Raw genomic sequence first — 115,343 nt, 5'->3', positions numbered from 1 at the left:
TGAGCTATGTGTACGACAGCGCCGGTTATGTGAGCGGCATCACCGTAAACCCGGTGAACGCGAACGGCGTGGGAGCGAGCGGCACGGCACAGACGCTGCTGAGCAGTGTGACGTACAACGTGGACCGTGCTCCCAATGGCTGGCTGTGGTCAGACGGCAAGGCACGGACCATTGGATACGACAGCAACGGCTTGATCTCCAGCTACACGCTCGGCGATCCCAACGGGACCGGCGCCGCTGCGGGCGTGCTTCGCAGCCTCACCCGGGATGCCGGCGGACGGATCACCGGCTACACGCACACCAACAGCGGCGGCGCTCAGTCTGGCCTGGACCAAGGCTTCGCCTACGACAACCTCGATCGGCTGGTCTCGGCAACCATCGGCGGTTCGACCACCGCGTACACCTACGACGAGAACGGTAACCGCACGTCCAAGACGGTGGGCAGCACCACTTACAGCAATGCGATCGCGGCCACCAGCAACCGCATGACGCAGGCACAGGATGCCTCCGGGACGGCTGCGCTCACGTACGACGCTGCGGGCCACATGACTGCGGATGGAACGAACACGTTCACCTACAACGACCGCGGGCGCATGACGAGTGTGACGACACCCGGCGGCACCGTGAGCTACGTCTACAACGGGCTGAATCAGAGAGCCGGAAAGAGTGGTCCCAGCAGCCTGGTTTCGAGTGGAGCGAGCTACTTCGTCTATGACGAGGCTGGGCAGCTGCTGGGCGAGTACGACGCGAGTGGCAGTCCGGTGTATGAGCCCATCTATCTGGGCTCCAGCCTGGTCGGGGTTCTGAAGCAGACTGGCAGCGCGGCCACCAACGACCTCGCTATTGCGATCCACAATGTGTACGCTGATCAGATCGACACACCGCGGATGATCACACGCCAGGACCATGCCATTGTGTGGCGCTGGGACACGGCGGAAGCGTTCGGCGCGACAGCTCCGAACCAAGACCCCAGTTCACTGGGAACGTTCACGTTCAACCAGCGCTTTCCCGGGCAGGTATTTGATAGGGAGACCGGGCTCCTCCAGAACTGGAATCGGGAATACAACGCTCGGTTTGGACGCTATGCGCAGAGTGATCCGATCGGGCTCGAAGGCGGCATTAACACGTACGCGTACGTCGTCAACGGACCGTTGACGAGCACTGATCCGAGTGGCTTGGCCACAAAGGATCCAAGCAAGGGCTCGGGTCCATACCATCCGCCTGAAGGTACATCGGTGGGATGCACGAACGCTGATGATTGCCCTGAGATCAAGCGGAAGATGAACCTGCTTCAGAAGATGATTACCTCTCACGAGAGGTGGGACCGTGTGAATCCGAGGCCGAGGGGCGGCAACAGGCACGCTGAAGAAATTGCTGATCTATGGCGCGCCTGGGGCAAGTGCCAGGCGCTGTGGCAAAAGAAAGACTGCGACAACTGTCCACCACCGCCGAGTTTCCTTGATTGGGTGAAGAACAAGCTGACTCCGCAACAGAATCAGTCCTACGATCCAAAGACCGAGCGGTGGATACCCGACCAGTCAGGCGCAAGCCCTGGGGGCCCGATGCCAGGTCTTGGGCCGCGGTTTTTACCGATTCCATAGGAGTCTCTATGGCTAATTTGCCAGACGTAGTTAGGGTGCTTGAGGGAGTGGAGCCGATCGCGAAGGATCAGGCGCTTGCTTGGCTCGCTGATTCCGACGTGGAGATTGCAGGTGCTGCCCATGCCTACCTTGAGAAGGCGCGGCATTCGGCGCGCGTGACACCGCCTCTGAGCGAAGACGAGTTCGCTCAGCTGAGCGTCGAGTATCTCAAGCGATGCTTGCTGGGCACGCAAGAGGGTGAATGGGTGCAGTCGCGATTCGAGGCTGCATGGGCGCTGGTGTCGTGGCTTGCTCGACAAGCGAAACAGCCGAGCGTCAATGCGGTCGGCTTCGTTCGGTGGCTTGGTGATTCATACAAGGCGAACCTAGAACTTCGGAACGTCGTCATCACCGGATTGCTGGAACACGTTCTTGGGTCGAAAGACGTTGATCGTCTTTTCATCTCATGGGAGTGTGATCCGGAGCTTGCACAAGCGCTTAGCAGCGCTCGCGAATGGAAAAAACGCGGAGGGAGATCGCCGATCGATCTCAAATAGTTCCGGAACTGGAACTGCGAGTACAGCGCCAAGAGTGGCCGATACATTCAGGTCGATCCGACTGGCGAGCTTCAACTGCCCAGCAATCCTAGTGGCTTGCCTTCAGATTGGCAGCGAGATTTATCCCACCGAGACTCCAACTGTGAACGGTGGAGGTCCCCCAGCGGCGTTATTTCGTCTATGACGAGGCTGGGCGGCAGCTGCTGGGTGAGTACGACGCGAATGGCATCCTGGTGTACGAGACCATCTACCTGGGTTCCCCACGTTGGAGTCGGACGTTGCGGCTGCATGGTTAAGGGGTAAGCTAGTGGAGCCAATTTGGTGCGGCCTTGCAAAGAGTCGTTTACTCGTTGGTACTTAGGCGCCCAATACTGCTATCTCCTGCTCCGCCAAGACCGAAAGGCCGCACCAGCGGGCTTTTCTTTTTTGTGCGAGCAGCCAGGGATGAGTACTCGATGCGGAGGGTTTGCTCGGCGAGAGATCAAGGCCTTTGCTTTCGCCGGGCGCAATGTCGGGCGCTGCTAAGCTCGCCGGTTCCGCTCCCGAACGATCCAGCATAAACGACACCGTGCCTCAAGGCGAGGTTGCGGCTGACTGCCGATGCCTACGCGCTGGGCGCGCTGCTTGCTCTGACCTGTTTCACGGCGGGCATGTGGCGCGAGTTCGAACTGGATGACGCGGCGGAAGAACTCGGTTCAGGCGAGGTCGTGAATGTGCTTCGACGCATGACGCGGAAGCCCGTCTCTTGCCGGCCGCGTACCGGGCCCGCACTTCGGGCCCTCACCACTGAGCAGGCCGCCAGTCGGCGATAATCGCAAACGATTCGACGCTTCCAACGGCTTGGCGTTCGCGGCCGAGCCACGTGAAGCGGCCTGACTGCCGGTCTCCGGCAGCACCACCCGCAACCCGATCTGCTGCGCAAGCTCCGCGAACGGCCCCTGGAACGGAACGTCCGTGAACAGCGCCGTTACCTGCGACAGGTGCCCACGCGGGCCACGGCGGCCAGGCCGAACTTGGTGTTGTCGGCCACGACGAACACCTGGAGCGCGCAGCCGATGATCGCTTGGGTGACCCGCTTCTCGTCCAGGATGAAGTCCAGCAAACTGCCGTCTTCCGCGATCGCGGTGACGCCGAGGATGCTGTAGTCGAGCTTGAACTGCTCGATGAACTGCGCCGACGCTTCGCCCGTGACGGCCGGGTCGCGCGGCCGCACGGTGCCGCCCACGACGACGGTGTCGAAGTCTTCCTTGCCCGCCAGCGCGCGCACGACATTGAGGTTGTTGGTCACCGCGCGCGGCGGCGAGACCGAATGCGTCGCGGGACTGGAGCTGGGCGCCGACGATTGCATCCGCAAGCCTTGCTCGTCGCGCGAAGTCGTCGCCCGCGTGAAGACGGTGCTGTGGCGGCGCGGGCCCGGCGCGGCGCCGGCGCACGGACTGGTTTTCGACCGGACGCGGTGGCGTGCTTCCCTCGGAGGCGTGCCCCTGAGGCTGACGCGCAGGGAATTCGAACTGCTGCGGTGCTGGCCGAGCCACCGCAGCGGATTTTCAGCCGCGCCCACCTACTCGAGGCCATCGAACCGGACGGCCCGCGGATCAGCGAACGCGAACCTCAGGCGCAAGTTCGCCGCCGCCGAAGGCGACGCGAGTGGATCCGTTGCGTCTATGGCGCGGGGTTCTGTTTCGATCCGGAGTGAGCCGCGGCGGACGGCGGGGCTAATTCCCAGCTAAGACGATCCTCACAGCCAGCCAAGAGTCGGCTCCTACAGTGCTTCTCACGGACGGCGCAGCGAGCAGACAGACATCCCGCTCGCGACGTCCGCAACGAAGACCCACCGACTGACTGAAAGGAATCATCATGAACGCCAAGACCCTCATCGCCATCGCTTCCGTCGCCGCCGCCTTCTCGGGCTTCGCCCGCGCCGGCGAGGCCAGCGACATGATCGTTACCCCCGACCAGCTGCATGGCACCCGCACCCGCGCCGAAGTGCAGGCGGAAGCCGTGCAGGCCGCGAAGTCCCCGAGCCTGGGCGAAGCCAGCACCACGGCCACCGGCGCGTCGGCGGGCATCCGCGATGCGCAAGCGGTGAAGGCTGAAGCCGTGCAAGCCTCGCGCTTCATCCGCGTGGGCGAAGCCAGCTGATCGCGGCAACCTCCGGAAGGAAAACGGCGCCCAGGGCGCCGTTTTTCATGGGCCGATGGCCGATCAGGTCCGCGCGGCCTTCAGCACGTCCGCGATGAGGAACGCCAGTTCCAGGCTTTGCGATCCGTTCAGCCGCGGATCGCACGCGGTGCGGTAGCGCATCGCGAGGCTTTCGTCCGTCACGGCCTGGGCGCCGCCGCGGCATTCGGTCACGTCTTGGCCAGTCATCTCGAAGTGCAGGCCGCCGGGCCAAGTTCCTTCCTGCGCGTGCGCGGCGAAGAAGCCGCGCACTTCCTGCAGGATGCGGTCGAAGTCGCGCGTCTTGTACCCGCTGGCCGAAGTGACCGTGTTTCCGTGCATGGGGTCGCAGCACCACACGGGGTTGCGGCCGGCTTGCCGCACGGCGCGCAGCAGCGGCGGCAGCCGCTCGGCCACCTGGCCGCTGCCCATGCGGCTGATCAGCACGATGCGCCCCGGCTCCTGTGAAGGGTCGAGCGCGTCCAGCAGGCGCAGCACGTCGTCGGGGTTCGCGGACGGCCCCAGTTTCACGCCGATGACGTTGCGCACCCCGCGCAGGAATTCCACGTGCGCGCCATCGAGCTGGCGCGTCCGCTCGCCCAGCCACAGCATGTGGGCGGAACCGCCATACCAGTCGCCCTGCTGCTCGCCCTGGCGGGTGAGCGCTTCCTCGTAGTGCAGGTGCAGCGCCTCGTGGGACGTGTAGAACTCCACCGCGTGCAATTGCGGGGCGCGCACCGCGTCGAAGCCGCAAGCCTGCATGAAAGCCAGCGACTGGGTGATGCGGTCGGCCAGCTCCTCGAAGCGCTCGCCCTGCGGGCTGGACCGCACGAAGTCGGCGGTCCAGCGGTGCACCTGGTGCAGGTCCGCGAAGCCGCCCTGCGCCAGCGCGCGCAGCAGGTTCAGCGTGGCCGCCGACTGTGAATAGGCCGACAGCAGCCGCGACGCATCGGGCTGGCGCGCCTGCGCCGTGAAGTCGCTGCCGTTGATGATGTCGCCCCGGTAGGAAGGCAGCGTGACGCCGTCCGCCGTTTCGTGGTCGGAAGACCTTGGCTTCGCGAACTGGCCCGCGATGCGGCCCACCTTCACCACCGGGCAGGCCGCCGCGTACGTGAGCACCACGGCCATCTGCAGGATGACGCGGAAGGTGGCTTCCACCGGTGCCTGGCCGATCTCGTCGAAGCTCTCGGCGCAATCGCCGCCCTGCAGAAGGAACGCCTCGCCCCGCGAAACGGTGGCGAGGCGCTCGCGAAGCTGCGAGATCTCGCCGGGAAAGATCAGTGGCGGCAACGCGCCCAGCCGTGCCTCGACGTTCCGCAGGGCCTGCGGCTCGGCGTAGGCCGGCATCTGGCGCGCCGGCCGGTCGCGCCAGGAAGAAGGGGTCCAGTTGTGCATGCGGGGATGTTAGACGGCCAACTGAAAGGCCTGTCCACGCAGCGCGTGCATCGCTCGCTGGTCCCTGCTTGTGATGTATCGACGCTGGTTTGTTGTTCGGCTCTCATCCCGATGCAGTAGGCGAACGTTTATCCATGGTTTCCCCTAAACCCCGCAAAAATGGGAGAGCGATACGCTTGGGGTCAAGTAAGAAAAACCAACAAGTTGATGCGAGCTGTCACCGCAAGTGGCCGAGCAGGAAGGAGCGGGCATGAAGCACATGCACATTGGCGATGCAGGCCCGATAGCGGACGGCATTCGCGGAGCACGTCGTTCAAGTGAAAGCCACTGTTGTGGCTCACAGCCGGCTGGCACCGCTGCTGGCTGACTGACATCCCTGGTTGACGAACACGGGCGCCGTCAAGGCGCCTGGTCGTCACGTCTGGGGTTTCCCTTTCAACGATTTCCCGGCACACCGTCGGGTGTGTTGTGCCGCGCGTTCGCGCCGCGGCTTGCCGAGGATTTATGCACAGCGATCTTGCCTTGAAGATGACAGCGGACTTGTTCTGGACGGGGTTCCTCATCTGCCTGCCCGTATTGGGCTTGACCATGCTGGTCGGGCTGGTGGTCAGCGTCCTGCAAGTGGTCACGCAGGTGCAGGAGATGTCGCTCACGTTCGTGCCCAAGCTGCTCACCGCCGGGATCGCGGTGGTGATGTTCGGTCCATGGATGCTGCGCATGCTGTGCCAGTTCGCTGCGCAGCTGTGGACGAACATCCCGGCGATGTTCCCGTAGGCGGCTCGGTGAACGATTTCGTCCTGGCGCCCGGAGCGCCCTGGGTGGCCACGGTGCTGCTGCTGTCGGCGCGGCTCGCAGCGTTGTTCCTGATGACGCCGCTGCTCTACGCCGTGCCGGTCCCGGGCACCGTGCGGGCGCTGTTTGTCGTTGGTCTGGCCGCGGCCATCTCCCTCCCATTTGCAGCGGCTCCGGTCTCGCTGCCCCATTCGCTGGGCGACCTGCTGGCTGGTTTCCTGAGCGAACTGGCACTGGGTGCCACCATGGGGCTGGGCATCCTCATGGCTTTCGCCGGCTTCGACTTCGCCGGCCGCCTGCTGGACGTGCAGGTCGGCTTCGGCATCGCGCAGGTGTTCGATCCGGTCACGCGCCGCCAGGTCCCGGTCATCAGCTCGGTGTTCTCTTCCCTCGCCCTGCTGGTCTTCTTCCTGGTCGACGGTCATCACGCGCTGCTGCGCGGCGTTGCGCTGAGCCTGGATCGCTTCCCGGTGGGGCAGCCGTGGTCCGTGGCAGGCAGCGCGGAGCCGATCGTGCGTCAGGCCGCGGGCCTGTTCACGCTGGGCTTCGCCCTCGCCGCACCGGTGGTGTTGAGCCTGCTGCTGCTGGAGTTCGCGTTGGGCGTGGTCTCGCGGAATCTGCCCCAGGTCAATATGCTGGCACTGGGCATCCCGGTGAAGATCGTCGCCGGGCTGTTGGCGTTGTCCGTTTGGGCGGGCGGCATGGGCGGCGTCATGCTGCGCGTGTACGCCGACATCTATCGCACCTGGGCCGGCCTTTTCGAAGCGGCGCCGGCAAGAGGGCCCAGGTGATGGCGGACCAGGATCTCGACCGCAACGAAGCCGCCACGCCGTTCAAGCTGGAAAAGGCCCGGGAGCAAGGGCAGACGGCACGCAGCACCGACGTGGTGAGCGCCACGGTCTTTCTGGTGGCCATGGGTTTCGCGACGTGGCAGGGGCTGGAACTGGTCACCGCCGTTTTCCGCCTGGCGCGCGTGGCGCTGGTGCATGCCGGTTCCGGCGTGCCGACCGCGGCTTCCGCGTGGCCCCTGGCGACGCACATGCTGCGCGAGGCGGCGATGCTGGTGCTGCCGTTCCTGGGCGCGCTGATGCTGGCGGCGGTGGTGGGCACCGTGGCGCAGACCGGCATCGTGCTGTCCATCGATCCATTGAAGATGGACTTTGGCCGTCTCGACCCGGTCGCCGGGCTCAAGCGCGTGCTGTCGCTGCGCACCCTTTTCGACGGGGCGCGGGCGCTGGTGAAGCTGGCCATCCTGCTGCTGGCCGCCTGGTATGCCTTGGCCAGCTTGCTGCCCGGGTTCTACGCGGTCGCGGCGCTGCCGCCGGCAGGCTTCCTGCGCACGCTGGTGGCGGATGCCACCGGATTGGGCATGAAGATGGCCCTGATCCTTGCCGCCATCGCCTTCGCCGACCTGCTGTACACCCGGCGCGAGTTCAGCAACAAGATGCGGATGAGCCGCCGCGAACTGAAGGACGAAGTCAAGAACCGCGAAGGCGACCCGCGCATCCGCCAGCGGCTGCGCGAACTGCGCCGCGAAGCGCTGCAGCGCAGCCGGGCGCTGCGCAACACGCGGGACGCCGACGTGGTGCTCACCAATCCCACGCACTACGCCGTCGCGCTGCGGTACGTGCACGGTCAGATGGAAGCGCCGCTCGTGATCGCAAAGGGAGCCGGCCAACTGGCCGCTCGAATGCGCGACATCGCGTACCGCCATCGCGTGGCCATCGTGCGCAGTCCCTCGCTGGCGCGCAGGATGTTCCGCGAGGTCGGCATCGACCAGGCGGTCCCGCCTTCGTTCCATGCGGACGTGGCGCGCATCATCGTCTGGGTGTTCGCCATGCGGGAGCAGCGGCAGAAGGCCCAGGAGGCCGCGGCATGAACGCGCTGCAGCGGTTCCTCGGCCGCCATTCCGACATCGCCATGGTGCTGGCCGTGCTGGGCGTGCTGATGGTGCTGTTCGTGCCCATCCCGAAGGCACTGCTGGACTTCCTAATCCTGGCCAACTTCAGCTTCGCCTTCCTGGTGCTGCTGCTCACGTTCTACATGGCGCGGCCGGTGGAGTTCTCCACCTTTCCCTCGCTGCTGCTCGTGGCCACGCTGTTCCGCCTGTCGCTCAACGTCGCGGCCACGCGGCTGATCCTGGCGCAGGGCGACGCCGGCCGCGTCATCGCCGCCATCGGCGAATACGTGGTCGGCGGCAACTACGTGGTCGGCTTGATCGTCTTCCTCATCCTGATCGTCGTGCAGTACGTCGTGGTGACCAACGGCGCCCAGCGCGTGTCCGAGGTGGCGGCGCGCTTCGCGCTGGACAGCATGCCGGGCCAGCAGATGAGCATCGACGCCGACCTGAACATGGGGTTCATCGACCAGGCCGAGGCGCAGCGCCGGCGCAAGAACCTGGAGAAGGAAGCCGGCTTCTACGGCGCGATGGACGGCGCCAGCAAGTTCGTCAAGGGCGACGCCATCGCCGGCATCGTCATCCTGCTGATCAACATCGTCGGCGGATTGGTCATCGGCGTGCTGCAGCACCACCTGCCCTGGGGCGAGGCGCTGCGCACCTACACGCTGCTGACCATCGGCGACGGCATCGTCACGCAGGTGCCGGCGCTGGTGATCTCGGTGGGCACCGGCATCATCGTCACCCGCTCGGCTTCGGACGGCAACCTGAGCCGGGAAGTGCTGCGCCAGGTCACGTCTTTTCCGAAGACGCTGGTGCTGGTCGCCGGTGCGCTGCTGGCATTGGTGCTGCTGCCGGGCATTCCCGCGATACCCGCGCTTGCCTTGTTGCTCGTCGCGGCGCTCGCCGCCTGGCTGGCGTACCGCGCGCGTGCGGACGACGCGGAGTCGCCGGAAAACAAGGAAGCCCAGGCCGCCACCGAAGCAGGCGGCGAGCCGCTCGAGCAACTGCTCGTGGTCGAGCCGGTCGAGGTGATGGTCGGCAGCGGCTGGGCGCCCCAGGTCAGCGACGCCAGCGGTCTCTTCATGGAGCGCATCGCCGCTTTCCGAAAGCAGCACGCGCAGGACTACGGCATGGTGCTTCCGCGCGTCCGTTTCCGTTCAGGCGCGCGGTTGGCGGCGTACGGCTACGAGATCCATGTCGACGGCGCGGTGGCTGCGCGCGGTGAAGCGCGCGAGGACCGGCTGCTCGCCATCCACGCGGCCGGCGACCAACGCTCGGTCCCCGGCGAGCCGACGCGCGACCCCACCTACGGCTTGCCCGCGCTGTGGATCGAACTGGGGCAGCGCGAAGCTGCCGCCGCGGCGCGCTACACGCTCGTCGACGCCCCCACGGTCTTCATGACGCACCTGACCGAGGTTTTGCGGCGCGAGTCGGCGACGCTGCTCACGCGCAGCGAGACCGACAAGCTGCTCAATCGCGTGCGTCAGTCACATCCGCCCCTGGTCGAGGAGCTGGTTCCGTCCGTGCTGTCGGTCGGCGACGTGCAGAAGGTGCTGCAGAACCTGCTGCGCGAGAAGGTGTCCATCCGCCACCTCGAAGCCATCCTGGAAACCCTGGCCGACGCCGGCCGCACCACCAAGGATGCCGCACAGCTGACCGAGGCGGTGCGCCAGCGCCTGGGCCACGTCATCTGCCGCGGCCTCGCAGGTGATGCCAGCGCGCTGCACGTCTTGACCCTCGATCCTGCGATGGAGAGCCGCTTCCTCCAGAGCCTGCGCGGTGCCCAGGCCGAAGGCGTGCCTGCGGGTTCGTTCGTGCTCGAGCCCAAGCTGGTGGAGAAATTCCTGGTCCACCTGATGCAGCAGGCGGAAAAGATGATGAAGAGCAACCTGCTGCCGGTGCTGCTTTGCGCGCCGGAGCTTCGCCGCCATGTGCGCTCGCTGTCCGAGAGGGGCCTGCCGCACCTGCGCGTCCTGTCCATGGCCGAGATTCCGCAGGCCATCGAACTCAAGTCCTTCGGCACCGTCGCCGCCTGATCCATGAACGAAATCCTCGCCGTCACCCTCCGCAGCATGCAGCTCGACATGGCCAAGGTCGACCGCGTCGGCCTCAACCTGGCGAACGCGCAGACCACCGGCTACAAGCGCGAGGTCGTCGTCGGCGAGACGTTCGGCAGCCGCGTGGCCGCGGCGCGCCACAGCGCGGCCGCTTCTGCACCGGAGCACACCACGCAGGTGGACCAGCGCCCGGGCACGCTGCGTTCCACCGGCCAGAGCCTGGACGTGGCGCTCACCGGTCCCGGCTGGTTCGAGGTGCAGACCGAGCGCGGTCTCGCCTACACGCGGCAAGGCGATTTCCGGCTCGACGCGCAGGGCCGCATCGTCACGCAGCAGGGGCAGCCGGTGATGGGCCTGGCCGGAGAGATCCAGCTGCCGCACGGCTTCCCGGTGATCGATCCGCAAGGACGGGTGTTCGAGGGAACTGCCCCCGGTGGCGCGCCGCCCGCGGCGGACGCGCCACCGGTCTCGCAACTCAAGGTCGTGCAGTTCGAGGCAGGCGCGGCGGTGGAGCACCTTGGCCAGGGCCTCGTTGCCGTGCGTGGCGAAGTGGCCGCGGCGGCGGACGGCCGCACCGAAGTGCGCCAGGGCTACCTGGAGAACTCCAACGTGAGTTCCATGCAGGAGATGGTGCAGCTGATCCAGACCCTGCGCCATTTCGAATCGATGCAGAAGGCGGCCACCGGCTACGACGAGATGCTGGGCACCGCCATCCGCAAGCTGGGCGACGCCGCCTGAGCAACCACCCATTCCCGAGGAGTCCCGTTCCATGTTCGACGCTCTCTACATCGGCGCCACCGGCATGCAGGCGCAGCAGGCCCAGGTCGACGCCATCGCCAACAACCTGACCAACGCGAACACGCCCGCGTACAAGAAGACGCGCGTGAGCTTCACCGACCTGGTGTTGCGCGCGGCGCAACCGGCGGGCGCGAACGCTCCGCTTGCCGCGGTGCAGGGGCGCGGCGCCGGCGTGGCGCTGGCGAGCACGGTGAAGCTGTTCGAGCCGGGCGAGTTGAAGAAGACCGAATCGCCGATGGACGTCGCCGTGCAGGGCGATGGCTTCCTCGAGATCACCATGCCCGATGGCACGCGCGCGTACTCGCGGGGTGGCACGCTCAAGGTGAATCCGGACGGGCAGCTCGCCACGCTGGCCGGCGTGCCGCTCAAGCCCGGCATCGCCATCCCGGAAGGCGCCAGTGCCATCGTGATCTCTCCGAACGGCCGGGTGCAGGCGCAGCTCAAGGGCCAGAGCGCGCCGGTCGATGCGGGCCAGCTGGAGATGGTGCGCTTCGCCAATCCGCAGGGCCTGCTGGCGCAGGGTGGCAACGTCTACCGCGCGACGGAAGCGTCGGGCGAACCCATCGGCGGCAAGCCCGGCGAGGATGGGATGGGCACGCTGGCGCAGGGTTTCCTCGAGAGCTCCAACGTGAAGATGGTCGAGGAGATGGTCAACCTCATGGTGGCGCAGCGCGCCTACGAGGCCAGCGTCAAGGTGGTGCAGGCGTCCGACGACATGCTGGGCATGATCAACGGGCTGCGGCGATGAAGGCGATCGCCGCACTCTCGGCGGGCCTGGCCTGCGCCGGCACCGCTCTGGCCGCCCAGGCGTCGGTCGAGTTGCTGCCGCAATCGCGTGTCGCTTCGGGATCCGTCACGCTGGGCCAGGTCGCCCGCGTGCGGGGCGACGACCTCTCGCAGGTGCGTGCGCTGGTGAAGCTGCCCATAGGGCATGCGCCTGCGGCCGGGCAGGGCATGACGCTGGAACGCGAGGCGCTGGCGGCGTGGGCCGGCCAGCGCCTGCACGATCGCGGGACCGTCACCTGGGAAGGACCGGCGCAAGGGCTGGTGCTGGCCGACAGCCGCACCGTCGAGGGAGAGGCCATCGCAGGGGCGGCTTCGCAGGCATTGCGCGAATGGCTCTCCGCGCGCAGCGAACGCAGCGAAGTCCAGCTCGCGTGGCCGCCGCAGGACGTGCAGGTGCCGGAAGGCGCGCCGCGGCTGCAGGCGCGTTCGCTGGCCCGGTCGCCGCTGCGCAGCCGGATGGTCGTGTGGGTCGACGTGTGGTCCGGCAACCGGTTCGTGCGCACCGTACCCGTCTCCTTCGCGGTTCAGGCGTGGCGCGAAATTCCTGTCGCGGCGCGGCCGGTCGAGGCGGGTGCGCCGCTGGATGCCGCCAATGTCGAGAAACGCGGGATCGACATCGCGGCCCTCGATGGCGCACCGCTCGCCAGGCAAGCAGGCGATCCGGTGCGTGCCACCCACGCGCTGCATGCCGGTGAGCCTCTGAGGGCCCGAGATGCGGCTCCGGTCCCGCTGGTGCAGCGCGGTCAGTGGGCATCCCTGCGTTCCGGAACCGGCGCGGTGATGACCGAGGCGCGCGTGGAGGTGCTGCAGGACGGGCGCGCCGGCGAGAACGTTCGCGTACGCCAGCCGGGCGCCATGGCCCAGGTCACGGCACGGGTCGTCGGCCCGGGACAACTGGAGATCGCCCGATGAATCCCTCTCGAAGGACCCTGGCTGCTGCGCTGTTGGCGGCGGCTGCCTTTCCGGCCGTGCGGGCGCAGAGCCTGTTCCGCGAAGACACCTGGCGGCCGCTCACGGGCGACAACAAGGCGTACCGCCCGGGTGACGTGCTCACCGTGCAGGTGTACGAGAACTCCAGTGCGGTGAGCAGCGCGGACACCGGAACGCGGCGCAACAACAACCTGAACGCCGAGCTCACCCATGGCGCGCGCGTGGTCGGCGAAAGCTCCGCCCGTTTGGGCGGCGACTTCGACGGCGGCGGCCGGACCCAGCGCACCAGCCGCCTGCTCACCACCCTGACCGTCACGGTGCAGGAAGTGCTGCCCGGCGGGCAGTTGCGCGTCGCCGGCACGCAGGCGGTCACGGTGAACAACGAGCTGCAGCGCGTCACGCTGGAAGGCCTGGTGCGTCCGGCCGACATCAGCGACGGCAACGTGGTGCAGTCCACCCGTATCGCCGATGCGCGCATCACGTACCTCGGCGAAGGCGACATCAGCGAGCGCCAGCAGCGCGCGTGGTGGCGGCAGCTCGCCGACTTCCTGGGGCTTTGAAGATGCGCAAGCTTTCCCTCAGGAAACAAGCCGCCTTCCTCGCGCTGGTGCTGGCCGCCGCGGCTGCCTTGGCCACCCCGCTGCGCGTGAAGGACCTGGGCAAGGTCCAGGGCTGGCGGGACAACGTGCTGGTGGGGACGGGCATCGTCACCGGCCTGGCGGGCACGGGTGACTCCTCGGCCAACCGCGCGACCCGGCAGGCGCTGTCGAACGTGCTGTCGCAGTTCAACCTGAGCGTTCCGCCCGAGCAGGTGAACAGCCGCAACGTGGCCGTGGTGATGGTGAGCGCTTCGCTGCCGGCCTTCGCCCGCGAAGGGGACACGCTGGACGTGCAGGTCGCCTCCAGCGGCGATGCGCGCAGCCTGGTGGGCGGCAGCCTGCTGCTCACCGCGCTGCGTGCGCCCAACGGCCGCGTGTACGCGCTGGCGCAGGGCCCTGTTTCCGTCGGCGGCCACCGCTACGACGCGAACGGCAACGTGGTCCAGAAAAACCACCCGACCGCCGGCGCCATCCCTTCCGGTGCGACGGTGGAAGTCGGCATGGAGAACACGCAGCCGGCACGCAGCCAGGTGACCTTCGTGCTGGCCGAGCCGGACTACACCACCGCCAGCCGCATCGCCACGGCCATCAACGAGCAGCTGGGTCCGGGTCTCGCGCGGGCACGCGACGCATCGGGCATCGAGGTGCAGGTCCCCGCCGCGCTGCGCGACGAGCCGGTCGGCTTCCTCGCCCGGCTGGAGAACGTGACGGTCGAGCCCGACCGCCGCGCGCGCGTGGTGATCAACGAGCGCACCGGCACGGTCGTTTCCGGCGGCGACGTGCACATCTCGCCGGTGGCGATCTCGCATGGCGACCTGAAGGTGACCATCACCAGCCAGAACAGCGTGTCGCAGCCTTCCTTCCTCGACCGTGCCGGACCCGGCGTGGTCACGGCGGTGGTGACGAACACGCAGATGGATGTGGAGGAGGCCGGCGGCACCGGCTTCCTGGCGGGCGCGGGCACGGTCTCCGACCTGGTGCAGTCGCTCGCGCGGATGAAGACGAGCACGCGGGACATCATTTCGATCCTGCGTGCGGTGAAGGCCGCCGGCGCGCTGCACGGCGACCTCGTGATCCAGTAACCGGAAAAGGAGGAATGCAGTGACCCAGCAACTGGAGGCGATCACGACAGCGGCGCTGTCGCTTGGCCTGGAGGCAGCCAGCCGCCGGCACGAGACCATCGCCGCGAACATCGCGAATGCGGCCACCGAAGGCTACGTGCCGGTGCGCCTGTCGTTCGAGGACCGGCTGGCCGAGGCCCGCCAGACGCTGCGCGACAAGGGCTCGGTCGACGCCTTCGCGCTCGCGGGCGTGCGCATGCAGGTGGAACCGGCGACGGACGCGCAAGGCCGGCCGGTCAAGGTGCAGGTCGACCAGGAAATGGCCGAGATGGCCCGCAACGCCGTGCAGTACCAGGCCCTCACGCAAGGCCTGTCGCGGCACCTCTCCATCCTCGCCGCGGCGGCGGCTGACGGGAAGAAATAAGCCATGGATTACCTACGGTCCTTCGCGGTCAGCGCCGCCGGCATGGCGCTGGAGCGCACGCGAGTCGAAGTCGCGGCCATGAACCTGGCCCACGCCAACGTGGTGCAGGACCCTGCCGCGCCGGCCTACCAGCCGCTGCACGTGGTCGCGCGCGCGGCGCAACCGGGGGCCTTCGGCAGCCTGGTGGAAAGCGGCCTCGAGGCGGCGTCGCTGCCTGCCGCGGAAGTGGAGCCCGCGGCCATCGCGCCGCGGCTGGTGCAGGAACCGGGACATCCGCTCGCCAACGAACAGGGCCTGGTCGCCTATCCCGCCGTCGATGCGGCGACGGAGATGGTCAGCATGATGAGCGCCACCCGGGCCTATGAGGCCAACGTGGCCGCCCTGAACACCGCGCGCACCCTCGCGCTGAAAACCCTGGAGATCGGGCGCGGCACATGAACATCGAATCCATCCAGGGCCTGGGCCAGCACGACGAAGTGGCGCCGCTGCCGTCGCTGCCTTCCGCCGGGGCTGCGCAAGGCGTGCAGGCGCCTTTCGGCAATCTCGTCACCGAGGGCCTGCAGCAGCTCAACGAGCAGCTCAAGACGAGCCAGACCGACCTGCAGCAACTGGCGCTGGGCGAAACGCAGAACCTGCACCAGGTGATGGTTCGCCTCGAAGAAAGCCGCATCGCCTTCCAGGTGATGCTGCAGGCGCGCAACCGCGTGCTCGAGGCGTACCAGGAAGTCATGCGGATGCAGGTGTAGGGAGCGGAACATGAAAGCCTGGTGGGAAGCGCTGGACACGCGCGCGAAGGTGGGCCTGGCGGCGGGCGTGGCGGTCATCGCCGCGGCGACGCTGGCCGGCGGCTGGTGGCTGCTGCGCACGGAGCAGGCGGTGCTGTTCTCCGACCTGAAGCCGGAAGATGCCGCCGTCATGGCGCAGGAGCTGGAAAAGCAGAAAGTGCCTTACACGGTGGCGGACGGCGGCACCACGTTGCTGGTGGACAAGCCGCAGGTGCACGCCACACGCCTCAAGCTGATGGGCAAGGACCTGCCGCTCCGCGGGGCGGTGGGACTGGAGCTGTTCAACAATGCCGAATTCGGCATGACCGAGTTCGCGCAGAAGATCAACTACCAGCGCGCGCTGCAGGGCGAGCTCACCCGCACCATCCTGTCGTTCCCGGAAGTGCGCGACGTGCGCGTGCACCTGGCGCTTCCAGAGCAGGGCCTGTTCCGGCAGGCGTCCTCCAAACCGAAGGCGGCCATCACGCTGACCATGCGGACGGGCCAGGCGCTGCGGCCGGACCAGGTCAATGGCATCCAGCGGCTGGTGGCGGCCTCCGTGCCCGGGCTCGCGGCGCAGGAGGTCACGGTGGTCGACCACCAGGGCGTGGCGCTCAGCCGCGCTTCCGACGATGGCGAGCAGGCCGGCGCCGGCGGGCGGCTGGACCTCAAGCGCGAGACCGAGAACTACCTGTCGCGCAAGGCGGCGCTGGTGCTGGAACGCGCGTTCGGCGCCGGGCAGGCGCTGGCCAGCGTGGACGTCACGCTGAACATGGACCAGGTGCGCGTCACCACCGAAGACGTGATCGGCGGCCCCGACGGCCGCGGCGGCGCAACCGCAGGCGTGATGGTGCGCGAGCGCGAGTCCAGCCGCGACAACGGCGCGCCGGATGCGCGCGGCGGCGATGCACAGGGCGCACGCGGCAGCAGCATGCAGCGCGAAGTGGAATACCAGGCCGGCCGGCGCGTGGAGCAGGTGGTGAGCCAGCCCGGCTCCATCCGCCGCATCCAGGTGGTGGCCGTCGTTCGGCAGCCGCTGGACGAGCAGCAGCAGGAACAGGCGCGCAAGCTGGTTGCGGTCGCCGTGGGCGCCTCACCCGAGCGGGGCGATGCTGTCGTCGTGCAGTCCATGCACGCGGCACAGGCGGCCGCTGCTCCGCCGGTGGCCGGTGCCGAGCCCGCTGCGCCGAAGGCGCCTGCGGGGCCGGGGCAGGACAGCTCTGCGCCATGGGCCATCGCGGTGCTGGCGCTGTTCATCCTGACAGCAGCGGCTTCGCTGCTGCTGTGGGCCCGCCGCCGCGCCGCCGCGCCCGGTGCACCGCTCTCGCAGGAGCAGCGGCAGGTTGCGCTGCGCCGTGTCGAAGCGTGGCTGCGCGAGGGCGACGGCGCCCGGCCGGCGGAAGCCGCGCTGATCGCACCTGTCGGGGATGCGCGATGACGTTGGCCTTGCCTGCCGCTTCGCATCGCCGGGCCGCGCTGTTGGTGCATGCGTTGCCGAAGCCCGATCGCGAATGGTTGCTGGACTCGCTCGCACCGCGCGATCGCGTGGAAATGGAAGGGCTGCTCGACGAATTGCGCGAGCTGGACATCCCGCCCGACCATGCCTTGCTGAAGGACGTCGTCGAAGCGGCGCCGCAGCCGGCGGCGATGGGCGCGGCCGATCGACTGGAGCGTCTGTCGCCTTCCCAGGTGCGGCTGCTGGTGGAGGTGCTGCGGCCGGAGCCGGCACGGCTCGTCTCCACGCTGCTCGGCCTGCGCGCATGGCCCTGGAGGAACGAGGTGGCCCTGGCACTTGGCGGCGTCGAGGCATCGGCTTCCACGCAGGCGCCGGCCTTGCAGCAGGCGTTGTGTGAAGTGCTTTGGCGGCGCCTGCAAACGGGTGGCGAGGTCAAGCCGGCCGGCGGGCGCGGATGGGGACCGTTGTCGCGCCTGCTTTGGAAAGGGATGCGGCGGTGAGCGGGACGGGAATCGAAGCCGGCCTCGTGCTGCGCGACGCATCGCTGCAGCCGGAAAGCGTGCGCATCGGCCGCCGCGCGGTGTTTCCCGCGGCGCCCACCGCCGGTGCCGCGCCGGCCGTGCACGCGATCGATCCCGAAAAGCTGCACGAGGCTGTGCTGGCCCGTGCGCGCGAGGAGGCCGTGCGTCTCGGCCGCGAAGAGGGCCTGAGGGCCGGCCGGGAGGAAGGCCTGCGCGCGGGCTACGACGAAGGCCTGAAGAAAGGCCAGGCCGACGCGCAGGCCGCCGCGGCCGCCGCGCTGGACAAGGCTGTCGCCGAAGCCATGGAACCGCTGCGCGAGCGCGAGAGCCGGCTGCAGGCCCTGGCCGCTGCCGTCGACCAGCAGCAGGCGGCGTGGCGCGAACTGGCCGAGGACGAGGCGGTGGCGCTCGCCTACGAACTGGCGTGCCGCGTGCTGGGCAGCGCCCTGGTCACGCCGGAAGGCATCCGGGCGCAGGTGCGGCAGTTGCGCGATCAGGCCCGTGCCGGCGCGGCTTTCCACGTGCACCCGGACGACCTGCCGTTGCTTCGGTCGGAACCAGGCGCGCAAGAGGCGACGCGGTGGGTGGCCGATGTTTCCGTTGCCACCGGCGGCTGCATCGCGCGCAGCGCGTCCGCGGCGCTCGACGCGCGGCTGGAAACGCTGCTCGAGGAATGCCTCCAGGGGCTTCTGGAAGTCCGTGCGCGGCGCGCGCAGGGAGGCGGCGAGTGACGGCACTGCGCGCCTATCGCGAGCATCTGCGCGCCGTGCCGCTTCACCGGCGCCTGGGGCAGGTGCGCCGCTTGCAGGGGCTGGCGATCGACGCCGAAGGCCCGCAGGCCACCATCGGCGAGCTTTGCCGCATCCGCGCGGCCGGGCAGGGCGGCGATGGCGTGCTGGCGGAAGTGGTGGGCTTGCGCGGCGGTGAAGTCACGCTCATGGCTTATGGAAGCACCCAAGGCATCGGTGCCGGCGACGAGGTGGTCGCGCTGGGCCACCACTCCGACGTGCCGGTGGGATCGCAATTGCTGGGCCGCGTCATCGACGGCTTCGGCCAGCCGCTGGATGGGCGTCCCGCGCCAGCCACTCGTGCGCGGCGCCCGCTGCACGCACCGGCACCCAATCCGCTGCAGCGGCCGCGCATCGAGCGCGTGCTGGAAACCGGCGTGCGCTGCATCGACGGCCTGCTGACCATCGGGCGCGGCCAGCGGGTGGGCATCTTCGCCGGCAGCGGCGTCGGCAAGAGCACCTTGCTGGGCATGGTCGCGCGCCACGTGAAGGCCCAGGTCAACGTCATCGCGCTGGTGGGCGAGCGCGGGCGCGAGGTGCGTGAATTCATCGAGAAGCAGCTCGGACCCGAAGGGCTCGCGCGCTCCGTCGTCGTGGTGGCCACGTCCGACCAGCCGGCGCTGGCCCGGCTTCGCGCGGCGCATGCCGCGGTGGCCATCGCCGGCCATTTCGCGGAAAGCGGCGGCGACGTGGTGCTGACCATGGACTCGGTCACGCGGCTGGCGATGGCGCGGCGCGAGGTCGGGCTGGCCGCGGGCGAGCCGGCCACGGCGCGCGGCTACACGCCTTCCGTGTTCGCGGAACTGCCGCAGATCTGCGAACGCTGCGGCACCACGCCGTCGGGCGGCTCCGTCACGGCGCTGCTCACGGTGCTGGTGGAAGGCGACGATTTCAACGAGCCGGTGGCCGACAGCCTGCGCGCCATCCTCGACGGCCACGTGGTGCTCTCTCGCGCGCTGGCGCAGCAGGGCCACTATCCCGCCATCGACGTGCTGCAAAGCGCCAGCCGCCTGTTGCCGGACCTGGCCACCAGTGACGAGCGCGCGCTGGTGGTCCGCACCGTGCAGCAGCTGGCGGTGCTCGAACGCAACCGGCAGATGGTGGACCTGGGCGCGTACCAGCACGGCACCAATGCGGCGCTGGATGAGGCGTTGGCCCTGGAGCCATCCCTGCAGGGATGGCTGCGGCAGGACGGCGGCGGAATCCCACGCGCTGAAAGCCTGCGCGCGCTGGCCGGCATCCTGGGCAAGGGGAAGGCGGCATGACGGTGCGGCCACCCTTGCGCCCGGTCCGCGGCTTCGACTGGCGGCTTGCGCCTTTGCAGCGCAAGCTCGAATGGGAGGCCGACGAAGCGCAAGCGGCCGTCGCTCGCGAACTCGCGCGGCGGGAAAGCGCCGCCTCCGCCACGCGCGAGGCGGAATCGCTGCTGGTGCAGGCTTCGCAGGACGCGCGGCAGGCTCTCGAAGCGCACGCCGACCCGCGCGCGCACCGTCACCAGCTGGCCTACCTGACGTTCCTGAATGACCGCGTTGCCGGCGTGCGGGCGGACGAACAGCGGGTCGCCGGCGATCTCTCGGCCGCACGGCAGGAGCTGCTGCGGCGCCAGCGCCGGCTGGACGTGGTCTTGCGGGCGCGGGCCAATGCGCTCGAGCTCCATCTGCGGGAGGCCGCGCGCCGTGCCCAGGTTCAGGTCGATGCGGACTGGCTCGCATTGCGCGAGCTGCGTGGCGGGAAAGATGCGGAGGGCTGCGCATGACGCTCATTCCCCGCCAGCTTCCGATGGACGCGGCCGCGGCGCCTGCCGCACCCGGCACGCCGTCCGGCGTCGACAAGGCCTGGCAGCTCGCCATGGAGAAGGCGCAGACGCGGCAATGGTTCCACGGTGCGGTGGGGCACGGACACGCCGCCATCGCAGGCGGTCCATCCGCGCCGCAAGCCAACCGCGACGTGGCGATGCCTCGCGGCGGGCAAGTGATGGCTAACGGTGATATGCCGGTTCCCGGCCCGGCGACTTCGAGGGCGGACGGCAGAGTCGCGGCGGCCGTGCGCACCACGCCTGCCACGGCATTGGCCTTGGCGAAAACATCGTCGGTGCATCGGGCCCTGGTCCTCTCGGCAGCCACCCAACCGGCCGGCTCGCCGCAACCCGTGAAGCAACGCGCCGTGGCCGTCGACGGCGCGCCGGCTTCCGATACCGCCTCGCCGTCTGCCCAGCCCGCACCCGCCCCCTCACCGGACATGCGTGTGCATGTCGAAGAGTCGGCCGGCGGCTTGCGCGTCTGGGTCGGCATCGCCGGCGACGCCGCCGCGGTGGCGGCTCGCGCGCAGGTGCTGCTGGCGGACTTGCGCCGGCAGTGCGCCGAGACGGGGCACCGGCTGCAGAAGGTCGTGTGCAACGGCGAAGTTTTCTTTGAAGCACCGGTTGGCGGCTCGCCGGCGGCGCTTTCCTCTTTCCACTCACCCCAGGAGCCATGATGGCCATCGGATCCGTCAGCGCAGCACCCGCTGCCACCGCCACCCCGGCCTCGAACCTCGGCCTGCAGGACTTCCTGAAGATCCTGCTCACGCAGCTGAGCTACCAGGACCCGCTCAAGCCCATGGACAACCAGGAGTTCATGGCCCAGATCGCGCAGTTCACGTCGCTGGAGCAGACCCAGCAGCTGAACGACAAGCTGGACCAGCTGATCACCAACCAGGCCGCGCTGCAGTCGGTGGGCCTGATCGGCCGCACGGTGGACGTGACCACCAGCACCGGCCAGGTGACGGGCACCGTGTCGTCGCTGTCGCTGAGCGGCGATTCGCCTTCGATCAGCGTGACGGTTTCGGGCGGCACCGTCGTGCCCGGCATCAGCCTGAGCCAGATCCTCGCCGTGCGCTGAAGGAGGAAACGATGCTCGATTCCATCAACGTGGGCATGTCGGGGCTGCTTGGTTTTTCCAGGGGCTTGCGCGTCATCGGCAACAACACGGCCAACATGAACACGCCGGGCTACAAGTCCGCCACCCTGCAGTTCACCGACCTGTTCTACGCCAACCAGGCGAACGGCACCGAGGGCCGCACGCAGCTGGGCCAGGGCCTGGGCACCGCGGGCACGACGCTGGACTTCCGCGCCGCCGACCTGCGCCAGAGCGGCAACGAGTTCGACCTGGGCATCGACGGCGGCGGCTTCTTCGTGCTGCGCGACGAGCAGGGCCGCACGCGCTACACCCGCGCGGGCCAGTTCGATTTCGACCAGGAAGGCCGCTTCATCAACCGCATCGACGGCAGCCAGGTCATGGGCCTGGACGCGGGCGGCAACCTCGTGGCCATCAGCATCGCGGGCATGCGCGCCATCGGCGGCCAGGCCACGCGCAACGTGCGTTTCACCGGCAACCTGTCGGCCACCACGCCGGAACAGACGGTCGGCTCGGTGAAGGTGTACGACGCGATGGGCGGCGAGCACACGCTGTCGGTCAAGTTCACCAACACCGGCACCACCACGCCCGGCAGCTGGAAAGTGCAGCTGCTCGACGGCTCGTCCGTGGTCGGCACGACGCAGATGGTGTTCGTCGACGGGCGGCCGACGGCGGCCACGTCCAAGTTCGCATTCACCTACACGCCGGCGGGGCGCGAGTCGCAGGAACTGACGCTGGACTTCAGCAGCGACGTCACATCGTTCGCCTCGGGAAGCCTGTCGACGCTCGCGATGACGTCGCAGGACGGCAGCCCGCCCGGCCAGCTCACCAAGGTCACTTTCGACAGCCAGGGCACGCTGGTGGCGACGTACAGCAACAACCGCACGGCCCGGGGCGCGCGCCTGGCGCTGGCGAGGTTCGACACCACGGATGCCGTGGAGGATCTCGGCAGCAACCAGTTCGGCGAGGCGAACGGCATCGCCTGGAAGCTGGGCTATGCGGGCGACGGTGTCTTCGGCAGCGTGAAGGCGGGCGTGCTGGAAGTCTCCAACGTGGACCTCTCGCGCGAGTTCAGCGAACTGGTCGTCATGCAGCGGGGTTACCAGGCTTCTTCCCAGGTCGTCTCCACGGCCAACGAGATGCTGCAGGAGCTGTTCCAGATGAAGGGCGGCAAGTGATGCAGGCCGCGCCCGGACAAGAAGCCTCGCCTTGGCGCTCTCGCGAAGCGGGCTGGGAACTGGTGGCCTGGACGACCCGGCAGACCGACGCACTGGCGGATGCCATCGGACGCGCCCTTGCCGAATGGCGGCAGGCTTGGGGGCTGGAGCGCGAGGCACTGGGCGTGCGGTTGGAGCCGGCGTCCTCCGAAGCCGTGCTGCGCCCGGGCTGGAAGGCGCTCGGCCCTGGCGAGGGCTGGTTGCTGGCGCCGGGCGGCGCCGCCTCGGGTCTGGCCACGATGCTGTTTGGCAAGAGGGGCGCGCTGGCCGGCGAGGTGGCGGATGCTTGCGCGGGGGATGTCACCCGGCGTCTGGCTGCCATCCTGATGCTTGGCACCGGCGGCGTTTCCCAGTCGCCGATGCCGGGCCTGGGCCAACCCTGGTCCGGCGCGCTGTATGCCGAGTTGCCGGGAACGCCCGGTTGGCGCCTGCTGATCGGGCCCGGCGCCGTGAGTGCCTGGTGCCGGCAGGCGGGGCTGCTGGTTGACACATCGCCCGCGGCTGCTCCGCGCGATGCGCTTTGCAGCACCGCCGACGCATTGGCCGCCCGAAAGCTTGCACTGGACGTGCGGCTGTCCGGCTGCGAGCTGGACCTTGGTGCCCTCCAGGGGTTGCGGGTGGGCGACGTCGTCCGGCTGGGACACGGGCTCCAGGAACCCGTTCGCCTGGTCGATGCCGAAGGCTGCAGCGTCTTTGGAGGCTACCTGGTCGCGCGGCAGGGACGCATGGCCGTCGAACTGGCCCGCCCAATCGCGCACTGATCCCCAAGTTTTTTGAAGAGGTAATGGCATGAGCCAGATGATCGAATCGTTCATGAATGGGGCCGCCGAACAGGCGCCTCGCCTGCAGCCCATCGTGCTGGACGAGGCGCCGCAGGACGGCCAGCCCGGCGCGGCGGTGCAGCCGGCCGCCAATCCACTCCACGCGGTGAAAGTGCAGCTGCAGGTCTGTGTCGGCCGCGCGCAGATGTCGGTGGGCCAATTGCTGGGGGCCCGTGAGCATGAAGTGCTGGTGCTGGACCGCGAAGTGGAACAGCCCGTGGACCTGCTGCTCGAAGGGCGCGTGGTCGCACGCGGGCAGCTGGTGGCCGTCGACGGCCGCTTCGGCGTGCGCGTGACGGAGCTGCCCCTGCCGCTGAAGTTCTGAGATGGGCGCCGTGCTTCGCTCCACGGTGTTGGCGGTGGCGTGCGCCGGCCTGCTGCTCGCCTGGCCGCTCGCTTCGCTGTCCCAGCCGGCGGCAAGCCCGGTGGGCGCCGCTTCCGCCGAGGCGCCTGGCCCGCTGCCCAAGGACCTGCCGCTCCGGCGCGATGCCGGCGGGCCGGCGGACAACCCGCCCTGGCTCGCGTTGTTCGTGCTGGCGGGGTTGGCCATCGGCGCTGCCGTGTTCGTGGTGCGCCGTCGCGGCGCGCGCGGGCTGCTGCAGGCCTGGGCCGCCCCGCGATCCGGCGTTGCCGTCGAGCGAGTGGCCAGCCAGCCCCTGACACCGCAGGCCAGCGTGCACGTGGTGCGATGGCGGGGAGAGGAACTGCTGCTCGGCTGCACAGGGAGCCAGGTCACGCTGCTCGCACGCCATCCCGCGGAGAGCGGGGAAGGCCAGTCATCGTGATCTCCTGGATGCAACCGGCGGCGCGCCTGGGCCGCATCGGGCTCCTCGCTGTGCTGCTCTTGATGGCCGGCCTGCAGGCCAGCGCACAGGAAGCCGGCGAAGAAGTTGCCGCATCACCCGCGGCCGTCGCCAGCGCGCCCGCGGCGGTCGAGGCCCCGCGCGCCGCGCGTCCGGCGGCACGGGACAGCGTGCGCCGGCCGGCGGTGGCACCGGCGGGTGCGCCAGCCCGCATCGCTTCGACGGACACGGCGCAGGCCTTGCGCATCGTGCTGGGCCTGACGGTGCTGGCGGTGCTGCCCGCTCTGCTGATGTGCGTGACGTCGTTCCTGCGCACCATCATCGTCCTGTCGATGCTGCGCCATGCCATCGGCATGCCGGAGACGCCGCCCAACCCGGTGCTCATCGGGCTGGCGCTGTTCCTCACGCTGTTCACCATGGCGCCGGCGCTCACCCAGGTGAGCGAGAAGGCATTCCAGCCGTTCATGAACGGCACGATCGGCATGGAAGCCGCCTACCAGCGCGGCGCCGAGCCGCTGCGCGAGTTCATGGTCAGGCAGACGCGCGAGCAGGACCTCGCGCTGATGATCGAGCTGTCGAAGGCGAAGCCGCCGCGGTCCATGGACGACGTCAGCAACGTCCAGCTGATCCCGGCGTTCATGCTGTCGGAGCTGCGTGCCGCGTTCCAGATCGGGTTCGTGATCTTCCTGCCCTTCCTGCTGATCGACCTGATCGTCTCCAGCGTGCTGATGGCGCTGGGCATGATGATGATGCCGCCGACCACCGTGGCGCTGCCGCTGAAGATCCTGATGTTCATCCTGGTGGACGGCTGGACCCTGGTGCTCAGGGCGCTGGTGGGTTCCTTTCATTGATCGCAGTGGAAAGCAACCCCGAACACCTTTCCGCGGCGGCCGAAGAAGAGGCTGCGCTGTGGCGCCGGCTGCGCGACCAGGGCGACGCAGGCGCGCGCGAACGGCTGCTGGAAATGCACATGCCGTACGCGCGCGTGGTGGCCGGCAGCTACTACGCCCGGCGCTACCACGACGAGATCGAATTCGGCGACTATCTGCAGTACGCGTCGGTCGGCTTGCTGGAAGCGATGGAGCGCTACGAGCCGGGCCGCGGCGCGCAGTTCCGCACGTTCGCTGCGCGCCGCATGCACGGTGCCATCCTCAACGGCCTGGAGCGGCTGACCGAGAAGCAGCAGCAGATCTCGGCGCGCCAGCGCGTCCGCGCCGAGCGCATGCAGGCGATGAAGGACCTCGCGCGGGAGCAAGCCGGCCTCAAGCCGGGCGCGGCGCCCAGGACCACGGAACAGCTGTTCGACTTCATCGCCGAAGTGGGGCTGGGCCTGGCGCTGGCCTGGGTGCTGGAAGGCACCTCGATGGTCGAGGACCCGGACGGGGCCGAATCGGTGCCGTTCTACCGGGAGGTCGAGGTGCGGCAGCTGCGCGAGCGGCTGCTCCGGGCCATCGAGGAGCTGCCGCCTCAGGAGCGCACGGTGATCCGGTCCCACTACATCCAGGAAGTGCCGTTCGAGCAAGTCGCGTCCACCATGGGCGTGACGCGCGGGCGCATCTCGCAGGTCCACAAGCAGGCGCTGCTGCGCTTGCGCTCGGCGCTGGGCGGCGATGCCGGCATCGATGTATCGTTTTGAGCGGAGCCTTTCCAATGAATCCCAATCCCTCTTCGGCTGCCGCGACCCGGCTGCAGCGCCTGGCGGCGTACCTGAAGGAAGACCCCGCCAATCCCGCGCTGCTGGCCGACGCGTGCGAGGCGGCCATTGCCTGCGGCGAGCACCAGCGCGCGCGGGAATACATCCAGTCCGCGGAACGGCTGTCGCTGGACCCCGCCGAATGGACATTCCGCCGCGCCCGCCTGGCGATCGCGCAGCGGGAGTTGCCCGAGGCCGCGCGACTGCTCGAGCAGCTGGCCACGGAAAGCGGGCCGCACCCGGTGCTGGCGCACGACCTGGCGTACGTCCGCTTCCTGCAAGGCGATGCCGAGGCATGCCATGCCGTCCTGCAGCCGTGGCTGGAGCAGGCCGCGAAGCTGCCGGATCCGCAGCGCCGCGCGTTGCAAGTGCTGTGGCTGCGAGCCGAGCACCGGCTGCAGCATCTGGAAGAGGCGCTGGAGTGGGCGCGACGTCAGGACGGCGCCGGCACGCTGGATCCTGTCGCGCGGGGGGTGGCGAGCCTCATTGCCCTGGACGAGAACGAGCTGGACCTGGCCCGGCGCTGGGCCGAGGCGGCGTTGCTGGCCGATCCGACGCAGCACGAGACACTGGTCGCGCGGGGTTCGGTGGCACTGGCGGACGGCGACCTGCCCGGCGCGGCACGATGGCTGCAACAGGCGTTGCAAGGCCATCCGGACGATGGGCGCACCTGGTCCGCGCTGGGCTTCGCCAGCTTGCAGGCAATGAAGCTGCCGGATGCGCAGGCGCAGCTGGAACGCGCTGTCACCGCCATGCCGGAACACATCGACAGCTGGCACGCGCTCGCGTGGGCGCGGCTGCTGCAGGGTGACCGCGGTGCGGCGCTTGCCGCGCTGCGCGAAGCGTTGAAGCTGGATGCGTCACACGCCGGGACGCACGCGGCGTTGGCGCTGGTGCTGGCGTTGGGGGGCGAGCGAGAGGAGGCCGAGCGGCACCTGTCGGAAGCCGAGCGCCTGGATCCGGGCCATGCGACGTCGGCTTACGCGCGCGCGGTGCTGTCGGGACAGGCAGGTGACGCCCGTTCCTTGCAACAGCTGCTGCTGCAGGCGCGAAAGCCGCGCTGATGCGCGCTACGGGCGGGCGCCGCCGCGCACCAGCAGGTCGCTGAGCGCTTCGGCTGCCGAGGCCGTCTCAGGGTCGGCCTGGATCTGGCCTTGCACCGCATCCACCATTGAGCTGAACGACGAGTCGTGCAGCAGCTGCGGCCCCAACTGCTGCAGCAGCAGCGATTCGAGGAAGATGCGCAGGGCCTTGCGCTTGCGGTCGGGATCGTTGGCAGCAAGCGCCTGGATGCGCTGTGCGACGACGCCGGCCAGGTCCGACGGTTGATCCGCGGACGGCTCGGCGGCTTGGGCCTTGCCCCGCATGCGGCCCTGCTGGGCGCGAAATGCAGGAACCTGCGTACGCAGCAACAGCGCCAGGCGCTGGCTGGCGTCGATGAAAGTCATCGCGTACGCCTCAATGCAGCCCCTTGCCGTAGCCCGTCAGCAAAAAATGGCCGGCCGCGCCGTCAGCCGCGGGTACCGCAGTGCCGGCTTGCAAGCGTTCCACTTCATTGACCAGCTTGCGGATGTCCTCGCACACGGCGGGATTGGCGCCGGCGCACTGCAGCCCCGCGCGGTAGTGGTCCAGCGCTTCTCCGAAGCGGTCTTGCGCCAGTTCGGCGAAGCCGCGCACGAAATGCGGCAGCGCGTCCGTTTCGGGCAGTTGCGACAAGGGCTGCCAGGTGATGAGGGCGACCGCCGCGCGGCCTGAGCTGAACTGCAGCAAACCCAGCTGGTAGCGGGCCAGCGCGAAGGCGGGCGCCAGCAGCACGGCGTTGGCGAAAGCGGCTTCGGCCGCTTCGAGGTTGCCTGCGGCGGCATGCTCCGAGCCGATGAGGAAATGCGGGATGCCCGACACGGGAACCAACGCGGCGGCCTCGTTGAACGAGGTGAGGGCCGCTTCGGCCCGGCCCTGCTGGCTGGCGGCCAGGCCTTCGGAGATCAGCTGTTCGAAGCGGGGATTGGATTCCATGGCGGTGCGACGAGTTTAGGTCCCGGCCGGCAGGTGCGGGACCGGGCGCCGCGCCGGCTCTTCCCATACATCCACGCTTTCGCCGCGATGTTTAGCCGCCTAAACGCCGCGCGGGGCGGCTGGATGTATTTGCTGGAGGCGCCCCTTCGGCCTGCCGCAGACATCCAGCAAGGAACACACAAAAAATGGTAGCGATCATCAGCGGCATGCGGGCAGGCCTGAACCTCAGCTCGCGCGAGGTGCTCGGCCAGTCCGGCGTCATCGGCAGTGCCCAGTCCGGCCGCAACGGCCAGGGCGTCTACGTGAACGTTGCCAAGGGCCTGCTGGTCGTGCAGAACCAGGACGACTACCTGGCCGCGCGCGGCATCGATGCCGGCCTGCTGCGCACCTACAACAGCAAGGGATCGCTCAACGACGACAACGGCGACGGCTGGCTGTCCGGCATGCAGAAGCTGGTGGTCACCGGCACCGTCGGTGCGGCGGGCAGCACCGTGACGCGGGTCGGTGCGGACGGCAGCGCGGCCGTCTACGCCTGGGACGCGAGCCGCAACCTGTACGTCACCACCGAAGGCGCGGGCGCGTACGACACCATCGGCTACGTCGCCGCGGACGGCCAGTTCGAGTGGCGTGACGGCGCGACGGGCGCCATCGAGCGGTACGAAGGCGGCGGCGACCACCGCTTGCTGCTGGCCGCCGACACCAGCGGCAACGTCCTCACCTACGCCTACGGCAGCAACGGCTTCCTGAGCTCGGTGACCACCGCCAGCGGCGAGACCACGTTCTACGACTACACCGGCAACAACCTGACGCAGGTGCGCACTGTCGCGGGTGGCGTGACCACCACCCGCGTCCACTACGCCTACGACACGTCCAACCGCCTGACGACCGTCACGGTGGACCTCACGCCGGCCGACAACAGTGTGGCCGACCTGAACGTCTACAAGACCACGTACACCTACGACGGCACCAGCTCGCGGGTCGCCAGCATCCAGCAAAGCGACGGGACGCTGCTGTCCTTCACCTACGTCGATGCGGGCGGCGGTGACTGGCGCGTCGCCACCATCAAGGATGGCCTGAACCAGACCACCAGCTTCACCTATGGCAGCGGGTACACCACGGTCACCGATCCGCTGGGGCTCGTCACCCGCTACGACTACGACGCTTCCGCCCAGCTCACGAAGATCACGGCGCCCGCGGTCGGCGGCGCCAGCCCCACGCGCCAGTTCACCTATGACGCGAATGGCAACGTGGTCGCCGTCGCCGACGGCGAGTCCCGCACGGTCACCTATGCGTACGACGCCAACGGCAACCAGGTGCTGCAGCGCGACCAGGCGGGCAACACGGTCACGCGCACCTTCGACTCGCGCAACCAGCTGCTGACCGAGACCGTCTACCTGCAGCCGGATCCCGACGGCGCGGGTGCGGCGCTGCCGGGTGCGCCGCAGACCAGCCGCTACGTCTACGACGCGGGCGGGCGCAACCTCCTGCGCTTCACCGTCAGCGCGGAAGGGCGGGTCACGGAGCATCGCTACAACGCGTTCGGCGAGCGCGTGGCGTCCATCACCTATGCCGCGGGGCAATACCCCGTCGCCGGACTCGCGGCCACCGACACGCTGGCCGAGTCTGACCTGGTCGCCTGGTCCGGCACCCAGAACCTCGCGGCGACGCAGCGGGTCGACCTCACTTACGACGGCCGCGGCCAGCTGGCCACGCGCACCACGTACGCCAGGGTTTCTTCGGCCGGTGCGGGCGTCGCGGACGGCTCGCAGTCCGTGCAGCACTACGTGTACGACCAGGCCGGCTTGCTGTTGCAGACGGTCTCCGCGGCCAGCGGAACGACGACGTACACCTACGACGGCCTGGGCCGCGTGCTCACCGCCACCGACGCGAACAACCAGACCACCGTCACCCAGTACACCGACAACCTCGGCAAGACGAAGGTCACGCTCGCCAACGGGCTGATGACCACCAGCACCTACGACGCCGCCGGCCGGCTGGTGTCGGTGCTGCAGTCGTCTTCCGCCGGCACGCTGGGCGAGACGAAGTACTTCTACGACGCGGACAACCGCCTGCGCATGACGCAGGACCCGACCGGCGTGCGGCACTGGATGCTGTACGACGAAGCCGGCCGCAAGACCGCCGACATCGACGGCAACGGTTCGATGACCGAGTACACGTACGACCGCGCTGGGCTGCTCGTTCGTCAGGTCGCCTGGGGCACGGCGGTCAGTACCGCCGGGCTGGTGGACGCCGGCGGGTTGCCGGTCACCACCGTCACGGCCGCGAGCCTGCGGCCCGCGGCGGGTGCCGGCGACGCGGGTGTCTGGCGCCAGTACGACAGTGCGGGGCGCCTGGTGCGCGAAGCTCGCAGCACAGGCATCGGCGCGGTCAACCTGGCGGCGGTCACCGATTACAGCTACGACGGCGCGTCGCGGCTGGTGCAGACCACGCAGTACGCGAACACGGTCACCGCCGGCAGCTTCACGGGCGCCGTCGCAGCCCTGACCGTGCCCGCGGCCTCCGGGCAGGACAGGGTGGCGCGCCGCTTCTACGACGCCGATGGCCGGCTGGCGGGCAGCCTGGACGCCGAGGGTTACCTCACCGCTTACCGGTACACCGCGGCCGGCCAGCTGGCCGAGACCGTCGCCTACGCCACGGTGACCAATGCAAGCTTGCGCGCCAGCGGCACCCTGGCCCAGCTGCTGCCGGCTTCCGCGCCCGGGGACATCCGCACCGTCACCTTGTACGACGGCAAGGGCCAGCCCATCGCGCAGGTTGACGGCGAGGGTTACCTTACCGAGAACGCCTACGACGCCGACGGCAACCTCACGCTGTCGGTGCGCTATGCCAGCCGCGTGAAGGCCGCGGTGGCGGCCGACAGCCTGGTCGACGCCATCCGTCCCGACGCGAATCCGGGCGATCGCAGCACCCAGAAGGGCTACGACGCCCTGGGTCGGCTGCAGTTCGAGATCACGCCGGAAGGCGTGCGCACGGACTATGCCTACGACTCGGCCGGCAACCTGGTCTCCACGGTGCGCGCGGCCGCCACGTCCGAGGCACGCACGTTCCTGGCGGCCTACGACCTCCAGGGCCGCCTGACGGGCGAGCTGTCGGCCGAGGGCGCCGCGCTGCTGACCGGCGGCCAGACGCAAGCGCAGATCGACGCCATCTGGGCGCAGTACGGCGTCCGCCACGCTTACGACGCCGCGGGCCGGCGCATCTCCACCACCGATGCGGCGGGCAACAAGACGCTGTTCTTCTACGACGCCGACGGCGCGCTCAGCTACACCGTCAACGCGCTTGGCGAAGTGCAGGAGCAGCGGTACGACGCGCGCGGCCGTCTCACCGACAGCATCCGCTACGTCAACCGCATCTCGCTGGCCGGCCTGGTGGGCGGGCTGACACCCGCGGGGCTGACCGCAGCGGTCGCCGCCGCGGCGAATGCGGCCGCGGACGGCCACGTCACGTACACCTACACCCGTGACAGCGAGGTGGCCTCGAGCACCGACGAAGTCGGCACCGTCACGACGCAGGCCTACGACGTCTTCGGCGACGCCATCAGCCGCCAGGTGAGCGGCACCGCCGTCAACTTCGGCGAGACCTACACGGTGGACCGCCGCGGCCAGCGCACCGGCACGCTGCAGGATGCCGGCGGGCTGAACGTCCTGACCTCCTCCATGTACGACGCCTTCGGCCGGCTGGTGCGCTCCATCGACGGCAACGGCAACGTGCGCGAGCAGGTGTTCGACCGCCTGGGCCGCGTGGTCACGCAACGCGACCCGCTCAATGCGCTGCGCACGACCAGCTACGACGCGTTCGGGCGCGTGCTGACGCAGACCGACGAACTGGGCAAGACCACCAGCTACGCCTACGACGCCGCTGCGCGCACGACCACCGTGACCACGCCCGAAGGCATCGTCACCGTCACCGCCTACACCCGCCACGGCCAGGTGCTGAGCATCACCGACGGCAAGGGCCAGGTCACCAGCTACACCTACGACCGCGACGGCCGGCTGAAGCAGACCAGCACGCCGCTGACGTCGACCAGCAGCAGCTACGACGGCGCCGGCCGCCTGGTGCAGACCATCGACGCCGCCGGCAACCAGGTGGCGTACACCTACGACGCCGCCAACCGCGTGCTCACCCGCCGGGTGGACCCCGCGGGCCTGAACCTCACCACGGCGTACCAGTACGACGGCAAAGGCCAGCAGGTTTCGGTGACCGACCCGAACGGCGTGGTCACCACGCGCCAGTTCGACCGCAAGGGCCAGGTGCTGCGCCAGACCGTGGACCCCACCGGGCTGAACCTGCAGACGGTGTACACGTACGACGCGCGCGGCAACGCGCTCACGGTCATTTCCCCGGGCGGCTCCGTCACGCAGTACGCGTACGACACGCTGGGCCGCCGCACGCAGGAAAAGACGGCCGTCGACACCGCCGGCCTGTTCATCACCCGCAGCTGGACCTACGACCGCAACGGCAACGCCGTCAGCAGCACCGACGGCAACGGCAACGTCACCCGCTACGCCTACGACGCGGACGACCGCCTCGTGTTCACCGTGGACCCCCTGGGCGGCGTCCAGCAGAACACGTACGACGCGGCAGGTCGCGTGGTGAAGACGGTGGCTTATGCCACCCCCATCTCGCTGGCCGGGTTGCCGACGCCGGTGGGCCTGGCCGACATCCAGCCGCGCGTCGCCCCCCAGGCCGCGCAGGACCGGGTGCAGCACCGCGTGTACGACGGCGACGGCCGCCTGACGTTCACGATCGACGGCACCGGCGCGGTGGTCCGCTACACGTACGACGCCAACGGCAACGTCGTGGCGCGCACCGGCTACGCCGCGCGCATCGACCTGGCAGCCTGGACGGCCGGCACGGAGCCGGCCGTCGTGGCGGACTCTGCGCACGACGCCGTGGCCCGCACCGTGTACGACGCTTTGGACCGCGCCATCTACAGCATCGATGGCGTCGGCGCGGTGGTGGCCCAGGTCTACGACGGCAACGGCAACGTGCTGCAGCGCACGGCGTACGCCACCGCCATCCCGGTGACCACGGCGCCGACCGCTTCGGCCATCGGCGCCGCCGTCGCCGCGGTGGCCAATGCCGCGCGCGACGCCAGCGTGCGCAATACCTACGACGCCGCGGGCCGCCTCACCTGGTCGGTGGACGGCGTAGGCGCCGTGACCCAGCGCACCTACGACGGCAACGGCAACGTGGTGAAGCTGGTGGCGTATGCCACGCCCATCGGCGCCACGGCCGCGCCTTCCAGCGTGACGGCGGGGCCCCTCGACCGTTCCACCGCGATGGCCTACGACGCCGCCAACCGCCTGGTCTTCCAGGTGGACGCGACGCGGGCCGTGACCGAACAGGTCTACGACGCGGACGGCAACGTCCTTCGGCGCACCCAGTACGCCACTGCCATCGCCACTGTGCCGGCGCTGGGCATCGCCGGCACGGTGGCTGCCATCCGCGCCGCGATCGTGGCCAGCGCCACGGCCGACCGGACGGTGCGATACGGCTACGACCTGGCCGGCCGCCAGGTGCTGGCCATCGATGCCATGGGCTCGGTCACCGCCACGCAGTACGACGCTGTGGGCCACGTCATCGCGCAGACGTCGTATGCGACGGCGGCCAACACGTCCGGCCTGCCGCCCGTGCAGGCCCTCTACCAGATGCAGGCGTTGGTGGTTGCCAACAGCGCGGACCGCACCACCCGCCACGCCTACGACGCCGCGGGCCGCCTGGTGTACGAGGTGGACGCGCTCGGCCACGTCACCGGGACGCAGCGCGATGCGCTGGGGCAGGTCACCCGCACCACGCGCTACTGGGGCCCCATCGGCTCTTCCATGCCGAACACGGCGGCCGGCATCGCCGGCGCGTTGCATGCCGACGCGCGCGACCAGACCGACATCTACACCTACAACGCCGCGGGACTGCGCATCACCGCGACGGACGCGCTCGGCGGCACCGAGTCGTACACCTACGACGCGCTGGGACGCAAGCTGAGCTTCGTCAACAAGAGCCACTTCACCTGGACCTACGCGTACGACGCGGCCGGCCGCATGACGACGGAAACGACGCCGCAGGTATCGCTGACCAGCGTCACCACCAATGGCGCCGGCAACCTGGTGGCCGGGGCGACGGCCAGCGCCGCCATCGTCACTCGCCTGGCCTACGACGCGCTGGGCAACCTCGTCGAGCGCACCGAGGCGCTGGGCCGCGCCGAGCAGCGCACCACGCGCTACGAGTACGACGCGCTGGGCCGCCAGGTGCGGGTGATCTACCCGCCGGTCGGCGTGTACAACGCCGCCGGCGACAGCGCCGCGACCAACGGTGCCACCGGTGTCGCCACCCGCGTGGAAACCACGCAGGTGCTGGAAACCCGCACGATCTACGACGCCCTGGGCAACGCCGTGGCCGGCGTGGACGTCGGCGGCGCGCTGAGCCAGAAGGTCTACGACCTGATGGGCCGGGTGCTGTACGAAGTCGACGCCATGGGTTACGTCACCGGCTACACGCGCAATGCGTTCGGCGAAGTGACGAGCCTGCTGCGCTACGCAGCCGGCACCACGCTGGCCAACGGCACGGTGACGCAAGCTTCGCAGGCTGCGACCAAGGCGCAGGTGGAGTCCGTGCTGAACGCCGCGGGCTTCGACCACAGCCGCGACCGCGTTCTGCTCAGCAGCTACGACCGGGCCGGACGGGTGGTGGAAACGCGCGAGCCCGACGCGTTCGTGTCCAGCGTGCTCGGCTCGGGCGCGGTCCAGACCGGCACCGCGGGCAAGACCACGCGCAACACCTGGGACGCTTTCGGCCAGCTGGTGCAGTCCAAGGTCCTGAGCGACCAGGTGGCCGGCACCTGGGCCACCACCACGCACTACTACAACGCCCTGGGCCGGGAAGAGGCTGTGGTCGATGCGCTGGGCTACCTCACCACGCGCATCTACGACGCCATGGGCAACGTCACCGAGGTGAAGGAGTTCGCGACCGCCGTGGCCGCGGGCTGGGGCCTGGCGGGCTACGTGCGCCCGTTGGACAACGCCGACGACCGCACGACCGCTTACGCTTACGACGCGCTCAACCGGAAGATCGGTGAGACGAGGAAGAACGTCGAGTACAGCGCCGCGTCCAACGGCACCAGCACCCGCGGCGACCTGGCCACCACGTACGCCTATGACGCGGTGGGCAACCAGACGGTGGTGACCGACGCGAACGGCAAGTCGACCTACACCTACTACGACGCGCTGGGCCGCATCACGGCGGTGGCCGCGCCGGGCCGCAGCAGCACCCCCAGCGGCACGACCCTGGTCCCTCTGACCGAATTCCGGCGCGACGCGTACGGCAACGTGCTGGTGAAGATCGAACGCGCGAACGGCGCGGCCAGCGCCACCGCGACCGGGTACACGGCCGGCGCCGATTCGGCCGCCGACCGCACCACCCTCGCGGCCTACGACAGCTTCGGCCGCGCGGTGCAGTCGACCAACGCCAACGGGGCCAGCGAGTACACCTCGTACGACGCCTGGGGCCACGTGGCCAAGCACTGGCAGGGCGTGACGGGCAACGACGGGGTCACCCGCACCGCCTTCGAGCTGGACTTCTACGACAAGCTGGGCCACCTGGTCGAGTCGCGCACGCCCGCCTCCACCGCGGTCTACGGCGGCGGTTCCATCTCCGTGGTGGGGCAGGGCACCGCGGGCGTGGTGTCCACGGCGATCGAATACAACGCCTTCGGCGAAGTCACCCGCAAGGGCGTGCAGGGCGGCCGGCAGGAATACTTCGACTACGACAACGCCGGGCGCCTGTGGCGCACCAACACGGGCGATGGCGTGGACCGCATCTACCTGTACGACGTGCAGGGCAACCAGACGTCGGAGATCCGCAGCTCCGGCGCCGGCGGCAGCAACAGCGACATCAAGGCTTACGCCAGCGCCCAGTCCGCCGCGGCCGATCCGTACACGCGGCGCGTGGACATCCGTTACGACCTGATGGGCCGGGTGACGGCCCGTACGGAGGCCGCGCGGCAGGAACTGCAGGGCGGGGTGGGGGTGCACCGGCAGTTCGTGGGCGCCACCGTGGCGCTGAGCGCGCAGAACCAGTCGGGCGAGAGCTCCTTTCCGCTGCCGAGCGCGCTCAATCGAGTCAACCTCAGCTGGAACAGCCTCAGCGCGTTGGGCAGCGGCGACGTCAAGGTCTACGTCGAGTACCTCACGCCGGTGGTGGTGCTCAACGGCTCCGGGGAAAACAGCGTACCCATCATCGTCAGCGGCGGCACCGCGCGTTCATTCACCTCGGGCGTCCTGAACGGCGACGCGACCGCGGGAGGTGCCACGCTGGAGTGGACCGAAAACCCGGCCAGTTCCAGTGACGTGGGGGTCGGGCGCATCACCCGCGTCGTGGTCTACAAGAAAGACGTGGCCGGCAACTGGCAGGTGGCCGTGGACCAGGGTCCCGGCTACGGCAGCAACGACATCACCGTCGCCACGCCGCCGGACCCCAATACCGCCGTGACGCTGGAATTGCGCGCGGCCGGCACCACGGGCAGCGGGGGCTGGTGGACGGTAGGCCTGGTGAATTTCGGCAGCAACCTGCGGTTCGATGCGCGCAGCCTGCCCATCGGAAGCTACGAATACCGGGTGACGGCGGCCCCCGCCAACGAAAGCGCGCGCGTCATCGGCACCGGCACGATGGGACTTTCGCAGCCGCCGCTGAACTCCATCAGCGCCGACATCAGCTCCAATCGGCTCGGCCTGCCTGCCGGCGTCATGACCTGGAGCGATCCGGGTGCTGGATACGAGCAGGTGCTTCGCTTCCGCGCCAGCGGCAGCACGGGTGCATGGTCCACCCTGTCCGTCGGGCCGTGGGCCACGCCCTGGCCGTACCCCGCGGCGACCTATTCCGGCGTGGACACCCGCGCGCTGGCCGCGGGCAGCTACCAGTACGAACTGATCTGGACGACCGGTGGCGTTCCCGTCGCGCACGCCACTGGCAATTTCAACGTGGTGGCGGCAGTGCCCGCGCAATGGGTGCCACCGGTGAACCTGCCCAACATCACGGGCGTGGCGATCGGCACCGGCACGGTGGGCGGCACGATCGTCGGTTACGACGAAAGCCACGTGCCGATCTATTCCGGCGGCACCACCGTGCCGGCCCTGCAATGGAGTGCTGCGGGCGCAACGGTGGCGCGCTACCGCGCTTCCCCGAGCAGCGCATGGAACTACCTCACCATCGACAGCAGCGGCCAGAGCAGCGGCGAATCAGGCTATTCGGGCATTCAGAAGGTGCTGCTCAATGGCATACCGCCAGGCACCTACCAGTTCGAGATCCTGACGGGATCCCCTGCCACCGCGCAGGCGACGGCCAACGTCACGATCTACCCGCAAGGCGCAGGCTGGTACGAAACGGTCAACGTGCAGGTGCCCGTGCGGACGCCGGTGATCCTCTACTACACGCCGGTGTACGAGACCCGCTACGGCACCCGCTCGGTGCCGTACTCGGTCTGGGTGAATGACCCCCCGTACCAGTACGTGGGCGGCTACGACGAGGCAGGGCGGCCGATCTACTACTGGGCTTACCCCGGCCATTACGAAACCCGTTACTACACGGAGACCTACAGCTACCAGGTGCAGGTGGGCCAGGCGCCGTTCTACGCCAGGGACGAGAGCGGCAACATCATCTACCAGACCACGTACACCACGCAGACGCAGCAGGTGTGGCATGCGGGCACGACCCCCACGCCGACGAGGCAGGTGACCACCCCGCCGTACACGGCGGGCTACTGGACGCAGGCCACCCCTGTGCAGTACGGCGTGTCGGTGTCCACGACGCCGGGCTCGACATTGATCAGCGGCACGGACGGCGCGGCCACGTCGCAGTCGGCCGGCCTGAACGGCGACAACCGGATGCTGCGGCCGACGGTCTACCAGACGACCGACCGCTGGGGCAACGTGCTGGAGGTGAGCGATCCGCGCTCGCCCTACTGGAAGACCACGTACAAGTACAACGCCAACAACCAGCTGGTGCAGCAGAAGCAGCCGGACGTGGCGGGCGCGCAAAGCAGCGCCAGCCCGGTGACGACGATCTACTACGACCAGCTGGGCCGGCAGGTGGCGGTGAAGGACGCCAACGGCAACGTCAACGGCCAGGTGTTCGACGCGGGCGGCAACCTGGTGCAGGAGCTGCATGCCGACGGCGGCGTGGTCACCCACTCGTACAACGCGTTCGGCGACAAGGTGCGCACCGCGGACGACACCGGCCGTTCGGTGGGCTACACCTACGACAAGATGGGCCATGTGCTGAGCATGGCCAAGGGCGTGGCGGGGGTGTATTCCGCCTACGACAACTGGCTTCACAACACCGACACGCGCAACATCACCGACAGCTGGACGTACGACCAGCTGGGCCGCAAGCTGACGCAGACCAACGGCAACGGCGAGACGGTGAAGTACACCTACGACCTGCGCGGCAACGTCATCGAGACGTGGCAGCCGCTGGGGCAGGTGCTGCGCAACACGTACGACGCGCAAGGCCGCAAGACGGGCGAAGTGGACGCCAATGGCGCGGCCAGCACCTGGACGTACGACTATTTCGGGCAGCTTCGCGGCCACGTGGACATGGGCGGGGCGACGTACTACTACGCCTACGACAACGCGCGGCAGCTCACGGCCCAGAGCAGCACCCGCGGCCAGTCGATCACGTACACCTACGACGCCGCGGGCCAGGTCACGGTGATCCAGGACTGGGCGCTGAACAAGGTGAGCACCTACGCGTACGACCTGGGCGGGCGCAAGCTGCGCGAGCGGGTGACGCAGGCGGGCATCACCTACCAGGACAACCACCTGGCGTACGACGCGCAAGGCAACCTGCGCGACGTGGCGGACGCGCGAGCGCACGTGGTGATGGAGTACGACAAGGTGGGCAACCGCACGCGGGTGTCCACGTATGTTGACTACCAGGGCGTGGGCGGGGAGGCGTTGTCCAGCACGGACCGGTACTTCAAGTACGACGCGATGAACCGCCAGATCGTGGTGGACGCGGTGAACGCGGCGGGCGACCTGGGCGGGCAGGGCCACCAGATCACCTACGACCACGCGGGCAACCGCACCAGCGACACGTACTGGGGCCCGAAGGTGACGGCCGTCAGCACGCAGACGGTGACCTATGACGAAAGCAGCGGGGCTGCGATCTACTCCAACCCGCAGGTGGACTACGTGCAGAGCACGGGCTACACGGTGGAGACCTACGCCTACGACAACCTGAATCGCCTGAAGAGCGTGAGCAAGGACGGCACGCAGATCGACCTGCGCTTCTACGACGGGGCTGACCGGGTGGTGGCCTCGGGGCCTGTGGGCATGTTGCCGCAGAAGTACGCCGAGATCATCAACGCGGGCCTGAGCCCCGACCAGATGAATGGCAAGGAAACGCGGGTCAACCGCTACGACGCGAACGGGCGGCTGCTGCACCAGAAGATCCTCAAGAGCGACGGCGCCGCCAAGGTGGACATCAGCTGGGACAGCGCCGAGAGCTACCTGACGGGCTGGAGATTCCTTGGTTTCGGGGAGGGCAGCGAGCCGATCTACTGGAGCGCCGACGGCTACGACGCGGCGGGCAACGCGCTGGGTTACATCGTGAACAACCACGACGGCTCGGAGTACTTCAACGAGTACAGCAGCACCCTGGGGCGCTACGAGGGCTACAAGGCCACGTACACCAGCGGGGCCTCCACCAAGCTGAACCCGGGCAACAACACGCAGACGTACGACGCCAACGGGTACCTGGTGGGCATCACCGACGCGACCCAGGGCAACAACAACCGCACGTTCGTGAACGATGCCAACGGCGTGGCGCTGTACGTGAACCAGGCGGGCAACGTGCAGCGGCAACTGGTGGTGAAGGGGGAGGTGCTGGGGATTTACGGGGCGAGGGTCAACCCGAGCAACCCGAGCTCGGGGTACGAGAACAACCCGAACTTCGCGAACGTGGTGGATTTTGATTTCGGGTACTCGAAGATCAGCGCGAACTACCCGAACGCGACGCCCGGGGCGTACACGGTCAAGACCGGCGACACGCTGCAGAGCATGGCGCAGAGCGCCTATGGGGACAGCTCGCTGTGGTACCGCATCGCGGAGGCCAACGGGCTTGGCAGCAGCAACGACCTGAAGGTCGGGCAGACGCTGAACATCCCCAATCGCGTCTCGACGATCAACAACAACGGGAGCACGTTCAAGCCGTACGACCCGAGCGAGATCGAGGGGGACAAGACACCGAACCTGTCGACGCCCAAGCCGAAGAAGGGGAGTTGGTTCGCGCAGCTGCTGATGGTCATCGTCGTCGTCGTGGCGACGATTTTCACGGCTGGGTTGCTGGCAGGTGCGTCCGGGTCTTTCGCGAGCATCATGAGTGCCGGTGCGTCCGCGCTGGGGGGGGCGGCCACGGCCGGCGTCGCTGCAACGATTGGCCCCGTCGCGACTGGCGCGATTGCAGGCGCCGCAGGCTCACTTGTCGGACAGATTTTCGGTGTGGCGACAGGGCTGCAGGATTCGATCAACTGGAAGGGGGTTGCACTCGGTGCGATCAGCGCGGGGGTCACGAGCGGCCTCGGGGCTGTCCCTGCACTGTCCGGCAATACTCTGGGCGTGACGATGGCGCGTGTGGCGCTCGGAAATGCCGTCACACAAGGCATCGGCGTTGCGCTCGGACTGCAGAACAAATTCGACTGGAGGAGCGTAGCCGCAAGCGCTGTCGGCGCGGGCGTCGGGCAGGTGGTTGGCGAGCCACTTACGAATGCTTTTGGCAGCTTCGGTGGTAGGCTGGCGACTGGCTTGATAGCGGGAGCTGCTACTGCGGCGATGCGAGGCGGGAAGGTGGCGATTGAACAGGTTGCCATCGATGCGTTTGGCAATGCGTTGGGGAGCTCGATTGCGGAAAGTGCAAATGGAGCGGGGCCTACCACTCAAGGATTTGGTCCTTCATCAAGCTGGGACCACGTCAACGGCATGGATCTGCAGAGCGACCAGGCCTACGAGGCTCGGCGCGCGCAGGAGTGGATCGGGCAGAGCGACGCAATTCAGGATCGTCGGCTGTACGAAAACTCGGTGGCAGTAGCGCAGGAGCGATTCAGAGCAACCGAAGTTGCCTACCGACAGAGCACGGATGCAGGTGCGACGTCGATGGCATACCGCGCCGATGACAGAGGTCTATTTGGCGCGGCACTTCGGGCCACCAGTGGAAATCGGCAGCAGGCCTTGGCCGTCCTGGGAAGCTGGAACGAGCAAGGCGTCTACCGGGTGGATCGAAACAACAGTCCGATCATGCGCGACGGTCAGGCGCTACCCTGGGTTGATGTCGCCGGAATGACCAGCGAGCAGTTGGCGGCAGCGGCGCAGCGCGGCGCGAGCGTGTTGAGCGCCAACACAGCCACGATGCAAGCGAACGCACGCGCGGCGACTTTGGTGGCAATGGGCGGGAGCGGCGCACCCCCTTCGTCCTTCGACGACGAAGCCGAGCATGCGATGTGGATGGAGCGCACTCGAAAGCCCGCAGAGATGCGGGCCATCAAACCCGGTGTTTGGGAGCAGGTCTATGGGTCGCCAGACGTTCAGCGCTCATTGAATCACGGGATCGTTGGCCCGTTCATCGTTAAGCCGCTGATCAATCTGGGAGGGAAAATCAATGGTTGGTTGAGCGACGACCGCTACGACTTCGCACAGCTTCGCCATCTAAACCCCGTGGAGTCGAAGAACGCGGGCATTGATGTCATCATTGGCACGGCCACCGCGCTAGTTCCGAGTCCGAAGGCAGCGTTGATGCGATCGGAGCTGAACTTCGATCGAGCTATGGCCGAACAGGCGAACGCCGCTCTTCGCTCAGAAGCTGCGGCCAACATTCGCGAGGCGCGCAACATCCTGCGAGACGCTGGTGTTCCCGTGCAGGCGCGGAATGAAATCATTCGGTCATTCGAAGCGGAGACCTTCCGAGTAGAGCGGGCCGCCTCTGAGCAAACTGCACTTCGTGTGTTTGATGATTCGTTCGCGCGACTCGAAGGACGCTACGTGTCACCGGACTTCTTCTCGAATCAGACTGATCGCATCCGAAACTTCGCACTGATGAAGAATTCCGCAACGCGACTAGGAGAGGTGACCATCCCAGAAGGCAGTGTCATGTTCACAGGCCGTGTCGCGGCCCAGCCTGTGTATGGTCCTGGACTAACCGGTGGTGCAAATCAAATCTTCCTCACTGGTCCATTGAGCAATTACGGATTCCGTGAGGTTATGCTTCCGCGCTAAGGAAACGAAATGACGACAACTCTGATCCAAGAGGTTGATGCTCTTCAGCAGAAGATCGCTGCGTCGGCGGCAGCTCACGGCAGTGTCGAGTGGTATCTCAAGAACCACCTAGACGAGTTTGCTGCTGCTGCTCCTGCAGGCGGAAGCTACTTGGAGAACGCCGCTAGAGCCCTGATGCGCTTCTGTACGGAGAGCATGGATTGGGACACCCCTCTTTACCGAGAGGCCATAGCGATTGCCGAGCGTGGATTGCGCTTGGCTAAAGGCTAACTTTCTGCTTGCCCTGTCCTGTCCGTGTGTCCGCTACGCGTTTGCAGCCTCAGACTACCGGCTTTTTGAGCAAATCTGGGTCGATCTGACGCCTCAGAGCAGCTGGATGGCGCCGCTCGTCACGCTTGCTTTCGTGTCCGATACTTCATTCAGCTAAATTTCGACGAGCGCGGCGCTACTTTCTCTGTCCTTTCGGCGGACAGTCTGTTTTTTCCTCGATTTGCCTGCCCTTAACACCGAAGAGCCAACGCTTTTTCTCTGCCAAAGCTGACCCATACCGCTCCGTGGCGTGCGTAAGCGCGTTGCATGTCGCTCAGGTCCAACTGATTCCAAGCTTCTCCCGGCGTCAAGCCGCCCAAGGCCGAGTGCGGCCTTAGGTGGTTGTAGAAGAGGCGGAAGCGCTCTAAATCACCTTGCGTTGCCGCGCCGCTGTCGACCACGCGCTCGCGCAGCGCGGACTTGAGTGTTCCGAAGAAGCGTTCGATGCGGCCATTGCGCCAGGGCTGCCGCGGTGGGCCGTGGCGATGAGAGACTTGAAGCGCCTGCAGCGTGGTGCGCCACATGCGCGAGAAGAACATGGCCTCGCAGTCGGTGCGGATGGATTCGGGAATTCCGAATCGTCCGATCGTGATCAGCAGATGCCCAAGCAACGTGAAGGCGCACTTCGAAGACAGATGGCGCAGCAGCAGGGCCTGACGAGAGCCGGCATCCAGGATGCCCAAAACTGGCCACTGACGATGCAAGAAGGTGATGTCCAGAGCCCAATGGCGGCGTAGCGGCATAGGCGCTGGTGAGCGCCGCTTGCGCGCGCGACGCATTTGCTCGATGGCGAGCGCGTGATCGCGCATGACTTCCCAAGCGAAGGTGTGGCCAATACGGGCTGCGGAACCGTGAGCGCGGTTGAAGGCTTCCTTGACCTTCCGGCAGCTGCGCAGGTGACTGGCGAGGTAGATCACTTCCTGCACGACCCATTCCGGCTTGCGGCGGGCCGTACTTCCTGCTGCCGGATCAGATCGCGAGCGGCGACAGCGGCGTGGAGCGCTCGATCGCGTGGGTGCGCGCATTGCCAGCAGCAACAGGAGCGCAGCTGCGGCCATCAAGACAAGGATCGCCATGGACGTACATCTCTATGGCAGAGGTGGCGTGCCAAGGTCCACCCTGTTCATCCCCCAAACAAGTCCCCAAACATCGCCGCGTACCCCTCCGGCGGAAACGCCGGATTCGAGTTGGCCTCCAGCCACCAGACCTGGCCTTCCTCATCGATGACCCCGTCCAGCGAATACGCGACCGGCGCCGGCATGTTCTCCAGCAGTTTCGCTGCAAAACGGCTGCCGGCGGCCTCGATCGCCTGCATCGCCGGCGCGGGGATCAAAGCCATCTCGTTGTCGGATTGCAGGCTGCTGGCGGCGGGCCGGTACTCGCGGCCATAGCGATAGTCCACCAGTACGGACGTTCCCTTCTTCGGAACGTCGGCCAATGCGAGGTCCTGGAAGGCCAGGCAATCCTGCACCACGTGCCGCTCCTTGTACGTCTCCAGGTCGGCGTTGTGGCCGCTTTTCAAGCGTTGATCGACAAGCGCGTGCACCGTCGAAGAGCCGTCGGCAAGCACTTCGGAAGGCTCCCGCAGGTGAGCAAAGAAGGCCCGTTGTCCCCAGTACCACACCTTCAGCGAACGGCCGCGGATGAATTGCTCCGCGAACACCGTGCCGTTGCCGGTGGCCAGCCTGCCTTTCGGCGGGGCCGTGCCCGCCCGGAAGGGGCCGGCGAGCTCATAACCGAAAGAACCCATCGATCTTTTCAGGATGTAGTCCCGGTTGGGGGACGGAGATTCCGCGGCCAAGTCCCAGCTGGCGGGTGTCAGCAATCCGGCTTCGCGCACGAACGTCTTGAAGTAAAGCTTGTCCCTGGCCAGTTCGTACTTCACCAGCCGATAGGGCAGCCAGCCGATGAAGCCACCGGTGTCGGGCGTCAGCGCGGGCATGTTGAAGAAGCGGCCATTGATCGCGCCAACGAACTGCGGAAACAGGTGGTAGTAACGGCCCCGGCATTTCACTTCCATCTCGAAGTTCATCACGTCGAGCTCGATGGACGCCTGGGTGCTTCGCCCCCATTCCTGTACTGCACGGAAATGGGTGAGAAATGCGTTGATGTAGGCCATGGTCGTCGCTAGGAAAGTGGATGTGGAAAGCGGGCCACGGGGGACACAGGGTGGCTCACCATGGCTTCCGGCAAGCTGCCATAGCCGAACGCGAGGGGGATGCAGTCCGGCACAAGCACCCGCACCGCGCGGGCACGCCGTCCGTCCAGTTGCCGGGGTGCACTGTTGCCGGGAAGTTCTACCCAGTAGACCGGCCGTCTGCCCGCGACAGTCTGCAGCCGATCCCGCAGATTGGTGGGCCAGCGGATCTCTGGTGCGATGACAGCGGCGTCCGGAGGGCCGATCAGCACGTCCGCACGACGGAAGCGGCCACGCGTCGCGTACAGGTTGGCGTGGTCTTCCGGCGATGCGACTTGCCGCATCGGCATGGCTTTCGGCCTCGCGGTCGCTGTGCAGCGCACGACGGCCGCGAACTCGGCTTCGGTGAAGGCCCGCTCGATGCTGGAAAGCAGGTCGGAGCCGCAGGCCGACCCGGCACAAACAAACGCCAGCCGCGCATTCCGGATCAGGACCAGGACGGCAGGGCCCAGGCCCATCGTCATGCAGAGGACCGTGGCCTCGCAACCGATCGCCTGCAGGCGACCGATCCTTTCCTGAATGTCGGACGGCAGCGAATCCGGCTGGACACGATCGGCCGGGGCTTGGGCCAGCCAATGCCGGACGAACGCATCGCGCTCTATCAATTCGTAGGTGGCACGTTCGATGGCGACGTCGATGTCCGCATCGGCGGCACAACCGGAGGACGTTGGGCGGGCCAGCGAGGGCCCCCCGCCGCCCTCGGGCGGTAGGCGGGCACCGTGTACGCACTCCGCCGGCAGCCAGACCTTCTCGCCAGTGGTCCATTCTTTCGCCTGTACCCAGCGATGCTTCTTGTCGATGTTGAATGCCTTGACGCGCAGCGCAGGATCGGCGAATTGGCGCCGTGTGTACCGCACGAATGCATCGGGATGCACTGCGCCGGGCAGCTCCGACATTCGCGCTTCCACAGTTGGGGCTGGCTGCCGCAAAGCCTGCCTCTCAGCGTATTCGCCCAAAGCCTTGATCAGTGCTTGCCGGGGGTCATGCGAGCGTCCCCAGGCGACGAAAGCCGGCCGTTGTCCGGCAGGCGTGGCAGGCGCCGCTTGAGCAATGGCAAGGCCTCCATGTCCCGGCAGATCCATCCAGGCGAGTCGAGGCATGTCCTCGTCGTCTCCATTTCGGTGACACGCTCCGATGCCTGCTGCATAGAGCATGTACTGCGAGCTCAGGGCACAAGAGGCTGGCAGGTGCTCTTCGTCCAAGGGCAGGTCCTCCGCCCAGCCCATGCCCCGCGAGGCCGCCCACTCCTTCGCCTGGTGCGCGATCGCTCCGGCTTCCAGCAGCGCGGATCTCGCGCATGTCGCACTTGGCTGGATAGATGCGCTGACCAGCAACAGGACCGACTGGCGGACCAGCAGCAGCGGGTCGTGCATCGCGCGGTAGATTTCCGTGCCAACGGGACCCAGGTAGCGAAGGCTGCCGATGGGCGAATCCCCCGCTCGGGATGGGCGGTACGCTCCCTCCGCAAGCGTGCCGATGCGTCGCAGAAGCACGAACGTGAGCTGGAGTGCGTCTGTGTCAGCGAGCAGCCCGGCCAGTTGGACTAGGTCTTCTTCGGTCGGAAGGACGTGGCCTTCGGTGGGCGCGGCAGTGGAGGTGGATGGGCTTGTCGAGGGGGACCGCAAGGCCCGCAGCGCGGCAACCTGCGCGTCGACCAGGACGCCGGCATCGACCAGCGAAGCGAGGAACCTTGGAAAATTGGACGGTCCCCATTTCGCACCAGCCCGTGCTGTGAGCGTGGCGAGATCGCTTTGGCCGTCGCACCATTCGGCCAGAGCTTTCAGGTAGCGCGAGTTGGCCCGCACCACAAGTTGGCCATCGGGTGCCCGGACCGTCAGCGATCGGCCTCGCACCACGCCCGGCCCTGCAAGGACCGGACGGATCTGGTGAGATGCTGCTTCTTCCACTCGGAAACGCGTGCGGCCGGAGAGAGCGGAGCTCTCTCCGGCCGAGAGGAGCCGAGATGAGGGTCAGCCCTCGGCAGGTACCAGGCGCTCCATCGCCATGGTGACCGAAACGCCGTTGTCCAGGCCCCGCCACGGAGCGGCCGGGCCTTGCTGGTCACGGACATGGCTCAGCACAGGGAAGCCTTCGGCGATGAAGCTGAAGCCGTTCTCGACGATGATGTTGTGGAGTTGGGTGGAGGCCGGCAGATCGTGGAAGACCGGGCGTACATGCACCCATCCTGACTCGTGCGCCACCTGTTCGGGCAGGTCGTAGTGCAGGATGAACGGCAGCTCGCGGAATTCCAGCCCGGTGCCTTGGTTCATCTCCGCCATGGTGTGGTGGATGTTGTACGTGCCCCACCATTCCTTGCGCTGGCCGGCCGGGTCCTTGCGCGCGACCCACAGCGGATGGTCGCTGGACAGGAAAAGGACCTGGTCGCCGAGGCCGCGCAGTTCGATCACGCGGCGAGTGAGGCCCAGTGTCGTGGTTTCAGTCTTCTCGACGCGCTTCGGGCCCGACATCGTCATGACCATTTCGCCGGCACGCACCAATTCGATGGGCTTCAGCGATCCGTCGGCCATCCCGACGCGGTTTCCAGCGAGCAGGCACGTCGTCTCTTGGGTACACGCGTCTCGCAGCAGATCCTGCGGGTTGCCCGGCCGGTACGGACGCTGATAGATAGACCAGCCGTCCCTGGCGTCAGCCTCGGAGGAACGGGTCAGGAGATAGCTTTGCTCCCCGTCGATGTAGACGGGACCTTCGTGGCGGGTGATGATGCCCATGGCAGTTTCCTTTCTCGCTCGGTCAAAGGGCTGATGCAGGTATATCCACGGATTCCGTGCCCTGTTTAGCGGCAGGCGAGGGATCGACCGCGCGTGCGGCGCTCGTCCCCGATACCGCTGTCTCCTGCTCCCCCCAACCAAGCCCGCTGGCGTGCTCTCAACCACTCACTGCGGCGGCACCGCCTGCGGCCCCAACAGCACTTCCCCACTCGCTATCGCCTCGTTCACCGACTTCATCGCCGTGAGCGCCCGCGTGTAGCGGGTGACGTACCGCATGGGGAAGAACCCTCCTGCCAGATTGCGGTAGGCAGCGTTGTACGAGTCGTGCCCATCGGTGATGGGCGCCACCGCCATGCGTTGCGCGTAGAAGCCGTAGTTGCCCATGATCACGTCCTGGGCTACCGGCGACAACCTGGAGCCCGCGCCGATGCCGATCTCGTGGTCGTGCGTTGCGACCACCATGCGCTGCTCGGGAATGATGTCCATGTACGAGGCCTGCGGGTCGCGCATCGTGCGCGGGTACGCGTTGTCAATCACCACGCATTCCCGCGCCAGTTCGCTGGCCATGCGCAGCACGTAGAGCGGGTCGATGTACCCGTACAGCACGCCGGCGATCACCACCACGTCGTGCAGGGCCGCCGCGCTGGCCGGTGCGCGGCCGCGGGTCTGTCCCTCCAGCCAGGCCGTGATGTCGGAATGGTGGATGGTCACGCCGGCGGACAGGTCTTCGCTTTCGAACAGCGCCCGCGCGATGCGCACGTATTCGTCCTGCACTTCGACCCCGGTGTAGTGCGCCGCCCCGTGCCGCAAAGCCCAGTACCCCGTGCCGCCGATGCAGCAGCCCAGGTCCAGCACGGTCTTGCCGTCCAGGGTGCCCGGGGGCAGCATGGCCGCGTGCTTGTGGTTCATGCTTTCCGGGGTCGTGGGGCTCACCGCCCGCAGGCGCCGGTTGTCCTCGGTGATCCAGAGGCTGTCGTGGTTGAAGACGTTCATTTGACGGCCAGGATGCCGCAGAAGTTGGCGGCACGCCAGAAGGTCTGGACGTGGCGGAAGCCGGCAGCGCGCAAGGTGTCCTCGTTCCATTGCTGGGTCAGCGGCACCAGCACGCCTTCCAGCGACAGCTTCTTGCGGTGGATGGCTTCTGCCGTGTAGCCGTTGTCGGCCTTGAAGCGGTAGTACTCCTCGTTGAAGATGGCGTCCATCAGGGGGTCCTGCTGGATGGTTTTCTCCACCAGGATGAAGGCGCCGCCGGGCTTGAGGTTCTCGTGGATGCGGTTCACCAGGCGCGCGCGGTATTCGATGGGCACGAACATCAGCGTGAGCACCGACAGCACCAGGTCGGTGGGGCGATCGAACACGGAATGCTCGTACCGCAGGTCGTCGGCGAGGATGGTGACGGCCCGGCCCGTGAAGCGCGATTGCATCGTCCTGCGCATCGGTTCCGAGACTTCCACCGCGTAGAACTGGCAATCCGGCCGTTCCGCCAGCAGCGGCGCCAGCGCGTCGCCGCGCGAGGCCCCGATGTCGATGACGACACCACCCCGCTCCGGCACGAAGCGCCTGGCCAGGCGGGTGACCCAGTTGCGCATGTCGGCGTAGCCGGGGATGGAGTTCTCCAGCATGGCATCGAACACGCTGGTGACGTTCTCGTCGAAAGCCCATTTGTCCGCGGCGGGGAGCAGGTTGTCCGCGGGCTTGCGGTGCCGCTCCAGCGTCGCGGCGCCTTCGTCGATCGCACGATGGGCTTGCGGGTTCAGGTTGCCCATGTCGGCCTCCCCTCAGGCGGCTGGCTCGTGGGCCAGGAGTTTGTCTTCCAGCGCGGTGCGGACGTCGTCCCACTCGTCGCGCACGATGCTGTAGATCGCGGTGTCGCGCATGCGCCCATCACGCATGCGGTAGTGGCGGCGCAGCAGGCCTTCCTGCCGCGCGCCCAGGCGCTCAATGGCGGCGCGTGACTGCGCGTTCAGCGCGTCGGTCTGGAATTCGACCCGTTCGCACTGCCATTCCTCGAAGGCGAACCGCAGCATCAGGTACTTGGCTTCGGTGTTCACGTACGTCCTCTGGAACGAGCGCGCGATGAACGTGTAGCCGATCTCCAGCTTGCCGTGATGGGGCGCGATATGACGGTATCGGGTGCTGCCGGCCACCTGTGCACTGGCACTGTCGACGATGGCGAAGGCGAGTTCGGTGCCCGCGGCCGCGCCGGCCTCGGCCTGGTCCAGGAACCGATCCAGTTCCTGCGGCTGCGGGACGAAGGTGTAGGGGTTGGACCACAGCGCCCCGTTGTCGATGGCCTGCATCAGCCCAGGCAGGTGCGCCTGGGCCAGGGGCTCGAGCCTCACGTGGCGCCCCTCCATCAATACTTGCCGGTCCAGCATGGCGCGCGACTGTAGCCAGGGCAGCGGCCGCCGCAACCCATTCCCGAGAGGGCGGGCGGCCCACTAAACAGTTCGGTGAATCCGAGGACATACGGGCACCATCCGGAACGACCGATGGAATTTCGGGGGAGGCTGGCCGGCCACCGGCGGCTGCCAGCGTCCCGCCAGCATGACCAATGGAGGTTCGACATGAAGCCTGAGCACAAGCCTGCCCAAGTCCTCGCCACATCCGCGTTCGCCGCCGTGCCCAACGCCGCTCCAGCCGCCCGCAAGGCCTGGGCCGTGAACTTCACAGTTCCGGCGCCCCAGGCCATGCCGTCCGACCGTCTTAAAGCCCGCGCCGAACTGGTGCGCAGTGCCCTGTGTACCGGCGGCGGCGGCGGCATCTACTGACCAGCCGCATCCTGCTAGGGCGCTGCCCGTGCCATGAGTGGCGCGGGCAGCTTCCGGTTTGCAAGGAAGTACCCGATGTATCTGCGATCCAGCTTGTACGACGCATTGGCGCAGGTGGACGACGGCGACTGGCAGCAGGTGCTGCAGCGCCATCCTTTCTGGCAGGCCGAAGGCTCGCGCCTGGATGGCGAGCACCAGGACATCGCGTTCCACATCCTGATGCACGAAGGCGAACTGGGCGACCACCTCGCGCCTTCCGATGCTGCGTTCGAATTCGATGCGGTGCCCGTCCCGCCTCCGGTGTTCCAGGATCCCGATCTGGCCGCGCGCGTGCAGCACTGGTCGGACATGCATGCGGCCAACTACGGGCCCGGGCTCACCATCAAGATGGGCCTGTACGTCATTCGCGCGGGCGGCACGCTGGGGTTCCATGTGGACGGGCCGGTGTTCCTGAAAGGAATGCGGGTGGACCTGTCCGACGAAACGGTCCAGCGCGGGCTGGTCGAAGTGCAGGCGTCGCATCGCACCATCCTGCCGCTGCGGTTCAATGAAGACGACCGATTCATGGTCTGCGGCTTCCGGGCCCCGCTGCGGCGTGGCGAGCTGTTCGAATTCAACAACGTGCTCCCGCATGCCTACTTCAACCGCGGCAGCGGCCATGCGGTCCTGCTGGTGACCACTTACCTCGAGGAAGCGCTGCTCCCGGCGCAATTCGACTACCGGGCCGCAGTGCCCGCCTGAACCGCCATGGCCTACCGGTTCCTGGAACCCAAGATCGAGACCGACCAGCCCGGAGGCCCGCGGCCCAACCTGGCCCAACCGGACGTCTACACCACCGTGGCGCTCGCCCCCGACACCTGTCGCCAGATGGCGCGCGCGGTGCTGCAGGCGCATGGCGCCGGGCAGAGCTGGGAATCCCCCACCCGGTACGCCCCAGGACACTCTTCGCCTTGGGACATCAACGGCAGGTTCCGCAGTTCCAGGAACCTGAAGACGGACCTGCCGGGGCTGGACAGCGCGTTCGACGCGCTGGACCGCCACGCACTGCAGGCCTTCCCGCTCCTCGGGCTGGATGTGCGGCATTCGGTGCCGCGCCGGATCAGCGACCAGTGCATCTTCTATGGCGCCGGGGATCACCTGGGCGACCATGCCGACGACAGCGACAGTTTCCAGGACGACCACGGCCGCACGGTCTGGACCGTGATCAAGCCGCAGCGCCACCTGGTGGGCGTGTTGTGGCTCACCACACAGACCGCCGACGGCGCCGGTGAGATGGAATTCGCCGGCGGCGAACTGCGCTTCAACTCGCTGGTGGACGAAGCGACCGGCCAGCCGATGGCCGTTCCGCCCACGGCCGGCAAGCTGGTGGTTTTCCCGGCAACCGCCTGGTTCCGCCACGAAGTGCTGCCGGTGCGGGCCGGCACCCGCATCACCGTGACGCGGTGGTGGGAGGTGGTGCCTCGTGAAGCTTCGGCGGGAACAGGCTGAAGTGGCACTGCAGCCACAAACGCAGCTCCTTCACCAGGAGCATTGGCCCACCACCGGCTTCGACAGTGTTCAGCCCGGCGTCTTCCGCGCTTCCACCGTGTTCTTCCCGGACATGGCCGCGTGGCGGCAGCGCGATTGGCTGTCCAAGGACCGTTTCATCTACGGGCCGCACGGCACTCCCACGACGTTCGAGCTGGAGGCGCGCATTGCTCACCTGGAAGGCGCCGCCCACGCGCTCCTGTGTGCCAGCGGGCTCAATGCCATCGCGCTGGTGCACATGGCGCTGCTGCGCCCAGGCGACGAAGTCGTCGTTCCCATCAACGTGTACCCCGCCCACCGCGCGCTGCTGACCGGCGAGCTGGCGTCCTGGGGCATCCAGGTGGCGCTGTATGACCCCACCGACCTGTCCACCCTGCGTATCGGCGAGGCCACGCGGCTGGTCTGGGTGGAAGCACCGTGCTCCATCACCATGGAATTCCCCGACGTGCCCGCGATCGCCGCGGCGGCGCGGCAGGCGGGCGTGCTGACGGCATTGGACAACACCTGGGGCGCCGGCGTGGCGTTCTGTCCGTTCGACCTGGGCATCGACATCTCGGCGCAGGCGCTGACCAAGTACGCCAACGGCGCAGGCGACGTGGTGATGGGCAGCGTGTCCGTGCGGGACAAGTCGTTGTACGACGCCCTCAAGCGCTGCTCTGCGCGGTTCGGGCTGCACGTGCCTGCCGGGGAAGCCGAAGCCGTGCTTCGTGGCCTGCAGTCGCTGGCGGTCCGGTATGCGGCGCACGATCGCACCGGCAGGCTGCTGGCGCGACACCTGGCCGGTTCCGGCGCCGTGGTCGAAGTGCTGCATCCGGCCCTGCCGGGCGCGTGCGGCCACGAATTCTGGCAACGCGACTGCCGCGCTGCCGCGGGCATCTTCTCGGTGGTGTTCGATGCGAAGTATTCGCAGCAGGACATCGACGGGTTCATCGACGCGCTGCAGCTGTTCCGCATCGGGTTCAGCTGGGGCGGCCCGGTGAGCCTGGTGCTGTCGTATGGGCGGGACGTCGCCAGCTTACGGCCCTTGGCGGGCGAACTCGTGCGTTTCAGCGCGGGGCTGGAAGCGCCGGAAGACCTGCTGGACGACTTGTCGCAGGCGCTGGCGCTGCTGCTGTGACGTCGTCCCGTTCAGCGCGCAGCCAGGGCCTGGTCGATGTCCCCCAGCAGATCCTCGATGTGCTCGATGCCCACGGACAACCGCACCAGGTCTTCGGGCGTGCCGCTCTTTCGCAGGTCTTCCGCCGACAGCTGCCGGTGAGTGGTGGAGGCCGGGTGACAGACCAGCGTCTTGCAGTCGCCCAGGTTGGTGGACCGGCGCACCAGCCGCAACCTGTCCTGGAAATCGGCGCCGGCTTGGCGTCCGCCGCGCACGCCGAAGCTGAGCACCCCCGAAGCCCGGCCACCCATGTAGCGCTGGCAAGCGCCATGATCGGGGTGGGCCGGCAGGCCGGGGTAGCTGACCCAGGCGACCGCCGGATGCTCCGACAGGAATTGCGCAATCAGTCCCGCGTTGAAGCAGATGCGGTCCATGCGCAGTGCAAGTGTCTCGATGCCCTGCAGGATGAGGAAGGCATTCAGCGGCGCCAGCACGGCACCCATCGTCCGCAGCGGGCCGTTGACGCAGCGTGCTGCGAAAGCCTGCGCGCCATGGGCGTCGACGAACGACTGGCCCCGCACGCCGTGTTCGGCACGCGTGAGCCGTGCAAAGCGGTCACCGTGGGCGGCCCAGGGAAAGCGGCCGCTGTCCACGATGGCGCCGCCCAGTGCGATGCCATGCCCGGCCATGTACTTGGTCAGCGAGTGCACCACCACGTCGGCGCCGTGCTCGAAAGGGCGGCACAGGTATGGCGTGGCCAGCGTGTTGTCGACGACCAGCGGCAGCCCGGCGGCATGAGCCAGTTCGGCCAGCGCTGCCAAGTCGGCGACGTGCCCCGATGGATTGGCCAGGGTCTCGCAGTACACCGCCTTCGTACGGCTGTCGATGGCCTGCCGGAATTGGTCCGGCCGGTTGTAGTCGCACAGGCGCACCGAGATGCCGTATTGCGGCAAGGTCTGCGCCAGCAGGTGGTAGGTGGTGCCGTACAGCGAACTGGCCGCCACCACGTTGTCGCCGGCTTCGGCGATGGCCATCAGCGCACAGGCGACCGCTGCCTGGCCGGAGCCGGTGACGGCGCCACCCACGCCTTGTTCCAGCGCGGCCACGCGGTCGGCCAGCACCTGCCCCGTGGGATTGCCCAGCCGCGTGTAGACGTACCCGTCGATCTTGTGGTCGAAGAGGTCCGCCGCATGGGCCGAGTCGTCGAACGCGAACGCGGCGGTCTGGTAGATGGGCAATGCCACCGCGCGTTGGTGTGCTTCGGGGCCATAGCCTGCGTGGACCATGGAGGTCTCGAGCCGCCAGAAATCTTCCATGCCTGGTGTTCCCCCTGTGTGTTTTCAGCAGAAGGGGTGGACCCGGCCGCCACCCGCTTCGATGTTTTCGAGCATGCCCAGCGGGAGCAGCCCATGGCCGAAAGCCATCGGCACCAGTCCCGGGGCAACCACGCGCACCGTGTGCAGCGCAATGCCTTCGATCAAGGATACGGCATGCGGCACCGTCAGGTCCATCCAGCAAAGCGAGTGGCCGCGCATGCGCAGGCGCTGCTGCAGTTCGGCGACGTCCCGCGAAAGGGTCGCGGCGACTTTGCTGAACGCGACGCCGTTGCCCAGTCCCGCGGCCAGCAGTGCATCCGCATCGCGGAAATGGGCTCGCGTGGCGTACAAGGCGCCGTGATCTGCCGGGCCGCGCACTTGCACGGGAGCGATCGGGACTTCAGGCACGCCTTCCAGCCTGGCGCGCGCCATCGTTTCCAGTTCGTTCATCGCGCTTTCCAGCGCAGCGTCGGCGTCGAAGCCGCACGCACTTCCCACACATGTGAAGGCCCGCTCGTCGTGCTGCGCCCACGCGAGCAGCGCCGGCTGAACACCCAGCGTGAGCCACTGCGCGCCTGCGCGGCAGCCGGCATGCCGGAGGTCTGCCAGCCTGCGACGTGCACGGCCGGGCAGCGACTCATCGTCGATCTCGGCACCCGGTGCCTGGCGCAGCCAGTGCCGCATGAAGGCATCGCGCTCGACCAGTTCCAGCGTTGCGCGGCCAATCGCGTCGCCCACGCTGGCGCCGGTGGCGCAGCCCGACGTCGTCGCGGAAGTCACCAGCCGCCGGCGGTATGCGGCGTCGAAAGCGTCGGACAGGCACGCGCAGTCGGCGAGCACGAACGTTGCCCGGCCGTCGTCCATCGATTCCGCCGGAATCCACCAGCGCTGCTCACCGGCATCGAGGCGGACGAAGGGGAAGGTCGGCGACGCGTATTGCGCATCGGCGTAGCGAACGAACAGGTCCGGGTGCATCCAGCGGGGCAGGGCGGCCGCGGCGGATCGAACGGCCGACGGCGGCAGGCTTTCGCACGCATGCCGCTCGACGGCTTCGGCAACGGCCTTCAGGCCCGCCAACTGCAGGTCGGCATCGCGCCCCCAGCCTTCACTCTGTCGGCCGCCTGGCCACTGCAGCCGCGCCCGCGCCAACTGGAAGCTCGCATCCGCCAAGGCATCGATGCGCTCGACCTGCATCACGGGGCGCATCCCCACGAAGGAAACTGAATGGCTGTCTACATCCACGTCACGTTCAACCACTTGATGGCGATCCAGCGATGGATCAAGGCGGAGGGTGGCCAAGCGACCCTGGACATGTCGGATCTCACCCTGGAGGTGAAGCATCGCGGTCGCTACTACCGCATGTACCCGATATTCCAAGGGACGGTGCAGGGCCGCCTGGTGCATCTGCCGGCGTTGACGCCGGACGCGCGCGGTTTCGGCGGCTGGCGGCCCTACACCACGATAGCGCACCCTTGTTCTACCGACAAGCAGATGTTCAAAGCCCACCTGCGGCAATGCGGCATCCGCACGCCGGCCACATGGGGGTCCGCCGCCCAGCCGCCTGCGATGGACTACGTGCTGAAGCCCCGCATAGGCTCTTTCGCCCGCGGATTGACCGGTCCCTATCGCGCCGGCACGCCGGTGCGCATCGAGGACCACGAAGTGAATGAGCACGGCAGCCTGTTCGCCGAACAGTTCGTGCAGGGCCACATGATCAAGGCGTGGTTCTGGGGCAGCCGCCCGTTCTTCGCCCATATGGACCCGTTCCCGGAGATCACGGGCGATGGCCGCTCCACCGTCGAAGACCTGCTGCGCCGCAAGGTGGGGCGGGGCCGCCGGAAGTGGGAGGACTTCGAAGACCTTCCTACTGCGCGCGACTGCCTGGCCTTTCAGGGGCTCCGCATGGACGACGTGCTGGAAGACCAGCGGCAAGCGTGGGTGGACTTCCGCTATGGCCCGCGTTATGCCGGTAGCAAGCTGGGTGCCACCGCGGAAAGCGACAACGCGCTCGACGAGCTATTGCGGCGCACAGGCAGGCAGTTGCACGAGATGGGCAGGGCCCTGGCCGAACTGCTGCGCAAAACGATGCCGGTTCCGATCATGCTGACGGCCGACGGCATGCTCGACCAGGACAACAACCTCTGGTGGCTCGAGATGAACACCAACTCGCTGATGCCGCCGGAAGGCTATGCGGCCATGTTCGAGGATCTATTCGCGTGAACCGGCGCTTGCATCGCCGTTGCAAAAAGGAGGGAAATTCATGACCAGCCAGATTCAAGTCACGGGGCCGCTTCCCGGCGCAAGATTTGGCGCCACCGTGCGGCTGTCGGAACCGTTGGGCACTGAACTGCCGACAGGCTTGCCGCAGGCCCTCGCGGACGCGGGCGGTCTGCTGCTGATTCCGGGTCTTGGGGACATCGGCCGCGAGCCGCAGCTGCTGGTCAAGTTGAGCTACCTGTTCGGCACGGAAGTGGAAAACTACCGTGCGATCCTGAAAAGCCCGATGCTGTCGCACCCCAGCGCGCCGGAGATTTTCATGGTGACGAACATGATTCCGGGTTCACCGCCGTCGCCGGCGTTGCCGGTGCCACCGCTGACACCCGAAGGGCGGTTGCCGGTGCAGTACCCGCAGCGCTTCGGTTGGCACTCGGACCAGAGTTACCGCAACCCGGCGCCCGACATCTCCGTACTCTATGCGCAGACGCCGGTGGCGCGCGGACGCGGGCAGACGATCTTTGCTTCCGGCACGCTGGCGTACGACGCCCTGCCCGAGCACCTGCGCGAGAAGGTCGAGAACCTGCAGGGCATGCATTGCAAACCTGGTGCCGGCCGGGACCGGCGCAGCGCGGAATCCGGCAAGCCGTCCCCGGCGCTGGCGCCGGACCAGTTCGCGACTCAGCCCGTCGTGCGCATCCATCCGGTGACAGGGAAGAAATCGCTGTTCCTGTGCGAACGCGCCCAGATGGACTGGTTCGACGGCCCCTTCGTGGGCATGCAGCCAGGCCCCGATGGCGAAGGCGCGCGCCTGCTGGATGAATTGCTGGTGCACTACACGCGCCCGGAGTTCACCTACGTGCACGAATGGACACAGGGCGACGTGCTGGTGTGGGACAACCGCTGCCTCATCCACACCGCGACATGGTACGACGCCGCTGCCGAGCAGCGCATGATGTGGCGCACGACGGTTCGCTCCGATGGCGGCGCAACCGTGCCTTCATCCATGCCCGAGGTGGTTTCGCAGGGCGCAGGGTGATGCCCGGGTGAGGGCAACGAGAAATCCACCAGGGCCCGCACGCGAAACGCGGCGTCGGCGATCCAACTGCGCAGGCTGTTGCTCATGTGCGGATTGCACCGTCAGCGCCTCGCGTGATCGGTCGACGCCCTGAGGACGTTGGACGCCCCCGGCCTCACACCGTCACCATCCACCCCGCCGTCGCAATCAGCACCAGCGCCAACCCCCGGTTGAACCAGAGCAGCCTGCGCCCTTTCGCCAGCCACTCCCGCAGCAACGAACCGGCCGCCGCATAGGCGAGGTTGCTGATGAACGCGAACAGGATCATCACGGCGCAGATGATCGCGAGCCGCTGCCCCGGGTTCGTCGCGGGCTGCCCGCCCGCGTTCACCACCCAGCCTGCCGTCAGCGTGAGCGCCAGCATCCAGGCCTTGATGTTGACGAACTGCAGGCTCATGCCCTGAAGGAAGCTCACGTTCAGGCGGCGTTCGTCCACCTGGCCCAGCTGCGATGCCTGCGCCAGCCGCCAGGCCAGCCACAGCATGTAGGCGATGCCGAACACCTTCACGCCCAGGCGCAAAGCGGGCACACCGAGCACCAGCGCACCCAGCCCCAGGCCGGACGCGAGCATCAGCAAGGTCCAGCCGGCAGGGACGGCCAGGCAGAAGCGCAGCGCGCGGCGCAGGCCGTGGTTGGCGGCGAGGGCGGTGGACAGTGTGGTGTTGGGCCCGGGCGAGAAACTCATCGCCGTGCAAAAGAGCAGCAGGGCGGTCAGCTCCGACGTGCTCATGAAAAAAGTTTCGCCTGCGCTTGCATGCGGTGCACTGTAGGCGTTCGGGCAGGATACGGTCACTACAGTTCGCGGGCGCGTCGCGGCACCTGTATCGATCACGCAGGCAATACAGGGCTCGATGGACAGGGCTCGATCCGTTGCTGCCGAGCCGGTCAGCGGCCCGTCAGCGCGCGTGCGGCGTCACCGTCACGCCACTCGCCATGCTCCTACTGGCGGCGTGGACCCGCACCGGCCCCGGGTGCGGCCGGTGAGCGCTACCTTGGAAGCATCCCGAACTTCCCAAGGAGATTCCCATGAAAGCCTCTGTCATCGTCGTCCCCGCCTTGGCCGCTTGCCTGGCACTGGCGGCTCCCTTCGCCTCCGCCAAGGGCTGCCTGAAGGGCGCCGCGGTCGGCGGTGTGGCCGGCCACGTAGCGGGCAAGCATGGCGCGGTGGGCGCCGCGGCCGGCTGTGCCGTAGGCCACCATCGAGCCGCGAAGAAGGAGCAGAACGCGCAACAGCAGGCGCAGCAGCAAAGGGCCCAGCAGGGCCAGCAAGGCTCCTGATCCCGCTCAGGCCGGGCCGTCGTCGCGCGGCCCGGCCAGCTCGCCGAACAGCCACGCGGTGTAGATCGGCGCGGCCAGCAAGCCTGCCGGCCCGAACGCGGCCTGCAGCACCAGCATCGACGACAGCAGGATGCCCGCCGGCACCTGCGTGCGCCGGCCGATGAAGTGCGCGTTCAGCAGGTACTCGAGCTTGTGGATCGCGACCAGGTACACCAGCGCGGCGATCGCCACGCCGGGTGACACCGTCAGCGCCACCAGCAGGATGGCCGCGTTCGAGATCAGGTTGCCCACCAGCGGCACCATGCCCATGAACAGCGTCAGCACTACCAGCGTGCGCGATGCGGGCAGGTGCACGCCCGCGACCGGCAGCACCCCGAGCAGGTAGATCGCCGTGAGCACCGTGTTGGCCAGCGCGATGCGCAGCTGCGCCGCGACGACGTCGGCGAACGCGTGGACGAAGCGGCGCAGGGTCTGCACGACGCCGGCTGCATCCGGCAGCGCCTGTTCCAGCGGCCGTTGCACGGCGAAGAGCAGGCCCACGGCCGTGCCGACGAACACCTGCGCGGCGAACTCCAGCGCGTAGCGGCTCCAGCGCTGCACACGGTGCGAGTTGGCCCGCAGCCATTGCGACAGCATGTCCTGCAGGTCGGCCGCGGACTCGGGCAGGTGCTGCGCCATCGAAGGCGGCAGCGCGGCGCGCAGGCCGTCGATGGCGTCGGCCAGGAACTGCATCAGGCCGGCCAGGCCGCCGCGCGGCGTCCACACGGCATGCACCGCTTCCACCGCGCCCGCGATCGCCACCACCGCCACCAGCAGCGTCAGGCCGACGGTGGCAGCGGCGGACAGATGCGGTGAGCGCGGCATGTCGACCACCGCGCGGATGCGCCCGTACACGGCATACGCGGCCGCGCCCGCCAGCAAGGCGGGAAGCAGGTGCAGCCAGAGCACGAGCAGCAGCGCGGCGCAGACGGCCGCGAGCGCCACGGTGCGGGGGGAGAAGGTGGCGATCGCGCGCTCCTGTGGCTACCTCATCGCGCCGGACAGCTCCCCACCGACCAGAGGCTGGGCGTCCACTCCGGCGGGCTGTTCTCGTTCCAGGTGTTGTTCGAAGCCGGCAGCGCGACGTAGATCGTGCCGTTGCGCGTGACCAGGTCGCCGCCGAAGTAGCGCGTCGAGCCGTTCCATGCGGCCGGGCTGCATGCCGGCGCGGGTGAAGGCGCGGGCGTGGGCGCGGCCGTCGGTGCGGGCGTCGGTGCCGGAGTGGGCGTGGGCGCAGGCGTCGGTGCGGGTGTCGGAGCCGGCGTCGGCGCAGGCGTGGACGAGTCCAGGGCCCACAGGCTGGGCGTCCACTCCGGCGGGCTGTTCACGTTCCACGTGTTGTTCGAAGCCGGAAGCGCGACGTACACCACGCCGTTGCGCAGGACGCGGTCGCCGCCGAAATAACGCGTCGTGCCATTCCACGCGGGCGCCGTGCTCGGGGCCGGCGTCGGCGCGGGCGTGGGTGCCGGCGTGGGCGCGGGGGTGGGTGCAGGTGTCGGTGCAGGCGTGGGAGCCGGGGTCGGTGCCGGCGTCGGAGCGGGTGCCGGCGGCTGGGTGGGAGCCGGCGTCGGGGCAGGCGTGGGCGCGGGACTCGGCGCCGGCGTCGGCGCGGGGCAGCCGCCCAACGCCCACAGGCTGGGCGTCCACTCGGGCGGGCTGTTCACGTTCCATGTGTTGTTGGACGCGGGCAGGGCGACGTACGTGGTGCCGTTGCGAGTCACCAGGTCGCCGCCGAAATAGCGCGTCGTCCCGTTCCACAGCGGCGGGTTGCACGACGGCGCGGGCGCTGGCGTGGGGCTGGGCGCCGGCGTCGGCGCGGGGGAGGGCGCGGGTGCCGGGCCGCCCGCCGTGGCCATCGCCGAAGTTTCGCTCGAGCGCCCGCTCTGCGCCGAGCCGTTCACCGCCACCACCTGGTAGTAGTAGGTGGTGCCCGCGGTCACGGCGGTATCGGCGAAGGAGGTGCTCACCAGCCCGGTGCGGTACGGCTGCGCGCCTTCGCCGCCGGGCGTGGTGCCGCGGTACACGTTGTACGACGCGGCACCCGAAACGCCTGCCCAGCTCAGGTCCACGCGCCCCGTGCTGCCCGTGGCCTGCACGCCCGTGGGCGGTTGCAGCGGACCGGTCGCGAAGCGGTTCAGCACGTTGCGCGTCAGGCCTTGCGCCGCCGCGTCGACGTAGCCGCGGCCGCCGTAGTCGTCCACGCCCCAGCTCCACTGGATGCTGCCGGTGGCGAACACCACGGCGCCCGAAGGCGCCGTGTACGTCGCCATGTTCGAAATGCCGAAGGGATCGGGCGATGCGGCGATCACTTCCAGGCCGGCGGGCGAATAGCCGTTGTTGAACACCGCGTCGGTCTCGTAGCCCAGCAGGTGCACCAGCCGCGAGCCGGCCGACACGCCGGTGCCGGCCCAAGCCCAGTGGGTGGGCGCGGACACCACGATGTCGCCGTCGACCGGGTCGCCGTGGTACATCACGCCGACCAGCGCGTTCTCGGGCTGCGCCACGGGATCGTTCACGCCGTAGTTCGTCACCAGGTCGCGCCAGCGGATGGTGATGTACTTGTCGTTCGACGGATCACCGTCCAGCGCGTACGGGTCTTCCGAGGCGGCGAAGTCCTTGTAGCCGACCATCGTCCGGTTCGGGTCGCCGCCGCGGCCGGGCTCCAGGCGGATCTGCCAGTAGGCCTGGTTGGCCGAGAAGAAACCCAGGTGCACGCCGCTCGCGCGCGCGGCCTGCACGCCGGCGCGCATCTCGTAGGTCCAGTACTCGTCGTGGCCGGCCACCACGAACGCGCGGTGCCGCTGCAGGCGCGAGGCATCCGAGTGCACGTCCAGGTTCGTGAGGTAGCTGACGTCGTAGCCCTCGCGCTCCATGAAGCGGATGAAGTTGATCTCGAAGTTGAGGAACTGGCCCGACCCGGTGTCCGCGTAGGCCTGCCGCCGGTACGGCCGGTTGAACGACACCTTGCGCGCGGCGCCGTTGGTGCTGTTGAACGCGTACAGCGACTTGCCGCCCCAGTTGTTGTACGCCTGCCAGGTGGTCACCGCGTTCTGGAACAGGTAGGTGGACGTCGACGAGTCGTCGCGCACCGTGAACACGATGTAGCTCTCGGTGCCGCTGCTGGGCGTCAGCTTCACCAGGTACACGCCGCTGGCCCAGTCGGTCTTGTCGGCGCTGTTGGGAATGGCCAGGCGGTACGCCTCGGCCCAGTTCGCGTCGATCAGGCCGGTCTGCGGGTCGGGCGTGGGCTGCGGCTGCGGCGAGCCGGGCAGCGTCACGCTCATCATCTTGCGCGCGCCCCGGCCGCCGTACCAGCCGACGCGGTACACGGTCAGCGTGTACGTCGGCGCCGCGCAGTTCACGAAGAAGCGGATGGTCTCGCCGCGGTTGACGCTGGTGGCCGACGCGTAGCCTTCCACCGTGGGCGTGTCCGACAGCGCGGTGAGGCCCCAGTCGCTGTCGCCGGGCTTGGCGTTCTCCAACTGGACCACGTTCTGCGCCCACACGCCGCTGCTGCCGATGACGAGCACCATCGCGCCCACCCGCAGCCTGAGGATTTTCGAAGCCATGACGCTCCCTTTGCGCCACGTCGACCCGCATGGCTCAAGGGCATTCTGGGCAGCGCACGCACCGCGCGGGGGCGTGCCGCGCATGGATCGGCTGCTTTTACGCGCGGTTGCCCGATGAGCCCCGCGCGGCGTGCGGCAGTGCACAGCCTAGGCACGGTGCGGAACCGTTGCCTCGGCGCTGCGATGGAAACGGACCGCTGGGCAGCGGTCCGCGCGGTCACTGGGCCGTGATCCGCTTGGCCGCGGGCGTGGCGTCGAACAGCAGCTTGGCGGGCCAGGGCTGCCAGCTGGTGCCCAGCTCGGCCGTATTGGGATCGCCGTTGCGGGCGAAAGCCGCGAGGCTGGCCATCATCGCCGACGACAAGGCCAGGCGCCCGGGTTCGTTGGCCTTGCTGTTGGCCGCGTTGGAGAACAGCGAGGGGCCGAAGTTGCCGAAGAGGAACGGCAGGTCGAACGCGTGCGCCGCGCCGTAGATGGTGTTCCAGGGCGCCGGCTCCTGCGCCCAGTCGAACCGGTAGTACCAGACGTTGGACTGCTGCGTCTTGAGCGTGTTGAGCACGTTGTCGCGGCTCGGGCTCATGAACACAGAACCCAGCAGGTTCGCCTTCGCGGTCCAGCCGGTGACGGCCGTGGTGGACGGCGTGTACGCGGGGTCGAGGATGTCGGCCTCGGTCAGCGTGGACGGCGCATCGGGGTTGAACGCGGCCATCATGTTGAAGCGCGCCGCATCGGTGATGCGGAAGCCGGCGGGGCCGCCCAGCAGGGTGAGGAACGGCGCGAACAGCTTGCCCTCCTCGTTGGTATTGCTGGCCAGCACCGGCATCTTGTTGTAGCGGCCCGCGGCCATCGCGGCGATGGGGTCGGCCGGCAGCAGGTTGCCGTCGGGGATCGGGCCCGAGCCGGTGAGGCCGGCGGCCAGCAGGGTGCCCAGGATCGTGCCGGCGTCCTTGCCGCGCATGTAGGCCGCGATGTCGGCCGCGCTCTGCGTGGCGATGTAGGCCTGCGCGGATGCGAGATCCACCGCCTTGCCGTCGGCGATGAGCAGCCGGGCCAGCAGCGTGCTGGCCTGCGTGGCATAGGTGCTGGCCGGGTTCAGCGTGGGGATCATCCCGGGCGGCAGGTTGGTCGCCAGCGAGATGCCGCCGGAAATCGGCACTGCCTTGTGGAACAGCCCCTTGGCCGCCGGCGAGGCCATCAGCGCCCAGACGTTGATGGCGCCGGCCGACTGTCCCATCAGCGTGACGTTGCCCGCGTCGCCGCCGAACACGGCGGCGTTGCCCTGGATGAACTTCAGCACCTGCAGGATGTCCAGCAGGGCGAAGTTGCCCGAGTCCTCGGCCGTGTCGGTGCCGCCCTTGAGCTGGGCCAGGTTGAAGAACCCGAGCGGGCCCACGCGGTAGTTGGCGGTGACCACCACCGCGTTGGCCGCCTTGGCCAGCGCCGTGCCGTCGTACACCGGGTCGGCGGTGTAGCCCGAGATGTTGCTGCCGCCGTAGACGAAGAAGATCACCGGCAGGCCGGCTGATTGGGTGGCGGGCCGCCAGATGTTCAGCGTCAGGCAGTCCTCGCTGCCCACCGGCGTGTTCAGCGTGGTGGCGATCGTGCCGTCGTAGGTGTTGTTGCTGCCCGGGCCGTAGATGCGGCCGTTCTGCAGGCAGGCGTTGCCGAACTTCGTGACCTGCAGGCGCTGGGACCACGTGGCCGGCACGGGCGCCTTCCAGCGCAGGCTGCCCACCGGCGGCTTGGCGAAAGGGATGCCCTTCCATGCGTACGCGCCGGCGGCCTCGATGCCCGCCACCGGGCCCTGCGTCGTGTCGCGGTCGGTCGGTGGCGGGCCATCGCCGCCGCACCCCGCCAGCCACATCGCCGCCAGCGCCGCACCCAGCGCCGGTCCCACCCTGTTCATCCATCCCATGTTTCGCCTCCTGGTTCTGGGGGTCAACCCGGCTTGTGCCGGATCGACGCATCGACTCCAATGGCCGCAACCTCCCGCCGCGGCCGGACGGCAGTCTAGGAATCCGCAGCCGGCGGGCCGTTATCCCAACAACGCCAATCCATTGACCTCTCGCGCCAAGCTGCCGATGCAACGAACGAGCTCCTGCACCTGGGTGCGGGGGCTGGCGGAGATGTTCGCGGCCCGCGGCGTCGACGTGCCCCGCCTGTTCGCCGACGCCGGGGTCGCTCCCGCCCGGCTGGAGGACGCGTCGGCGCGTTTCGGCGCCGACGAGGTGTCGCGCCTGTGGGAGCTGGCGGTCCAGCGCTCGGGTGACGCGGCGCTGGGCCTCGACCGCGCGCTGACGCTGAAGCACGTGAACTTCGACGTCCTGGGTTACGCCATGCTCTCCAGTGCCGACCTTCGCTCCGCGCTGGGGGCCTTCGCCCGCTACCTGGCGCTGATCTCGGACGTCGCCACCTTCGAGCTGCAGCCGGCCGCCGGCGGCGCCGCATGGCTGGCGCTGGGCCATTGCGGCAACCTGCGGCAGGTGCCCCGCCAGCGCTTCGCCTACGGGTTGCTGTCGCTGCTCACGCTGTGCCAGTGGCTGATCCGCCGCGAGGTGGGCGCGCTGGCGGCCGAGTTCAAGTACGACGAGCCGCCCGAGCGCGCCGCGTACGACCGCGCGTTCGGCTGCGAACTGCGATTCGGGCAGTCCGAGAACCGGCTGCTGCTGGCGGCGGCGGACCTCGACACCGCCATCCCTTCGCGCAACCCGTCGCTGCTGGCATTGCACGAGCACGTCATGCGCGAGCGCCTGCAGTCGCTCGGGCGCGCATCCACCAGCTGGCGTGTCAGCGAAGAGATTCTCAGGCGCCTGCACCGCGGCGAGCCGCGGCGCGAAGATGTCGCCGCCTGCCTGGCGATGGCCGACCGCACGCTGCAGCGGCGGCTGCACGAGGAGAACACCTCATACCAGCAGCTGCTCGACGAGGCGCGGCGCGAGCTGGCCGCCAAGTACCTGGCCGACCCGCAGCACTCGCTGGGGGAAGTGGCGCACCGGCTGGGCTTCGCCGATACCAGCAACTTCGTGCGTGCGTGCAGGCGCTGGTTCGGCTTGCCGCCGGGCCAGTACCGCGAGCAGCTCGCGGCGCAGGCCGCCATCGCCGCCTGAGCGCCGCGTGCGCCTTCAGCTGATCGCCAGCCGCTCCCGCAGCATCAGCACCAGGTCTGTCTTCGCGACGTGGCCCAGCAGCCGGCCTTCGCCGTCGACCACGGGCAGGCGTTCGCCGGCATGGCGTTCGAACACCGCCAGCACTTCCCACAGCGGCATGTCGCGGCTGAGCCGCGGATAGCCGCCCTGCAGCAAGTCTGCCGGCCAGGGTGAGGCCGGGTCGTGCGGCTTTTTCAGTTCCGCAGCCAGGTCGTGCATGGCGATCGCGCCGAGGAAGCGGGCCTGCGTGTCGACGACGTACACGTGGCGCCACCGGCTCTCCAGCAAGGCCCGCTCGACCTGCTCGATGCTCTGGCCGGGCTGCACGGCGGGCGTGCCGGTGCGCAGCAGGTCGCCGGCCACGGCCAGCCGCGGGTCGGCAGCCGCCTTCTGGCGCTGGGACGAGGCGTAGACCGAGTCCGGCCGCAGCAGCCGCGACACCGCATACGCCAGCACGCACGCGAGCATCAGCGGCGCGACGACCGTGTAGTTCTCCGTCATCTCGAAGACCATCAGCACCGAGGTCAAGGGCGCGTGCGTGCTCGCGGCCAGGAAGGCACCCATCCCGATGGCCGCGCCGGCCGGCACCGGCAGGTGCGCGAAGGGCAGCGCCGCGGCCCCGAGCGCGAACAGCGCGCCGCTCACCGCGCCGACGAACAGCGTGGGCGTGAAGATGCCGCCCACGGCGCCGGAGCCGGTCGTCGCGGCCACGGCCGCGAGCTTGAGCAGCAGCACCAGCAGCAACGCCTGCCAGGCCCACTCGCCTTGCAGCACGCTGTTCACCACGCTGAACCCGTTGCCCCAAACCTGCGGCGACTGCAGCGAGAGAAGGCCGACGAGCAGGCCGCCGGCAGCCATCTTCAGCGGCAGGCTCGCGCGCCACGCGCCGAACGCGCGCCTGGCCAGGTCCAGCAGCCAGAGGTACAGCGGCGCCAGCAGCCCCACCAGGAGGCCGAGCGCGCCGGCGAGCAGCAGCTCGGGTGCCCGCAAGGCCGGCAGGTCCGGCATGCGGTACAGCGCGGCCGTTCCCACCAGCGCTGCCACGGTGGCGTGCGCGGTGACCGAGGCGATCAGCAACGGCGCCAGGGTCTCGGTGGCCAGCGACTGCAGCACGATCTCGGCGATGAACATCGCGCCCGCGATCGGCGTGCCGTACGCCGTCGTCAGTCCCGCCGCGGCGGCACAAGCCACCAGCAAGCGCCGGCGCGGCACGGGCATGTTCCGCCAGCCCGCGACCAGCGATCCCGTCAGTGCCGCCAACTGCACCATCGGCCCCTCGCGCCCGATGGCGCCGCCGCTGGCGACGGTGCACGCCGACGACAGCGCGCGCAGCAGCGAGGCCCGGGTCTCCAGTTCACCGCGGCCCAGCACGACCGCTTCCATGTAGTCGCCGTGCGGCGTGCGCCTGGGCAGGCGGCGGGCGATCACCAGCACGACGCCGGCCAGCGCGCCGCCCAGGGCGGGCGACAGCAGGCGCTGCCACCAGACCAGCCGCTCCGCGGCCTGCACCAGGCCGGCCGCCGGACCGTAGAGCAGGTGCTCGATAAGCACCAGGCCCTGCCGGAACGCGAGCGTGGCCAGCGCACCCGTCGCGCCCGCCACGGCCGCCCAGGCCAGCGTGCGCTGCCAGTCCGTCGGGCGAATCCGCTCCAGCAGCAGGAAGAGCGATTCGACGCGCTTTCTCATGGGGACAGGAGCGTACCGCGAGGACTTCGAAAGAGGCGGCGCAACCGCAGGCGGTGACGTCAGCCACAGGCCAGCGAAGTGATGGCCGCGAGCCGTAGACTCCGGCGGTGAGCCAAGAGACCAGCGCAGGAGAAACTTCCACGCGCACGCCGGCCCCGTCCGATGGGCTGCCGGTCCCGGACCGCTACTGGGCTATGGCCGCCAGCCTGCTGGGCATCGCGGTCTCGGTCATCGACAGCAGCATCGTCAACCTCGCGCTGCCCGACATCACGCGTGACCTGGGCGCTTCCGCCTCGGCTTCGGTCTGGGTCGTGACGGCCTACCAGCTCGCCATCCTGGGTTTGCTGCTGCCGTTCGCGGGCCTGGGCGAGCGGCTCGGCTACCGCCGCGTCTACCTCGGTGGCCTGGGCCTGTTCACGCTCTCATCGCTGGCCTGCGCCGCCGCGGTCAACCTGCCGATGCTCATCACCTCGCGCGCCGTCCAGGGCATCGGCGCGGCGGGCATGATGGCCGTCAACGCGGCGCTGGTGCGGCTGATCTACCCTGCGCGCATGCTCGGACGCGGCATCGCGCTCAACTCGGTGGTGGTGGCGACGTCTTCCGTCGCGGGTCCCTCGGTGGCCGCGGCCGTGCTGTCGGTCGCGTCCTGGCCGTGGCTGTTCGCGGTCAACCTCCCGCTGGGGCTGCTGGTCCTTTGGCTCGGGCGGCGATCGCTGCCGCACAGCGCCCGCCATGCGGCGGGTCCGCTGCGGCTGGCCGACGCGGCGCTCAACATCCTGATGTTCTCGCTGGTGTTCCTGGGCGCCGACACCATCGGCGCGCGCGGCGGCGCGGAACGCGCTTCGGTGCCGGCCAGCCTGGGCATCGTGCTGCTCGCGGCCGGCATCGCCGTCGGCGTCTTCTATGTGCGCAGGCAGCTGGCCCAGCCCCGCCCGCTGTTCCCCGTGGACCTGCTGCGCATCCCGGTGTTCGCGCTGTCGATGTGCACCTCGGTCACCGCGTTCGCGGCGCAGACCCTGGCGTACGTCGCCTTGCCTTTCCTGCTGCTCGAAAGCCAGGGGCGCACCCACCTGCAGGCCGGCCTGGTCATCACCGCGTGGCCGCTGGGCACCGTGTGCCTGGCGCCGGTGGCGGGAAGGCTGATCTCGCGCTACCCGGGCGGGCTGCTCGGCGGCATCGGCCTGGGCCTGATGGCATTCGGCCTGGCCGCCCTGGCGGTGTTGCCGGCGCAGCCTTCGGCGCTGGACATGGCGTGGCGGCTGGTGCTTTGCGGCGCGGGCTTCGGCCTGTTCCAGTCGCCCAACAACCACACCATCATCACCAGCGCGCCCATCACGCGGGCCGGCGCCGCCAGCGGCATGCTGGGTTCCGCGCGTCTGACGGGCCAGTCGGCCGGCGCGGTGATGGTGGGCGTCATCTTCGGCGTGCTGGGCGTCAGCGATGGCCGCGGCCCCGCCATCGCGCTGGCGGCCGCGGCGCTTCTGGCGGGGTCCGCGGCGGTGTTCAGCTCGCTGCGCCTGCGCCACGGGACGAAGCGGGATTCCTGAACGCGATGCACCCCGCCCGGATGGCGTGCGCAGCGGTCATCCGGCGGGGGTAAGCTATGAAGCCGGTAACCCCCTGAGATGTTTCTTCTTTTCGGCTCCCCCAGGCTCGGAGGTGACCACGGCGCCACGGAGGCGTTGCTCGACTGGCAACTGCCCGTCGCGTTGCTCGCCTACCTGGCACTGCGTCCCGGCTGGCACTCGCGCGAGTCGCTGGCGGTGCTGCTGCGGCCGGACGCCGGCTCGCGCGACGGCCGTGCCTACCTGCGAGGCGTGATCCACCGCATGCGCGACGCGCCCGGCCCGCTGGAAGGGCTGCTGATCGAGGACACGCGCCTGCGCTTCGACACCCCCACGGACGCCGCCGAGTTCGAGCTTGCGGTGCGCCAGGGCCAATGGCAGCTGGCCGTGCAGCTGCAGCACGAGCCGCTGCTGAGCCAGGTGGGCTCGTCCGGCGCCCCCGGGCTGGACGACTGGTTCTTCGAGGAACGGCAGCGGCTGCGCAAGCGGCTGGGTTCGGCGCTGATGGCGTGGATCACCGAGCGGCAGGGCGAAGGCCGCGATGCCGCCGAGCTGATGCAGCGCCTGGGCGAGCACGACGCGCAGGACGAGGAAGCCGTGCAGTTCCTGCTGGAGAAAGCCCGCACGCCGCTGGAGCGGTATGAAGCCGCCGCGGCGTTCCGGACGCTGCAGCGGCGGCTGGTGACCGAGTTGGGGCAGAAGCCCCTCGCGCGGACTTTCCAGCTGCATGACGCCCTGCAGGCCAAGGTGCAGGCCGCCCCGCCGCCGCCGGCGCCGGCCGCCGCTCCCGAACGCAAGGCCGTGGGCACGCCGAAGGACGACGCTCCCGCCGCCGTTCAACCCGTCGCGGCGCCCGGCTTGGCGCCGCTGGGGCGCACGGCGGAACTGGCCAGGATCGGATCACTCCTCGACCGTGGGGAGGCGCGCCTGCTCACGATCGCGGGATTGGGCGGCATCGGCAAGACGTGCCTGGCGCGCGCGGTGCACGCGCGGCTGCTGGGGCAGGACGCCGCTTGCGCCTGGGTGGACCTGCGGCCGGTGGACACGCTGCATGCTTTGCTCGACACCATCGCCGCCGGGGTCGGCATGCCGGCGCGCGACGGTTCGGTGCAGGAGCAGCTGGCGTATTGGTTCGCCGGGCGGCGCATGGTGGTGTTCCTGGACAACTTCGAGCAGCTGCTCACGCACGCGGGCGCGCTGGCCGGTTTGCTGCGCGGCGCGCCGGGCCTGCGCTTCGTCGTCACCTCGCGCGAACCGCTGCGGCTGCCCGAGGAACATGCCGTGGTGCTGCAGGGCCTGGACTGCCGCGGGCCGCAGTCGCCGGCCTTCCAGCTCTTCGCCCTGCACGCCGAGCGCCTGGGCCACAGCCTGGCATCGGCGGAACAGGGACCGGTGGCGGAGCTGGTGGAGTACCTGGAGGGCCTGCCGCTGGCCATCGAGCTGGCGACGAACTGGATCACCCTGCTGCCGGCGCCATCCATCCTCGCGGAGCTGCGGGCCGATCCGGGCTTCGTCGATTCCGCCGCCGCGCCGTCGGGCCGCAGCCTGCGTTCCGTCTTCCACGCGACGTGGCAGCAACTCGAGCCTGCCGAGCAGGACGCGCTGGCCGCGCTCTCCACCGTGCAGGGCACGATGGACCTGGAGGCGGCCCGCGCCATCGCGCAGGCCGACGCCGCCGTCTTCCTTCGCCTGGCGCACAAGTCGCTGCTGCAGCGGCTGGACGGCCGCTTCAACCTTCATCCGCTCGTGCGCGAGTTCGCGCGCAAGCTGGCGCGCAGCGAGGTGACGGGGCAGGCCGAGGCACGGCACGCAGCGCATTTCCTCGCCGAGATCGCCAGGCCGCCCGCGATGCGCTCGGGCGAGTTCGTCCCCGAGCGCGTCGCCGGCCTGCTGCCCAAGACCGAGGACATCGCCAAGGCGTGGCGCCACGCGGCCGACCACGGGCGCTGGGACCTGGTGGCGGCGGCGATGTCGAACCTCGGGATGTACCTGATGATGACGTCGCGCCTGGAGGATTCCGCGCGGCTGGCCGCGTATGCGCGCGCGTCGCTGGCGCCGGGCCATCCGCTGCAGGCCCCGCTGTCGGCGATGCAGGCGCTGGCCGCCTTCCGCCTGGGGCGCATCGACGAGGCGGAGGAAGTGGCTTCGGCCGCGCTGGCGCATGGCCCGGCGGGCGTTCCGGCGGTGCTGCTCAACATCGTCATGGCCCGCGTGAACCGCGGCCGGGAGCAGGGCGTCGTGCATGCCGAGCGGGCGTTCAGCGATGCGGCCAGCGAAGACATGGACATGCGCATGTGGGCCACCGACGAACTGGTGCAATGCCTGTGCGCCGTGGGCCGCGACGAGCAGGCGCTGCCCATCCTGGCCGCCAACCTGCCGCTCACGCGCGAGAACAACGCCATCTTCTACGAAGGGCGCACGCTGGCCTTGCTCGGCGCCGTGCGCACGGCGCTGGGCGACTGGCGCGAGGGTTTGGCGCGCCTGCACGCCGCGCTGGCCATCTTCCAGCGCATGAAGGACCAGTACCTGATCGGCCTTTGCCAGCGCGGGCTCAGCCTGGCCCACGCGCGCGCGGGCGACACCGCGAGCCAGGCCGCCGCGGCGCAAGCCGCGCTGCAGGCCTTCGAGGCCGGCGGCTTTCCGTTCGAACGAGCGGAAGGCCTGCTGCTGCTGGGAAAGGCACTCCAGGCGGCGGGCGACGACGCGCGGGCCGCGGACGCTCTCGGCGAAGCAATGCTGCTGGCCGTGCAGCGGGGGCAGGCGTCGGTGCTGGTGCGGTCGATCGCCAAGCTCGCGGGCGCGCACGGCAAGCTGGCGCGCCACCAGCGGCTGGCCGTGCTGGCGTTCGCCGGCCGCCAGCCGGACCTGCGGTGGCAGGACACGGCTTCGCTGCGCGCGCGGCTGGATTCGCTGCGCCCTTCGGCGGAAGAACTCGAGACTGCCCGCGCCGCGTCGGCGGAGTGGGACCTGGCGTACGTGTGCGGCCTGCTGTTGCCCGGCTGGAGCGCAAGCCCGGCAGCCTTGCTAGAGCAGCGCACCCGCCGCGGACGCGTCCAGTGAGCGCAGCCGCGCCAGCGCGCGGGCATGCACCTCGTCGAGCACCCAATCGGCCGACTCGCGCGCGCCCTGTTCGATCTCCGCTTCGGAGACGCCATGGCGCAGCAGGAGCTTGCGGACGATGGCCCGGTCCGGCCTGCGCGATTCGGGGCGCATCGTCGCGAAGCAGGCCAGCGCGATGCCCCAGGGCCTGTCGTCCGGCAAGGCCATGATGCCCAGGAACGAGAGGGCACGAAGCGCGACGGCGATGTTCTTCGCCTGCATGCTCTGGGCCAGCGCGGCGCCGTAGGCGTGGGCAGCCTCCGCGGCCTTGTTCATCTGCAGCGCGAGGCCGAGGGCGAACCAGCATTCGCCCAGCTCGTGGAGGTATCCCGCGGAGCGGAAAGTGTCCAGCGAAGTGCGCGCGGATTCCAGCTGCGCCGCCGGCTGGCCCAGGATGAACAGCGAATAGCTGCGGCACCGCAGCGCGAACGCCGTGTCGTACGCGAAGCCCGGCCCGTCGAAGATCTGCAGCGCCCGCTCCAGGTGCCCCAGGGCTTCGGCCCCCTGGCCGGAACCGTTGCACAACGCGGCCAGGTGGCAAAGCGAGCGCGCCTCCAGGTACTGCGCCTTGTGGGCCCGCGCCAGCTCCAGGCTGAGTGCCAGCTCCCTGCGGCCTTCCTGCACGTCGTCGAGCCCGAAGCGCGCATGCGCCGCTTCCTGCAGCGCGTGGATGCGGAAGAACACCGCATCCTCGGGCAGGCCTTCCAGCGCGCGGTGCGCATGCGCCAGGGCGGACGCATAGTCGCTTTCGAACCAGTCGAGCCGCGCCAGCGTGGACTCGAGCCATGAGCGCGCCGTGCCGCCGCAGCCCGCATCCAGCGCGGCGCGGGCGATGGTGCGCGCTTCGCCCATGCGGCCGAGGCGCACGCATGCGGCCGCGTGCAAGGCGGCGAGGTCAGCGCCAATGGAGCGGTCCTGCAGCCTGGCGGCGGCGTCGCCGCACAGCTGCGCAGCCTCCTCGTAGCGGGCCGTCATCAGCAGCAGGACGGAGAGCCTGGGCAGGGCCGTGCCGAGGACTCGCAGGTCACCGGCGGCGACCGCGAAACGCCAGGCCTTCAGGATGTCCTCGATCCGCGCGGCGAGGGCGCGCGCCGCCTCGGACATGCCGCACCCGAAGTGCAGCGAGGTTGCGCAGGCCACCTTCTCCAGGAAGAACGCCGAGTGGGCCTGCCGCGCCTGCGCCAGCACGCCGGCGCGCCCGCGGTGCTTGGCGTAGTCCCGCAGCAGCGGATGCAGGCGGAACCCGCTCACTCCCGACCGCTGCAGGAGCGAGCGGTGCACGAGCCCCAGGAGCACCGGCGCATCCGCGCCCGAGACCTCCCGCGCCTGGTCCAGCTCCATCGGGCCCATGAACACGGCCAGCCCGGTGAGCATGTCCTGTTCGATGGGTTCGAGGCGCTGCCAGGTGCTGTTCAGCACCGACTGCATGCTGCGCGTCTGGCCCATGGCTGCCGCGGAGGCGCCGTCCAGGAAGCCGGCGTCCGACCGAAGTTCCGCCAGGATCGCCTCCGGCTCCAGCAGCGTGGCCCAGTGCGCGGCGAGTTCGATCGCGAGCGGCAGGCCGTCGAGGTGGCCGGCGATGGCGGCCACGGCCCGAGAGTCGGCCACATCCACCCGGTAGCCCGCGCGTTCGGCGTGCAGGGCGAACAGGCGCGCCGCCGGCGAATCCGCCCCGTCGCAGGCCAGTCCATCCAGCCGGAGCACGTGCTCGCGCGGCAGCCGCAGCACCTCTCGGGAAGTGACGACGAACTGCACGCGCGGCGCGGCGCGCAGCAGGCGGTCCAGCACCTGCGCATGCGGCACCAGTTGCTCGAAGTTGTCGAGGAAGACGGTGAGCGTCCGGCCCGCCAGCCAGCGGGCCAGGTGGTCTTCCGCCGAACCTTCGGGCGCCGGCACGCCGAGCTGGGTCGAGGTGGCGTCCAGCAGGGTCTGCAGGCTGTCCGCCGCCAGCAGCTCCACCCAGGCGCACTCGTGGCCCTGCGCGGCCAGCGTGTCGAACAGGGCGCGTGCCAGCATCGTCTTGCCGGCGCCGCCGAAGCCGGCGATGGTGAGAAGCGGCGCTTTCAGCTCGCGCACGGTGCCCACCAGCGAGGCGAGATCGCGCTCGCGGCCCAAAGGCGGGGCAGGACTCGCTGCCGCGGTGGGTGCCGGTGCGCGCGGCGCCGTCTTCGCCGCGGAAGCAGCCGCGGCATCCTGCATGCGGCCATAAAGCGCGACGGTGGCCGCGAGCGGCTGCTGTCCCAGTTCATGGGCCAGCAGCCGCTGCAGGTCGGCGAAGGCGGCGGCCGCGGCATGGCGCTCCAGGGGGGTGGCCGCATGGGCCAGCACGAACTGGACGCCGTTCTCGTCCATCGGGTCTTCCGCCACGAGCCGGCACATGAGCCCGGAGCAGTCGGCGTGCTGCTGCCTGCGCTGCGTGATCAGCGCGATCATGGCCGCGCGCAACGACTGCTGCAGGCGGGAGCGCTCGCTGCCAAGCTGCTCGTCCAGCCGCGCCAGCCCGCAGTGGGCCGCCCGCGACAGCAGCGGCGCCCGCTGGACGTCGATGGCGCGCTCCCAGTCGCTTGCCGCGACCGCGTCCCTGAACCGTTGCACATCGCTGCCGCCGGCCCAGCGAACGCGGTCATCCTCGACCTCCAGGCCGGTCATGCCGGGGAAGGTGTGCCGCACCCGGTGGATGATTGCGCGCAGGTAGGTCTTGGCCGTCGCGGTGTCCGCGTCGGGCCGCACGAGGCCCGCTAGCTTCTCGCGCAGATGCCATGCGGGGTGGGCCGCCAGGTACGCCAGCAGCGCGGCACCGCGGGGCCACTCCAGCGGCGCGCTCACTCCGCCTGCCAGGCGCAAGGTGGGCGCGCCGAACAACCTCAGGTCGTCCTGGCGCGGCTTGTCTTCGATGTCCTTGCTCCTGTCCACCGCGCTGGCCCCGTCATCCTGCATGTCCGTTGTTCCTGCCACCTCGACCGTGGTGTCCCGGGATGGATTCTGGCGCACGGACGTGTGCCGCCATCGCCTGTCGGCCTTGTCCTAGGGCCTGCCTGCGTCGGGGACGGCATTGGCGTGCCGGGCGATGGACCGCCACTGGCCCGCCTCGAATCGCCAGACGTTCGTGAACCGCCTTTTCGTGGCGCGTCCTTGCGGCGGATCCGTGACGACGTCGCTGCCCATCACCACCACCACATGCCCGAACATCGACATGCTTTCGATGTGCGCGTCGTAGCTCAGGTGGCGGATCAGCCCGGAGCGCAGGGCGGCCAGGACGCCCGGACGCGGCAGGACCTTGCCGATCGGCGAGTTGACGACGAAGCCGGGCGCCCACAAGGTCTCAAGCTCGGCTTCGTCGGCGGCCAGGAACGCCGCGCAGGCCCTGCGTTCGGCCGCGAGGACTTCCAGTTCCCAGTCGGCCTGCAATTCAACAGCACACGTCACCGGCATTGCCCTGGATCCTTCCATCGAAGGCGGTGAGTCTAGGAAGCGCGGGGCCCGCGGCCCGTCGTGCGGATGCAGCAGCGGGCCTTGTTTCGCGCGGCGGCTGGCAAACTCCGCAGTCACGTTCAGCAGCACGAGCAAGGAGCAGTCATCGATGGTTCAGGACATGCCGGTGCTTCTGCTCCTTTCCATCGACAGGGATCGTGCGGGCGCCTACGTGACCCAGGTGCGCCACGGATCGGTGCCGGTGCACACCTCCGCGCCCGCGCAGCAGGGCCTCGCCGAAGCGATCAGCAGCACCGCGGCGCGCATCCCGCAGGCTTATGCCGGCTTCGTGGAAGTGAGGTACGCCGGCGTGTGCGGCGGAACCTTCCCGGTGCGGGACCTGTGCGAGGCGAAGGCCGCGGCCTCGGTCGCGGAGCGCATGGTCGAAGTCGTGGCCGCTCTGCGCAACCGGCGCTGGGCCGGCACCGCGCGATCGCTGCTGCCCGGTCCCCTGGCGGCGCACGCGCCGGCATGATCACAAGGCGGTCCTGCCGATGCAGGAAAGCCGCGGACGGAGCCGGCCGCTATGCTTGTTACCGATCGTTGGGGCTCGACGATCTGCGCGTGGGGCGCTCCTCAGTCAGGCGTGTCTTCTCACATTCCCCAGCGCATTCCCGGCCCGGCTCGCGCCGGGCTTTTTTTTGCGCGCTCAATCCTCGTCGGTGAGCCACGAACGGGCGGGCTGCAGTTCCGTGAAGGCCTTGATCAGCAGGCCATGGTGTTGCGCGGCCCGTTCGCTGATGCCGACACGGTTGCGCGGGATGACGACCGTCGCCACCCGCTCCAGGTGCGCAAGGCGTTCCGCGACGTGCGCGCCCAGGGTCAGGTGTTCGGTGAAGCTGAAGCCGAAGACGTCCGCGCCGAGCAGGTCGAACAGCACCCGGCGCTTGCGAGTCTGCGAGCAGATCGTCGCGACCATGTCCGCCAGCCCGCAGGCGTCGGGAAGGGTCGCGGGGCCCGAACCCACGACGTAGAGATACGCCAGCGAATGCTCGACGGAGACGGTCCACAACATCCGTCCATGCTAGATGGGGGCGACGCCGGCGTGGGGTATCTCATGCGTCGGCAGGACACGTGCCGGCGCGCCGGCCACGCTTCAGCCTGCGCTGCGGTCGCCCGGCGGTCCGACGAGCAGCAGCAGGTCCTTCGCCAGGGCATCGGCCCGCGCGCAGCGCTCCTCGAGTTCGCTCAGGTCGGCTTCGGGCGCAGGGCCGTCGCCGTCCATGTAGGCGAATGCCGCATCCAGCATCTGGTGCGTGCGGACCGTGATGTCCTGCAGCGTCCGCTGCCAGACCTGGAGTTTGGCGGCGATCTCGACTTCATCCCTGCTCGGCATTCGGCGAGTCTAGCCACGGCACCGCCGCCGGGAGGCGTCGTCCTTATCGTGCATGCGCACGATTCCCGCACCTGTGGGCCAACCCTACAGTGCGCCGCTTGAATGGCCGGCGCATGGCGCAGGAGACGGATGGCAGCGGTGAATGATTCGGAGCGCAGCGAGATGCCCGAAGGCGGTGACGCTTCCCGGCACATCGTCGGCGACATCCGTGCGCTGGGCGACGCCTCCACGCGCTTCCTGCAGTCGGCCGGCGGCGATCCGCTCGCGACGCTGGTGGCCGGCGACATCCTGGGCATCCAGCGCGCACTGAGCCGCTCGGCCGCCACGCAGGATGCGCACGGCATCCGCGATGCGGCGGCCCCCGCAGGCGAGGGCGGCGCCGACGCGCCGCAGCCTCCGTGCGAACCGTGAGCGGCGGCCCATTGCTGTCCTTCCTCCCTTCCCGCAGCAACACCCGCGTGGCCAGGCTGCTGCCGTGGCTCGCGCTGGCCTGCCTGTTGCTGCTGGCGCAGGTGCCCGCGCATGCGCGCGCGATCCTCGACCTCGATGTGCCGGAGCAGCCGATCCAGCTGCGGGACTGGGGCGACTACGTGATCGACGACGCCGGCGGCGGCCCGGATGAGATCTCGGCGCTGCCAACCTCCAGCTGGCGGCCGACGCAACCCGAAGCCGCCTACGACCTGCCGGCCGGGAAGGCCTTGTGGATCCGGTTCACGGTGCCGCCCGCCGCGACGGCCGAACGCTGGTACCTGGAACTTCCCGGCGCGCCGGTGGAGCGCGCCACGCTCTATTCGCGCGACGAAGCGCAGCGCTGGGCAGGCCGCGCCGCCGGCGACCTGGTGCCGGTGGCCGAGTGGCCGGTGCCCCACCTGAACCCGGTCCTGCCGGTCAACGTGTCGGCGGAGGTGCCGGCCACCTACCTGCTCAGGATCGACAACACGGGATTCTTCCGCGGCACGCTGCAGTTCGTCAGCGACGGCTACATGAGCCGGCGCGACCAGAGCGTCTCGCTGATGCTGGGCATCTACTTCGGCCTGGCGGCGCTGTTCCTCGTGACGGCGCTGCTGGGCGCGGCGTTCATGCGCGACAACGTCTACGTGGTCACGTCGGCGGCGGTCGCGTTGATGGCCTTCATGCAGGCGGCCGACACCGGGATCGGCGGCCTGCACCTGTGGCCCCACGCACCGGCCTGGAACGACGTCTCGCGGTCCGTGCTCCTGGTTCTCGCCGCTGCGGGCACCGCCTGGTCGTATGCGGCGATCCTTTCGCTGCGCGATCGATCGGTGCGCCTGCACCGGCTGATGCTCGGCATGGTCCTGGCGGCGTTGCCCGTCGCCATCGCCACCGGGCTCCTGCCTGCGGCCTGGCGGATCCCGCTGGCCGGCCTCTATGCCGTGGGCGCGGCATGCTCCGCGCTGGCCTGCATCGTGTGGGCGGCGCGCCGCGGCGACGCGCAGGCGCCTTTCCTGCTGGTGTCGCTGGCCCCCGTGCTGGCCGGTGCTGTCCTGCCGCTGGGCCGCGCCGTCGGCGTGCTGGAGCCGGGCTTCTGGGCCACGCATTCGCTGCAGGTGGGCACCGCCATCCAGTGGCCGCTCGTGTTGCTCGTGCTCATGGTTCGCGGGCAGTTCAAGCGGGAGAGCATCCGCCGGCTGCGCGGCATCAGCCGGCGCGACCCCGGCACGGGCCTGTCGAACCAGCTCGAGTTCCTGGAGCGGCTGTCGCGGATGATGGCCCGCTCCAAGCGGATGAATTACGACAGCGCCGTGCTGCTGGTGGACATCGTCAACGCGGAGCGGCTGTGCAACGACTACGGCCAGCACCTGACGCAGGAAGTGCCCCTGCGCGTCGGCATGCGCCTGCTGACGACGGCACGCGACATCGACAGCGTCGCGCGCCTGTCCGAGAACCGCTTCGGCATGCTGATCGAAGGCCCGCTGGGTCCCGACGAGGTCAAGCAGATCGGCTCGCGCGTCGTCGCGCGCTGCCTGATGCCGGTGAAGAAGAAGCCGGAGGGCTGGGTGCCGCACGTGCACGTGGCGCAGGCGCTCGTGCCGCGCGACAGCGGCGATGCGGCGCAGCTGGTGCAGCGGATGGACCTGCTGCTGGCGAGCGTGCCGCCGGATACCCGGCGCGCGGTCTTCAACCTGGAGCCCTCGGCCCAGGAGGCGCAACCCGAGGCCGCTTGAGCCGTCCTGCCTTCCTGCCGTTGCAGGATGGCCGGTGGCCGGCGCCAACTCTACATTGACCGGAACCAACTCTGGAGGAAGCAAGATGGCGGCGATCGCTGCGGAAGTCGTCTCACAGCCTTTGGACAGCGCCTACGAGCCCCCCAGCCAGTCCGCACGCCGCAGCTCGCGATGGAGCACGTGGTTCAAGCGCGGCGCCGAGCAGGAAAGCGGCTCGCCCAGCACCACGGCGACACCCGACCCGCTGGGGTTGAAATGGGACTATGAGGAGCTGGTGCGCGAGTGCTGCGCGCGCTACGGCATCCGCGCGGAAGACATCCGCGCCGAAGCGGTGCTGCTGAACGAGTCGGAAGGCAAGGGTATCTTCATCGTGCTGCTGGCCCCCGCCAACGCCGAAATCGCTTCGGCCATGCAGGCGCAGCTGATCGCCCCCGTCATCGAACGCCGCGTGGCCGAGGCCGTCTCGGCCACCTGGATCGGCGACCACAGCATCTTCGCCGGCATCTGGACCCGCTGGCCGGTGAAGCTGCGCGTGCCCGACCAGATGCGCGCCGCGTACCACTCCGTCCGCAAGGCGGGCGCGCCGGACTAATGCATGCGCAGGATCGGTGTCCCGATGGAAGCTGTTGCAAGATGTGTCCACCCCATCAATCAGAGGAACAACCGATGAAGAAGGCCATCGTTTCCGCCCTGTCGCTGCTGACGGTGGCCGCGGCCGTCGCCGCCGGCACCGACAGCACGCAATTCAAGGTGCTGCTGAAGATCACCGAGTCCTGCACGATCAGCGCCAAGGCGCCGACCGACGTCGACTTCGGCTCCCAGGCGCGCATCACCGGCACCTCGACCAACTACGATGCGGCGGGCAAGCTCATCGTCAACTGCAGCGACGGCACGCCCTGGTCCATCGGCCTGGACGGCGGCGTCAACTCTGCTTCGCTGCCGGCCACGCCGACGGCCGGTGACCGCAGGATGAAGCACACGACGGCGCTCCCGGCCGTCTACGTTCCGTACGACCTGTACAAGGACAGCTCGCGCTCGACCTTCTGGGGCAACAGCGGCACGGCCCTGAAGGCCGGCACCGGAACCGGCCTCGACCAGACCATCGACGTGTACGGGCGCCTGACGGACGTGAACTACCCTGCGGGCAACTACCAGGACACGATCACGGCCACCGTCATCTACTGACGATGGCGGGGTTGCCTCAATCGGTGTCGCCGCCGCTGGCCGTTCTCTTCGCCCGCCTGGCCGGCAGGCTGGCGGGCCAGGGCGAATTCCAGGAAGTGGCCGTCGTGGCCTTCACCTTCCTGGTCGCCGCGGGAGCCGCCGCGGCGCTCTTCGTCGAATTCTGCTGAGTCCGGCACGGCCCGCGCGCGCGGGCCGAGTTCATTTGCGTGCCGCGAACGTTTCGCGGCTCATGCGCACGCAGGATGGGCGCGCGCGGGTGTCTTTCCTAGATTCTGCGGACCAGGTGCCGAGCGAGGGACGCCGGGGACGGCCGGGCCCGAACGAAGGTGAAGTAGTAGCAATCAATCGTGGACGCGGCGCATGAACGGCGATCTATCCCATTCCCTTTCGGTATTCGAACGGGGCGAGCTGCCCAACGTGAAGGAGGACTTCTCCGACACGACGTGGCGCGAATTCCAGGCCTTGGCCACCGGCGAAGGCGATTTCCAGCCGACGCTGCCGGCCAGCGCGGGGGACCGCTTCGCGCAGGTGAGCGCTTCCGAGCAGCTGCTCACGTTCATCGACGCCAACGAGCGTGTCTGCCCGAACCCGCAGGCCTGGCACACCCTCTACACGATGCTCGCCAAGGCGGCCGGCCCTTTCGCCACCCTGCCGCCGCCGCCGCCGGTCGACGCCGCGCACTGGCCGACCACGTCGGCCGCCGTCAAGAAGATGTGCCTGCTCAATCACTGCGAGTGGGCCGCGAGCCAGGGACTGGAAGTGCCCGCGCTGGACTTCCTGGTGGCGCTGCGCGAGGACGAATGGCTGCATAACGCGAAGTGACGCCGATCAGCGGCAGCTTCGCAGGGATGAGCGGCTTGCGTTCATGCGCATGCAGGATTGGGTGCCACCGGCCGGCTTCGTAAATTGGACCAACACAACTGTTGGCATCCCAATGCCTTTCGATACCGGGGACTCACGATGAAATTCTGGACCTTATTCGCCGGCGCGAAACCGGCGCCCAAGAGTCAGCCTGCCAGGCGCGAGCGGCCCAATCTGCAGACCATCGAGCTCAAGCGCGAGATCCTGAACATGGCGCTGAAGGACACGGTCGTGCGGCACGGCGTGCCGCCGGCGTGGATGGTGGTGGAACTGGCGCCGGCCCCCATGCTCAATGGCCGTCCGCAATGGGACGCGCGCCTCGTGGTGCGCGAGTGGTCGCCGCGGCTGATGCAGTACTCGGTGGCTTTCGAGAAGAGCTTCATGCACCGCATCTCCGTGATCGATGCGACCTGGCGGCAATGGCTCAAGGGCTGCACCTGGCAGATGCGCGTGCGCGGCGAGCCGGAGCTGATCGAGATGCCCGACCCCAAGTCGTGGCTGCAGAGCGCGCGCCCCGCCGAGGAAGCGCAAGCCGCCGCCGCGCCGCCGGTGCGGCACGGGCAGCTGGAAGCGCTGCGCGCCATGATGAACCGGCGCGACGAAGAGGACTTCGGCGACGACGCGCGGCCCGACTTCCAGAACACGCAGCCCTTCGATCGGCCGGAACTGCACTGAAGCGCCGGACACCCGCGGAGACATCCATGCACCACTTTCGCGAAACACGCAGCCGCCGGGCCGTTCGCGGCTTCACCCTGATCGAGGTCATGATCACGGTGGTCATCATCGCCATCCTCGCGGCGGTCGCCATTCCGTCCTACCAGGACTACATCCGGCGTGGCCAGTTGAACGAGGGCTTCGGCTACCTGTCCGAGTACCGCGTGAAGCTGGAGCAGTACTTCCAGGACTTCCGCAACTTCGGTACCACCGATGGTGGTGACTGTGCCAACGGGACCGGCGCGCCGTCGTGGAACACCTTCAGTCCCGCGGATGCCAAGTACTTCAAGCTGACCTGCAAGGTCGTCGGCGAGGGTTACTTGCTCACCGCCACGGGTATCGCGGGTAACGTCAAGAACGACGTGTTCACCATCGATCAGGACGGCCACAAGCAAACCACCGTCTTCAAAGGCGTTTCGGCTGTCCATGACCGCTGCTGGCTGGTGAAGGGGGCCGAATGCTGATCCGTCGCAATCATGTCCATGGCTTCACGCTCGTCGAGCTGATGGTGGTGGTGGCCGTGCTGGCCTTCCTGCTGATGATGAGCGGCCCCAGCTTCGCCGAATGGATCCGCGGCTCGCGCGTGCGCGGCGCCGCGGAGTCGATCCACCAAGGCCTGCTGCGCGCGCGGGCGGATGCCGTCACCCGCAACCAGAACGTGTCGTTCCGCCTGATGACCAGCCCCACTGGGCGCCTGGACTCCAGCTGCGCCACCGCTTCGACGTCCGCGTCGTGGATGGTGAGCGTGGACGACCCGACCGGCAAGTGCGACGCGACCACGCCCTCCGTCGCGCCCAGGATCATCGCCGCTGCGGATGCCGGCGACGGCGCTGCGCAGGTTTCGGTCAGTGCGAAGTCGTCCAGCGCCGCGGCCGCCGACACCGTCACTTTCGATCCGGCGGGACGGGTGGTCGGCTCGACGACGGGAGCGATCGCCACCATCGCCATCTCGGCGGCCGGCGGCGGCGCGCGCCGCTACGAAGTGCGGATCAGCCCGGTCGGCTCCGTCCGCCTGTGCGAACCCGACCTCGCGGCGTCGGACGTGCGCGCCTGCAGCTGAGGAGCATGAACATGAAGAAAGCGATCCAGCGGCGCCGCGGCGAACAACGCGGCAGCGTCCTCATGGAAGTGCTGGCCTCCATGCTGATCTTCTCCACCGGCCTGCTGGCGCTGGCGGGGCTGCTCGCTTCCATGACGCGCGCGCAGACCGACGCCAAGCTGCGGGCCGATGCCGCCAACCTCACCGCGGAGGTGATCGGCATCATGACAGCCGACCGCGGCAACCTGGCGCAGTACCAGACCGCGCCTTCGACACCTTGCTCCTACTCGCGCTGTGCGGAATGGGCCGCCAAGGTGAAGTCCGCCCTGCCGGCAGCGTCCGCGCAGACGACCGTCGATACGGCCACGGGCAGGGTCGAGGTCTCGCTGACCTGGGCTGCCCCCGGCGCCGAGGTCCACCGGTATGCGAACCAGACCTCCATCAACTGACCGCGCCGTGTCCGCGCGCGGCGCCCGCGGCTTCACCATGGTGGAGCTGATGATCGCGGTCTTCATCGGCATGTTCACGCTGCTGGCGGTCGCGCAGGTGCTCGCGTTCGTCGAAGGACAGAAGCGCTCGGTCGTCTACGGCTCGGAGGCCCAGGTCGGGGGCACGCTGGCGCTCGACCAGATCGGCCGCGACATCCTGCAGAGCGGCTATGGACTGGTCACCTTCGGCGCCGCGGCGGGCTGCCCGATCGCCGCCTCGTTCAACGGGGCGCCGGTGGATGGCTTTCCGGCGCGGCTGGGCCCCATCACCATCACGGCCGACCCGACCGGCGGGCCCGACACCATCCGCGTCCTGCGCAGCGGCAAGACGTCGTTCTCGGTGCCCATTCCGGTGGTGGCCCCGGGCTACACGCCCGGCACCGGCTTCGTCGTGAGCCATACGCTCGGCGTCAAGGGTGACGCCACGGACGGCGACCTGATGCTCGCCGTCAGCGGCGCCGACACGACGTGCGAGCTGTTCCAGGTGAATGCCGCCGTGTCCACGGCGAAGCTGGTGCCGCGGGTCGACGACGCGGGCTGGAATGCCCCTGGCAAGCCGGCGCTGCCCTATTCGGACGGCAGCACGCTGGTCAACCTGGGCACGCTGGTGGACCAGACGTACGCCATCGCCAATGGCGCGCTGATGGTGCGGCAGCTGAGTTCGGGTGGAGGCGCCGCGCCCGCGTACGCGGCGGCCGCGGAACTGGTGCCCGGCATCGTGAGCCTCAAGGCGCTGTACGGCAAGGACACCAATGCCGACGGGAAGATCGACACCTGGGATACCACGGTGCCGACCACCAGCGCCCAGTGGCAGACCGTGGTGGCCGTGCGGCTGGCGGTGGTGGCGCGCAGCACGCAGTTCGAGCGAATCCAAAAACCGGAAGATATGCCCACCAAAGCCAACCTCGAATGGCATATGGGCTCCGACACGGTCAACGGCGCCGTCCTTCCGGCATGTTCGTCCGGTGGCGGTGGCTGCCTTCCGATCAAGCTCGACCACCTTCCCGACTGGAAACGCTACCGGTACAAGCTGTTCGAAGCCGTTGTGCCGGTGAGGAACGCGATATGGAGCAGATCGTGAAAGCCGGCCACCGCAATTTGCGCTTGCGCCGCGGCCTGAAGCGGGCGCAGCAGGGTATCTCGCTGCTGTTCACCATCATCGCGCTGGTGGTGGTGATGCTGACGGCGCTGGCCGTCACGCATTCCATCGACACCAGCGCCGCGATCGTCGGCAACCTGTCGTTCCGCCAGGACGCGCTGATGGCCAGCAACGTGGCGTCCGAGCAGGCCGTCGACTGGCTGCGCGGCAAGATCGCCGTTTCGGGCGCGCTCGAAGCCGACCTGCCCAATGAAGGCTATTACGCGACCAGCCGCGACCAGCTCGACGTCACCGGCACGCGCACGACGGCGGCCGCGAGGCTTCCCGTCGTGAACTGGGACGGCGCCTGCCTGGGTTTGGAATCGTCCACCTACCTGGACTGCACGACGCTGCCGTTCACGCCCACGAGCGGCGTGAAGGGCAACAAGGTCCAGTGGGTCATCACCCGGCTGTGCGGCAACGCGGGCGCGGAAGACGGCTTGAATCCCTGCGCCCGCCCGCCCTCGGACGGCAGCAGCGGCGGCCCGGCCGACCGCAGCGAACCCACCGGGGCAGGGCGCCTGCAGGATCCCCAGCGCAGTCCCTACTACCGGATCCTCGTGCGCGTGCAGGGCGCGCGCAACTCGGTGACCTACACCGAAACGTTGGTGCACTTCTAGGAGCAAACGCGAATGACGCAGCTGAAGAACGCGTATGTCCGCCGCGGCGCCGCGCTGGCCTGTGGCTTGATGCTGTCGGCCGGTGCGCAATCGCCGGCCTTGGCCGTGAGCCTCGCGAACGAACCGCTGTTCGCGGGCGCCGCCGGCGCCAAGCCCAACCTGATGTTCATCCTGGACGACTCGTACAGCATGGCATGGGAATGGATGCCCGAGGTTTCGGTCTACTTCGGCCACCGCCGCTACGGCCGGCGCGCTTCCCAGTGCAACGGGGTCGCCTATAACCCCAAGATCACTTACATCCCCCCGTACAATGCCGACGGCACCCAGGCTTCGCCGGCTTCCACGAGCGTCTTCGTGCCCAACCCGATCACGCAGACCACCACGCCGCGCGCCATCGCGCCGGTGGGGGCGATCCCCACGTCCTCGCCTGGACCGGGGCCGGGAACGATGGACGTCACGGTGACCGGCGCGGGGGGAGCGGCGGGCAGCTCCGGGTGGTTCCCCGACGGCACGCGCGTGACGGTGTACCAGACGGGCGATGCCAGCCGTTTCATCGCGGGCGACGTGTTTTCGTGGGATGCCAATAGCGGCAAGCTGACGATCAAGCTCGCCGAGGCGACCATCGTGGGCACCGGTTCGCTGAACCCCGCCGTCGTCGCGCTGGGCGAGCCCGCGTACGACACCTACAACGTCTATATCGCGAAGCCGACGGACAGCAACTACTACGAGCCGCTGTCCTTCACCTACGACGCCTGGGGCAACCTGCAGTACGGCGACTGGCCGAACTCGTTCGCATACCAGTGCTCCGCCTACCTCGGCACGGAGCCGGGCAAGTCGGTGTTCCAGACGGTGCAGGTCGGCGCCGGCGAGGCGCAGAACTACGCCAACTGGTACCAGTACTACCGCAACCGCATGTCGATGATGAAGTCGGCGCTGAGCCAGGCGTTCGTCTCCATCAACGACAGCTACCGCGTCGGCTACAGCACCATCAGCAGCGACCGCGCGGTGGAGGGCAAGAACTTCGTCGACATCCGCGACTTCGACACCAACCAGAAGAAGAAATTTTTCAACGCCTTCAACGCCGCGGTGCCCATGGGCGACACGCCGCTGCGCGGCGCGCTGTCCAAGGCCGGGCAGTACTACGCCAACAAGGCGTACCAGCAGACCAGCGACCCGATCCAGTACTCCTGCCAGCGCAATTACGCCATCCTGTCCACCGACGGCTACTGGACGTACGGCGGCGAGAACCAGTGGGGCACACCCAAGTACGGTCCCTATGACCTGGACGGCAAGAATGTCGGTGACCAGGACGGCAGCGATCCGGACAAGTTCCCGCGACCCATGGCGGACGCCAGCAAGAGCGCCGACACGCTGGCGGACGTCGCGGCGTACTACTACAAGACCGACCTGCGCGACGAGTCGCGGGGCAACTGCAAGGGCGCCATCGCGGGCGTGGACGTCTGCAAGAACAACGTGCCCCAGTCGGACGCGGATTCCAAGCTGTGGGGAGGTGCCTACGGCGACAAGATCGTCACCCAGCACATGACCACCTTCACGCTCGGCCTCGGCGTGAACGGCCGGCTGAAGTACAAGCCCGACTACGAGACTGGCGCGGGCGACTTCGGCGCGATTCTGGGCGATCCTGCCGCGACGCCTGCGATTCCTCCGTCGAAGGATTGGCCGGCCATCACCAGCGACAACCGGCCCGAGCAGGTCGACGACCTCTGGCACGCGGCCGTCAACGGCCGCGGCAAGTACTTCAGCGCCGGCGATCCGGCCGCGCTGGTGACCAGCCTTCGCACCGCGTTGAACGCCGTGAAGCCCCCGTCTACCGGCGCGGGCGCGAGCGCGGCCACCAGTTCGCTGGAGCCCGTGGCGGGCAACAACGACATCTTCCTGGCCCAGTTCACCTCAGGCGACTGGACCGGCGATGTCCTCGACTACAAGATCGACCCCAAGACCGGCGACATCCCCGCGACACCCGCCTGGTCGGCGAAGGCGCAGCTGGACACCCTGGCGCCTTCCTCGCGCAACATCTTCTACGCCTCGCCGAAGTCGAAGGGACTCAAGCCGTTCCAGCAGGGGCAACTCAACAGCGACGGCCTGCTGGGCAACTTCTCCGGGTTCTGCGCCGGCGGCGACAAGAAGGCCGCGAGCGGCGCTTCGTCGCCGGAGCAGTGCCTGGGCATGAATCCGTCGGACCAGTCGCTGGCGAACGACCCCGCCAACCTCATCGCGTACCTCCGGGGCGACAAGACCAAGCCGTACTACCGCACCCGAAAGAACATCCTGGGGGACATCGTCAACGCCTCGCCGCTGTTCATCGGCCAGCCGCCTTTCAGGTACCCCGACGACGCGTACAAGACGTTCGCAGGGAAACCGCGCAAGGCGGTCGTGCTGGCCGCCGCCAACGACGGCATGCTGCATGCCTTCGATCGGGGCGATGGGTCGGAGCTGTGGGCCTTCATTCCCACCGACGCGCTCGGCCGACTCTACATGCTGGCCGACAACGGCTACAGCGCCAACCACAAGTACTTCGTCGACGGCTCGCCGCAGATGGGCGACATCTACGTCGGCGGTGCGTGGAAGACCATCGTCGTGGGCGGCCTGAACGGCGGCGGCCGCAGCTACTACGCGCTGGACGTCACCAAACCGGACCAGCCGCAACTGCTCTGGGAATTCACCAACCCCAACCTGGGCCTGAGCTTCGGCAACCCCATCATCACCAAGCAGGCCGACGGCCGCTGGGTCGTCGCGTTCAGCTCCGGCTACAACAACGTCAGTCCCGGCGATGGGAACGGCCACCTGTTCATCGTCGACGCCAACGACGGCACGCTGCTGCAGGACATCCAGACCTACACGGACACCGGCGTTCCCGCCGGCAACACGACGACGCCGAGCGGCCTGGCTCGCCTGAGCGCCTGGGTGGACACGGAGTACGACAACCACACGATGCGCTTCTATGGCGGTGACCTGAACGGCAACGTCTGGCGCTTCGACACCGACGGCCTGGTGGAGCCCAAGAATGCGGCCCTGCGCATGGCCGTGCTCACGTCGCCCGACGGCGCGCCGCAGCCGATCACCACCAAGCCGGTGCTGGCGGAAGTCCGCTCGGCGGGCGCCCTCTACCCGGTCGTCTACTTCGGCACGGGCCAGTACCTAGGCGCGGGCGACCTCAGCACGACGGCCGTGCAGTCGCTCTACGCGATTCGCGACCCGATGGCCAACACTTCCTATGGCGAAGTGCGCAAGAGCTCGCGCTTCGTCGAGCAAACACTCAAGGACGCGAAGGACACGGCGACCAACGCCGACATCAAGCTGGTCAGCAAGAAACCCGTGGACTGGACCAAGTCGGACGGCTGGCGCATCGACTTCATCACCTCGGGCGAGCGCGTGTTCATCAACCCGATGATCGTGCTCACCACCATCTACGTGGCCACCAACATCCCGAGCAAGGACGCGTGCGTGGCCGGCGGGACCTCGTTCATCTATGGATTCGACATCGCGAGCGGATCGTCGGAGGGCCTTGCCGGTTTCTCCAACGGCAACGAAATGACGATGGGCATGACGGCGTTGCGGCTCCAGTCGCCGGATGACGGCACCACGCCTGGCGAGATCGACATCGTCAGCACGATGTCGGGCGGCGGGTTCAAGAAGAAGCCGGCGCCGTCCGGCAAGGCGCCCAGCGGCCTCAAGCGCGACTCGTGGCGCCAGATCGTGAAGTAAGCGATGAGCGGTCGAACGAAGCCGCGCGCGGGCAGCGCATGGGCTCTGGCCCTTGCCGCCTGCCTCGCGCTGGCCGCGCCTGCCTTGCGAGCCGCCGACCTGCAGGTCTCGCCCATCTCGCTGGAGTTCAAGCAGGCGGAGCAGGCGCAGGCCCTGTGGCTGAGCAACACGGGCAGCCAGCCCGTGCGCGCGCAGCTGCGCGTCTACGCGTGGAGCCAGGATGGCGGCACGGAGAAGCTGGAGCCTTCCGGTGAACTGGTCGCCAGCCCGCCGGCGGTCGTCATCGCCGCGGGCAGCCGGCAGCTGGTGCGGCTGGTGCGCCCGCAGGCCGCCGCGGTGACCGCCGAAAAGAGCTTCCGCGTGGTGATCGACGAATTGCCGGCGCTGGCGCCGGGCGGAAGCCGTCCGGGCCTCGCCTTCCTGCTGCGGTATTCGGTCCCTGTCTTCGTGTCCACCGTCGATGATCCCGTGCCGCCGGCGAAGCCACAGCGCGCGCTGTCGGGCCGCGTCACGCAGGAGGATGGCAAGACCTGGCTCACGCTGTCGAACGCGGGGCAACGGCGCGTGCGCCTGAGCCACCTCGTGCTGGACAACGGCGGCACTCGCGTGACGCTGGTGGACGGGCTGCTGGGGTACGTCCTTGCAGGCCGCACAATGCGATGGGAGATCTCCGCCCGGCTGCCACAGCTGGTCTCAGGGCGGCTGAGCGCGCGCCTCGACTCGGATGCGCAAGAGCAGCCGCTGCCTCTCGAGCCGCTCGCTCCCTAGCCTGGTCGTCGCCATGGGACTCGCAGTGGCCTGGTCCGGTGCGAAGGCGAACACGGACTCCTGCGGCGGCGGTACGGCGGCGGAGCAGCCGGCCGGGTCCGCGCCGCTCTACCTCGGGTTCACGGTCAACGGCGTCGCGGCCGCGCGGCTCGTGCAGGCCACCCGCACCCAGACCGGGCTGCTGGTGGACCGCGCCGTCCTGTCGGACCTTGGCCTTCGGTGGCGGGACGCGCGCGAAGGCCCGGTCGCGCTGGAGGCCATCCCGGGCATCTCGTTGCGCTGCAACTGGGAAAACCAGGCCGTCGACGTCACCGTGCCCGTGAGCGAGCTGGACCGCGCCCCCACGAGATTGACCGATCCCTCGACCGGCGGCGACCGGCCCGAGGTTTCGCCGGGCCTGCACGGCGTTCTCCTGAACTACGACGCGTATGTGCAGACGATCAGCCACGGCCCGGCGGCCGGCAGCCTGTGGACCGAGACCCGCGTGCTGGGCGTCGGCAGCGGCTACTTCAGCAACAGCCTGCTGACGCAGGCGGGGGAGGGCATCGCCGCCCGCACGACGCGCCTGGACACGTACTGGCGTACCGACCTGCCGGAATCGATGGTGTCCATCACGGCAGGCGACACGTACTCCAGCGCGGTGTCATGGTCGCGGCCGGTGCGCCTGGGGGGAGTCCGGGTGTCCCGCAACTTCGCGCTGCAGCCTTACCGCAGCACCGCGCCCCTGTCGGTGCTGTACGGCGAAGCCGCGCTGCCGTCGACGGTGGAGCTGTACCTCAACGGCGTGCGGCGCACCGTGCAGGACGTGCCGCCGGGCCCCTTCCAGCTGGAAACCGCGCCGGTCGTGAACGGCGCCGGCGTCGCGCGGCTCGTGGTGACGGACATCCTCGGCCAGAAACGCACGATCGACGTGGACGTCTACGGCGGCTACGGCCTGCTGCAGGAAGGCCTGTGGGACTGGTCGTTCGAAGCGGGCTTCCAGCGCCGCTCGTACGGTACCGCGCAAACCGGCTACGACAGCCAGCCCGTGGCATCGGCCAGCGCGCGCTACGGCGTCAGCGACCGCCTGACCGTGGAGCAGCACGGCGAAGCGGGCGCGGGCGTGGCTTCTTACGGCGCGGGCGCGGTGGTGCGCATCGCCGAGCAGGCGGGCTTGCTCAGTGTCTCGCTGTCGTCCAGCAGCAGCGGCGCCGGCACGGGTTGGCAGCAGTCCGCCGGCTACCAGTGGTCGGCGGGACGCTTCAGCCTGGCGGCGCAGTCGGTGCGCCGTTCCGCTTCGTTCCAGGACCTGGCGGGCCTTCCCGCCCAGCAGAGGCTGCTGGCGTCGGATTCCGTGTTCGGCTCCATCGGGACGGGCTGGGGACAGTTCGGCATCGCGTTCGCGTCGCAGCGGATCCAGGACTCGGAAGCCACCCGCGCGGCAACGCTGAACTGGTCCACCGAAGTGGGGGCCAGGGCCACGCTCTCCGTGTCGGTCACCAAGGAGCTGTCCGCGCGGCGCGCGGTGGCGACCTACGCCTCGCTGACGCTGCCCCTGTCGGGCAACCAGCTGGCCGACATCAGCGCCACCCGGCGCGGCGGCAGCCAGTCCGCCAACGTCACCGTCGCCAGGGGCGCGCCGGACAACGGGTGGGGCTGGCGCGTGCGCGCGGGCGAGACGAACGGGCAGGGCGGCGGCCTGGCGCAGGTGGCGCGCACGCACACGCAGGGCGAGTGGGCTGCCGGCGTGGAAGCGGCGCCAGGTGGCGGGACCTCCGCCTTCGCCAGCGCTTCGGGCGCCGTGGTGATGGCGGGCGGCGGCACTTACCTGTCGCGGCGCATCGACGATTCGTTCGCGCTGATCTCCACTTCGGGCGTGCCGGGCGTCCCGGTGCTGCTGGAAAACCGCCGCATCGGCACCACCGACTACCGCGGCTACCTGCTGGCCACGCAGCTGGGCGCCAACCAGAAGAACCGCGTCGCGGTGGACACGCTCACGCTGCCCGCCGACATGAGGACTGCCGCCGAGAGCCTGGACGTGGTGCCGGTGAGCAAGGGCGGGGCGCTGGCGCGCTTCGACATCCGCAAGGTCCGCGCGGTGCAGGCCGTGCTGCGCGACGCGAAAGGCGAGGTGCTTCCCGCCGGCACGCCCGTGCTGGTGCCCGGCGGCGCCGGCGCGCCGCCGCAGGAGTCGGTGGTCGGCTACGACGGGCTCGTGTACCTCGAGGATCCGCCGCCGGCCGCATCGCTGCGCGCGCAGCCACCCGAAGGCGAGTGCCGCGCATCCCTTCCCGCCGAATTCCCCGCGCAGGCACTGGAGCTGACATGTACCCCATGAAGAACACGCGCGGCGCGCTGGCCGCGGCGCTGCGGCTGGTGCTGCTGTTGGCCGGCCTGCTTCTGGCACCGCAGGCGTTCGCGCAGCAGTGCATCAGCAACGGCGCCACCAACGTGTCGTTCGGTGTCCTCTCGCCCGACCGCGCATCGGACAGCCAGGGCACGGTCAACCTCACCTGCCAGTCCGGTTTCAATCCGGGCTACGTGCGCTACTGCGTCTACATCGGCCTGGGGTCGCCGGCGGGCATCGCCCCCAGGCGGATGGAGAACTGGTTCGCTTCCATCGCCTTCGACCTGTACTCGGATCCCGCGCGAACCAAGCTGATCGGACCGCCTCCTTCGGGCGGCGGGTTCCCGGTGTACACGGGGACGCTTCCGGTGGCGGGCGGCTACGCGCTGTCCGCGGTGAACATCCCCATCTACGGCCGGGTGCCCTCGGGCCAGAGCTGGCCGGACCTGAGCGGCACGTGGACCGTGCAGCACCTCGTGTTCGATGCCCAGGTCGTCTGGGCCTTCGACGACACCAAGTTCCCGGACACCTGCACCGGTGGCATCAAGAGCAGCACCGAGCAGTTCTTCTGGGGCTCCTACGGCGACATCAACACCGCGTGCCGGATCACCGATGCCACCGATCTCGATTTCGGCGTGGTGGCGTCGCTCGCGTCGGACACGCCGGGTGCCTCCACCATCACCGTGCGTTGTCCGGCCGGCACACCCTGGACCCTGGCGCTCAGCGCTGGCGGCAACGCCATCCTCGGCAACCGCCGCATGAAGAGCGCCGCGGGGAAGTACGTCAGCTACGAGCTGTACAAGGATTCGGGCCACGGCCAGAAATGGGGCAGCGTGGCCGCGGACATGGTGAACGGCACCGGCGCGGGGGAGAAGTCGCCGACCGTGCTGCGGGTCTACGGCCTGGTGCCCGCGCAGTCGTCCGTGCCGGGCAGCTACTCCGACCTCATCACCGTCACGCTGACGTATTGAGCGCCGCTCATGCCCTTGCATGAGTGCGCGGCCGCCGGGGCGGCCCTAGCATGAGCGCGGGTCGCCATCGCGATCTTTCCCCGCGCGACCGACCAACCCCCATGACCTCCGGTGAGTACCACCGCCCGCCGGCCGGCGCCGGCCTGCTGCGCGCCTTCGCCGCCACCTTCGCATGCGGCGGCGTCCTCACCGCCGGCTACTGCACGCTGGCCATCGGTTTCTTCCCTTCCGGACTGACGGCTGGCGACCTCCTGCTGCTGCTGGGCGTGACGCTGGCGTTCGGCACCGTTCACCTGGCTGTCTGCCTGGCCGGCTACGGCGCGGTCGTCCACTCCATCGGGCTGCTGCTGCGCCTGCCGGCGTTCGGCGCGCGGAATCTCCGCGACGCGCCGGAGCCGCCGGTCGCGCAACGAACGCCGGCGGTCTTCGATGCCGTGCTGTTGCTGGCGTGCGCCGTCCTGCTGGCCGTGGCCGCGCAGGCTTTCGGCAACGCGAGGCTGGCCGGCGCCGGGCTGCTCACCGGCGCGCTGCTGCACCTGACGCGGTCGGCCTGGTCGGCGCGGCGGCAGCTGGAGCGCGCGCCGGAGGTGCTGGCGATCTGCGCGATCGTCACCGCGGTGCTTCCGCCGCTGCTGTTCTGGCCGTCGTTCAAGTGCGAGGCCGAAGCGGTGATGCGGCGCATCTCGCTGCGGTCGGAGAACGTGGTCATCCGGGTCGCGCAGGACAGCCGCGAGGTGCTCGAGGCCGCGGCCGCCGCGGCGGGCGTCGCGCTGGCCGAGTGCTCCGGCGATGGGGAAGGCGCTTCGGTCTTCGTCGACAGCGTGCTTTGGCACGGCATCGGCGAGCGGACCTGGGTGGAGATGCGCCCCGAGGCCGCGGTGCCGGTGCGTGCCGAGCTGCGCCGCGAGGACGTCTTCGTGGTCTCGCGGCCCGGCGCCGGATTCCGTTCCTGCGTGCCCGCGCAGGAGCCCGCGTCGTCGCCGGCGGTGGCCATCCCCAGGCTCACCATCTGATGGCCGCACGCCTGCTGGGCCGCTACGAGTTGCGGCGTCTCGTCGGCAAGGGCGCGATGGGCCAGGTCTACGAGGCCTGGGACCCGAACCTCGACCGGCCGGTGGCGATCAAGACCGTGCGGATGGACCGGCTGTCCGACGCCGAGGCGCGCGAGTTCGAGGCGCGCCTGCGCGTGGAAGCGCGCTCGGCCGCGCGACTGCAGCACCCGAACATCGTGACGCTGTACGACACCGGCCGCGAAGACTCGGCGGCGTTCCTGGTCCTGGAGTACGTCGATGGCGACGATCTCCAGCGGCACCTCGCCGTCCGCCGCCGCCTGGGCCTGGCGCAGGCCGCGCAGATCATGCAGGGCCTGCTGGCGGCCCTGGGGTACGCGCATTCGCGCGGCGTGATCCACCGCGACGTGAAGCCGGCCAACATGCTCCTGCCTGCGGAAGGCGGCGTGAAGCTCACCGACTTCGGCGTCGCCCGGCTGCAGGGATCGGGCGAGGCGACGTTCACGAAGCATGGCGTGCTGCTGGGCACGGCGCGGTACATGGCGCCGGAGCAGCTGAAAGGCCTGCGGCTGGATGGGCGGGCCGACATCTTCGCCGCGGGCATCGTGCTGTACGAAATGCTCGCCGGCCTGCGGCCCTTCTCGGGCGACAACGAGTTCGCGATGATGCATTCGATCCTCACGCACGAACCGCAGTCCCTTTGCCTCCTGCGTCCCGACCTTCCGGGCCGGCTGGACCGGGTGGTGGCGCGCGCGCTGGCGAAAGACCGCGACGAGCGCTATGCGACCGCGGAGCTTTTCGCGGCGGACCTGCGGCTGGCCGTCGCGGACGATGAGGACCTGACGCTGCCGCCGGCGGAATGGGCCGCGGCCCCCCGCGCGGCCGTGTAGCGAGCGCCTGCACACGCAGGATCGGCGGCGGCGCCGGATCACGGTACATTCCGTGCGCATCTTCGGCGGGCCAACGCCACCGGCGATGCCATCGCGCCGCCGCGAATCCACCGGCGCGACTCCTGCGGAACGCAGGCCCAATCTGTTCCCGATGCCCCACCCACAACCCTCCGCCCCGCCGATGCCTGGCCAGCGCGCCGTCGTCGCGGCCAGCGTGGCCGGCGCGGCGATCGAGGTCTACGACTTCCTGCTTTTCTCCTTCTTCGCGACGTACATCGGCCCGGCCTTCTTCCCGGCCGCGGATGCCCGCACCAGCCTGCTGCTCACGCTGGCGGTGTTCGGCGCCGGTTTCGTGACGCGGCCCATCGGCGCCTTCGTCATCGGAAGGTATGCCGACCGGAACGGGCGGCGCCCGGCGCTGGTGCTCACGATGCTGCTGGTCACGGCCGGCACGCTGGGCCTGGCGCTCACGCCCACGTACGCCTCCATCGGCATGGCGGCGCCGGTGCTGATGCTCGTCTGGCGGCTGCTGCAAGGCTTCGCCCTGGGGGGCGAGATCGGCCCTTCCAGCGCGTTCCTGCTGGAGATCGCGCCGCCGGGCCGCCGCGCCCTGTACAGCAGCTGGGCTTACGCGGGGCAGGGGCTGGCGGTGCTGCTGGCCGGCCTGTGCAGCATGGCGGTGGTGCTGGCGCTGCCCGAAGCGGCCGTGCGTGAATGGGGTTGGCGGATCCCTTTCTTCGTCGGGATGCTGCTGTTCCCGATCGCGCTGCACCTGCGGCGCAAGATGCCCGAAACCGCCGCGCCGCGGCCGGCCGGCCGGGCGCCGCGGCTGCGCCAGCACAAGCTGCTGCTCACCGTGGCCTTCTTCTTCATCGCGGGCGCCACCATCTCCAACTACGTCAGCCAGTACATGACGACGTACGCGATCGCCACGCTCGGGCTTTCGGCCAAGGTGTCGTTCGCGACCACGCTGGTGGTCGGCGTCGCCACTTTCCTGCCGGCGCTGGCCGGCGGCTGGCTGGCCGACCGCTTCGGGCGCAAGCCGGCCGTGGTGCTGCCGCGCGTGCTGCTCGCCCTGGTGGCGGTGCCGGCCTTTTCCATGCTGGTGGCCTATCCCAGCGCGCCGGCGCTGTTCGCGGTCGCAGCGCTCATCGCCGCGCTCGGCGCCATGAGCGGCGGTGCGGCCTTCACGTTGATCATGGAACTGCTGCCCGGCCCGTTGCGGTCGCAGGGGCTGGCGCTGGCCTACGCGGCGGGCGTCGCCGTGTTCGGCGGCTCGGCCCAGTTCATCGTCACGTGGCTGATCGGCGTGACGGGCGTGCAGACCGCACCGGCCTGGTACGTCGCCCTCACCAGCCTGCTGGCCGCGGCCGGCGCAGCCTTGCTGCCGGAGAGCAGGTACCGGGTGGAGCAGGACCCCGCGGACTGACCCGCGGCGTTGGGCGCCCCGGGCCCCGTCAAGTGACCGGCGTCACTTTGCAAGGCGCTCAAGCGCCCGGTGTTTCCAATTTTTTCACGCAAAACGCGTCCATGTCGGTGGTAAACGCTTGCGAAACGGTGATCGAACGGCCGGCGAACGACCGCTTCCTAAACTGGATTCATCTACTTACAAGCGATCAAGAGATGGAGCAGTTAAACCCCCTGGCCACTCCCCGTGATGCGCGCCGCGCGCCGGTGCAGCGTTGCAAGATCCTGGTCGCCAGCGACCACAGCATCATCCGGCACGGCCTCAAGCTGATGTTCAATGCCGCGACCTCGCACGTGCTGGTGGACGATGCGCGGCCGATGCGCGAGATCAGCGACGCCATCGCCTTCCACCGGCCCGACGTGGTCATCGCCGATGTGAGTACCGGCACCGAAGGCGTGAACGCGCTGGCGCAGGCTTTCGGCGACCAGCCGCCGCCGGCCCGCCTGCTGCTGCTGTACCCGCCTTGCACCATCCCGGGCACGGGCATGTTCTCGGTCCTGCGCGGGTTCGCCGGGGTTTCGGCTTCCGACGACGCGATGGAACTGCTCGGCGCGCTGCAGGCGCTGTTGCGCGACGAAGTGCGGACGGACGACGAGGGGGGGGAAACGGCTTCGGATTTCGCGCCCCTGGCGCCGGCGAGCGCCGGGCCGGTCGTGGACGGCATCCGCATCACGCCCCGCGAACGCGAAGTGATCCAGCTGATCACGCAAGGCCTGTGCAACAAGCGCATCGCGCGCGCGCTGAACATCAGCCTGACCACGGTTCGCACGCACCGCCAGCGTCTCATGAGCAAGCTGGGCCTGCGCAATTCGGTGGAAGTGGCGCAGTTCGGCGCGCGGGCCTTCGGCGAAGGCACCCTGTCCCGGGGCGCCTTCTAGGCGGCCCACTTCGCGGCTGCCGCGTTCGCGCCGCCGCGCGAGACCCTGCCGCGCTCGCCGGCCCACGCTCGCGACAGGGACGGCCCGGCCTGGGGTGGCCGCTGCGATCGGGGAAGACATTGGGCAGTGGTGTGTGCGCTCGATGGAAGGCCGGATCGTAGTGGCCCGCGCACCTCATCGAGGCCGCGCTCCTGCAATTGCCGCAGCGGCGGCTCGCGGGTCTCCTGCATCGGCACGACTGAGGCCCTGCGGGCGCGGGCCTGGCCTTAAGCTGGCCGCTCCTTGTTGGAGCGACCGGCGCGTGCTGCCGTGTACGATGGCTGCTCCGCCCCAACATCAACAAGCGGCTGCAGCCGCGGCCGCCAATCCGCAGTACTTTCGGTGATCGACAATTTGATGGACGCGTCATTGGATGCGGCGGCGCGGGACGAGCCGCCCCAGAAGACGGACTCGCTGCGGTTGTTCGGGGCACCGGTGCTGGTTCTGGCATCGGGCGCTACGGTCGCGATCGAGTGGGGCAGGAGCATGGCGCTGCTCGCGTACCTGGCATGCGAGGAAGGCTGGCACCCCCGCGAGCAGCTGGCGGTGCTGCTGCGGCCCGAGGTGGACGCCACCACCGCGCGGACCTACCTGCGGGGCATCATCCACAAGATCCGCCAGGCGATCCCCGACATGACCGCGCTGCGCATCGAGGAAGGGCGGCTGCGGTGGGCCGGCGGCAGCGACGTCCAGGCGTTCCGCACGGCGGTCGCGCGGTCCGACTGGGAGCGGGCGATCTCGCTGCAGGAACTTCCGCTGCTGGATCGCCTGGGCGTGGGCGGCACGCCCTTCCTGGACGACTGGGTCGAGCAGGAACGCGCCAAGCTGCGCGGCGAGCTGCGGCGGTCGATGCTGGCGCTGATCCTGCAGCGGCAGGCCGCGGGCGGCAGCAGCGTCGACCTGATGCAGCGGCTGGTGGAGGACGACCCGATGGACGAGGACGCGGTGCAGTTCGTCCTCAGCCAGGCGCGCAATTCGCTGGAGCGGCACCTGGCCGCCGGCGCGTTCCAGGCGCTGCAGAAGCGGCTGGCGGCCGAACTGGGCGTGAAGCCGCTGCCTTCCACCGTCAAGCTCTACGAAGAACTCAGGGACCGTGTCGACCAGCAGTCGCACGCCGCGGTGCATGCGCCCGCGGCCGAGCCCGTTTCGGCGCCCGTGCCGCTGGAGGAGCCTTTGCACGCATCCCACAAGGAAATCCCTCTCGGCCGTGCCGCGGACTTCCAGAAGCTGGTGCACCTCACGCAGCGCCCGGACGTGCGGCTCATCACCATCAGCGGCTTCGGCGGCGTGGGCAAGAGCGTGCTGGCCCGGTCGCTGTTCGGTTGGCTGTCCAAGGCCGGCGATGCGGCCTGCATCTGGGTCGACCTCGTGTCGGCGGACAGCCTGCAGGCGATGCTGAACACCATTGCCCTGCAGGCCGGCCTGCCGGAGCGCGAGAAGTCGATGGAGGAGCAGCTGGCGCTCTGGCTGTCGGAGCGCCGCATCGTGCTGTTCCTCGACAACGTGGAGCAGCTCGCGCCCCACGCTGCCGTCCTCAGCCGGTTGCTGCTCGCCGCGCCGGGGCTGCGCATCGTGGCGACCTCGCGCGAGATTCTGCAGCTGTCCGAAGAGTACTCGGTCCCGGTCGTCGGGCTGGATTACGACGGCACGCGGTCCGCGGCGGCACGCCTGCTCGCGCTGCACGCCGAGCGGGTGGGCTACCGGCTCGACGCCGGCCAGGACCGCGAAGTGGCCCGGCTCGTGCAATTCCTCGAAGGCCTTCCCCTCGCCATCGAGCTGGCGGCCAGCTGGCTGCCGCTGCTGGGGCCGGGCAGCATGCTGGAGGAACTGCAGGGCAACCCGTCGTTCCTGGACGAAGCGGCGGGCCGGGCCGGGCGCAACGAGCGGACCATGGCATCCGTGCTGGCGACGGCCTGGCGCCGGCTGGACGCGCCGGAGGAACACGCGCTGGCCGGGCTGGCGGTCTTCGAGGGCCCGATCCACCTGGAGCAGGCGCGGGAAGTGGCGAAGGCCGAACCGGCCGTGCTGCTGCGCCTGGTGCAGAAGTCGATGCTGCAGCGCATCGGCGGGGCCCGCTTCCGCCTGCATCCGCTGCTGCGGGATTTCGTGCGCGTGACGGCGCCGGCGGACGGCCTGTCGCAGGCGCAGGAGCGGCATTGCGAATACATGCTGGGCCGGCTGGCTTCCATGCCGCTGCTGAAACCGAGCTGGGACCTGCCGGAGGAAGGCCGCGAGATGGTGTCGCAGGCCGAAGACCTGGTGAAGGCCTGGCGGTACGCCGTCGACGCGCAGCGCATCGACCTGATGGGGCACGCGCTGCCCAACCTGTCGATCCTGCTGCACATGGGATCGCGGCGCGAAGAGGCGGCGGCGCTCTGCGAGCATGCGCAGGGGCGCGTCCCTTTCGTCCCCATCGGCGCGGGGCTGGCGGCGCTGCATGCGATGACCAACCTGGAGCTGGGGCGGATGGACGACGCGCGCCGCATCGCGCTGGACGCCCTGGTGCAGGGACCGCGCGGGCGTGCCCAGGTCTGGCTGGAGATCTGCCTCAGCCGCCTCGACTGGTTCAACAGCGACTATGAAGCGGCCCTGGGGCATGCGGAACGCGCGCTGGCCGCCGTGAGGCCGAGCCACTCGGAGCTGCGGGTGGTGGCGCTGCAGGACATGGCGCTCTGCCGCTATGCGCTGCGCCAGTTCGCCCGGGCGCGCACGGAGGCGGAGGAGAGCCTCGTCCTGGCGCGCGCGCAAAGCGCCAAGCCATGGGAAGGCCGCGCGCTGACTTTCCTCGGCGTGATCTGCAGTGCTTCGGGCGTGCCTGCGCAGGCCATCCAGTACTTCCTGCAGGCGCTGGACCTCTTCGGGCAGCCTGAAGCCGCCTATGACCGCGCCTATGCGCTGCGCTGCCTGAGCTATGCGTATTGCCTGGCCGGGGATGGCGAGAAGGAAGTGGTCGCCGCCGAGGCGGCCCTGGCGACCTTCCGGTCGGCGGGCTACTACCACGAGCTGGGAGACAGCCTGATGGCGGTGGGCGTCGGCTACCAGACCGGCGAGCAGATGGCGCGGGCGCTGGAGTATTACCTGCAGGCGCTGCCACTGTGCCTGCAGGCGAACAACCTCGCCGGCGTGGTCCGGTGCATCTGGCTGATCGGGGTGATGACCGTCCCGCGCGACCGCGCGTCCGGCCTGCTGTTCGCCAGCTTTGCGCTCGGCCACAAGGCGCTGCGTCCGCCGGACGACGTGGTGATCCGCAAGGAACTGGCCGGCTTCGGGTTCACGCCGGAAGAGGTCGCGCAGGGGCTGGAGAGCGCCGCCGCGTGGACCCTGGACGACATCTGCGGCCGCGTGCTTTCCATGAAGAGGCAGACTCAGGCCTGACCGGCAAGGCGTCCGCGAGCGGCATTTGCAGGATTGCCCGCGGCGCAGGCGCCGCTACGCTCGGCGCATGTCCCAGATCCCGCAAGACGACCACGTACAAGCAGCCGCGCTACGGCTCGGAAGGACCCAGCCGTTCGGCGTCAAGGCCCTGCAGGCTCACCGCATCGAAGACATCCTGGCCGGCGCGTCGGGCCTGGGCCTTCGCGTCTACCAGGCCGACCTGGCCTCGCTCCCGTGCACGCTGGCGGCCGCCGAGCGGCAGGTGGCCGAATGGCTGAACCTGCCGCCGCTGGACGTTCGCAGGCGGGGCGTGCTGCTCGACCAGCTGACCGGCGAGCTGTTCGACCGCGCGCGTGCGAGCGGCTACCTGTTCCTGCTGAAGAACGTTCCCGTCGAGAAGACGCATGCCGAAGTGCGCGACGAGATCCTGGAGTACTTCAGCGACGCGGCGGAGTACTGGCGGCAGCTCGGCATCCCGTTCCGCTGCTTCCATTCGGCGGGCACTCCCCGCAGCGCCGAAGACCGCGCGTCGGCGCTGCGGCTGGTGAGTCCCTTCAGCATGGGGCTCCCCGCGCCGGCCGGCGGTTCGTTCGGCCGCTGACGCGCGGGATTTTCCAGGCGGCCGCGGCGGGCAGGACTGAACAGTCTTGCGTCAGCCAGCCCCGCCGGGGGCGGTGAAAATGCGCGGTCGTGCAAAACAGGAGACCGACCATGATCCGCGCACTGCGCACCGCCGTCCTCGCCGCCGCCGCGTTCGCCGCCTGCGCCGCCAGCGCCCAGAGTTGGCCTTCCAAGCCCATCCACTTCGTCGTGCCGTTCGGTCCCGGCGGCGCCAACGACCTGGTGGCGCGCTACGTGGCCGAAGCCGCTTCGCGCGAGCTGGGCCAGCCCATCATCGTGGACAACAAGCCCGGCGCGGGCTCCGTGCTGGGCGCGGACATCGTCGCGAAGTCGGCACCCGATGGCTACACGTTCCTGGCGCCTGCCGCCGGCGTGATCACCAACGCGATGATCAGGAAGACGATGCCTTACCAGGAGGAAGACCTGGTGCCCGTCGTGTTCATGGCCGTGAGCCCGTCGGTGATCGTCGTGCCGCCCGATTCGCCCATCAAGGACCTGAAGGGCCTGATCGCGGCGTCGAAGAACGGCAAGGGCCTGACGTTCTCCACCGCGGGCACCGGCAGCACGCCGCACTTCGTCGGCTCGATGCTGAAGTACAAGGCCGGCGCGAAGCTGGAGTTCATCCCGTACAAGAGCGGCAGCGAAGGCGTAGTCGCCGTGATCGGCAAGCAGGTGGACGCGACGTCCGAAGGCGCGCCCGTGGTGCTGCCGCAGATCAAGGGCGGCAAGCTGCGCCCCATCGCCAGCACCTGGAGCCGCCGCGTGGCCGCGCTGCAGGACGTGCCGACGGTCGAAGAACAGGGCTTCAAGGACGTGGTCATCGGCCACTGGTCGGGCCTGTTCGCGCCCAAGGGCACGCCGGAAGAGATCCTCGACAAGATGAACGCCGCCGTGAACAAGGCGCTGAAGTCGAGCGAACTGCGCGCGCGCCTGATTCCGCAAGGCATCGATCCGCAAGGCGGCAGCCGCGAGGACTTCCGCAAGTTCCTGGCGGCGGAGAAGAGCCGCCTGGGCGCGGTGGCGAAGGCCGCGCAGATGCAGGCGGATTGACGGCCGGCGCCGTCACCGGTCTCACGCCGTCATCCCCTCTTGCCTCGTCATTCCCGCGAAGTCGGGAATCCAGTGCTCCCGCTTTCAGCAGTCCGCGGATGCGGACGCCGTCGATTCCCGCCTTCGCGGGGAATGACGGTACGTTTCAGCCGTTCTGCCGGTCGCGGTGGATGCGGCGGCTCTGCTTGTTCTCGCGGCGCTGCACCGCCGCCTGCTCCGCGGCGCTGACGTGGCCGTTGCGGGCCGCGCGGGCTTCCGTGCGGTCCACGCGCGCCTGGCCCCGCTCGAGGCTCGAGACCTCGTTGCCGGACAACTGCCCCGACTGCACGCCGGCCTGGATGCGCTGGTCCTGGTTGACGTTGCGCTGCACGTCGGCCTGCATGCGCTGGTTGCTGGTGCCGGCCGGATCGCCGCGCTTCGCGTTGTGCGCGTCGCGCGCGATGTCGCGGCTGATGGCGTTCTCGCGCGCGTTGATCTGTTTCTGCTCCTGCGCGCTGATGCCGTCCTTGCTGTCGCGGGCGATCATGCGGTCCAGGCCCGCTTCCTTCTTCTCGATCCGGCCGGCCTCGCGCACGGTGAGCGATCCGTCCTTCAGGCCGTTCTCCACGCGCTGCTGCTGGTTCACTTGCCGCTGGATCACCTGCTCCTGCGCCGGCTGGGCGGGGGCTTGGGCATGGGCGGCGCCTGCAAACGCCAGTGCGATCAGCACGGGAAGGGTCTGGGGGTACTTCATGGGGGTCCTCATCTGCCACGGTGGCAGGTTCGCTTCCAACGCGCCTCAAGCGCGCGCGGACGACGCAAAGTCATCGCTCAACTGCAACGTTCGGTGTCGGTCTGACCTGTGGCTGACATGGCCAGCCGCCCCGTGCTGGGAAAGCGCGCCGGCGCCTGCATGCGCGTCGAAGAAGCCACCGTGCGCAAACTGCCGGCGCGCAAGTCCCCCCGCGCGCTAGGCCCCGTCCTCGAACCATTCCGTGTCCGACAGCATCAGCTCGTGATGTCCGCGGCCGGCGGGGATCATCGGGTAGCAGTTTTCCACCTGCGCCACGCGCACGTCCAGGAAGAATGGGCCGGGGTAGGCCAGGCAGCGCTCCAGCGCATCCGCCAGTTCCTCCGGCTTCGACACGGAAGCCGCGCCCCAGCCGAACGCGCGCGCCAGCGCCACGAAGTCCGGCAGCGCGGCCGTCCAGCTCTGGCTGATGCGGTTGCCGTGCACCAGCTGCTGCCACTGCCGCACCATGCCCATGTAGCCGTTGTTCATCAGCACGACCTTCACCGGCGCCTGGTGCTGCGCGGCGGTGGACAGCTCCTGGATGTTCATCAGGATCGAGGCGTCGCCGCTCACGCAGGCCACGGTCTTGCCCGGATGCGCGACCTGCGCGCCGATGGCGGCCGGCAAGCCATAGCCCATGGTGCCCGCGCCGCCCGACGTCAGCCAGCGGCGCGGCTCGTCGAAGCGCAGGTATTGCGCGGCCCACATCTGGTGCTGGCCGACGTCGGTGGCCACGATGGCGTCGCGGCCCGCAAGCGATCGCTGCAGTTGCGACATCAGCTGCTGCGGCAGGATCTGCACGCCGTCGGGCTGGAAGTCCAGGCACTTGCGATCTCGCCAGCGGGCGATGCGCGACCACCATGCATCGAGCCGGTCGGGATCGGGCGCGGCGGGCAACGCTTCCTGCAACAGCGCCAGCACCTCGAAGCAGTCGCCCGCCAGCGCGGCGTCCACGTGCACGACCTTGCCGATGTTCCCGGGTTCGATGTCGATGTGGATCTTGCGTGCACCGGGGCTGAAGTCCGCCAGCCGCCCGGTGATGCGGTCGTCGAAACGTGCGCCCACGCAGACGATCAGGTCGGCGTGGTGCATCGCGAGGTTCGCCTCCAGGGTGCCGTGCATGCCCAGCATGCCGAGGAACCGCGGATCGGAAGCGGGGAACGCGCCCAGTCCCATCAGCGTCAGCGTCGTGGGCAGGTTCCAGCGGCGCGCCAGTTCCGTGAAGGCTTCGCAGGCGCGCGGTCCCGAGTTGATCAGCCCGCCGCCGCCGTACAGCACCGGCCGGCGCGCGGTCTGCAGCAGGTCGGCCGCGCGGCTGAGGTCCTGCAGGTTCAAGGCGGGCGCAGCAGGCATGGGTGTTGGCGCAACCGCTTCGACGGCCGCGCAGCGTTCGAGCTGCACGTCTTTCGGCACGTCGATCAGCACCGGCCCGGGCCGGCCCGAAGCGGCGACGGCCAGCGCCCGCCGCACCGTCGCAGCCACTTCGGCCGCCGACTGCACCTGGTGCTGCCACTTGGTGACCGGCCGCGACATGCCCAGCGCGTCGCACTCCTGGAAAGCCTGGGTGCCGATCACGCCGGTGGCCACCTGGCCGCTGATGCAGACGACCGGCACCGAGTCGCTCATCGCATCCAGCAAACCCGTCATGGTGTTGCTCACGCCGGGGCCGGAGGTGACCAGCACCACGCCGACGCGGCCCGTCGTGCGCGCATAGCCTTCGGCCGCGTGCACGGCGGCCTGCTCGTGGCGCACCAGGATGTGCCGCAGCCTGGGCCGCGAGTACAACGCGTCGTACAGCGGCAGCGCCGCGCCGCCGGGATAGCCGAAGATCGTGTCGATGCCGCAAGCCATCAGGGTGTCGAGCAGGATCTCCGCGCCGGTGCGCGCGGGCGCATCCGTCGTTTTCGCGGGGGTGAGGGCGGCAAGCGTGTCCATCCGGCGATTGTTCGCGCAGCCCGGCAGAAAGGGCTTCGGAGTTTTCGGGCTTCCGAGCACGCATTCCGATTGATTTACGATGGACGAGCTCTGAAGCCGAAAAATATTGAAGAACGCCATGGCCAAGCGATCGAAGCCCGCCGCCGAACCGCTGGACACGGCGCCGGTACCCGAGGCGACCTACGACAAGTTCGACCTGGCCATCCTGCGCGAGCTGCTGGCCGATTCGCGCCGCACGCTGCAGGACATCGGCGCCGCGGTGAAGCTGTCGCCCACCACGTGCTGGAGCCGCATCAAGCGCATGGAAGCCGACGGCGTGATCAAGCAGTACAGCGTGCTGGTGGACCGCGCGCGGCTGGGTTACAAGGACACGGTGCTGGTGCAGCTCACGCTGGCCAGCCACACCGACGAGACGCTCTACCAGTTCGGCCGCACGCTGGCCGCCATCCCGGAAGTGCAGGAGGCTTACCTGGTCTCGGGCGAATACGACTACCTGATCCGCATCGTGGTGAAGGACACGCGCGACTACGAGCGGCTGCTGCGCGAGAAGCTCTACAAGATCCCGGGCATCCGCCACAGCAAGTCCAGCTTCGTGCTGCGCGTGCTGAAGGACACCCTGGTGCCCCCGATCTGAAACTGGCGGGATCCGCATCGCGTCACCGCCGAAGCCGCGAAGAACTTCGATGATGTAAGCAAAAGCGGGCGCGTTCCGGGGCTGTGTTTCCGGCCCGTTACGCTCCGCTCACAAAGCGCGGACATGGCTGAGCTAGGCTTGCCGCATGAGGAGTACGCATGCATCGAGCCCGCACGCGGGGCCCGCGGTCCTGGCCGTCGACGACGACCGCGAAACAACGCAAGTGCTGACGGAGTTCCTGCACGACTTCGGCATGGACGTGGAGGTGGCGGGCACCGGCGCGCAGATGAAGTCGTGCCTGCAGCGCCGGCCGTTCGACCTGGTCCTGCTGGACCTGACGCTGCCCGACGAACCGGGCATGGAACTGTGCAGCTGGACCAAGGAACGCGCGCCGGAGTTGCCCGTCATCATGCTGACGGCGGCCGATGATCCCGACACCTGCATCGAGGGACTGGCGCGCGGGGCCGACGACTACGTGTCCAAGCCGTTCCAGGCGCGCGAGCTGGTGGCCCGCATCAAGGCGATCCTGCGGCGCACGTCGCAAGCCGTGGTGCGCGGCGCCGCCAGCGCTTTCTGCCGGCACGACGCCAAGATGCGGCAGCTGACCATCGGCACGCTGAACGTCACGCTGACCGAGCACGAGAACCGCATCATCGGCGCGTTCATTGACCATCCGGGCGCCGCGCTGTCGCGCGCGAGGCTGCTGGAAATGGTGCATGCGCCGGGCGTGGACCTGGCCGACCGCAGCATCGATGCGGCCATCTCCAACATCCGCTCGAAGCTCGGGCAGCACCGCGACCTGATCCGCACCGTGCGCGGCGAAGGCTATTTCCTGGAGCAGGGCAGGGGCTGATTCCTTTCGCGCTCCCCTGAACGAGGTCTCGACGGCCGCGGTGATGCCGCGGCCCCGGGGCCTTCACGCGCGCTTGCATTTCGCTCAAGCGCGCGTGGCCCGCCAGCTTGAAGATCGCCACGGCGCCCACCAGCTGGCTGGCGCGACCGGGAATTCGGCGGCTAGCCGGGGACGCGCGAAGCCGCTGCGTCTGCCGCCGGGCCGTCAGCGGATGACGCGTCCAGCGGCAACGTCACGATGAACGTGCTGCCCGCGCCGTCACTGCCGCTGTGCGCCTGCACGGCGCCGCCGTGCAGCGAGACCGGGCGAGCGACCACCGCCAGGAACAGGACCAGGCCGGCCAGGACGGCGCCGTGGCCTCGTCTGCGGAGCGCATCGACCATGGCGGCGGGGCGCATGGGGGTCCGGAAGTGGGGCGGGAAGGCATCCTAAACCAAGGCATTCGCTTCGTGACCACAACAGTTGCGGCTCCATCCGGTGCGCCACTGTGTCTGGCGCGCCCAGCCGCGGCCCGCTAACTTCGATCGCATGTTCGAAGGCCTCTTTTCTTTCGTCGCGTACTGCGCCTTGATGTCCGGCACGCCGGGACCCAACAACGTGATGCTGGCCACCTCGGGCACAAACTTCGGTTACCGGCGCACGCTGCCGCACCTGCTGGGCATCAACGCCGGCGTGTTCGCGCTCACGCTGGTCGTGTGCCTGGGCCTGTCGCAGGTGTTCGCGCGGTTTCCCGCGATCCACGTCGCGTTGAAGGTGGCAGGCGCGCTGTATCTGGCGTTCCTCGCCTGGAAGCTGGTCGGCGCCAGCGTGGCCGCGGGCCGGGCCGCGCAGCGTCCGCTGTCGTTCGTGGAAGGCGCGGCCTTCCAGCTGGTGAACCCCAAGACGTGGATGCGTGCCGCCACGGTCGCCACCGTGTTCATGCCCGCCGGCATGGGCCCGCTGCAAGGCGCCTTGCTTGTTTCCGCCATCGGCTGGATCGTCGGCTTTCCGCTGGTGTCGGTGTGGACGCTGTTCGGCGTGGGCATCCGCCGCTTCCTGGGCACGCCGCTGCGCATGCGGGTGTTCAACGTGGCGATGGCGGTGGCGTTGCTGGCGCTGGCGGTGAGCCTGGTGGTCTGACGCCCTTCGGGTGCTCGCGACCTCCGCGCAAGAGAGTCCCCATTCCCGCGTTATTAGCAAACCAGAAAACGGTATTTCCCAGGCGGGCTTTGCGTCCGTAGAGTCCGCGGCTTTCAGGGCCAACGACGAACATGAGAGCAATGAAGAAGGTGGCCGCCGCGCTGGCGGTGGGGACCATCGGGGATGACTTCTTCCCCGGCGCGCACGCCGCGTCCGGCAGCTGAGCGGCGCGATGGTCGAACTGCAAGGCATCGTCCAGCACTACGGCGGCGTCCAGGCGCTGCGCGGCATCGACCTGGCCATCCGGCCGGGCGAGGTGTACGGCGTCATCGGCAGGAGCGGCGCGGGCAAGAGCTCGCTGGTGCGCACCATCAACCTGCTGAACCGCCCCACCGCGGGCCGCGTGCTCGTGGACGGCCAGGACCTCACGGCGCTGCGCGAGCCGCGGCTGCGCGAGGCGCGGCGCAGCATCGGCATGGTGTTCCAGCACTTCAACCTGCTGTCCTCGCGCACGGTGCACGGCAACGTGGCGTTGCCGCTGGAACTCGCGGGCATCGCGCCGCTCGAGGTGAAACGCCGTGTCGGCGAACTGCTGGACCTGGTGGGGCTGGCGCCATTGCGCGACCGCTACCCCGCGCAGATCAGCGGCGGGCAGAAGCAGCGCGTGGGCATCGCCCGCGCGCTGGCCAACCGCCCGCGCGTGCTGCTGTCGGACGAAGCCACTTCGGCGCTGGATCCGGAGACCACGCGCTCCATCCTCGCGCTGCTGCGGCAGGTCAACCGCGATTTCGGCCTGACGGTGGTGCTCATCACGCACCAGATGCAGGTGATCAAGCAGGTGGCCGACCGCGTCGCCGTGCTCGACGCGGGCCGCGTGGTGGAAGAGGGCGGCGTCATCCAGGTGTTCACGCATCCGCGCGAAGCGGTGACGCGCAGCCTGGTGGAAGACGTGGTGCCGCAGGCGCTGCCCGAAAGCGTGGTGGCCCGCATCCGCGCGCTGATGTCCGGCGCCGCCACCCCGGGGCAGCTGCTGCGGCTGGCTTTCGCCGGCGAAGGGTCCGACCAGCCGCTGCTGTCGGAACTGGTGCGCCGATATGGGCTGGACTTGAACATCGTGCACGGCCAGGTGGACGAGATCCAGGGCCGGCCGTTCGGCTCGCTGGCGGTGCTGGCGCGCGGCGCGCGCGAGTCGCTCGCGGCGGCGGTGGACCACCTGCGCCTGGCCGGCGTTCGCGTGGAGGTCGCCCATGTTTGAGACGTTCACGCCCGCGCTGCTGGAGCTGTTCGGCCGCTCGCTCTGGGAAACGCTGGTGATGGTGGGCATCTCGGGGCTGCTGGGGGGCCTGCTCGGCATTCCGCTGGGCGTCTACCTGCGCCTGTCCGACCGCGGCGGCGTGCTGCGGAACGCCGCCGCCAACCGCATCGTCGGCGGCGTGGTGAACGCGGTGCGTTCCACGCCTTTCATCATCCTGCTGGTCGCGATCATCCCGCTGACTCGCCTCCTGGCCGGTTCGTCCATCGGCACGGCGGCGGCCGTCGTGCCGCTCACCGCGGCGGCAGCGCCCTTCATCGCGCGCCTGGTGGAAGCGTCGCTGCGCGAGGTGGACGCCGGGTTGATCGAAGCCGCGCAAGCCATGGGCGCGACGACTTCGCAGATCGTCTTCAAGGTGCTGCTGCCCGAGGCGCTGCCCGGCATCGTGGCGGGCCTGACCATCACGCTGGTCAGCCTGACCGGCTATTCGGCCATGGCCGGCGCCATCGGCGGCGGCGGGCTGGGCGACCTGGGCATCCGCTACGGCTACCAGCGCTTCCTGCCCGAGGTGATGCTGGCCGTCGTCGTCGTGCTCATCGCCTTCGTGCAGGCGGTGCAAAGCGCCGGCGACTGGGCCGTGCGCCGCCTGACCCGCAAATGAAGTCCCCAACGATCCACCAACCAACAGAGGAAGAAACCATGGACAAGAGAACCTTCATCCGCGCCGCCGCCTTCGCCGCGGCACTGGCCACCGCCGGCGGCGCCGCGCTGGCGCAGGACAAGCCGCTGAAGATCGGCGTCACCGCCGGCCCGCACGCGCAGATCTTCGAGCAGGTGAGGAAGATCGCCGAGCGCGACGGCCTGAAGCTGCAGGTCGTCGAGTTCAGCGACTACATCCAGCCCAACGCCGCGCTGGCCGCCGGCGACCTGGACGCCAACAGCTACCAGCACAAGCCCTTCCTCGACCAGCAGGTGAAGGACCGCGGCTACAAGATCGTGGACGTGGGCTACACCGTCAACTTCCCCATCGGCGTCTACTCGAAGAAGGTGAAGTCGCTGGCCGAGTTGAAGGAAGGCGCGCGCGTGGGCATCCCCAACGACCCCACCAACGGCGGGCGCGTGCTGCTGGTGTTCCAGGATCAGGGCCTGATCAAGCTCAAGCCCGGCGCGGGCCTGAAGGCCACGCCGCTGGACGTGGTGGAGAACCCGAAGAAGATCCGCTTCGTCGAAGTGGAAGCGGCGCAACTGCCGCGCACGCTGGACGACCTGGACGCCGCGGCCATCAACACCAACTACGCGCTGCCCGCGGGCCTGCAGCCCGGCAGGGACGCCATCGCGCAGGAAAGCGCGAAGAGCCCCTACGTCAACCTGCTGGCCGTGCGCGAGCAGGACAAGGACAAGCCCTGGGTCGCCAAGCTGGTGAAGGCGTACCACTCCGAGGAGATCCGCAAGTTCGTGCAGGCGGAGTTCAAGGGCGCGGTCGTCCCGGGCTTCTGAGCGTTCACGCGATCGGCAGGCGTTCGGCCTGCACGCCGTCGCGCAGCCCCAGCCGGGCCAGCGCGGCGAGCGCCATGATGGCCAGGCCGAAACCGATGGACGTGGCGTGCAGGTTGCCGGTCAGCGCGACGATGGCGCCGGCCGCCACCGCGGGCAGGCCCATCGCCAGGTAGGACAGCACGAACAGCACCGACAGCGCGCCGGCGCGGTCGGCCGCCGAAGCCGCGGCCAGCACCGAACGCACGCCACCCTGGAAGCTGGCGCCGAAGCCCGCGCCCGCCAGCATCGAGGCGCCGATGTACGCGGCAGGCGAGTGCACTTGCAGCGCGAACAGCATCGCGCCCATGCCGGTCAGCAAGGCCGTGGCGCCGAAAGCGAGCAGCGTCCTCTCGTGCGCGCGGCGCAAGGCGAGCACCGTCACGCCGGCACTCCCGGCCAGCACGAACAGCGCGATGCCGCCGCCCAGCGACGCGTCCAGCGACAGGTCGCGCCGCACCAGCGCGGGGCCCAGCGACGCGGCGAAACCCGCCAGCGACCAGCCCGCCAGCACCGCGGGCGCGGCGATACGCAGTGCGGCGCGCGCTTGCGGCGAAGCGTCGAAGCGCGGACGCAGCGACGCCAGCGCGCCCGCCACGCGGCGGCCCGGCTCCGGCATCGCCCACACGCCGGCGGCTTGCAGCAGGTACGCGGTGCCGAGCACCCAGTACACGAGATGCGTGGGTTGTGGCAGCCAGTGCACCAGCACCCCGGACAACACGGCACCCGATGCGGTGCCCAGCGCCGGTGCGACCGCGTTGGCGAGCGTGCCGCGCTGGCGGTCGAGGTCCAGCATGGCCGCGCCGATGGCGGCGATGGCCGCGCCGGTCGCCAGGCCTTGCACGACACGCGCGATGAACAGCGTGCCGGTGTCCTGCGCCGAGGCGAATACGGCCATCGCAACGGCCTGCGCCAGTGCCGCGGCGACGATCACCGGCCGGCGGCCGACGTGGTCGCTCAGCCGGCCCAGCACCAGCAGCGCGGCAAGCAGCACGACGGCGTAGGTGGCGAAGATGGCCGCGACGGTGACGGGGGTGAAGCCCCACATCACCTGGTAGACCGGGTACAGCGGCGTCGGCGCGCTGGAGCCGGCCAGGAAGCTGAGCGTCACGGACGCGAGCAGGTAGAAGTGGCGGCGTTGCGCGCCCGCCCGCGATGGCGAGGGCACGGCAACGGCCGGCGCGGCGGGCAGGGTGGCGGCGGGACAGCTCATGGGGACTCCTGGAAAGAACAGACCGATCTGTCTGTTGCACTATACAGACCTGTCTGTTAAAGTCAAACCCATGGCCACCGCGACCCTGCCCGCTCCGACGAAAGGCGACCGCCGCCCGGTTCGCGAGAGGCTGCTCGCGTCCGCCGACGAGCTCTTCTACGGGGAGGGCATCAACAACGTCGGCATCGACCGCATCCTGGAACACGCCGGCGTGGCCAAGGCGTCGCTGTACTCCACGTTCGGCAGCAAGGACGAGCTGGTGCGCGCGTACCTCGAGCACCGCCACAGCACGCGCCGCGCCCGCATCGAAAGGCACCTGGCCGGCAAGCGTTCGCCGCGCGAGAGGCTGCTGTCGGTGTTCGATGCGCAGGCCGAAGCGCTGGCCCAGCCGGGCTTTCGCGGCTGCGCCTTCCTGATGGCCAATGCCGAGCAGCCCGGCGAGTCGCGCGGCAAGCCCGTGTGCGACGAGTACCGCGCGTGGATCCGCGCGCTGTTCGTGCGGCTGGTGAAGGACACCGGCGCGCGCCGGGCCGAAGCGCTGGCGCGGCAACTGCTGCTGGTCTACGACGGCGCCACCGTGGCCGCGCAAATGGACGGGCAGGGCGCTGAAGCGATCGCGGCCGCGCGCGCCACCGCCGCGGCGCTGCTGGACGCGGCCACCAAGGCCTGAGCGGCCCGCGCAGCGCGGGCGCCGAGCTGCCGCGCCCAGTTTAATAAACTGGTATATCATCTACCGGGTGACGGATCGCATCTCCGGCCGCTTCGGTTTCCTCGTCAACGAAGTCAGCCGCCTCTATTCCCTGCAGTTCGACCGCCTGGCGCGCGAGAAACTGGGCCTCACGCAGGCCCAGTGCCGCGTGCTGGCGGTGCTGGCGCGCCACGGCGAAGCGTTGTCGCAGGCGGAGGTGGCGGACAAGCTGGGCCTGACGCCGATGGCGGTGGCCAAGCTGGTCGACCGGCTCGCCGACGGCGGCTGGCTGGAGCGGCGCGGCCATGAAAGCGACCGCCGCATCAACCGCCTGCACCTGGCGCCGCGCGCGGTGAAGGCGCTGGAACAGGCGCTGGTGCTGGGCGACGAACTCACGCGCGATGCGTTGAGCGACCTGAGCGCGGCGGAGCGCACGGTGCTGGTGAAGCTGCTCGGCCGCGCGCGCACCCGGTTGCTCGAAACCGCGGCCGCCCCTTCGGAACCCGCCTGATGGTCACCACGGAGAAAGTGCCGCACCGCGGCATGATCACCGTCGTCGTGATGCTGGCGACCATCATGCAGGCGCTGGACACCACCATCGCCAACGTCGCGCTGCCGCACATGCAGGGCACCCTGCAGGCTTCGCAGGACCAGATCACCTGGGTCCTCACTTCCTACATCGTGGCTTCGGCCATCACGCTGCCGCTCACCGGCTGGATGTGCGCGCGCTGGGGCCGCCGGCGCGTGTTCCTGGTGTCGGTGGTCGGCTTCACCATCGCTTCGGCGCTTTGCGGCCTGGCCGGCTCGCTCGGGGGCATCGTCGCCGCGCGCCTGCTGCAGGGCGTGTTTGGCGCGGCGCTGGTGCCGTTGTCGCAAGCCGTGCTGCTGGACATCAACCCGCCGCACAAGGTGGGGCAGGCGATGGCCATCTGGGGCGCCGGCATCATGGTCGGCCCCATCCTGGGCCCGATGCTGGGCGGCTGGCTGACCGAGAGCTTCGACTGGCGCTGGGTGTTCTTCATCAACGTGCCGGTGGGCGTGTTTGCCTGGTGGGGCATCGCGCGCTACCTGCCGGAGAGCAAGCCGCCCAGCGCGCGGCTGGACATGTTCGGCTTCATCACGCTCAGCCTGGCCATCGGGCTGCTGCAGATGTTCCTGGACCGTGGCGAACTGCTCGAGTGGTTCGATTCGTGGGAGATCAAGCTGGAAGCGGCCGGCGCGCTGGTGGCCTTCGCGTTTTTCGCGGTCCACACCGCGACGGTGCAGGGCGTGTCCTTCTTCGACCGCGAACTGCTGAAGGACCGCAACTTCGTCATCGGCTGCACCTTCGGCTTCGTCGTCGGCGTGGTGCTGTACGGCACGATGGCGCTGCTGCCCACCTTCCTGCAAAGCCTGATGGAGTACCCGGTGGTGCACACCGGCGTGGTCACCGCGCCGCGCGGCATCGGCACCATGATCGCCATGCTGCTGGTCGGGCGGCTGGTGCAGAAGGTGGACGTGCGCATCATCATGACCTGCGGCTTCGGCATCACCGCCTTCGCGCTGTGGCAGATGACGCACGTCACCCTGCAGATGGACAGCCGGCTGGTGGTGCTGTCCGGTTTCATCCAGGGCCTGGGCATCGGCTTCACCTTCGTGCCGCTGTCCACCGCCGCCTTCGCCACGCTGGCGCCGCAGTTACGCAACCAGGGCACGCCCGTGTTCAGCCTTTTGCGCAACATCGGCGGCAGCGTCGGCATCTCCATCGTGCAGGCGCTGCTGACGCGCGGCGCCGCCCAGGCTCACGCGCAGATCGCTTCCACCGTGGCGCCGGGCAACGTGGGGCTGCTGAGCCTGCCGCCGGCGATGGACATCTCCACGCAGGCGGGCCTGGCGGTGCTGAACGCGGAGGTGACGCGCCAGGCTTTCCTGGTCGCCTACATCGACGACTTCTGGATCATGATGGCGCTGACGCTGGCCGCGCTGCCTTTCCTGGTCGCGCTGCGGCCACCGCGCCGGCAGGCGCAGGCAGCGGCCGCGGAAGTGCCGCACTAACTGCCTGGCTTGCTGCCACCGCCGGCCTCGGCGAACCTGCGTTGCCCGGATTACGCGGGTTTGCGCCCGAGCACAGCCGATTGCCCGTCATGGACGCGGACCAGTGATGCGCCGCCTTCCGAGCACAGCATGACTGTCGAGCAGCGCCCGTGCCTGCATCTCTGGCGCTTTTCAGTCTGCCGTGCTATCAATCCGATTCGGTGCTTGGGGCTGCTGCGGTGCCTCTTGCGCGACAGCCAGAAGCGCGACGTGCTCCAGTTCCCGGCATCGCCGCGGTCGCCGGATGCGACTTCCTGACCCGGAGAGAGAACATGGCAACTCCTGTTTCCGTTTCCAAGTTCGACGTGAAATCGCACGAGACCCCGGACGAAGTCCGAGCACCCGACAAGACGCGTGTGGAGGTCTGTCAGCACGACGGGTTCACGATCGGCAGGTTTTCCTTCCAGCCCGGCTGGCGCTGGTCGGAATGCGTGAAGCCGGTGGTCAAGACCGACCTGTGCCAGGTTTCGCATGTCGGCTACGCAGTCGCTGGCCGCATCAAGGTCCGCCTCAACGATGGCACCGAGAAGACAATCAGCGCCGGCGAGTCGTACACGATCCCGCCGGGGCATGATGCATGGGTAGAAGGTAAAGAGGCCTTCGTGGGCATCGAGATGATGAGCGCGGACACGTACGCCAAGCCCGCGTGATCGAGCGGGCCCATGCGCCTGAGCATCCAGGCATGAGAACGCCCCGGGGGCCGTGAGGCTCGCGGGGGGTGGCCGCGCTGATTTGCGTGAATAGCGCCTTGTGGGGCGCTGCATTTGCTCTCGCAATTCACGCAATTGGCCTGTATCGAGCTAAGCGAGGCCAATGTCTGCTTCGGGCCCGAAGCAGGCGTTCTCATTCAGCCCGAGTTCGTAGTTTCCAAGCGCCCACAGCCGCCGCTACGGACAGCAGCAGGCCTGCAACGGATAGAAGCCCCGCGATGGCAGGCTGACGACACCGAGGGTTCTTCGCGAACAGGCCATAGCTGCCAGAACAATCTACGAACGCCAGCGAGTAAGACGATGCCATCCAGAGCAATCCGTAGGCCGCGATGGCCAACATTGCTGGCACGGCCACAAGCAGAATTGCTCTGGTTAGTCGCCGCCGCTGATGCTTCATAAACGTCCGCTTCTGGCGGCGGATTCAACCGATCGACGCAACACATTCGTCGAACATCTCAGCTGGCGTCCTGAAGCCCAGAGTCTTCCTC

Annotated in this window: 101 protein-coding genes (1 of these 101 running past the window's edge); 75 read left to right on the top strand and 26 right to left on the bottom strand. The window is 69.1% G+C overall.

Going from position 1 to position 115,343, the window contains the following annotated elements:
* Together EZ216_RS19765 and EZ216_RS19760 are read left to right on the top strand one after the other, a co-directional pair.
* Positions 1–1,601, top strand: partial view of an Ig-like domain repeat protein gene (locus EZ216_RS19765; RefSeq protein WP_135251515.1) — the final stretch only. Its footprint begins 2,179 nt before the window's first position; 1,601 of the gene's 3,780 nt are visible here — the last part of the coding sequence; the start codon falls outside the window, past its left edge; it ends in the stop codon at positions 1,599–1,601.
* 47 nt (positions 1,602–1,648) lie between these two features.
* Positions 1,649–2,137 carry a hypothetical protein gene (locus EZ216_RS19760; protein ID WP_135251514.1) on the top strand — a complete coding sequence of 163 codons (489 nt, stop codon included), beginning with the start codon at positions 1,649–1,651 and terminating at the stop codon, positions 2,135–2,137.
* Positions 2,138–3,104: 967 nt separating this feature from the next.
* Here EZ216_RS19760 and EZ216_RS19755 read toward each other — a convergent pair.
* A complete protein-coding gene (locus EZ216_RS19755) occupies positions 3,105–3,485 on the bottom strand; it encodes a hypothetical protein (protein ID WP_135251513.1) in 381 nt (126 codons plus the stop codon).
* Between the two features lie 509 nt (positions 3,486–3,994).
* Here EZ216_RS19755 and EZ216_RS19750 point away from each other — a divergent pair.
* The gene (locus EZ216_RS19750; protein ID WP_135251512.1) at positions 3,995–4,279 is read left to right on the top strand and encodes a DUF4148 domain-containing protein; all 285 of its coding nucleotides are present in this window, start codon (positions 3,995–3,997) and stop codon (positions 4,277–4,279) included.
* A 63-nt stretch (positions 4,280–4,342) separates the two neighbouring features.
* Here the strand turns inward: EZ216_RS19750 and EZ216_RS19745 are convergent, their stop codons facing one another.
* Complete coding sequence (locus EZ216_RS19745; protein WP_135251511.1) at positions 4,343–5,692, bottom strand: class II 3-deoxy-7-phosphoheptulonate synthase; 1,350 nt, start codon at positions 5,690–5,692, stop codon at positions 4,343–4,345.
* 528 nt (positions 5,693–6,220) lie between these two features.
* Between EZ216_RS19745 and EZ216_RS19740 the strand changes: the two genes are divergently transcribed.
* From EZ216_RS19740 to EZ216_RS19615, 26 genes are read left to right on the top strand one after another with little or no spacing between them, the layout of a single operon-like run.
* Positions 6,221–6,466 carry a flagellar biosynthetic protein FliQ gene (locus EZ216_RS19740; protein WP_239024454.1) on the top strand — a complete coding sequence of 82 codons (246 nt, stop codon included), beginning with the start codon at positions 6,221–6,223 and terminating at the stop codon, positions 6,464–6,466.
* 8 nt (positions 6,467–6,474) lie between these two features.
* On the top strand, positions 6,475–7,275 hold the full coding sequence (locus EZ216_RS19735; RefSeq protein ID WP_239024453.1) for a flagellar biosynthetic protein FliR: 801 nt from the start codon (positions 6,475–6,477) through the stop codon (positions 7,273–7,275).
* The gene (locus EZ216_RS19730) at positions 7,275–8,363 is read left to right on the top strand and encodes an EscU/YscU/HrcU family type III secretion system export apparatus switch protein (protein WP_135251508.1); all 1,089 of its coding nucleotides are present in this window, start codon (positions 7,275–7,277) and stop codon (positions 8,361–8,363) included. The genes EZ216_RS19735 and EZ216_RS19730 overlap by 1 nt, the downstream gene beginning before the upstream one ends.
* Positions 8,360–10,420: a flagellar biosynthesis protein FlhA gene (gene flhA / locus EZ216_RS19725; protein ID WP_135251507.1), complete on the top strand. Its 2,061-nt coding sequence runs from the start codon at positions 8,360–8,362 to the stop codon at positions 10,418–10,420. Before EZ216_RS19730 ends, flhA begins: the two co-directional genes overlap by 4 nt.
* A gap of 3 nt (positions 10,421–10,423) precedes the next feature.
* Positions 10,424–11,179 (top strand): flagellar hook-basal body protein, encoded by a 756-nt coding sequence (locus EZ216_RS19720; RefSeq protein ID WP_135251506.1) that lies wholly within the window; start codon positions 10,424–10,426, stop codon positions 11,177–11,179.
* Positions 11,180–11,210: 31 nt separating this feature from the next.
* Positions 11,211–11,987 (top strand): flagellar basal-body rod protein FlgG, encoded by a 777-nt coding sequence (flgG, locus tag EZ216_RS19715; protein ID WP_135251505.1) that lies wholly within the window; start codon positions 11,211–11,213, stop codon positions 11,985–11,987.
* Complete coding sequence (gene flgA / locus EZ216_RS19710) at positions 11,984–12,937, top strand: flagellar basal body P-ring formation chaperone FlgA (RefSeq protein ID WP_135251504.1); 954 nt, start codon at positions 11,984–11,986, stop codon at positions 12,935–12,937. The genes flgG and flgA overlap by 4 nt, the downstream gene beginning before the upstream one ends.
* A complete protein-coding gene (locus tag EZ216_RS19705) occupies positions 12,934–13,515 on the top strand; it encodes a flagellar basal body L-ring protein FlgH (protein ID WP_135251503.1) in 582 nt (193 codons plus the stop codon). Before flgA ends, EZ216_RS19705 begins: the two co-directional genes overlap by 4 nt.
* Before the next feature lie 2 nt (positions 13,516–13,517).
* The gene (locus EZ216_RS19700) at positions 13,518–14,636 is read left to right on the top strand and encodes a flagellar basal body P-ring protein FlgI (RefSeq protein WP_135251502.1); all 1,119 of its coding nucleotides are present in this window, start codon (positions 13,518–13,520) and stop codon (positions 14,634–14,636) included.
* A gap of 19 nt (positions 14,637–14,655) precedes the next feature.
* Positions 14,656–15,039: a flagellar basal body rod protein FlgB gene (gene flgB / locus EZ216_RS19695; RefSeq protein WP_135251501.1), complete on the top strand. Its 384-nt coding sequence runs from the start codon at positions 14,656–14,658 to the stop codon at positions 15,037–15,039.
* 3 nt (positions 15,040–15,042) lie between these two features.
* On the top strand, positions 15,043–15,477 hold the full coding sequence (flgC, locus tag EZ216_RS19690; protein ID WP_135251500.1) for a flagellar basal body rod protein FlgC: 435 nt from the start codon (positions 15,043–15,045) through the stop codon (positions 15,475–15,477).
* Positions 15,474–15,785, top strand: coding sequence for a flagellar hook-basal body complex protein FliE (fliE, locus tag EZ216_RS19685; protein ID WP_135251499.1), 312 nt, complete (start codon positions 15,474–15,476; stop codon positions 15,783–15,785). The genes flgC and fliE overlap by 4 nt, the downstream gene beginning before the upstream one ends.
* A 10-nt stretch (positions 15,786–15,795) precedes the next feature.
* A complete protein-coding gene (gene fliF, locus EZ216_RS19680; RefSeq protein ID WP_135251498.1) occupies positions 15,796–17,241 on the top strand; it encodes a flagellar basal-body MS-ring/collar protein FliF in 1,446 nt (481 codons plus the stop codon).
* On the top strand, positions 17,238–17,759 hold the full coding sequence (locus tag EZ216_RS19675; RefSeq protein WP_135251497.1) for a hypothetical protein: 522 nt from the start codon (positions 17,238–17,240) through the stop codon (positions 17,757–17,759). The genes fliF and EZ216_RS19675 overlap by 4 nt, the downstream gene beginning before the upstream one ends.
* Positions 17,756–18,511, top strand: a complete 756-nt coding sequence (locus tag EZ216_RS19670; RefSeq protein ID WP_167772984.1) for a FliH/SctL family protein — start codon at positions 17,756–17,758, stop codon at positions 18,509–18,511. Before EZ216_RS19675 ends, EZ216_RS19670 begins: the two co-directional genes overlap by 4 nt.
* Positions 18,508–19,833 (top strand): FliI/YscN family ATPase, encoded by a 1,326-nt coding sequence (locus EZ216_RS19665; RefSeq protein WP_239024452.1) that lies wholly within the window; start codon positions 18,508–18,510, stop codon positions 19,831–19,833. Before EZ216_RS19670 ends, EZ216_RS19665 begins: the two co-directional genes overlap by 4 nt.
* The gene (locus EZ216_RS19660) at positions 19,830–20,324 is read left to right on the top strand and encodes a hypothetical protein (RefSeq protein ID WP_135251494.1); all 495 of its coding nucleotides are present in this window, start codon (positions 19,830–19,832) and stop codon (positions 20,322–20,324) included. Before EZ216_RS19665 ends, EZ216_RS19660 begins: the two co-directional genes overlap by 4 nt.
* Positions 20,321–21,043 (top strand): hypothetical protein, encoded by a 723-nt coding sequence (locus EZ216_RS19655; RefSeq protein WP_135251493.1) that lies wholly within the window; start codon positions 20,321–20,323, stop codon positions 21,041–21,043. The genes EZ216_RS19660 and EZ216_RS19655 overlap by 4 nt, the downstream gene beginning before the upstream one ends.
* Positions 21,043–21,447, top strand: a complete 405-nt coding sequence (locus EZ216_RS19650) for a flagellar hook assembly protein FlgD (RefSeq protein ID WP_135251492.1) — start codon at positions 21,043–21,045, stop codon at positions 21,445–21,447. Before EZ216_RS19655 ends, EZ216_RS19650 begins: the two co-directional genes overlap by 1 nt.
* 11 nt (positions 21,448–21,458) lie before the next feature.
* Complete coding sequence (locus EZ216_RS19645) at positions 21,459–22,640, top strand: flagellar hook protein FlgE (RefSeq protein WP_135251491.1); 1,182 nt, start codon at positions 21,459–21,461, stop codon at positions 22,638–22,640.
* Entirely contained in the window at positions 22,640–23,440 is an 801-nt protein-coding gene (locus EZ216_RS19640) for a FliM/FliN family flagellar motor C-terminal domain-containing protein (protein ID WP_135251490.1), read from the top strand. Before EZ216_RS19645 ends, EZ216_RS19640 begins: the two co-directional genes overlap by 1 nt.
* Positions 23,441–23,468: 28 nt before the next feature.
* A complete protein-coding gene (locus EZ216_RS19635) occupies positions 23,469–23,825 on the top strand; it encodes a FliM/FliN family flagellar motor switch protein (protein WP_135251489.1) in 357 nt (118 codons plus the stop codon).
* 1 nt (position 23,826) lies between these two features.
* Complete coding sequence (locus EZ216_RS19630; RefSeq protein ID WP_135251488.1) at positions 23,827–24,285, top strand: flagellar biosynthetic protein FliO; 459 nt, start codon at positions 23,827–23,829, stop codon at positions 24,283–24,285.
* Positions 24,282–25,154: a flagellar type III secretion system pore protein FliP gene (fliP, locus tag EZ216_RS19625; protein WP_239024451.1), complete on the top strand. Its 873-nt coding sequence runs from the start codon at positions 24,282–24,284 to the stop codon at positions 25,152–25,154. Before EZ216_RS19630 ends, fliP begins: the two co-directional genes overlap by 4 nt.
* A 5-nt stretch (positions 25,155–25,159) precedes the next feature.
* Positions 25,160–25,939, top strand: coding sequence for a sigma-70 family RNA polymerase sigma factor (locus tag EZ216_RS19620; protein WP_239024450.1), 780 nt, complete (start codon positions 25,160–25,162; stop codon positions 25,937–25,939).
* 14 nt (positions 25,940–25,953) lie between these two features.
* Positions 25,954–27,060: a tetratricopeptide repeat protein gene (locus EZ216_RS19615; RefSeq protein WP_135251487.1), complete on the top strand. Its 1,107-nt coding sequence runs from the start codon at positions 25,954–25,956 to the stop codon at positions 27,058–27,060.
* A 6-nt stretch (positions 27,061–27,066) separates the two neighbouring features.
* Here EZ216_RS19615 and EZ216_RS19610 read toward each other — a convergent pair whose 3' ends face one another.
* A complete protein-coding gene (locus EZ216_RS19610) occupies positions 27,067–27,444 on the bottom strand; it encodes a hypothetical protein (protein WP_135251486.1) in 378 nt (125 codons plus the stop codon).
* A gap of 10 nt (positions 27,445–27,454) precedes the next feature.
* On the bottom strand, positions 27,455–28,012 hold the full coding sequence (locus EZ216_RS19605; RefSeq protein WP_135251485.1) for a tetratricopeptide repeat protein: 558 nt from the start codon (positions 28,010–28,012) through the stop codon (positions 27,455–27,457).
* A gap of 185 nt (positions 28,013–28,197) precedes the next feature.
* Here EZ216_RS19605 and EZ216_RS19600 point away from each other — a divergent pair, with 185 nt between their 5' ends.
* Together EZ216_RS19600 and EZ216_RS19595 are read left to right on the top strand one after the other, a co-directional pair.
* Positions 28,198–42,294: a LysM peptidoglycan-binding domain-containing protein gene (locus EZ216_RS19600; protein WP_135251484.1), complete on the top strand. Its 14,097-nt coding sequence runs from the start codon at positions 28,198–28,200 to the stop codon at positions 42,292–42,294.
* Between the two features lie 9 nt (positions 42,295–42,303).
* Positions 42,304–42,564, top strand: a complete 261-nt coding sequence (locus EZ216_RS19595) for a hypothetical protein (protein WP_135251483.1) — start codon at positions 42,304–42,306, stop codon at positions 42,562–42,564.
* Between the two features lie 230 nt (positions 42,565–42,794).
* On the opposite strand, the gene EZ216_RS19590 is transcribed toward EZ216_RS19595, so the two are convergent.
* The 7 genes from EZ216_RS19590 to EZ216_RS19560 all read right to left on the bottom strand — a co-directional run bounded on the left by EZ216_RS19590 (position 42,795) and on the right by EZ216_RS19560 (position 49,871).
* Positions 42,795–43,679 carry an integrase core domain-containing protein gene (locus tag EZ216_RS19590; RefSeq protein ID WP_135251482.1) on the bottom strand — a complete coding sequence of 295 codons (885 nt, stop codon included), beginning with the start codon at positions 43,677–43,679 and terminating at the stop codon, positions 42,795–42,797.
* A 47-nt stretch (positions 43,680–43,726) separates the two neighbouring features.
* Positions 43,727–44,722 carry a hypothetical protein gene (locus tag EZ216_RS19585; RefSeq protein WP_135251481.1) on the bottom strand — a complete coding sequence of 332 codons (996 nt, stop codon included), beginning with the start codon at positions 44,720–44,722 and terminating at the stop codon, positions 43,727–43,729.
* An 8-nt stretch (positions 44,723–44,730) separates the two neighbouring features.
* Positions 44,731–46,707 (bottom strand): YcaO-like family protein, encoded by a 1,977-nt coding sequence (locus tag EZ216_RS19580; protein WP_135251480.1) that lies wholly within the window; start codon positions 46,705–46,707, stop codon positions 44,731–44,733.
* A gap of 63 nt (positions 46,708–46,770) precedes the next feature.
* Positions 46,771–47,529 (bottom strand): hypothetical protein, encoded by a 759-nt coding sequence (locus EZ216_RS19575; protein WP_135251479.1) that lies wholly within the window; start codon positions 47,527–47,529, stop codon positions 46,771–46,773.
* A gap of 165 nt (positions 47,530–47,694) precedes the next feature.
* Entirely contained in the window at positions 47,695–48,522 is an 828-nt protein-coding gene (locus EZ216_RS19570) for a class I SAM-dependent methyltransferase (RefSeq protein WP_167772983.1), read from the bottom strand.
* Positions 48,519–49,295, bottom strand: coding sequence for a methyltransferase domain-containing protein (locus EZ216_RS19565; RefSeq protein WP_135251477.1), 777 nt, complete (start codon positions 49,293–49,295; stop codon positions 48,519–48,521). Before EZ216_RS19565 ends, EZ216_RS19570 begins: the two co-directional genes overlap by 4 nt.
* Positions 49,296–49,307: 12 nt before the next feature.
* Positions 49,308–49,871, bottom strand: a complete 564-nt coding sequence (locus EZ216_RS19560; protein WP_205959716.1) for a GNAT family N-acetyltransferase — start codon at positions 49,869–49,871, stop codon at positions 49,308–49,310.
* Positions 49,872–50,096: 225 nt separating this feature from the next.
* Here EZ216_RS19560 and EZ216_RS19555 point away from each other — a divergent pair, with 225 nt between their 5' ends.
* The 4 genes from EZ216_RS19555 (at position 50,097) to EZ216_RS19540 (ending at position 52,944) form a co-directional block, all read left to right on the top strand.
* Positions 50,097–50,300, top strand: a complete 204-nt coding sequence (locus tag EZ216_RS19555) for a hypothetical protein (protein WP_135251475.1) — start codon at positions 50,097–50,099, stop codon at positions 50,298–50,300.
* 75 nt (positions 50,301–50,375) lie between these two features.
* Positions 50,376–51,041, top strand: a complete 666-nt coding sequence (locus tag EZ216_RS19550) for a hypothetical protein (RefSeq protein WP_135251474.1) — start codon at positions 50,376–50,378, stop codon at positions 51,039–51,041.
* 6 nt (positions 51,042–51,047) lie between these two features.
* Positions 51,048–51,788, top strand: coding sequence for a 2OG-Fe(II) oxygenase (locus EZ216_RS19545; protein WP_135251473.1), 741 nt, complete (start codon positions 51,048–51,050; stop codon positions 51,786–51,788).
* A 1-nt stretch (position 51,789) separates the two neighbouring features.
* Positions 51,790–52,944 carry an aminotransferase class I/II-fold pyridoxal phosphate-dependent enzyme gene (locus EZ216_RS19540; protein ID WP_239024449.1) on the top strand — a complete coding sequence of 385 codons (1,155 nt, stop codon included), beginning with the start codon at positions 51,790–51,792 and terminating at the stop codon, positions 52,942–52,944.
* Positions 52,945–52,955: 11 nt separating this feature from the next.
* On the opposite strand, the gene EZ216_RS19535 is transcribed toward EZ216_RS19540, so the two are convergent.
* Positions 52,956–54,239, bottom strand: a complete 1,284-nt coding sequence (locus EZ216_RS19535) for an O-acetylhomoserine aminocarboxypropyltransferase/cysteine synthase family protein (RefSeq protein WP_135251472.1) — start codon at positions 54,237–54,239, stop codon at positions 52,956–52,958.
* A gap of 24 nt (positions 54,240–54,263) precedes the next feature.
* Positions 54,264–55,433 (bottom strand): YcaO-like family protein, encoded by a 1,170-nt coding sequence (locus EZ216_RS19530; RefSeq protein ID WP_167772982.1) that lies wholly within the window; start codon positions 55,431–55,433, stop codon positions 54,264–54,266.
* A gap of 30 nt (positions 55,434–55,463) precedes the next feature.
* Between EZ216_RS19530 and EZ216_RS21540 the strand changes: the two genes are divergently transcribed.
* Positions 55,464–56,459 carry a hypothetical protein gene (locus tag EZ216_RS21540; protein WP_167772981.1) on the top strand — a complete coding sequence of 332 codons (996 nt, stop codon included), beginning with the start codon at positions 55,464–55,466 and terminating at the stop codon, positions 56,457–56,459.
* Between the two features lie 40 nt (positions 56,460–56,499).
* Positions 56,500–57,492, top strand: coding sequence for a TauD/TfdA dioxygenase family protein (locus tag EZ216_RS19520; RefSeq protein WP_167772980.1), 993 nt, complete (start codon positions 56,500–56,502; stop codon positions 57,490–57,492).
* Between the two features lie 154 nt (positions 57,493–57,646).
* Here EZ216_RS19520 and EZ216_RS19515 read toward each other — a convergent pair whose 3' ends face one another.
* Complete coding sequence (locus EZ216_RS19515) at positions 57,647–58,261, bottom strand: LysE family translocator (RefSeq protein WP_135251468.1); 615 nt, start codon at positions 58,259–58,261, stop codon at positions 57,647–57,649.
* A 296-nt stretch (positions 58,262–58,557) separates the two neighbouring features.
* Between EZ216_RS19515 and EZ216_RS19510 the strand changes: the two genes are divergently transcribed.
* Positions 58,558–58,809: a hypothetical protein gene (locus EZ216_RS19510; RefSeq protein WP_135251467.1), complete on the top strand. Its 252-nt coding sequence runs from the start codon at positions 58,558–58,560 to the stop codon at positions 58,807–58,809.
* Positions 58,810–58,815: 6 nt separating this feature from the next.
* Here EZ216_RS19510 and EZ216_RS19505 read toward each other — a convergent pair whose 3' ends face one another.
* The 3 genes from EZ216_RS19505 to EZ216_RS19495 all read right to left on the bottom strand — a co-directional run bounded on the left by EZ216_RS19505 (position 58,816) and on the right by EZ216_RS19495 (position 64,332).
* Positions 58,816–59,793: an AI-2E family transporter gene (locus EZ216_RS19505; RefSeq protein ID WP_167772979.1), complete on the bottom strand. Its 978-nt coding sequence runs from the start codon at positions 59,791–59,793 to the stop codon at positions 58,816–58,818.
* A gap of 44 nt (positions 59,794–59,837) precedes the next feature.
* The gene (locus EZ216_RS21660; protein ID WP_205959715.1) at positions 59,838–62,417 is read right to left on the bottom strand and encodes a N,N-dimethylformamidase beta subunit family domain-containing protein; all 2,580 of its coding nucleotides are present in this window, start codon (positions 62,415–62,417) and stop codon (positions 59,838–59,840) included.
* A gap of 217 nt (positions 62,418–62,634) precedes the next feature.
* Positions 62,635–64,332 (bottom strand): carboxylesterase/lipase family protein, encoded by a 1,698-nt coding sequence (locus EZ216_RS19495; protein WP_135251465.1) that lies wholly within the window; start codon positions 64,330–64,332, stop codon positions 62,635–62,637.
* Positions 64,333–64,498: 166 nt separating this feature from the next.
* On the opposite strand from EZ216_RS19495, the gene EZ216_RS19490 reads away from it, so the two are divergent.
* A complete protein-coding gene (locus tag EZ216_RS19490) occupies positions 64,499–65,524 on the top strand; it encodes an AraC family transcriptional regulator (RefSeq protein WP_338050572.1) in 1,026 nt (341 codons plus the stop codon).
* Positions 65,525–65,539: 15 nt separating this feature from the next.
* Here the strand turns inward: EZ216_RS19490 and EZ216_RS19485 are convergent, their stop codons facing one another.
* Positions 65,540–67,249, bottom strand: coding sequence for a ClcB-like voltage-gated chloride channel protein (locus EZ216_RS19485; RefSeq protein ID WP_135251464.1), 1,710 nt, complete (start codon positions 67,247–67,249; stop codon positions 65,540–65,542).
* A gap of 194 nt (positions 67,250–67,443) precedes the next feature.
* Here EZ216_RS19485 and EZ216_RS19480 point away from each other — a divergent pair, with 194 nt between their 5' ends.
* Both EZ216_RS19480 and EZ216_RS19475 read left to right on the top strand, forming a co-directional pair.
* Positions 67,444–68,796 (top strand): MFS transporter, encoded by a 1,353-nt coding sequence (locus EZ216_RS19480; protein ID WP_135251525.1) that lies wholly within the window; start codon positions 67,444–67,446, stop codon positions 68,794–68,796.
* Between the two features lie 135 nt (positions 68,797–68,931).
* Positions 68,932–71,874: an ATP-binding protein gene (locus EZ216_RS19475; protein WP_167772978.1), complete on the top strand. Its 2,943-nt coding sequence runs from the start codon at positions 68,932–68,934 to the stop codon at positions 71,872–71,874.
* Here the strand turns inward: EZ216_RS19475 and EZ216_RS19470 are convergent.
* Positions 71,839–74,850 carry an ATP-binding protein gene (locus EZ216_RS19470; protein ID WP_135251462.1) on the bottom strand — a complete coding sequence of 1,004 codons (3,012 nt, stop codon included), beginning with the start codon at positions 74,848–74,850 and terminating at the stop codon, positions 71,839–71,841. The two genes, EZ216_RS19475 and EZ216_RS19470, sit on opposite strands and share 36 nt — an antisense overlap.
* A gap of 87 nt (positions 74,851–74,937) precedes the next feature.
* A complete protein-coding gene (locus EZ216_RS19465) occupies positions 74,938–75,474 on the bottom strand; it encodes a nuclear transport factor 2 family protein (protein ID WP_239024456.1) in 537 nt (178 codons plus the stop codon).
* A 19-nt stretch (positions 75,475–75,493) separates the two neighbouring features.
* Between EZ216_RS19465 and EZ216_RS19460 the strand changes: the two genes are divergently transcribed.
* A complete protein-coding gene (locus EZ216_RS19460) occupies positions 75,494–75,859 on the top strand; it encodes a hypothetical protein (RefSeq protein WP_167772977.1) in 366 nt (121 codons plus the stop codon).
* Positions 75,860–76,033: 174 nt separating this feature from the next.
* Here EZ216_RS19460 and EZ216_RS19455 read toward each other — a convergent pair whose 3' ends face one another.
* Both EZ216_RS19455 and EZ216_RS19450 read right to left on the bottom strand, forming a co-directional pair.
* Complete coding sequence (locus tag EZ216_RS19455; RefSeq protein WP_135251459.1) at positions 76,034–76,399, bottom strand: hypothetical protein; 366 nt, start codon at positions 76,397–76,399, stop codon at positions 76,034–76,036.
* A gap of 81 nt (positions 76,400–76,480) precedes the next feature.
* A complete protein-coding gene (locus tag EZ216_RS19450) occupies positions 76,481–76,720 on the bottom strand; it encodes a hypothetical protein (protein ID WP_135251458.1) in 240 nt (79 codons plus the stop codon).
* A 129-nt stretch (positions 76,721–76,849) separates the two neighbouring features.
* Here EZ216_RS19450 and EZ216_RS19445 point away from each other — a divergent pair, with 129 nt between their 5' ends.
* The 23 genes from EZ216_RS19445 to EZ216_RS19340 all read left to right on the top strand — a co-directional run bounded on the left by EZ216_RS19445 (position 76,850) and on the right by EZ216_RS19340 (position 102,073).
* Entirely contained in the window at positions 76,850–77,131 is a 282-nt protein-coding gene (locus EZ216_RS19445; protein ID WP_135251457.1) for a hypothetical protein, read from the top strand.
* Complete coding sequence (locus tag EZ216_RS19440) at positions 77,119–78,906, top strand: sensor domain-containing diguanylate cyclase (protein ID WP_135251456.1); 1,788 nt, start codon at positions 77,119–77,121, stop codon at positions 78,904–78,906. Before EZ216_RS19445 ends, EZ216_RS19440 begins: the two co-directional genes overlap by 13 nt.
* An 85-nt stretch (positions 78,907–78,991) precedes the next feature.
* Positions 78,992–79,498, top strand: a complete 507-nt coding sequence (locus EZ216_RS19435; protein ID WP_135251455.1) for a hypothetical protein — start codon at positions 78,992–78,994, stop codon at positions 79,496–79,498.
* Positions 79,499–79,572: 74 nt separating this feature from the next.
* Entirely contained in the window at positions 79,573–80,091 is a 519-nt protein-coding gene (locus EZ216_RS19430; protein ID WP_167772975.1) for a Csu type fimbrial protein, read from the top strand.
* Positions 80,092–80,102: 11 nt separating this feature from the next.
* Positions 80,103–80,258, top strand: coding sequence for a hypothetical protein (locus tag EZ216_RS21535; RefSeq protein ID WP_167772974.1), 156 nt, complete (start codon positions 80,103–80,105; stop codon positions 80,256–80,258).
* 193 nt (positions 80,259–80,451) lie between these two features.
* Entirely contained in the window at positions 80,452–80,913 is a 462-nt protein-coding gene (locus EZ216_RS19425; protein ID WP_135251453.1) for a hypothetical protein, read from the top strand.
* A 138-nt stretch (positions 80,914–81,051) separates the two neighbouring features.
* Positions 81,052–81,627 carry a hypothetical protein gene (locus EZ216_RS19420; protein ID WP_135251452.1) on the top strand — a complete coding sequence of 192 codons (576 nt, stop codon included), beginning with the start codon at positions 81,052–81,054 and terminating at the stop codon, positions 81,625–81,627.
* Positions 81,628–81,653: 26 nt separating this feature from the next.
* A complete protein-coding gene (locus tag EZ216_RS19415; protein ID WP_135251451.1) occupies positions 81,654–82,130 on the top strand; it encodes a type IV pilin protein in 477 nt (158 codons plus the stop codon).
* A complete protein-coding gene (locus EZ216_RS19410; RefSeq protein WP_135251450.1) occupies positions 82,124–82,726 on the top strand; it encodes a GspH/FimT family pseudopilin in 603 nt (200 codons plus the stop codon). Before EZ216_RS19415 ends, EZ216_RS19410 begins: the two co-directional genes overlap by 7 nt.
* A gap of 11 nt (positions 82,727–82,737) precedes the next feature.
* Entirely contained in the window at positions 82,738–83,154 is a 417-nt protein-coding gene (locus EZ216_RS19405) for a type IV pilus modification PilV family protein (protein ID WP_135251449.1), read from the top strand.
* Between the two features lie 7 nt (positions 83,155–83,161).
* A complete protein-coding gene (locus EZ216_RS19400; RefSeq protein ID WP_167772973.1) occupies positions 83,162–84,274 on the top strand; it encodes a PilW family protein in 1,113 nt (370 codons plus the stop codon).
* Positions 84,271–84,951: a pilus assembly PilX family protein gene (locus tag EZ216_RS19395; protein ID WP_205959714.1), complete on the top strand. Its 681-nt coding sequence runs from the start codon at positions 84,271–84,273 to the stop codon at positions 84,949–84,951. Before EZ216_RS19400 ends, EZ216_RS19395 begins: the two co-directional genes overlap by 4 nt.
* A 12-nt stretch (positions 84,952–84,963) precedes the next feature.
* A complete protein-coding gene (locus EZ216_RS19390; protein ID WP_135251446.1) occupies positions 84,964–88,677 on the top strand; it encodes a PilC/PilY family type IV pilus protein in 3,714 nt (1,237 codons plus the stop codon).
* A gap of 3 nt (positions 88,678–88,680) precedes the next feature.
* Positions 88,681–89,445, top strand: a complete 765-nt coding sequence (locus EZ216_RS19385; protein ID WP_135251445.1) for a fimbrial biogenesis chaperone — start codon at positions 88,681–88,683, stop codon at positions 89,443–89,445.
* A gap of 13 nt (positions 89,446–89,458) precedes the next feature.
* Entirely contained in the window at positions 89,459–91,762 is a 2,304-nt protein-coding gene (locus EZ216_RS19380) for a fimbria/pilus outer membrane usher protein (RefSeq protein WP_167772972.1), read from the top strand.
* The gene (locus tag EZ216_RS19375) at positions 91,750–92,742 is read left to right on the top strand and encodes a Csu type fimbrial protein (RefSeq protein WP_135251443.1); all 993 of its coding nucleotides are present in this window, start codon (positions 91,750–91,752) and stop codon (positions 92,740–92,742) included. The genes EZ216_RS19380 and EZ216_RS19375 overlap by 13 nt, the downstream gene beginning before the upstream one ends.
* Before the next feature lie 101 nt (positions 92,743–92,843).
* Entirely contained in the window at positions 92,844–93,755 is a 912-nt protein-coding gene (locus EZ216_RS19370; protein WP_135251442.1) for a hypothetical protein, read from the top strand.
* On the top strand, positions 93,755–94,642 hold the full coding sequence (locus tag EZ216_RS19365; protein ID WP_135251441.1) for a serine/threonine-protein kinase: 888 nt from the start codon (positions 93,755–93,757) through the stop codon (positions 94,640–94,642). The genes EZ216_RS19370 and EZ216_RS19365 overlap by 1 nt, the downstream gene beginning before the upstream one ends.
* Positions 94,643–94,823: 181 nt before the next feature.
* Positions 94,824–96,071, top strand: a complete 1,248-nt coding sequence (locus EZ216_RS19360) for an MFS transporter (RefSeq protein ID WP_167772971.1) — start codon at positions 94,824–94,826, stop codon at positions 96,069–96,071.
* A gap of 194 nt (positions 96,072–96,265) precedes the next feature.
* A complete protein-coding gene (locus EZ216_RS19355) occupies positions 96,266–96,988 on the top strand; it encodes a response regulator transcription factor (protein ID WP_167772970.1) in 723 nt (240 codons plus the stop codon).
* A 396-nt stretch (positions 96,989–97,384) separates the two neighbouring features.
* On the top strand, positions 97,385–100,402 hold the full coding sequence (locus tag EZ216_RS19350) for an ATP-binding protein (protein WP_135251438.1): 3,018 nt from the start codon (positions 97,385–97,387) through the stop codon (positions 100,400–100,402).
* A 67-nt stretch (positions 100,403–100,469) separates the two neighbouring features.
* Positions 100,470–101,003, top strand: coding sequence for a hypothetical protein (locus tag EZ216_RS19345; RefSeq protein ID WP_135251437.1), 534 nt, complete (start codon positions 100,470–100,472; stop codon positions 101,001–101,003).
* A gap of 110 nt (positions 101,004–101,113) precedes the next feature.
* Entirely contained in the window at positions 101,114–102,073 is a 960-nt protein-coding gene (locus tag EZ216_RS19340) for a tripartite tricarboxylate transporter substrate binding protein (RefSeq protein ID WP_135251436.1), read from the top strand.
* Between the two features lie 145 nt (positions 102,074–102,218).
* On the opposite strand, the gene EZ216_RS19335 is transcribed toward EZ216_RS19340, so the two are convergent.
* Together EZ216_RS19335 and ilvB are read right to left on the bottom strand one after the other, a co-directional pair.
* Positions 102,219–102,806 carry a hypothetical protein gene (locus tag EZ216_RS19335; protein ID WP_135251435.1) on the bottom strand — a complete coding sequence of 196 codons (588 nt, stop codon included), beginning with the start codon at positions 102,804–102,806 and terminating at the stop codon, positions 102,219–102,221.
* A 216-nt stretch (positions 102,807–103,022) separates the two neighbouring features.
* On the bottom strand, positions 103,023–104,780 hold the full coding sequence (ilvB, locus tag EZ216_RS19330) for a biosynthetic-type acetolactate synthase large subunit (protein ID WP_135251434.1): 1,758 nt from the start codon (positions 104,778–104,780) through the stop codon (positions 103,023–103,025).
* Between the two features lie 118 nt (positions 104,781–104,898).
* Here ilvB and EZ216_RS19325 point away from each other — a divergent pair, with 118 nt between their 5' ends.
* Together EZ216_RS19325 and EZ216_RS19320 are read left to right on the top strand one after the other, a co-directional pair.
* Positions 104,899–105,414 (top strand): Lrp/AsnC family transcriptional regulator, encoded by a 516-nt coding sequence (locus EZ216_RS19325; RefSeq protein WP_205959713.1) that lies wholly within the window; start codon positions 104,899–104,901, stop codon positions 105,412–105,414.
* 145 nt (positions 105,415–105,559) lie between these two features.
* Positions 105,560–106,267: a response regulator transcription factor gene (locus EZ216_RS19320; protein ID WP_135251433.1), complete on the top strand. Its 708-nt coding sequence runs from the start codon at positions 105,560–105,562 to the stop codon at positions 106,265–106,267.
* Between the two features lie 161 nt (positions 106,268–106,428).
* Here the strand turns inward: EZ216_RS19320 and EZ216_RS19315 are convergent, their stop codons facing one another.
* Positions 106,429–106,650, bottom strand: a complete 222-nt coding sequence (locus EZ216_RS19315) for a HAMP domain-containing histidine kinase (RefSeq protein WP_135251432.1) — start codon at positions 106,648–106,650, stop codon at positions 106,429–106,431.
* 145 nt (positions 106,651–106,795) lie between these two features.
* On the opposite strand from EZ216_RS19315, the gene EZ216_RS19310 reads away from it, so the two are divergent.
* The 4 genes from EZ216_RS19310 to EZ216_RS19295 all read left to right on the top strand — a co-directional run bounded on the left by EZ216_RS19310 (position 106,796) and on the right by EZ216_RS19295 (position 110,135).
* The gene (locus EZ216_RS19310) at positions 106,796–107,386 is read left to right on the top strand and encodes a LysE family translocator (RefSeq protein ID WP_135251431.1); all 591 of its coding nucleotides are present in this window, start codon (positions 106,796–106,798) and stop codon (positions 107,384–107,386) included.
* A gap of 232 nt (positions 107,387–107,618) precedes the next feature.
* The gene (locus EZ216_RS19305) at positions 107,619–108,641 is read left to right on the top strand and encodes a methionine ABC transporter ATP-binding protein (protein ID WP_135251430.1); all 1,023 of its coding nucleotides are present in this window, start codon (positions 107,619–107,621) and stop codon (positions 108,639–108,641) included.
* Positions 108,634–109,299 carry a methionine ABC transporter permease gene (locus tag EZ216_RS19300; protein WP_135251429.1) on the top strand — a complete coding sequence of 222 codons (666 nt, stop codon included), beginning with the start codon at positions 108,634–108,636 and terminating at the stop codon, positions 109,297–109,299. Before EZ216_RS19305 ends, EZ216_RS19300 begins: the two co-directional genes overlap by 8 nt.
* A gap of 38 nt (positions 109,300–109,337) precedes the next feature.
* Positions 109,338–110,135 carry a MetQ/NlpA family ABC transporter substrate-binding protein gene (locus EZ216_RS19295; protein ID WP_135251428.1) on the top strand — a complete coding sequence of 266 codons (798 nt, stop codon included), beginning with the start codon at positions 109,338–109,340 and terminating at the stop codon, positions 110,133–110,135.
* Positions 110,136–110,139: 4 nt separating this feature from the next.
* Here the strand turns inward: EZ216_RS19295 and EZ216_RS19290 are convergent, their stop codons facing one another.
* A complete protein-coding gene (locus EZ216_RS19290; protein ID WP_135251427.1) occupies positions 110,140–111,384 on the bottom strand; it encodes an MFS transporter in 1,245 nt (414 codons plus the stop codon).
* 70 nt (positions 111,385–111,454) lie between these two features.
* Here EZ216_RS19290 and EZ216_RS22030 point away from each other — a divergent pair, with 70 nt between their 5' ends.
* The 4 genes from EZ216_RS22030 to EZ216_RS19270 all read left to right on the top strand — a co-directional run bounded on the left by EZ216_RS22030 (position 111,455) and on the right by EZ216_RS19270 (position 114,795).
* Positions 111,455–112,054, top strand: a complete 600-nt coding sequence (locus tag EZ216_RS22030; RefSeq protein WP_135251426.1) for a TetR/AcrR family transcriptional regulator — start codon at positions 111,455–111,457, stop codon at positions 112,052–112,054.
* Positions 112,055–112,121: 67 nt separating this feature from the next.
* Entirely contained in the window at positions 112,122–112,583 is a 462-nt protein-coding gene (locus EZ216_RS19280) for a MarR family winged helix-turn-helix transcriptional regulator (RefSeq protein ID WP_167772969.1), read from the top strand.
* Positions 112,583–114,106: a DHA2 family efflux MFS transporter permease subunit gene (locus EZ216_RS19275; protein WP_239024448.1), complete on the top strand. Its 1,524-nt coding sequence runs from the start codon at positions 112,583–112,585 to the stop codon at positions 114,104–114,106. Before EZ216_RS19280 ends, EZ216_RS19275 begins: the two co-directional genes overlap by 1 nt.
* Positions 114,107–114,255: 149 nt before the next feature.
* Positions 114,256–114,795, top strand: coding sequence for a cupin domain-containing protein (locus EZ216_RS19270; RefSeq protein WP_239024447.1), 540 nt, complete (start codon positions 114,256–114,258; stop codon positions 114,793–114,795).
* Positions 114,796–115,343 lie beyond the last annotated feature (548 nt).

Origin of the sequence: Ramlibacter humi (genome assembly GCF_004681975.1) — a bacterium.
Classification (GTDB): domain Bacteria; phylum Pseudomonadota; class Gammaproteobacteria; order Burkholderiales; family Burkholderiaceae_C; genus Ramlibacter; species Ramlibacter humi.
Note: the sequence above shows the minus strand (reverse complement) of the source record. Positions and strands in the feature narration are given on the sequence as shown.

Bases quoted from the DNA above. Each gene is read 5' to 3' on its own strand.
- EZ216_RS19420 (WP_135251452.1), top strand. From the start codon at position 81,052: ATGAAATTCTGGACCTTATTCGCCGGCGCGAAACCGGCGCCCAAGAGT.
- EZ216_RS19550 (WP_135251474.1), top strand. From the start codon at position 50,376: ATGTATCTGCGATCCAGCTTGTACGACGCATTGGCGCAGGTGGACGAC.
- EZ216_RS19530 (WP_167772982.1), bottom strand. From the start codon at position 55,433: ATGCAGGTCGAGCGCATCGATGCCTTGGCGGATGCGAGCTTCCAGTTG.
- EZ216_RS19470 (WP_135251462.1), bottom strand. From the start codon at position 74,850: ATGCAGGATGACGGGGCCAGCGCGGTGGACAGGAGCAAGGACATCGAA.
- EZ216_RS19755 (WP_135251513.1), bottom strand. From the start codon at position 3,485: ATGCAATCGTCGGCGCCCAGCTCCAGTCCCGCGACGCATTCGGTCTCG.
- EZ216_RS19380 (WP_167772972.1), top strand. From the start codon at position 89,459: ATGGGACTCGCAGTGGCCTGGTCCGGTGCGAAGGCGAACACGGACTCC.
- EZ216_RS19385 (WP_135251445.1), top strand. From the start codon at position 88,681: ATGAGCGGTCGAACGAAGCCGCGCGCGGGCAGCGCATGGGCTCTGGCC.
- EZ216_RS19435 (WP_135251455.1), top strand. From the start codon at position 78,992: ATGGCGGCGATCGCTGCGGAAGTCGTCTCACAGCCTTTGGACAGCGCC.
- EZ216_RS19635 (WP_135251489.1), top strand. From the start codon at position 23,469: ATGAGCCAGATGATCGAATCGTTCATGAATGGGGCCGCCGAACAGGCG.
- EZ216_RS19410 (WP_135251450.1), top strand. From the start codon at position 82,124: ATGCTGATCCGTCGCAATCATGTCCATGGCTTCACGCTCGTCGAGCTG.
- EZ216_RS19290 (WP_135251427.1), bottom strand. From the start codon at position 111,384: ATGAGCTGTCCCGCCGCCACCCTGCCCGCCGCGCCGGCCGTTGCCGTG.
- EZ216_RS19370 (WP_135251442.1), top strand. From the start codon at position 92,844: ATGACCTCCGGTGAGTACCACCGCCCGCCGGCCGGCGCCGGCCTGCTG.
- EZ216_RS19495 (WP_135251465.1), bottom strand. From the start codon at position 64,332: ATGGGATGGATGAACAGGGTGGGACCGGCGCTGGGTGCGGCGCTGGCG.
- EZ216_RS19575 (WP_135251479.1), bottom strand. From the start codon at position 47,529: ATGGGCATCATCACCCGCCACGAAGGTCCCGTCTACATCGACGGGGAG.
- EZ216_RS19350 (WP_135251438.1), top strand. From the start codon at position 97,385: ATGGACGCGTCATTGGATGCGGCGGCGCGGGACGAGCCGCCCCAGAAG.
- EZ216_RS19615 (WP_135251487.1), top strand. From the start codon at position 25,954: ATGAATCCCAATCCCTCTTCGGCTGCCGCGACCCGGCTGCAGCGCCTG.
- EZ216_RS19600 (WP_135251484.1), top strand. From the start codon at position 28,198: ATGGTAGCGATCATCAGCGGCATGCGGGCAGGCCTGAACCTCAGCTCG.
- EZ216_RS19455 (WP_135251459.1), bottom strand. From the start codon at position 76,399: ATGTTGTGGACCGTCTCCGTCGAGCATTCGCTGGCGTATCTCTACGTC.
- EZ216_RS19510 (WP_135251467.1), top strand. From the start codon at position 58,558: ATGAAAGCCTCTGTCATCGTCGTCCCCGCCTTGGCCGCTTGCCTGGCA.
- EZ216_RS19405 (WP_135251449.1), top strand. From the start codon at position 82,738: ATGAAGAAAGCGATCCAGCGGCGCCGCGGCGAACAACGCGGCAGCGTC.
- EZ216_RS19705 (WP_135251503.1), top strand. From the start codon at position 12,934: ATGAATCCCTCTCGAAGGACCCTGGCTGCTGCGCTGTTGGCGGCGGCT.
- EZ216_RS19640 (WP_135251490.1), top strand. From the start codon at position 22,640: ATGCAGGCCGCGCCCGGACAAGAAGCCTCGCCTTGGCGCTCTCGCGAA.
- EZ216_RS19310 (WP_135251431.1), top strand. From the start codon at position 106,796: ATGTTCGAAGGCCTCTTTTCTTTCGTCGCGTACTGCGCCTTGATGTCC.
- EZ216_RS19605 (WP_135251485.1), bottom strand. From the start codon at position 28,012: ATGGAATCCAATCCCCGCTTCGAACAGCTGATCTCCGAAGGCCTGGCC.
- EZ216_RS19565 (WP_135251477.1), bottom strand. From the start codon at position 49,295: ATGGGCAACCTGAACCCGCAAGCCCATCGTGCGATCGACGAAGGCGCC.
- flhA (WP_135251507.1), top strand. From the start codon at position 8,360: ATGAACGCGCTGCAGCGGTTCCTCGGCCGCCATTCCGACATCGCCATG.
- EZ216_RS19590 (WP_135251482.1), bottom strand. From the start codon at position 43,679: ATGGCGATCCTTGTCTTGATGGCCGCAGCTGCGCTCCTGTTGCTGCTG.
- ilvB (WP_135251434.1), bottom strand. From the start codon at position 104,780: ATGGACACGCTTGCCGCCCTCACCCCCGCGAAAACGACGGATGCGCCC.
- EZ216_RS21660 (WP_205959715.1), bottom strand. From the start codon at position 62,417: ATGGCTTCGAAAATCCTCAGGCTGCGGGTGGGCGCGATGGTGCTCGTC.
- EZ216_RS19315 (WP_135251432.1), bottom strand. From the start codon at position 106,650: ATGGTCGATGCGCTCCGCAGACGAGGCCACGGCGCCGTCCTGGCCGGC.
- EZ216_RS19660 (WP_135251494.1), top strand. From the start codon at position 19,830: ATGACGGTGCGGCCACCCTTGCGCCCGGTCCGCGGCTTCGACTGGCGG.
- EZ216_RS19480 (WP_135251525.1), top strand. From the start codon at position 67,444: ATGGCCGCCAGCCTGCTGGGCATCGCGGTCTCGGTCATCGACAGCAGC.
- EZ216_RS19545 (WP_135251473.1), top strand. From the start codon at position 51,048: ATGGCCTACCGGTTCCTGGAACCCAAGATCGAGACCGACCAGCCCGGA.
- EZ216_RS19425 (WP_135251453.1), top strand. From the start codon at position 80,452: ATGAACGGCGATCTATCCCATTCCCTTTCGGTATTCGAACGGGGCGAG.
- EZ216_RS19675 (WP_135251497.1), top strand. From the start codon at position 17,238: ATGACGTTGGCCTTGCCTGCCGCTTCGCATCGCCGGGCCGCGCTGTTG.
- EZ216_RS19375 (WP_135251443.1), top strand. From the start codon at position 91,750: ATGTACCCCATGAAGAACACGCGCGGCGCGCTGGCCGCGGCGCTGCGG.
- fliE (WP_135251499.1), top strand. From the start codon at position 15,474: ATGAACATCGAATCCATCCAGGGCCTGGGCCAGCACGACGAAGTGGCG.
- EZ216_RS19610 (WP_135251486.1), bottom strand. From the start codon at position 27,444: ATGACTTTCATCGACGCCAGCCAGCGCCTGGCGCTGTTGCTGCGTACG.
- EZ216_RS19555 (WP_135251475.1), top strand. From the start codon at position 50,097: ATGAAGCCTGAGCACAAGCCTGCCCAAGTCCTCGCCACATCCGCGTTC.
- EZ216_RS19520 (WP_167772980.1), top strand. From the start codon at position 56,500: ATGACCAGCCAGATTCAAGTCACGGGGCCGCTTCCCGGCGCAAGATTT.
- EZ216_RS19460 (WP_167772977.1), top strand. From the start codon at position 75,494: ATGGTTCAGGACATGCCGGTGCTTCTGCTCCTTTCCATCGACAGGGAT.
- EZ216_RS19345 (WP_135251437.1), top strand. From the start codon at position 100,470: ATGTCCCAGATCCCGCAAGACGACCACGTACAAGCAGCCGCGCTACGG.
- flgC (WP_135251500.1), top strand. From the start codon at position 15,043: ATGGATTACCTACGGTCCTTCGCGGTCAGCGCCGCCGGCATGGCGCTG.
- EZ216_RS19325 (WP_205959713.1), top strand. From the start codon at position 104,899: ATGGCCAAGCGATCGAAGCCCGCCGCCGAACCGCTGGACACGGCGCCG.
- EZ216_RS19730 (WP_135251508.1), top strand. From the start codon at position 7,275: ATGGCGGACCAGGATCTCGACCGCAACGAAGCCGCCACGCCGTTCAAG.
- EZ216_RS19745 (WP_135251511.1), bottom strand. From the start codon at position 5,692: ATGCACAACTGGACCCCTTCTTCCTGGCGCGACCGGCCGGCGCGCCAG.
- flgG (WP_135251505.1), top strand. From the start codon at position 11,211: ATGTTCGACGCTCTCTACATCGGCGCCACCGGCATGCAGGCGCAGCAG.
- EZ216_RS21540 (WP_167772981.1), top strand. From the start codon at position 55,464: ATGGCTGTCTACATCCACGTCACGTTCAACCACTTGATGGCGATCCAG.
- EZ216_RS19595 (WP_135251483.1), top strand. From the start codon at position 42,304: ATGACGACAACTCTGATCCAAGAGGTTGATGCTCTTCAGCAGAAGATC.
- EZ216_RS19415 (WP_135251451.1), top strand. From the start codon at position 81,654: ATGCACCACTTTCGCGAAACACGCAGCCGCCGGGCCGTTCGCGGCTTC.
- EZ216_RS19305 (WP_135251430.1), top strand. From the start codon at position 107,619: ATGGTCGAACTGCAAGGCATCGTCCAGCACTACGGCGGCGTCCAGGCG.
- EZ216_RS19700 (WP_135251502.1), top strand. From the start codon at position 13,518: ATGCGCAAGCTTTCCCTCAGGAAACAAGCCGCCTTCCTCGCGCTGGTG.
- EZ216_RS19650 (WP_135251492.1), top strand. From the start codon at position 21,043: ATGGCCATCGGATCCGTCAGCGCAGCACCCGCTGCCACCGCCACCCCG.
- fliF (WP_135251498.1), top strand. From the start codon at position 15,796: ATGAAAGCCTGGTGGGAAGCGCTGGACACGCGCGCGAAGGTGGGCCTG.
- EZ216_RS19335 (WP_135251435.1), bottom strand. From the start codon at position 102,806: ATGAAGTACCCCCAGACCCTTCCCGTGCTGATCGCACTGGCGTTTGCA.
- EZ216_RS19430 (WP_167772975.1), top strand. From the start codon at position 79,573: ATGAAGAAGGCCATCGTTTCCGCCCTGTCGCTGCTGACGGTGGCCGCG.
- EZ216_RS19585 (WP_135251481.1), bottom strand. From the start codon at position 44,722: ATGGCCTACATCAACGCATTTCTCACCCATTTCCGTGCAGTACAGGAA.
- EZ216_RS19295 (WP_135251428.1), top strand. From the start codon at position 109,338: ATGGACAAGAGAACCTTCATCCGCGCCGCCGCCTTCGCCGCGGCACTG.
- EZ216_RS19630 (WP_135251488.1), top strand. From the start codon at position 23,827: ATGGGCGCCGTGCTTCGCTCCACGGTGTTGGCGGTGGCGTGCGCCGGC.
- EZ216_RS19750 (WP_135251512.1), top strand. From the start codon at position 3,995: ATGAACGCCAAGACCCTCATCGCCATCGCTTCCGTCGCCGCCGCCTTC.
- EZ216_RS19355 (WP_167772970.1), top strand. From the start codon at position 96,266: ATGGAGCAGTTAAACCCCCTGGCCACTCCCCGTGATGCGCGCCGCGCG.
- EZ216_RS19390 (WP_135251446.1), top strand. From the start codon at position 84,964: ATGACGCAGCTGAAGAACGCGTATGTCCGCCGCGGCGCCGCGCTGGCC.
- EZ216_RS19275 (WP_239024448.1), top strand. From the start codon at position 112,583: ATGGTCACCACGGAGAAAGTGCCGCACCGCGGCATGATCACCGTCGTC.
- EZ216_RS19360 (WP_167772971.1), top strand. From the start codon at position 94,824: ATGCCTGGCCAGCGCGCCGTCGTCGCGGCCAGCGTGGCCGGCGCGGCG.
- EZ216_RS19515 (WP_135251468.1), bottom strand. From the start codon at position 58,261: ATGAGCACGTCGGAGCTGACCGCCCTGCTGCTCTTTTGCACGGCGATG.
- EZ216_RS19740 (WP_239024454.1), top strand. From the start codon at position 6,221: ATGACAGCGGACTTGTTCTGGACGGGGTTCCTCATCTGCCTGCCCGTA.
- EZ216_RS19655 (WP_135251493.1), top strand. From the start codon at position 20,321: ATGACGCTCATTCCCCGCCAGCTTCCGATGGACGCGGCCGCGGCGCCT.
- EZ216_RS19320 (WP_135251433.1), top strand. From the start codon at position 105,560: ATGAGGAGTACGCATGCATCGAGCCCGCACGCGGGGCCCGCGGTCCTG.
- EZ216_RS19535 (WP_135251472.1), bottom strand. From the start codon at position 54,239: ATGGAAGATTTCTGGCGGCTCGAGACCTCCATGGTCCACGCAGGCTAT.
- EZ216_RS19490 (WP_338050572.1), top strand. From the start codon at position 64,499: ATGCAACGAACGAGCTCCTGCACCTGGGTGCGGGGGCTGGCGGAGATG.
- EZ216_RS19485 (WP_135251464.1), bottom strand. From the start codon at position 67,249: ATGAGAAAGCGCGTCGAATCGCTCTTCCTGCTGCTGGAGCGGATTCGC.
- EZ216_RS19720 (WP_135251506.1), top strand. From the start codon at position 10,424: ATGAACGAAATCCTCGCCGTCACCCTCCGCAGCATGCAGCTCGACATG.
- EZ216_RS19450 (WP_135251458.1), bottom strand. From the start codon at position 76,720: ATGCCGAGCAGGGATGAAGTCGAGATCGCCGCCAAACTCCAGGTCTGG.
- EZ216_RS19365 (WP_135251441.1), top strand. From the start codon at position 93,755: ATGGCCGCACGCCTGCTGGGCCGCTACGAGTTGCGGCGTCTCGTCGGC.
- EZ216_RS19340 (WP_135251436.1), top strand. From the start codon at position 101,114: ATGATCCGCGCACTGCGCACCGCCGTCCTCGCCGCCGCCGCGTTCGCC.
- EZ216_RS19645 (WP_135251491.1), top strand. From the start codon at position 21,459: ATGCTCGATTCCATCAACGTGGGCATGTCGGGGCTGCTTGGTTTTTCC.
- EZ216_RS19445 (WP_135251457.1), top strand. From the start codon at position 76,850: ATGGCAGCGGTGAATGATTCGGAGCGCAGCGAGATGCCCGAAGGCGGT.
- EZ216_RS19300 (WP_135251429.1), top strand. From the start codon at position 108,634: ATGTTTGAGACGTTCACGCCCGCGCTGCTGGAGCTGTTCGGCCGCTCG.
- EZ216_RS19570 (WP_167772983.1), bottom strand. From the start codon at position 48,522: ATGAACGTCTTCAACCACGACAGCCTCTGGATCACCGAGGACAACCGG.
- flgA (WP_135251504.1), top strand. From the start codon at position 11,984: ATGAAGGCGATCGCCGCACTCTCGGCGGGCCTGGCCTGCGCCGGCACC.
- EZ216_RS22030 (WP_135251426.1), top strand. From the start codon at position 111,455: ATGGCCACCGCGACCCTGCCCGCTCCGACGAAAGGCGACCGCCGCCCG.